We start from the raw sequence: 115343 nt of genomic DNA, 5'->3' as shown, positions 1-115343 counted from the left end.
ACGGCGGTGCGGGTGTCGTGGCCTGCGGCGAGTTCTTCGCGGAAACGGCTGACGATGAACAGCCCGTAGTCGATGGCGAGTCCGACGCCGATCATCGAGACGACGCCGGTGACGACGAAGTTGACCTCGGTGAAGTTGGTGAAGATCCGCATGATGCCGTTGGCGCCGGTGACGGTCAGCGCTCCGATGGCCAGTGGCAGTGCGGCGGCGGCGAGTCCGCCGAAGACGAAGAACAGCAGCACCGCGACCACGGGGAGAGCGACGACCTCCATGCGGTGCACGTCGTCGGTGAGGGTGTCGGTGAGCGTGCCTGCGATGGGTTGCAGACCGGCGACTTGGACGTCGACGCCGGGAATGTGGAAGTCGTCCTTGACCTTTCGGTAGTTGCGCGCCATTTCGGTGTCGTCGTCGCCGCGGATGGCGATGAGGACGAAGGCGTGCCTGCGGTCTTCCCTGGCGAAGAGGGGGCCGCTGGCTTTGCCGGTCTCGGTGGCCCAGTAGGCGCCGTTGATGCCGGCGATCTCGTCGGGGTGGTCGCGCGGGAGGTTGTCGAGGTGGGCGACGACGGTGCGGGTGAGTTCCGGGTCGTCGACGGTCTTGCCCTCGGGTGCGGTGACGAGCAGGACGACGTCGGCTTCGTGGTCGCGGCCCCATGCCTCGTCGGCGATGCGGCTCGCGCGGGCGGATTCGGAGGTGGGGTCCTCCAATCCGCTGGAGCTCAGGTGGTTTTCGATGCCGATGCCGTAGCTCGCGAGTGCGAGCAGTCCGGCGACCACGAGGCCGAGGACGCCGAATCGGTATCGGTGGACCAGATCCCCCCATCGCGCGAACATCAAAGGTCTCCGTGAGGGCAGGGGTGGGCGTCGGGGGCCGGGTTCGGTCGGTGAGCCGATGCTGCTGCGCGGAAGACCAAGGGGCCGCGTCCTTTCCGTGAGGTGGCGGGTGTCGCCTTCTAAAGTACAGACGAGGGTGAAATGAAAGTGTTTAACTATTGATTCCGTGGCGTGCGCCACCGGTTCGCTTCGTACACATGTGCGGTCGGTGATCGGACGCAGGTCTGCGCGCGTGTGAATTGCCCCGCTTCGGGGCGCGCGGACCGGACGGGATCGCCGCGCCGTGGCACGATGCGGTTATGGCCTCGAATCCGTTGCCGACCTTGGCTCGGCGCTTCGCCCAGCAGCGATGGGTGATGCGTCTGGCGCCGGTGGTGCTGCCGCTGGAGCGGTTCGTTCGGTGGGTGAGCCGCGGCCGGATGGGCGTGCTCGACCTAGTGGGTCTGCCGTCGATCGAGGTGACCGTGGCCGGGCGCAGGACCGGCGTGCCGCGGACCGCGTCGCTGCTGTATGTGCCGCGGGGCACAGATTTCCTGGTGATCGGTTCGAACTGGGGGAGTCCGAAGCATCCGGCGTGGTCGGCGAATCTGCGTGCGGCGAGCACCGCGACGGTCCGGCATCGGGGTGAGCGTTTCGCGGTGCGGGTCACCGAGATCACCGGGGTGGAGCGCAAGCGGGCCTGGGATCTGGCCGTGGAGTTCTGGCCCGGCTACGAGATGGAGTACGAGCTGTCCGGTGGCCGCGAGTTCCGGATCTTCGAACTGCGCAGGGAGTGAACGCGGTCAGTCGATTTCGGCTCGCACGGCCGCGGCGAAGGCGGCGATCGCGGGATGGGAGTCCGCTCCGGCGCGGCACGCGATGGTCGTGGTGCGTGCGATCGGGAGCCGGATCAGTTGGACGCCGGGAGGGGGATCGGTGGCGCTGAGTTCGGGGACGAGGGCGACGCCGTGTCCGGCGGCGACGAACGCCAGCACCGTGCTGAAGTCGTCGACTTGGTGGCGGATGCACGGCCTGAATCCGGCGGCTTCGCAGGCGCGGATCGTCATGGTGTGGCAGCGGGTGCCCGCGGTGGCCACGATCCAGGGTGCGTCGCGCCAGGTGCCGAGTGTGGCGCCAGGGGCGGCGGAATCGGTGGCGAGGAACATGGCTTCGCGGTAGAGCGGTGCGGTGTGCACGCCGGGTTCGGGCGGGAACGGCACCAGGTCGTAGTCGTGGACGAGGGCGACGTCGAGTTCACCTGCGCGCAGTGCGGCGGCGACCCTGGCCGGATCGAGTTCCGTCACACGGGGTTCCAGTCCGGGGTGGGCGCTGGCGAGCCGGGTGAGGGTGGCGGGGATGAAGGCCTGGGTGGCGCTGGGGAACGCGCCGATGCGCAGTGGTCCGGTGAGTCCGGCCCTGGCGTCGGCGAGATCGGACTCGGCCTCCTCGAGCCGGGCCAGCACCGCGTCGGCGTGGGCGACGAGGGTATGTCCGGCGGGGGTGAGGGTGACGCGGCGTCCGGTGCGTTCCAGGAGGGCGACGCCTGCTTCGCGTTCCAGTGCGGTGAGTTGCTGGGAGACCGCGGAGGGGGTGAAAGCCAGTGCTTCGGCGACGGCGGCGATGGTGCCGCGTCGCGCGAGTTCGCGGAGCAGGCGCAGTCTGCGCACGTCGAGCATCAGTGGAGCTTACGCTCAGCAGAACAAATACGAACTGGTGCTTAACTTCGGGGTGCGGCACGCTGGCCGTATGCACCGATTTCGAGGAATTTTCGTACCGCTGGTCACGCCGTTCACGGCCGAAGGCGCCGTCGCGTGGGACGCGCTGGAAACGTTGGCGCGCGACGTGCTCGACGAGGGTGCGGCGGGTCTGGTGGCGCTCGGCACGACCGCCGAGGCGGCGACGCTGGACGCCGAGGAGCGGCGCGCGGTGATCGACGTGTGCGCGCGGGCGTGCGCGGCGGCGGGGGCGCCGCTGATCGTCGGGGCGGGCGGCAACGACACCCGCGCGGGTGTCGGCGCGCTGACGGAGCTCGCCCATTGGCCGCAGGTCGCGGCGGCGTTGGTGCCGGTTCCGTACTACACGCGGCCCACCGAGGCCGGTGTCGTCGCGCATTTCGCGCACCTCGCGGCGAGCTCGCCGGTGCCGCTGATCGTGTATCACATTCCCTACCGGACCGGACGTGCGTTGAGCGCGAAGACGTTGCGCGAACTGGCGGCCCTGGGCGGTGTCGTCGGCGTGAAGTACGCGGTCGGCGGTGTGGATGCCGACGCGGTGGATCTGCTCGCCGATCCGCCCGCGGATTTCGCGGTGCTGGCCGGTGACGACGCATTTGTGTCGCCGCTGCTCGCGCTGGGCGCGGCGGGTGGCATCGCGGCGACCGCGCAGCTGGCGACCGCGCGCTATGTCGCTCTCGAAAATGCTTGGCGGACAGGCGACCTGGTGGTCGCGCGGGCGATCGGCGCGGAGCTGGCCTGCGTCTCGTCGGCGGCGTTCGCCGAGCCGAATCCGACTGTGATCAAGGGGGTGTTGCACGCGCAGGGGCGCATTCCGAGCCCGGCGGTGCGACTTCCGCTGCTGCCTGCCGCGCCGGAATCGGTGGATCGGGCGCTGGCGGCGCTTGTCGATCACATTCCATCCCGATAGCCGATTGCTATTCTGACGTAGTCCGGTGCCGCCGGGCGGCGGGAACCGCACAGACCGGAGGGCGTTGTGAACGATCGTCGCGGCGCGTTGCAGGAGTACCTGTTGCGGACTCAACCCAGGACCGTCAACCGCGGGCGGATGGTGGTCGTGGAGCGGGAGCTCACCCGGGCGGTGCGCGGCGGCGTGCCGGGCGCTGTCGTCGAATTCGGTTGTTACCGCGGCGGAATGACCGCGTGGATGCGCGCCGTGCTGGACGCTCTCGAGGCGGATGCGCCGGTGCACGCCTACGACTCGTTTCGCGGGCTGCCCGCGGTCGGCCGCCACGACAGCGACCATCTGGCCGAGGGCGAGTTCACGGCGTCGGTCGGCGACGTGCTGAGGCTGCACGAGCAGTTCGGTCTGCGCCGCCCGCACGTGCACGCCGGTTTGTTCGCCCACACTCTGCCCGAGCAACTGCCCGCGCGGATCGCGTTCGCCTATGTGGACGGCGACCGGTACGAGTCGACGACGCAGTGCCTGCGCGCTGCCCTGCCGCGGCTCGCGCCCGGCGCGATCGTGGTGTTCGACGACTATGCCGATCCCGCAGCGTCACTGCCCGGTCATGCGGTCGCGCAACCGAAGGCGCCGGGGGTGATGAAGGCGTGCGAGGACGTCTTCGGCACCCCGCTGGCGGTCACGTCGGTGTGCGAGGACCCGACCTGGGCGCTGGGCGTTTATCGGCACACGGTGCCGCCGACCGTCGCGGCGATGATGTCCGCGCGGCCGGAGACCGCCCGCTGAGCAGTGGTCTTCTCTGGCTTGCACCGCCGCTGTGCACGCCAGCAGGGCGGAGGAAACGCGCAGGGTGGCCGCCGCGCCGCGGTGGTGCTGGCCGCGCGCCGACTCACCGCCCCGGAACGACCCCGCCGGACCTGCGCGAATGCTGGGAGTTTGCCGGGAATCGATGATCGCCGAGCGGGCACGGGCGTAGACTCACCGGATCGCTGCGTGACCATCCACTTCGAGGTGATGTCGCATGGTCGATCCAGAGGTGCTCATCGCCGGCGCCGGTCCGGTCGGACTGACAGCGGCCATCGAGTTGGCCCGACGCGGAGTGACATGCCGGATCATCGACGCGGCCGCCGAACCGCCGCGCTACGCCAAAGCGGTCGGCATCCAACCGCGGACGCTCGAGGTCTTCGAGGGCATGGGGGTGCTGCGGCAGGTGCTCGACTCGTCGATCGAGCTTCGCGGGCAGATCGTGTACGTCAACGGCGTCGAAGTCGAGCGCGTCGCGCTCACCCTGCCCGCCGACATCCCTTACCGGTTCGTCGGGCTGCCGCAGTACGAGACCGAACGGATTCTGCGCAAACGCCTGGATGCCACCGGCCTGCACGTCGAACGGGGCACGGAGCTCACCCACTTCGAACAGGACGACTCCGGCGTGCACGCCGTGCTCACCGATGAGAAGGGCGAGCGCCGGGTGCAGGCGCAGTATCTGATCGGTTGCGACGGCGCGCACAGCGTCGTGCGAAAGGGGTTGGGGCTCAGCTTCGAAGGCGCGGCGTTCGCCGAACAGTACATGCTCGGCGATGTCGAACTGGACTGGTCGCTGCCGCGCGGCTACGGCGTCCGCTCGATGCACCGCACCGACGGCGTGACCGACGATCTGCTGGTGTGCATACCGTTGCCCGGTCCGTACCGGTATCGGGTCTCGATGCTGGTGCCGGAGGAACTCGCGACCGCACCGGCGACTGTCGAGCACGGCTTCGAAGGCAGTCATCCGCCCGAGCTGCACCACATCCAGGCGGTGCTCGACCGGTTGGCCCCCGAACGGGTCACCGCGTCGAGCCTGCGCTGGTCGTCGGTGTTCCGGATCAGCCACCGCATCGTCGACTCCTATTCGCGCGCAAGGGTGTTCGTCGCCGGAGACGCCGCGCACATTCATCCGCCCACCGGCGCGCAGGGCATGAACACCGGCATTCAGGACGCGCACAACCTCGCCTGGAAGCTCGCGCTGACTCTCGCGGGCATCGGCGCGCCCGACCTGCTCGCCAGCTACGACGCCGAACGCAGGCCCGTCGGTGCGGAGGTGGTCGGGCGGACCGTGCGTAGCGCGCGGGAAGGCATCGGCGCGGGGGAGGCCAACCCCGGCTTCGTCATCCGCCGCGAAGCGCAACTGCTGATCGACTACTCCGCCAGCCCGCTGGTGAGCAATGCTTCCGCCGACATCCGCGGCCCGCTGCCTGGACAACGCGCCCCCGACGCGGCCGGTCTGGCCCGGGACGCCGTCGCCTTCCCGATCCGGCTGTTCTCCTTGCTCGGGCGCACCGATCACACCGTCCTGATCTATGTCGACGACACCGCGGGCCCCGAGTCGTCGGCCGCGGTGGCCGCGCTCACCGATGCCGCGCGGCGCGCCGCGCACGGCCGGGTCGACGTCTACCTCATCGCCGCCGCCGACATCGAACCCGAATCCTCACCGCTGCCGGTGATTCGCGACCGCGACGGTGACTTCGCCCGCAGCTACGGCGCGAAAGGGTTGTGCGCCTATGTCATCCGGCCCGACGGCTATCTCGGCTTCACCGAGCACGCCCCGACGCCCGAGGATCTGACCAAGCACTTCGCGTCGATCTTCCGCTGAACCGGGTTCAGCGAGGCAACAGAATCTGGATGAGCTGCCGAGCGAATTCCCGTGCGTCGGTGCGGATCCCGTTGTGCGCGCCGGGAAACTCCACGACCTCGAGACCTATCCGGCTCGCGATCTCCACGGCCGGGCGATACGGCAAGCAGCCGCGGGTCTCCTGGCCGACCGCGAGAATCAGCCGATCCGGCACCCGCGCCAACGCGGCGTAATCCGGTATGTAGGAAGTGAATTCGCGCAGTTCGTGCTCGATCATGAGCGGCCCGTTGGCGGCGAGGCGGACCCACATCTCGGCGGCGCGGGGCGGCAATTGCGAAGCCTCCGGAGCGGGTTTCATGGCCGCCGGGCCGATACCGGCAAGGAACCGGGCCGCGGCGGCGGCCGCGCCCTCTTGCCGCAGCAGCGTGTAGACCTCGTCGACCATGGCGCGATGCACGGCGGCGTCGGGCAGCACCGCAAAACACGGCGGTTCGTGTGCGACCAGCGTCCGCACCCGATCGGGATGGCGCGCCAGCAGCTCGAGACCGACGATGGCACCACTGCTGGTGCCGCACACGAAAGCCGGACCGTCCGACAGGTGGGCGAGCAACCGGTAGGTGTCGTCGCTCTGGACGGCGACGTGCTGGGTGGCGGGCGCGCCGTCGTCGAGGGCGCTGCGCGAATAGCCGCGCGGGTCGAGCGCCGCGACGGTGAAATGCTGGGCGAGTACGTCGGCCATGTCGTCGAACACGCCGGCGTCGCCGCCACCGCCGGGAACCAGCAGCAGTAGCGGGCCGGTACCGCGCACCTCGTAGTAGAGGGTCGCGCCGGGGACGGACAAGGTCTCGGATCTCATCGCGGATCTTTCTCTGCGGACGTGGACGGCCACTGCGACAGCGCCAGGTGCAGTGCGTCGAGAATGTGACGCCAGCTGGCGTCGGTAGGTCGGGAGTGGGCGAAGCCGCCCGCCGCCTCCAAGGTGGCGAAGCCGTGAAACGTGCTGCGCAGCAAGCGCCCTGCGTCGGTGAGTTCAGGGTCGGTCAAGTCGTAACCGCGCAGCATCGACACCGTCAGCTCGATACCGCGCAGCATCGCCGGTTCGTCGGCGACCTCGGCCGGATCCATGCGAATCTGGGTCGCCGCATAGCGGCCCGGATGTTCCAGCGCGTACGCGCGATAGGCGTCGGCGAACGCGATCAACGCGTCCTTGCCCGAGCGGCCCGCCACGGCGATGCCGATCCGATCGTTCATCTCCGCACCGGCCAGCAGCCCGACCTGCTTCCGCAGATCGTGCAGATTCCGCACGTGGACGTACAGACTGGGATCCCGCACGCCGAACCTGCGGGCGACCGCCGAGAGGGTGACGTTGTCGAACCCGATCTCGTCGGCGAGTTCGGCTGCGGCTTGGACGATTCGGTCTCGGGACAGACCTGCGCGGGGCGACATCGCGGCCTCCTTCCTACGGCAAGTAGGTTATAACCTAATGCTCTTAGGAACAAATCCCAGACCAGCTTCCGGAGAGGATGCCCACCACTGCCGGTGGCGGGCATCCTCCTCTCTGCGGTCAGCCTCGACTTCCTCCCTCCGACCGGCATCGTCGAGCCGCATGCGGTGGGACGCGCGGGATTACGCGGCGGTCGCTGAGCCGAACCAGTGCGACAGCGCTTCGCGCAGCATGGGTGCGGCGGTATCGGCCGGTTCGCCGATTGTCGCGGCCCAGGCAATGTGCCCATCCGGGCGGATCAGCAGCGCGTCGGCCGGTCGAGCATCGGTATCGGCGGTGCGAATGTCGATGCGGTGCGCCCATTCCCGGCCGATCTCGCGGAGCTCCGGGCGGTCGGCCAGGTCGAGGAAGACGGGCCGTCCGGCGTGCATGAGTTCGGCGACGCTCGTCGTGCCCTGGTCGGTGTGCAGGGCGAGATCGGCTGCGAAGACGCCGGTCAGGGCGTGCTCGCCGGGCATCGGGTAGCGGATGTCGGTGCCGCCCACCAGCGCTCCCACGCGGCGCAGAGCCGGTTCGTCGCTGAGCAATTCTTGGAAGACCTCGCGCAGCGAGTCGGCGGCCTCATCGTGACCGCGACGCAGCGCCACCTGCGCCCGGGTCTGCAGTCGTGCCCGCGCACCGGCGAAGTGGCGTTCGTCGTGATAGGTATCCAGCAGTCCGGCCGGAGCCCAGCCCTGGATGTGGGCGGCCAGCTTCCAAGCCAGGTTGACCGAATCGAGCATGCCGACATTGAGCGCGGTGCCGGTGGCGGGCAGCAGGTGCGCCGCGTCGCCGGCCAGCAGGATCCGCCCGTCCCGGTACCGTTCGGCCTGCCGATCCTTGAAGGTGAAGCGCGACAGGCGCTTCGGATCCGACATGGGGAGATCCACGCCGAGCACGCGGCGCACGCTGTGGGCGAGCTCGGTCAGGGTCAGCGGCTCGTCATCGTCGTAGTCTGCGGTCTCGTCCTCGACGGTTTGCAGGAACAGACCCCCGGGGTTGGGTGCGAACGCGAACATACCGCGGTCGGTTCGGTTGAACCCGAAGGGAAGCCGGCCCAGCCCGGGGATATCGATGTCGCCATTGTCGTGCACGGTGACCGAATCGCCGACGGAGACCTGAGCGACCCGGTTGACCTCCGGATAGGTGGTGCCGGGGAACCCGATACCGGCCAGGTCGCGGATCCGGCTGCGGCCGCCGTCGCAGCCCACCAGGTAGCGGGCGGTGAGCTGGTACGGTCCGTCCGGCCCGCGCACCTGCGCGGTCACCGTGGCGTCGTCCTGGCCCACCCCGACCACCTCGTGTCCGCGGCGAATCTCGGCGCCGAGTTCGCGGGCGCGTTCACCGAGTAGTCGTTCGATCTCCATCTGCGGAAGCGGCACCGCCCGCATCGGCGGGTCCGCCAGCTGCGTGAAGTCCACATGCGTTCCGCCGAAAGGGAATCGAGTGGCCACGTGCGGGTCGCTGCTGGCCGCTTCGAAGCGATCCAGAATGCCGCGGTAGTGCAGCACGTCCAGGATTCGACCGGCGATACCGCTGGCCTTCGGGACGTCTCGGGGCTCCAGATGCTTCTCCAGCACCAGCGGCCGCACACCGGCCAGGCTCAATTCGGCGGCCAGCGTCAGCCCGGCCGGGCCGGCGCCCACGATGATCACGTCGATGTCGGTCACGCATTACTCCCAATGTCCGCAGATTCTGGCTTAGGCCGGCAATTCTGCGGCATACCCCGGGTCTTGCCGCAAGGCCCCCGGTGGGCTATATGTTGAGAAGGGAAAGGATCGAGTACTCTCCGTTTTCCCGCAAAATCCCCCCAAACGGTACGGGAACCAGCCTCCGTCGACGGTGCGACGCCTCGGCGGTTTGCGGTGTCGGCCGGTCACCGTTCGTCGTAGGTGCGGCGGGCCGTGGCGATGTACTCGCGGTGCTGTTCGGCCCAGTCGATCAGGGCACCGACCTCGCGCGACAGCGTCCGGCCCGCCGCCGTCAGGTCGTAGTCCACGCGTGGCGGGGAGGTCGGTGTGACGGTTCTGGTGACCAGCCCGTCGCGCTCCAGGCTGCGCAGGGTGAGGGTCAGCATGCGCTGGGAGATGCCGTCGATCGAGCGACGCAGTTCGGTGTATCGGCGCGGTCCGGTGCCGAGCATCGCCATGATCAGCACGCTCCACTTGTCGCCCACCCGATCGAGCACATCGCGCAGCTCACAGGTGGCCGAAGTCGCGGTGACCTGCGTGGAAACATCGGTGTGCGTAGCGAATTCCGAAGTGCCTTCTTCTCTCACCCCGGCAGAGTCGCCCAGAATCCTGTCGAGCACAAGTAGTGACCAACGCACAAAAAGTGTGTTTCCGCACAGGAGGAAACCGTGACCGCCGACCTCACCGCCCTGCCCGCCCGAACCGGGGCCAGGCCCACCACGACAGGGCTGGAGATTCCGCACGATCAGCTCGAGGCGTTCTCGCCGCCGCGGATCCGTTCGGCGCTCATCGAATTCGCACGCTCGCTGCCCGGCGTGCTGACGGGTCCGAGCGCGGTGTCCGAACCGGGATCGCTGGCCTTCCGGATGCCCCGCCGTGACCGCGACTTCGACGCGTTCCTGCATCCCTCCGTCGACGAGTTCGGCCACGTGCACCGCTCCGGATTCATGCACCTGACCGTCCCGGCGAGTTCCCTTGCGGCGCTGATTGATCTGGGGTGGGTGGAACCCCATCCGATCAGCAGGCGACCCGAGTTCCCCGGCACCATCGTCATGTTCTACGCGCCGCGCGACACCGACGAACTGACCGTCGCGACCGCCGTGCTGCAAGCCTCCTACGACCAGGCCGCTGCCTGAGCACTCAGCGCGCCGTCGCGTGATCGACTCGGCGACAGGTGAATTCGACGCGCACCCTCAGTGCTCGAAGATGCTCGTGTCGCCCGGCTCGGTCTCGAGCGCCTCGCGGTCGAACACCAGCAGCGCGAGGAAGAACAGTCCACCCGCGAGGAGCAGACCGGCCACGATCAGCACCGGGACCGCCGCGTCCTCGGGCGTCACCAGCACGAACAGCGCGACCGCCGACCACACCAGCGCCGCGATCGCGACCGGCAGCTCGAAGCGCCCGAGGTCGAACGCGCCCTTTCTGCGGTCCAAGTGTTTGCGCACCGTCAGGTAGAGCACGATCGTCGAGCCGTAGATGAGCGCAGGGAGGATCGTCGACGCCGTGATCAACTCCAGCAGCGCGTCACCCGGTAGCGCGACCATCAGGACGACGCCGAGCAAGAAGATGAGGATCGTCGCCGGGACCGGCGTATGTGTGCGCGGGTCGACCCGGCGCATCAGCCGATGGGCGGGGAAGCGCGCGTCGCGCGACATCGCGAAAACGAGCCGCGAGCACGCGGCCATCACCACCATCCCGGCGCCGAAGAACGCGAACGTGATGGCGACCAGCAGGATCCTCTCCATCATCGGACCGAGCTGGTCGCGCATGATCGCCGCGACCGGCGACTCGCTGGCGCTGATCCGGGGGATGTCGTCGATCGCGACGGTGAGTGCGATCACGAACACCAGTCCGAGCACCCCGGCCGCCGCGACCGACCCCACGATCGCGCGCGGGACGCTGCGATAGGGATCCTTGGCCTCCTCGGCCAGATTCGCCGCGGCGTCGAAGCCGACGAGCGTGCCGAGGCCCATGATCATCGCGAGCATCAACCCGCCGCCGACGGTGAAATAGTCAGGGGCATCCTCGGCGACACCGCGCGACGTGAGGTTGTCTGCCGCGCCGTCGCCGGTGATGACCACGGCGACGACGAGCGCGATCGTCACCGCCACGACGAGGGCCAGTTCGAGCCCGACCGCGCTCGTGTTGATCATGCTGACGAGGCGCGTCGAGGCGATGGCGAGCACGGCCTGGATGAGCAGCACCACCAGCGTGATCAGACGAGCGGTGTCCTCGTCGGGCTCCATGCCGGCCAGCGGCATGAACGCCTGGCTCGCCAGCGCATTGTCGACCGCCACCACGGCGATCGCCAGATAGCAGAACGTCAGCCAACCGAACCCCCAGCCGATCTTCGGGTTGGCCAGCCGCGAGGCCCACTGGTAGGACGAGCCGCTGAGCGGGATGCGCGCCGCGAACTGCGCCACCACCAGTGCCACCAGCAGCTGCCCCACCGCGGCGATGATCCACAGCCATATCCCGATCGGCCCCGCGTTCTGCAGCACGTCGTCGTAGGTCGCGAAGATGCCGACCGCCACGGAAATGAACGCGAACGAGATCGCGAACACCTGAAAGGGGCCGAGCGTGCGCTTCAGCTCCTGCCGATAGCCGCCGAACTCGACGGAACTCTCGTCGGTCTGCGCGGGGGTCGAAGCGTCCGCCACCTGGCTCACCTCACCTTCGTCGAAGGGTGCGCCCGTCGGCCCTGAAGCCGACGGGCCGGATCATCTTGCGAAACCAGTTCTGCTGTGGTGTCGATTTGTGCAAGGGAATACGGGGCAACCCTGTTCTCGTACGAATCGACTTCGCGCAATTCGGATATTTCCGGACTCGAATACCGCAAATAGTGGAGACCGCTCTGCATCTTCGATGATCCCCGCACGCCCACGCAATGTCACTGTTGTTTCGTGCAGCTAAATGCCGCCGAAGGGACAAGTGCTGACCGGTGACGGAAGGTATTGATTCCGTGCGTTATTCGCGCATGATCACCGCCGCGGCCCTCGCCCAATTTTGACTCGGGCGTCCAGTATGTCGCGTTGCGATGAGCGCAGCAGCCGCATCAAGCGTTCCGCCTCGCTGATCGAGGCGGCGTGGTTGAGTATCCGGCGGAGGCTGCGATCGGGCTTGTTCAGCGCCCTGAGCCAGAACATCTCCGAGATCGCCTCTGTGAGAACGGGAACCAGCGCCGTGAGGAGCAGCACGATGGCGCCGATAACTAATCCAGGGGTGTGGTGTCCGACAGCGGCCACGGCGGCGAAGGGCACACTACCAATGGTTCTCGCACTAGCCATCACGGTCGCCACCGCCCTACCGCGCGGTACATGTTGTCGATCATGGTCTGCCTCCTCGGGCTTGTTGTCGTGGAGGCTTGGGATCGCGGACACCGAAATCTCCCCCGAAATCGGCGGATTTCTCAGGAAATTCTCAGTAAGGCCCCGGGAGAGTCGTCGGTGACCAATGATCAGCGCTGGAACCGATTGTCGGATGCCGGGTTGGTGGAGCGCGTCCGGAACCCGATCGACCGAGCCGAGAGGGAAGCGGCGCTCGAGGAGATCTTCCTTCGGTACCACAAGGCCATATCCACTGTCTGCGCCTACAGACTCGATGACCTGGACCGCGTCAAAGACGTCGTCCAGATCGCCGTCGAGGTCGCCACAAGGGAACTGATCGGTGGGGACAACCCACGAGAACCCGACAATTTGCGAGCTTGGCTGTGCGGGATCGCTCGCAACCGCTGCCTCCAGGACCATCGAAGCCGGGGTAAGGAGGGCCCCTTGCCCCTGAAAACGCTGACGGCCGACGATGACGAGGAGGACAGAGTACGCAGGACGGACGAGGTCAACCGCATGCTCGACATCGTCGCAACGACGTTCACCCGACATCAACGACGCATCTACCAATTCAATATTCGTCAGGAATTGCATGGGAAGGCATTGGCGAACGCCCTTTCCATAAGCACGAAGAACGCCTACAAATTCGCCTACGACAACAAGATCCGGGTGGACGAAGGATTCGGCGCGCTGTTGCTCGCCAAGCATGGTCGGCCGCACTGTGCCCAACTCGCTCGCATTCTCGATCGAGCCGGATGGGACGGCGAGCACGACGAGCGGTTCACACGTATCCTGCGGCAGCGCATCCTCCGTCACCTGGGTACGTGTCGGACATGTGACAGCTGTGGTATCTGCGACCAGCAGCAGACCCGGCTCAAGATGCGCTATTCCCCGGTCTTGATCCCCATTCTCATAGCGCCGGAACTGATCGAGAAGATACCGGAGATCATTCGTCGAGTTCTCGATGAGGACGAGCGTGAACGTACGGATAAGCGTGATGGCGTGCGGGCTGCCGCTGCTGGCGCGGTCCTGGTCGGCGCCAAGCCTGATCCGGAAATCAAGAATGACAATGGTGTGCTGGATTGGTTTTCCAACCTTGCCAAGGCCGTCTTCGTAATAGTTCTCGTCGCCACGGTTGGACCAAAGTTGTTCCCGACCGTCTTCGACAAGCTGCAGAACAAGACGAACACGGCCGCGGTGCGGTTGGAGATTCTCGTACCAGGTGGCTACCAGGTGTACGTCGCCCCGACCGGCGTGACGTGCACCCCGGTGTCGCGAAAGAACTGCGATCTCCAACTGCGGCACGGTACCCGTGTAACGCTCACCGCGCACCGAGGGGAATACGCGTTGTACGACGGGCCGCTGACGTGGATGGGCTGCCCCTCGGGCGCGAGCTCATCCGGCAACTCCTGCACGTTCGTGCCCAACGGTAGCGCCAGGGTCTGCCTCATCGCCGACTATCCGATGCCCTTGGATTGGTGCCGCGGTAAACGATAACGACTGGCGGCGTAGCTGTCCCGAGTCGCGCAGCATCCGGTACCTCGCCGGCTGCCTCGCATTGTCCCGCTCCGGCACCGCTGGCCGCCGCCTGCTGGACGAGGTTCATTACACCCCGCCAGCCCAGCTAGAGCGTCTCCGTGAGCACCTGTCACCCGCTCACCACCAGGAGCTACGGGTTCACCGGTAGCGGGAGCCGCATTTCGAATTCCAGGCGCGGATCTTCGGGGGAGATGGCGCCTGAGACGCCGGTGCGGCGGAAACCGTGACGGTGGTAAAGGCGTTCGGCGGCGGCGTTGCTGTCGGAGACCTCCAGATGGATACCGGGGTGGCCGGCGGCGGTCGACCAGTCGATGACCGAGCGGACGAGGAGGTCGGCCACGCCGGTGCCACGTGCCTCGGGGGCAACCCACATCGAGATCAGATGTGCGCCACTGTTTTCCGTGACTACGCCGACTGTACCGAGATCGTGATTACCTGCGGTGGCGAGGAACTGGGTGCGGGCGGCGAGCAGGTCGCGCCAGTCCTGGTCGGTGCGGACCTGAGCCCAGGCCAGGGTGGAGGCGAAGGCGTATGGGGCCTCGGCCAGGGCCAGCAGCCGGATGCGGCGGAAGCGGTGCCATTCGTCAGGGCCGAGCTGGTGGATGCGGACCGACTCGATGTCCATGGCGATCATCATTCCCCGCCGCGACTGGTTCCGACACGGCAGGCATCGCCCGATGCAGTGGAATGCCTTGGTAGACAGCATGGCGACTCTCCGCGGCCCGGCCGACTTGCCCCCGAACGACAACAGCGGGGGGTGATGGTGTCCAGACTAGCCCGTGATCTCATCCATGAGCATTCGCAGCGTCAGAGAGTGTTTCTCCGGCGGTAGCGCGTCCAGGGCGGCCCTGGCGTAGGCAGTACCGCCCTCGCGGTCCCCAGCTCGTACCAGCATCAGCCCCCGGTGCATCTCGAGATGGGTCGCGAACCTCGGAAGCGTAGGCGGCAGATACCGCCTTGCTTCGTCCTGTGCGTCGACCGTTTCGGACTCATCACCGAGCCGGGCCCGGAGCAACGACCGGAATACCCCAAGACGCCAGTACGGCACGGCGTAGTCAGAGGCTTCGGAATCCTCGGAGCCCGCTTGATCGAACGCCCGGCGTCCTTCCGCATCCAGGGCCCGTGCGGTGTCAGTGTCCCCTGTGATCGCGGCGGCATGAGCCTTGCCGTAGATCGCGTTCAGGCGGCCCAGTGAGGGCCGATCCGAGATCGCTAGAGCCTGGTCGGCGAACATCTCCGCGATTGGCAGCGAAGCCCCTTCGTAGCCGAGTGCGATTGCGGCCCGGCCACGGACCCATACTCGCGTGTCGATGTTCTCGGACCGGTCGGCAGCCTCGGTGGCCATCCGGTACCACGTGACGGCTCTGGAGCCGTCCGAACCCGGAAACGTCTTGGCGTACAACGTCATAAGCCTTGCCGCGTGTGCCCACATCTGCTGTGTATCGCACTGTTGCTGGATCACTGCAAGGTCGATCACCAGCCGCTGCTGGATCTCAGCAGCTCCGCTGGTCATGTAGTCGGCCCCGTACCCAGTGAGCGTGTGGGCCCATTCGTCGACGCCGGGCCCCTTGCCCCTCAGACGCGCTGAAAATCCCTCAGCGAGCAAATCGGACGCCACTCCGGGGGCGATCGTGGTTGCGGCCACGGTCGATAGAAACTGTCGGCGGTTCACATCGGACTCCATCACTGCTAACGGCACATCCAGGACAGCGGCAAGGTGCCTGAGCCAGAACGGCGACGGCACCGACTTACACGACTCCCACCGCCGCGAGATGTACTCACGCGAGATCGGTTGTCCTGAGTGCTTGCTCAATGCGTCGGCAAGACGACCTTGTGACCACCCGCGAGCCTGCCGCAGATCGCGGATTAGCTTGCCCGTGTGCATGAGCCCATCATGCTCCGGTTCTGATGAATCCGTATGCGTGCCACTACAGATGCCACTACGTGGCACTAGGTGTGCCACTGGTTCGGAGCATCCCAGCGCAGAACGATTGACACCGGAGCGGAGAGAGGCCGCGACACCAACGGGCCGCCCGGCCGACTTCGGCCGGTCGGGTGGTGCCCGCCAACACAGGAGGCGAACCGTGCTCCCACAGAGGACGCCGAAGGACAAACGGCCGTACCCGGTGCCCACGGCCCGGCCTGAGTTGATCAAGCGTGTAGCGGAGGCGCTGCGTCAGTGGGAGCCCCTGAAGCGGGGTGCCGCGTGAGCGACGTAATCCGGCCGATGCTGGAAGCGTTGTCGGCGCGGGCTGCGGCGCGCTGCCTGAGCATCCGCCGAGCCGCACAACCTCCGTACCGATGGGAGATGTGCAACGGCGATCGGGTCGTGTTCTCCGGCTCTCTGGACCGAATTGCAGAGTGGTTGGAGGCTGCGGAGAACCGGCCGTGATTGCGGTCTGTTGGGCGATTGTCATCGGGCTACCACTGGCGGTAGTGGTCGCAGTGATCGTGTGGCCCGAACGGGTTCCGAAGGATCGGACCCGCAGCCCGCGAACCATGGCTCGCAGTGGACGACGAAGCCTGGAAGTCGAGCACCGCGGGCTGAACGACTGGTGACGTAGCGGTATTGCGGGCGTGCGCTATTCGACGGTGGAGCGTTATCGGTGCCTGCTCTCCGCCGGAGTCTGGAAGCCGCCGATCTTCTGCTCGAGCAGTTCGGCCAGCCGCAGCGGGGTGCGGTCCTCGAACATCGGACCGATGAGCTGCACTCCCACCGGCAGGCCCTCGGGGGACCGGCCCGCGGGTATGGCGGTGGCAGGCAGGCCGGGCATGGTGGCCACACCGGCCCAGACGAGCTGGTCGAAGTACGGGTACTCGACGCCGTCGATGTCGATGCGCCGGTGCTCCAGACCTCCGTTGTGGTCGTGCGGGAAGGCGGGAGTGGGCGTGATAGGGCACACCACGGCATCGAACTCGGCGAAGAGCTGCCGCCAGCCGTGGCGGTGGAGTTCGCGACGGTTGTTCGCCTCGACCCAGTCGCGGTGGCTGAGCACCATGCCGCGCAGCCGCGCCGCATCGAGACTCCGGTCGTCCGCGCTCAGGGGGCTGGCAGCCGGCGGAGCTTGCGGAGTCGGCGGGGTGGGTGAGTTCAGGGCGGCGGCGTGGGTCTGCAGCTGTTCGTACACGTCGACGGAAAGACCCGCGGCGGCGTTCGACAGCATCAGCAGCATGTAGAGCGTCGCCGCTTCGGCCGGATCGGGCAGCAGCGGACTGCGCCGTTCGACGCGGGCGCCCTCGTCGACGAGCGCCTCGGCGACCCGGTTCACGCCCGCCCGCACCGCCGATCCCGTCGGAATGAGCGGATGGTCCTCGATGATCAGGACACGAAAGTCCGACAGCCGCTCGTGGCGCGCGGGCGGCAGTGCGACGTCGTAGGCGACGCCGTGGGTCAGCGGGTCCGGTCCGGCCATCACGTCGAGCAGCAGCGCGAGGTCGCGGGCGGTGCGCGCCATCGGGCCGACGACAGCGAGGTCGAGGTCGATCGGCAAAGCCGGCGCGGGCGGCGCGACCATGCCGCGGGTCGGCGCCAGCCCGAGTGTCGGCTTGTGCGCGTAGACACCGCAGAAATGCGCGGGGGTGCGCAGCGAACCGGCGAGGTCGGAGCCGATGGACAGCGCGCCGAATCCGGCCGCCAGGGCCGCCGCCGATCCGCCGGAGGAACCACCCGACGTGCGGTCGTGATCCCACGGGTTGTTGGTGGTGCCGTAGATCTCGTTGAAGCTCTGGATATCTCGCAGCATCAACGGCACATTGGTCTTACCGAGCACAACGGCGCCCGCGGCCTCGAGCCGCGACACCTGTAGCGCGTCCTCGGCCGGCATATAGTTCCGGTGCATCGGCATGCCCCAGGTCGTGGGCAGCCCGGCGATGTTGTAGCACTCTTTGACCGTCACCGGTATGCCGAGCAGCGGCCGGTCCTCGCCGCGGGCGCGCGCCTGGTCGGCACGGTGTGCGGCGGCCCGCGCACGGTCGAAGGTCCGCACACAGATCGCGTTGATCGCCTTGTCGTCTCGCTCGATACGGGCGATCGCTTCGTCGGTCAGTTCCACCGAGGTTACGTCACCGGCACGCAACGCGGCCGCGAGCTCTTCGGCCGACCGAAAATTCCACTCCATGAATTCGACGGTATCGGTCTGCCGCAGCGGACATAAAATGCCGCTTCGCGCAAACGGGAAAGTCGAGCGGGTGAATATTAGCGCACTCGTTCTGTCATATCCCAGGTCACAGTGTCGGCAGAGCTGACTCGATTGGCGCAGGCCATGAAATGCCGTTTCACACAACGGGATAGACGTCACAATGGCTACATTGTTCCCCCTCGGGCGGCAGACTGTTCGACCGCCGCTGGTCATGGCGGGGTCCAGGTGCACGACCCCATCGGCCAGCACCATGTGCGCCGCACCTGGCAGATCAGCCTTCTCCATGGTGTTGCATCAAACACAGCATGTTGCGTATTGTTCGCGGAACGCTGGAATCATCCAGGTATGGCGCGATTTTCGCGGCGACACGCTAGGGTGGCAATTGCTCTCAACCTGCGTCGCAGCCTTCATCGCGACAATATGCAGTGTTGCATTCAATGCAATTCATCCTAGTTCCGATGTCACAGACCGAGTTTGGTGACGGCGTTGTCTTCCAACGGGTTCGCGGTGCGGATGTATCCGTGCACGGTGCGGGGGTTGGACCAGCGTCCCTGGCGCATGATTTCGCGGTCGCTGGCGCCGCCGAGCGCGGCTTGGGTGGCGAAGCCCGCGCGTAAGGAGTGTCCGGAGAAGAGGTTCGGGTCAAGGCCGGCGCGGGCGGCGTAGCGTTTCACGAGTTCGGCGACGGCGCGACCCGACATCGGGCGGTCGCCGATGCCGCCGTGGCGGGTGATGGTGGGAAACAGCGGCAGGTCGGGGTGGTCGGCGAGGCGAGTGCCGGTGAAGCCGTGGCAGCGGTGGATCCCGTCATTCGCAATGGGTGCCGTGCAGTGGTCGCGGAGAGCGAGCGACCCTGCGGCCGTGTGGATTTCGAGTAGCTCGAGCCAGGCGGCGCAGGCACAGACGGGGCAGGTGCGCGGGCGTTGTCCGCGCGGGAGCGCCACCCGCTGTTCGGCGGCGCCGGTGGGGTCGGTCTTGGTGGTCGGCAGGTGCACGAGCAGGATCGGCTCGCCGGTGGCGTGATCCGTGCTGACCCGCACGTCGGCGACGCGCAGACCCGCGAGTTCGCTGCGGCGCAAGGCGCCCGCGAAACCGATCAGCAAAGCGAGGGCGTCGCGGCGGCGGGCGGGTTCGGCGGGCCAGCCGGGCTCAGGCAGACCGGCGAGCAGCTGGTCGAGTGTGTGCAGCAGGATGGGCCGCTTCCGGGTGGGCGGTGTGCGGCGGGTGCGCCGGATACCGCGCAGAGTCAGGCGGACCACGTCGGATCGGGTGGGGGAGGGCAGCCCGTTGGCGGCGTGCACGGCGGCGATCGCGGCCGATTTGCGTTCCAAAGTAGCGGGCCCGAACGCCCATTCACCGTTCGGTCGTCGCGCGTCGGCGGCGGCCGCCAGATAGACCGCGACATCGAGCGCGTCGGCCGGCAGCGCCTGCCGCCCTTCGGCCGCGCACCACCCCGCCCACGCGATCCAGTCGGTGCGGTAGGCGCGCAACGTGTTCGCCGACTGCGACGCCTCCAGGTATCGGCGCAGCGCACCGGCCTGGACGTCGTCGAATCGCTCACGCACCAAATGCAGGGCGGCCGCGTCGACGAGCACGCTGCGCACGCCACGACGCAGCTCGGTGCGCACCGCCTCCGGCACGGCCACGACGCTGTCGCCCACTATCCGCTCCTCACTGCCCCGGCTCGGCGGCGCACAGAACATTGTGGCGCCGACCGAATTCCAGCCCAGACTATGCGCAGCGGGCGAGCCGGTCGCGCACCCGACGGTCATGTTGCGGTCGCGGACGGTTCCTCCGGCGAGACTCGGTCGCGGCCAGGGCAGCGTTGGGCAGCGGTAGCCACCACCGGATACCGGATCGGGAATTTTGGCGAACGCGGCAAACTTTTCCCCGCGGAGGACCGCCGGACCCGCATTACGCGCCGGAGCCGGTATCAGCACTGAACGGCGACACGGACGTCGCGCCGGAAGGGATCGAATATGAAGTTCGCGGTCAGTTACAGCAGCGCCCATTTCGGGACAGATCCGGACCGGATCATCGACTACGCGCGCCACGCCGAGGCCTGCGGATTCGAGGGCCTGTACCTGCCCGAGCACCTGGTGCTGTATCCCGGCGCGAAGATGCACAACTTCGAGGTCCCGCCGACGCTGCCGTTCCTCGACCCGCTCGATACCCTCGCCTACGTCGCCGCGGCGACCGAGCGGCTGCTGCTCGGCACCGGCGTGCTGCTGTTGCCGTACCGGCACCCGGTAGTGCTGGCGAAGCAGCTGGCGACCATCGACGTGCTGTCCAAGGGCCGGATGCGTTTGCTGACAGTGGGTTTGGGCACCCTACCCGAGGAAGCGGCGGCCACCGGCGTCGAATTCCGCGCCCGCGGGCGGCGCGCCGACGAAGCGATCGACGTGCTGCGGTTGCTGTGGGCGGGCGGTGAAGAGGGCGTCAGCTACCAGGGCGAGTTCTTCGCCTTCGAGAATCTCGTCCAGTACCCGAAGCCCTTCCGGGCCACGACATTGCCGATTCACGTCGGCGGATCGAGCCTGTCGGCCGCACGCCGGGCGGGACTGCGCGGCGACGGTTACTTCGCCGGCGGCATGCTGGTCCCGCAGGAACGCAGGGTCCAGTGGGAGCTGGCGCGCTCGACGGCCGAGGAAGCCGGGCGGGACCCGGACACCCTCGAATACACCCGCTGGAGCGGCGTCGACATGACCGACGAACGGCTTGCCGCCTTCGCCACGCAGGGCGTCACCCGCGTCGTCGTCAGCGCCACCGCGTCGGACCCGAACGAACAACTCGACGAACTGTCGCGCTTCGCCGAACGATTCGGTCTCGCACGGGTGTGATCTTTCGCTCGGCCGACGCCTAGTCCAGGGAGGTTCGGCCGAGCACCAGGCGAATCCGACTGCGGAACAGCGACATTCGCCAGACCGTCACTGACGGTAGGTGGCCAGGAAGCGGCCGATGCGTTCGATGATCGCTTCGAGATCGTCGGCGTGCGGGAGGGTGACGATGCGGAAGTGGTCGGGTCGCTTCCAGTTGAAGCCCGTGCCCTGCACGATGTGCAGCTTCTCCTGGAGCAGCAGATCCAGCACGAATTGTTCGTCGTCGTGGATCGGGTACATGTCGAGGTCGATGCGCGGGAAGGCGTAGATCGCGCCCTTGGGCTTGACGCAGGAGACACCGGGAATCGCGTTGAGCGCTTCCCAGGCCCGGTCGCGCTGCTCGCGCAGCCTGCCGCCGGGCAGGGTGAGGTCGTCGATGCTCTGATGTCCACCGAGTGCGGCCTGAATCGCTTGCTGCGCGGGCACATTCGCGCACAGGCGCAGTCCGGCGAGCATCGTCAGGCCCTCCAGGTAGTTCTCGGCGTGTTCGGTGGGACCGGACACCACCAGCCAGCCGGACCGGAATCCGGCGGCCCGGTACGACTTCGACAGCCCGGAGAAGGTCAGGCACAGCAGATCGGGGGCGAGTGCGGCGGTAGCGGTGTGGGTGAGATCGTCGTAATGGATCTTGTCGTAGATCTCGTCGGAGAACACCACCAGATTGTGGCGGCGGGCGATCTCGAGAATCTGGCGCAGCACCTCCGGCGAATAGACCGCGCCGGTCGGGTTGTTCGGGTTGATGATCACGATCGCCCGGGTGCGGTCGGTGACCTTGGCGGCGATATCGGCGACATCGGGGAACCAGTCCGAGGACTCGTCGCAGACGTAGTGCACCGGCCTGCCGCCGTTGAGCGCGGTCGCCGCGGTCCACAGCGGGAAGTCGGGCGAGGGAACGAGCACCTCGTCGCCGTTCTCCAGCAGCGCGGTCATCGCCATCATGATCAGCTCGGAGACTCCGTTGCCGAGGAACACCTCCTCGACGTCGACGTCGTCGACACCGAGGGTTTGGTAATACTGGACCACCGCGCGCCGCGCCGAGAGCAGGCCCTTCGAGGAGGAGTAACCGCTCGAGGCGGGCAGTGTGCGGATGATGTCCTGCAAGAGCTCCGCGGGCGCTTCGAAACCGAACGGCAGCGGGTTGCCGGTGTTCAGCTTCACGACGTGGTGGCCCTCGGCCTCCAGCCGCGCGGCGTGCTCGGCCACCGGCCCGCGGATCTCGTACGACACGCCCGCGAGCTTGCTCGACTGCTTGACCTGCATGGACATCCCTTCTCAGTGCGGTTGCCGCACACTCTACTTGGTATTTCCAAGTATGCACTTGGATTTTCCAAGCAACCGGTTACAGTGGCATGGTGCCACGTCGAAGCTATGCCCACTTCTGCGCCGTCAGCCGCGCACTCGATGTCGTCGGCGACCGGTGGACGCTGCTGGTGGTCCGCGAACTGTCGTCAGGCCCGCGCCGCTACAGCGATCTGTTCGCGGACCTGCCGGGCATCAGCACCGATGTGCTGGCCGCCCGGCTCAAGGATTTGGAGCGCGACGGCATACTCACCCGCCGCCGCGTCGGCCCGCGCGCGGCCACCGCGGTCTACGAACTCACCGAGTCCGGCCTCGGCCTGCGACCGGTCCTCGACGCGTTGTCGGCTTGGGGCGCACCGCTGCTCGGTGAACGCGGACCCACCGACGCCGTCCGCGCGCACTGGTTCGCTCTGCCGCTGGGCCGCGCGGTCGCAGAGCTGCTCCCCGAGGGGGTCGCGACCGTTCACATCGGCGAGACCACATTGCACTACATCGTGACCGACGCCGGGATCAGCCATCACGACGGTCCCGCCGACGCCCCGGACCTCGAACTCCACCTCGATCTGGAGGGCGCGACCGAAATAGTGACGGGCGCGCGTTCTTTGGATGAGGTGGCAGACCGGCAGTTCGCGGGTCGGCCCGAGTGAGGGTATGGGTCCGGGACGTTCTCGGGACCATCGGGCGGAGGGTCGTCCGCTATCGGACGATCCACCCGACGAGCGAAAACTCCTGAACTCGACCGTCCTCTACAGTGTGCAGACCAACCACGGCACGGCTCCGGCCGATCCAATCGCCGATATCGTTGCCGCGCCGAGCACATCCTCCACCCGATGCGCCACCGCCGCAGTGACTCGTCGACGGCGGTATGCTCGGCCGTTCGCAATGCCGCGGATTCGCTGCCTGGAAGGGGAGTGCGACGTGGACCTGATGGATCGCATCGGAATCGAATATCCGGTCGTACAGGCAGGAATGTCCGGCGGCATCGCTACCGGTGCGCTGGCCGGGGCCGTGTCCGCCGCCGGAGGGCTCGGCACCGTCGGTCTGCTGGACCCTCAGCAGCTGAGCGGCGAACTGGACGCCGCGCGCGAGCGGGCGAACGGCCGGCCGATCGCGGCCAACCTGCTCGTTCCGTTCACCACCCGGACCCAACTCGACACGATCCTGGCGGCGAAGGTGGACGTGGCGACATTGCACGGCAGCTTCGATGCCGGACTTGTCGCCCGGTTGCGTGAGGCAGGAGTCTGTGTGCTGGTCACCGTGGGCGCCGTCGACGGTGCGCGTCGCGCCCTGCACGACGGAGCCGACGGTTTGGTGGTGCAGGGGATCGAGGCAGGAGGTCACCTGCTCGGCGTGGAGCCTGCGCTGGCCGCGCTGGAGAAGGTGCGTGACGCCACCGGTTCCCGCGCGCTGCTGGTCGCGGGCGGCATCGCCGAGGCCGCCGACACCCGCCGCGCATTGGACGCCGGTGCGGCAGCGGTCGTGGCGGGAACCCGTTTCCTGCTCACGCACGAATCCCGCGCCCACGACGCCTACAAACAGCGCGTACTCGACGCGGACCGAACGCTGGAGACGATGCTCTTCGGCATCGGGTGGCCGATGAGGCACCGTGTAGTGCCGAACGCGGCCACCGAGCGTTGGTGCCGAAGCGACCCGCGCGGACCCGCGGCGGTCGTCTGGCTGGCATCCTGGACTCGCGGCCTGCACCGCCTACCGCTGCGCACCGCGAACGCCCTGACCGCGATACAACATCCACTCATCCCGTTCTACGGTCCCGGCGCACCCCTGACCGGGATGCCCGAACGCCGAGTGAACTCCACCGCCCTGTATGCCGGTGAGACCGCACTACGCATCCGCTCGGTGGTACCAGCCGCGCAAGCCGTCGCCGACCTCGCCGGCCTGACGCAGTGACTCTGAAGCGCGAGAACTCTTGGGGCGCATAACACCTCGGTGTGGACAGAGAAGGCGAGCGGTGCGTGAAGCAGCAACCTCGGCGAAGTAGTGTCACTCATCATTCTCCTCCGGGTCCACTGGACGCATCCGTCGGCCTTCGGGTGTGAAGGAGAAGGTGGCCGGGAAGGATCCTGTGCCACATCGGATTGCCAGCAGAATCGGCTCCGGGTATTTGGGCGGCCAGTTCTGTGCTGCCTCGGGATCGGCGCCATTCCAGAAATGGAAGACCACCATCGGGTCTGTGGCGTCGGCGGTCGCGTAGGCCAGGGTTTTGCCGTAGAACGGATTCGAGCCGCCGAACAGCACACTGGGCTCGCCGAAGGCGTCGATTGCTTCACTGAAGGTGCGGTCTCGGTCAGTGAATCGCGCTGTGGCCGCGCAGAGTTCGGTGTACTCGTCGCGAGTCAATGCCCGATCCAGCACGAGCCATCCTCTGTTGCGAGCGGCTTCGGCGTACATCGATGCCAAAGCCGTGACGATGCCGTTGCGGGGAAGTTCGCGTAGCAGAGCGCCTCGGGCGCCCGTGGGTGTGAAGGCATTGCGATCGCGCCAGGAATTCCAGAGGTCCCCGCGGCCGTTGTCGTCGTCCTCGAGGAAGAACAAGTGATCGAAGGTCGTCCAGAGCGCGGGCTCGCTCGCCGCCGAATATTTCGGGTCGCCGCAGCATCATGTTGACCTGGTCGACCAGATAGGCGTGCATCCGATCGCCTGAGCGAACCATCGAACCGTGTACTCCTTGTCCGCGCCAACTCGATTCGACGACGATCTCACAGAGCAGTGGGAAAGTAGCATCGCGGGATGGACGGTTTCTTGCTGTTCGTGATCTCGGTCGGTCCCATGGTGCTGATTACGGGTGGATTCGCATGGGCTACGACCCGTGCGCGCCGACGGGGGATCGGTGGCGCTTCGGTAATCGGGCCGTTCCAGGACATGTGGGATCCAGGTGCGGCGCGAACCCAGATCGAGATCGAGGTGCAGGCCGAGCAGGCAGCGCCTGCCCCTTCTCCAGGTGACCCTCCGGACTCGGCCCCGGAATCCTGAAGCTGGCCTGAGCCGCAAAGTAGCTTCGCGTACAGGCTGGTTCGAGGTGAAGTGTCGGTAGGCCGCGGTGTGTCGCTGTGATGTGGCCCGCGAGATCTTGATCGGACTCGTGGTGTGTCGCCGCTGATGATGCGGTGGATGGTGGAGCGGCCGACGTCAGCGCAGGGTCAGTGGGGTCTCGGATTCGACGTGGGTCAGCTTCTGCGGGTTGCGGACGAAGTAGAGGCCGTTGATGCGTTCGTCCTCGACACGGAAGGCCATGACGCCGTCGATCTCGCCGTCCAAGCGGAAAACGAGTGCCGGGCTGCCGTTGAGCACGGTCGGATCGATGGTGATCGTGGCGTCGGTTTTGCCGATGCCTCCGAGGATGTAGCGAACCACGTTCTCGGCGCCGATGACCGGCCGCAGCGCTGCCCGTTTGACGCCACCGCCGTCGCTGACCAGGACGACCTCGGGGGCGAGCACGTCCAGCAGAGCCTGCGGGTCTCCGGATTCGAGGGCGCGCCGGAACGATTGCAGAGCCGTCCGGGTCTCGCTGGCCGAGACCACTGACCGGGGGCGGCGGGCGTCGACGTGCCGACGGGCGCGGTGCGCGATCTGACGAACGGCTGCTGGGGTTTTGTCGACGGCGGCGGCGATCTCGTCGTAGCCGATATCGAATACCTCGCGCAGCACGAACACCGCCCGTTCGGTCGGTGACAGCGTCTCGAGGACGAGCATCAGCACGATCGACATGCTCTCGGCGAGCTCGATGTCGGCGGCCACGTCCGGTGCGGTGAGCAGCGGCTCAGGCAGCCAGGGACCGACATAGGATTCCTTGCGGCGGTTTATGGTTCGCAGCCGGTTGAGCGACTGCCGGGTTGTGATGCGGACCAGGTAGGCGCGCTCGTCGCTCACTTGTCCCAGGTCGACCTTGATCCACCGTAGCCATGTCTCCTGCAGGACGTCTTCGGCGTCGGCTGCCGATCCGAGCATCTCGTAGGCAACGGTGAACAGCAGATTGCGATGGGCGAGGAATGCCTCGGTCGATGGGTCAGTGGCGTGGTCGCTCACATCCCGATCTGTCTCCTTCGCGGGCGGCCCTGGTAGCCGATGGCCTTCACGCGGTGTACTCACTGCGATGTCCTCTTTCATTGGTAGCGGGTGACTGCACGCACTGCGGTCCAGGCCCGTTCGGAGTCGACCGGACCGCCATCGTTACGTGGCCCAGGCTGGGCGTTCAGCTGGTGGGCAGCGTCTCGCCACGGGTGACTTGCAGTAGTTCCCGGCGCTTGTCATCGGGGACCCATGTCAGCGAGCCGGGCTTGCGTGCCTCCTCCGCCAGATGTTCGACGGTGTGCTTGCACACGAACTCTTTGAGCTTTGCACCAGGGCGGCCGCCCACGTAGTACCTGTTCGCGGTGTCATTCTTGTCGGCGAACTGGAAGATGCCAGCGCGACGACCCAGACTGATGCACTGGCCGAAGAAGCCCAGGTTGATGGGCTCCGGGTGCTCACCCGCGATCCAGGCCAGCACCGTGTCGGCGGCATGAGCGCCGATCCTCGTGGCGGACTGACAGCTCATCCGGAACGGCAGGTCCGATGGTGCCGCCGCATCCCCGGCCGCGACGATGCGGGCATCGTCCACACTCGTCAGCGTCTCGTCGGTGAGCAGACGTCCGGTGGCGTCGGTGCTCAGCCCGCTACGGGTGGCCAAGTCCGGCACACCGAACCCCGCCGTCCAAATCGTCACCGCGCTCGACAGGGTGTGACCGCCGGTGAGCTGCACGGCATCGCGTGTCACCGCCGTCACCGTCGCCTCGGCGCCTTCGAGCACGGTCACCCCGAGTCTGGCCAGCCGTTTGGCCACCGAGCGCCGGCCCCGAGGATGCAGGTACGGGCCGAGCATCGCACCGCACACCAGCGTGATCGAGCGGCCCTGCTCGGCCAGCTCGGCAGCGGTCTCGATGCCCGTCGGACCGGCGCCGACCACCGTCACAGCGGCCGTGGCGGGCGCGGCGTCGATGACCGGCCGCAGCCGCTGCACCTCCTCCAGAGTGGCGATCGGAAAGGCGAACTCGGCCGCTCCCGGCACACGGGCGTCGGCACTGCCACTGCCCACCGCGTAGACCACGTAGTCGTAGCCGACCGTGCCGCCGCCCGCCAACGCCACGCTGCGGGTGGCACCGTCGATCCGGGTCACGGTGTCGACGACCAGCCGGACACGCTCGCCCAGCACCTCTCGGTAGTCGACGACCGCCTCGTGGTTCCCGGCCACCAACTGATGCAGGCGGATCCGTTCGACGAAGCTCGGGCGCGGGTTGATCAGTGTCACCGTCACATCGTCACGCTGCGTGAGGCGGTTGGCCGCCATCACACCGGCGTATCCGCCGCCGATCACGACCACGTCAGTGTTCCCAGCCATGGCGTCTCCTTCGATTCACAGGGGTCCGGCCACCAGACACCGCGTGAACGATCGCTGTGACAGGATCGTGAGCCAGATCACTCCTCGTGATGAGCGAGACGTACTGCGGCGCATCGGAAATGCCGGTGCGTGCGCTGCGTCGTGGCGCACGTCACGCCAGGCGTGGTGTCACGCACGCAGCGCCGGCGGTGTCTGATGTCCGACCAGTTACACCATCGGGAAGCTGACAGCGATGCCCGCGAACGGCATCGGCGAGCAGCCCGTCGGCGACGAACGGCTCGGCCAGGACGAGTCCGAGTCGCCTGCACCTGTAGGAGAAGCCCATGAACCTCGCCCTCTGGATCGCTGCCGGGCTGCTTGCCGCCCTCGCCCTGTTCGGCGGCCTCACCAAGGCCTTCATGCCCAAGGCCAAGCTGGACGAGTTAGGCAGGAAGTCCGGCGGCGGATGGACCGAACACGCGAGCGCCGGCTTCGTCCGATCCCTCGGGCTCCTCGAGATCCTGGCCGCCGCCGGCCTGATCCTGCCCGCCGTGCTCGACATCGCACCGGTGATGGTGCCCGTCACCGCCGTCTGCTGGATCCTGTTGATGATCGGCGCGATGATCACCCACGCCCGCTACGAACAGTACGAATACGTCGCACTGAATCTGGTCTACCTCGCTGTGGCCGCCTTCGTGGCTTGGGGCCGCTTCGGCCCCGAATCCTTCACCGGCTGATTCAGGTAAGTCGCCAGCCGGTCGCGCCGTGCGGTTCGGTGGTGCCATCCCCGACAGCCGCGTGCCGCGTGACGAAGTCCGCCGCCAGCTTGTCCACCTCCCGCAACAGCGTCTCCAAGCTCACCTTGCCCGGATCGGACTTCAACTCCGCCAACAGATTCCGGCCACTGGCCAACGGCACCGCGACCAGCGTTCAACCGGTCGATCGACAGCTCACTCAGCTGTGAGGCAGTGCGCTCGCAGAACTGCTTCTCGAAAGCCGCCCGCGCCGAACCGATAATCCGATCAATGAGCCCCGGTGGTTCGATCCGCTCACCACGGCACCGCACCAGCAGCGCTCCTCGCAGCTGCTCGTCGCGCAGCTCGACCGCCGGCTTGTCTTCGTCGCTGCGGGAGAACTTCCGGAACCTGAACGCATCGCGAACCTGCGCCCCGGTGATACTCGATCGTGCGCCCAGACCAGCGGTACTCGCTCAGCAGAGCGGGATCGACTTTCACCTGCTCCGTCATATACGCCACCGCGACAGCAGGCAGCTCCTCCGGCCCGCTCGGAAACCGGTCGATCGCAGCCGGGCACTGTCCGCCGAGCGGCAGCATGACCTTGAAACCCGTTGTTACACCGTTGAAGGTGGGACAGAGCCGTTGAATGGACACTTCAGCCATTATCTCCGCTAATCGGTACGAAGTAAGTCGAGTATGTCGAACCGGTGCGTGCGCCAGATGCGACGCGAGCGTTCCTCGGGGTAGGGCTGGGTGATCGGCTCGGCGTCGTAAACGCGAGTTGTTCTTGTTTGCGGATCGTAGGGCGCCCAGCCAGGTTTGCCGGTGGTTGCGAAGTTCACCCAGTCGGTGCGTATGTCGTTGGCGACGTGGGTGACTTCGTTTGCGGCGTTCGGGTGAGCGGCTGGGTGGGCGCGGACCTCAGCGCTGCTGAGGGTGCCGAAGATGAGCAGGAAGTCGAGACAGTGGGAGGCGCCCTGTTCCCGGTTGAAGCTCCAGCTGAGTTCGTAGAGCCAGACGGGTCCGCCACCGGCGTGCGCGGCGGCGGCGAGGTGCAGGCTCGGCATGCGAAACAGCCAGTCGGTGTTGAGAAGTTCGTACCGTTGCTCGGGTGTGGCGTCCGGGTAGGCGAGGCGGTAGACGTCCTCGGTGGCCGTGGCGGGTGCGAGGTGGCCGAATGCCGTGGTCATCCGCGCAACGGTCGGCTTCGAGCCGGGCCGGGCGGTGTACAGGCGGAATTCGTCACGGGTGTGACCGATGAGCAGGTCGATGTCGCTCGCGGCGCCGCCGGCGAGTGCACGCCATGGTGCGTCCGGCAGCAGAGCACCATCGACGACCGGTGAGAACGGGGTGGGCGTAAGCGCCATCGGACCCCAGGATTCGACGAATTCGGGCAGCTTCTGGATGACGGCATCCGTCGCGTCGGTCAGGGCGCGTGGCGGGATACGGGAGAGTCCATCGATGGTGGCCCGCACACCGAGTTGCGCGGCGATCGTCGTGGAGATCGCGGCGGCGAGCCGTTCGGAGAAGTAGGTGCCCGGCATGCTCTGACTGATCGCACGACGAAACAGTCCGGCTGCCACCGGCATGACGAGCAGGGCGGCAATGCACGCCCCACCGGCGGACTGGCCGAATATGGTGACGTTGGCCGGATCGCCGCCGAACGCGCCGACGTTGTCCTGAACCCATCGCAGTGCCGCGATCTGGTCGAGAATGCCGCGGTTTTCCGGTGCTCCGGCGATGTGGGCGAAGCCTTCCGCGCCGACGCGATAGTTCATGCTGACCACGACCACACCGGCCGCGGCGAGAGTCGCACCGTCGTAATGCGGGTTGGCGGAGTGGTTCTCCAGGTAGGTGCCGCCCTGGATCCACACCATCACCGGCAGTCGAGCGGCACCGGGGTCAGGTGACCAGATGTTGAGCGTCAAACAGTCGTCGGACCCATCACCGGTTCCGGACACCGACGACATCACCGAGCCCGCATGGCTCGCTTGGGGAACCGGCGGACCGAACTCCAGCGCGTCACGGATGGCATCCCACCGCTTTACAGGAACGGGAGCCCCGAACCTACGTGCGCCGAACGGCGGCTCGGCGTAGGGGATTCCCCGGAAGACCGCGACGGCGTTCTCCCATCTGCCACGCACAACTCCGGCAGCCGTACGGATCTCAGGACCGAGTTTCACTCGGGTACGGTACTCACTTCCTCCGGCAGGTCGCCTGCCGATGCACCGATCGATCGCGTCGACGAGGACCCGCAGCACTTGCCGCCTCACCCGCGCCGGGCGCAGCCTCGCCCTCCCATCAGTCTGCGGCATGTGCCTTCGACCTTATTGGCTCTCAACAGCATTAGGCCCCTGACATGGTCCTGGAATCCTGAAGCTGGCCTGAGCCGCAAAGTTGCGATCCGCACCCTCATGAGCGGACTACAGCGCAAGCATCTTCTCCGGATCGACTGCAGGCATTGGGTTTCGCGGCTAGCCTCCATTGCCGACTATTACTACCGGCGCCCTCTGGTGGTGGGATGGGGAAGGTCGGTCTGGCCGAGGACTTTGCGGAGTGCCGATGATATGACGTTGAGTTCTGTGGTGTCGAGGCCGGTGAAGCGGCGTTCGATGGCGGCGAGGTAGTGCGGGGCGGTTGCACGGAGGCGTTGTCGGCCGATATCGGTAATGCTGACGAAGGCGGAGCGGCCGTCGTCTGGATTGGATTCGCGGCGTACCAGGCCGTGTGACTCCAGTTCGGTGACCAGCCTGCTCACCCGGGTGCGGCTGAGCACCACCCGTTCGCCCAGGTCGCTCATGCGCAATGGTTGCGGACCATTCAGCTCCAGCAACACGTCGTACCAGCTCAGGGGCAGTCCGGTGGCGCGACGTAGTTCGGCGTCCAGCTCGGGGACGAGTTTGGCGTGCACCTGAAGCAGCGCGGCCCAGGCGCTGATCGCCGGGTGTGATCGGTTGGCATCGTTCGGCACGGTACGCATCCTAGTCAATTGCGTGCGTGCGCACACATATAGTAGCGTGCACACGCACGCAAATTTCTGCCGGTGAAAGGTACTAGTGATGACTGCCCTGATCGCCCGTGACGAACTCGCAAGAGAGCTCGAGACCGGTTCGGTGACCGTGATCGATGCGCTCCCCGCCGAGTACTACGCCAAGGGGCACTTGCCCGGCGCACTCAACCTCGTCGAAGCAGACGTGGAAGCCAAAGCGTCGCAACTACTTCCGAACAAGGATGCGGCGATCGTCACCTACTGCTCGAACCCGGCGTGCGCCAACAGCACGCAGGTCGCCGCCAAGCTGGAAGCCCTCGGCTACACAAATGTGCGCAAATACCGTGAGGGCATTCAGGATTGGACAGAAGCAGGCTTCCCCGTCGAACGCTGATCGCTGACCGTGTGGGTGTGGCAAGTGCCGCGTGCAGTTGCCACACCCGGCGCTTGCCCGCCGTTGATCTCCCGCCGCAGTTCTTCCGAAGCGAGACAGTCGCAGGCGAAGATCGTGCGCACCGCCCGGCCCAGCTTCTCCAATGCCCTGGGACCACTCCTGCGTGTTCTATTTGCAGCTCGGGCCAGCTTCAGGATTCTGGGCCTACATCGGGTGGTAACTCGGACTGCCGGGCAACTCTTTCCGGAAGGGCACGTGACAATTCGCCATGTCGACGGCAGGTCACTCGAGGCTCCGTCGGAGGGCCGTCGGTCGGCTCGTTGACTCAAAGAGTTTCGGCAGATGTATCGAGCCAGGCGATGAGGACGTCGAAGTCGCTCGGTTGCAGCCCGACGCGGGCGTCCACACGGTGTAGAAGAGCGCGGCCGGTGTGATGCGCTGAGACCCACTCCTCGTCGTTGTCGCCGATCTCGTCGTCGATCCAGATGAACGAGCGCCCCGCAGCCCGTTCGACCAACGTGCGGGTCTTCCAGTGCAGGCCGAACCATGTGTCGATGCGATCGTCCTGTGTATCCGGCCAGCCCATCACCGCGAGGGTCGGCAATCCGAGAATCGGGCCTACGTAGCGGTTGGCATCATGCATACAGGTCGTAGCCCATACCAGTTCACACCCAAGGCTGGATAAGAGAGGTCCCAACTCGGGATTGACTCGTGCTGTAAGTGAGTTCGACTCGCCAGACCCCTGGTGGAGTACCGAATCGGACCCGTCCGCAACCTTCTCGCCGAACGGGATCAGCGGTCCATCGACGTCGAGGAACAGCACTGGACGGTGCGGCCTATCCATCACACTCGCAGGCTAGTCTTCATCTGGACAACATCGCCGTATCGAACGGCTACGCACGCCGACCCGACGGCGTTGAGCTCGACCGCATGCTCGAGGTCGCTGACAGATTCATCGCCTGGTCGAAGTCGATGACAGAGTCTGATTGTCGCTGTGTACGAATCCAGGAATCGAACAGGGTCCGGCAGCGGGGCGAGCATGCCGTCCGAGAGTGCGTTGGTCGCTGCAAGGATCGTGCCCGAGTGCACCCGAATGCTCATCAGCGCTCAGCGCTCAGACAACCTCGTCGCTTCAGCCCGAGAACTCGCCTCGGCGGGATTGGCTGGGAATCAGGCTCTTCTCATGAGAACGGTACGGCCGTCCCAGCGATCCTAGTTTTCGGAGGCTTTCGTTGGCATTACGTTGCGTTTGATGCGACCAAACGTAAACGAAATGAATGCGACCGTACGCGGGGGAGTCTCAAATCCTGACCGCCGATAATGTTCACTTATCGGTGGTCAGGATTTGCCACCCAACGTGCGCTTCCCTAAGCGACGACACGGATTTCGTTTCGTGTGAATACGTAGGAGCCAACGAAAGAAACGCTACGATTCCCTGGTGTCCAGCATTTGCAACTACCCGGGGTGTACCCGGCCCATTACGCGGGGCGGTGGCCCCGGACGCCCGTCGGAATACTGTGAGCACCCCGACCACACGCGATGGCGGGCATGGCGGGAAAGGCAACGGCTGCAACAGGAGTCGGAGGCACCCGCAGCTTCCGTCACTGTGACGACACAGGGTCCAGTCACCGTCGCTCGCGCGCGGGCCGACGAGCTGCTCGCCCAGTTCCGTGGCCTCGCCGAACAACTGAGCAACAACCTCACTGCGGCGGTGGTGGAACTGTCCACGCTGGCCGATCCCTCGATCGCCGAGGCGCAGGTGCAGGCAGTCCAGGCCGACGCCGCCCGCCGCATCGCGGAGGCCGAGGTCGCGACGGTGGCCGCCGAACAGGCGCGCCGGGAGGCAGGGGAAGCCCGCCGGATCGCGGAGTCCGCCGCCGACGACGCGGCCGCCGCGGCGGAACGCGCGGAAACATTGGTCGCCGAGGCGAACACCGTCCGCGACGACGCGTTGCGCGAGGTGGAGCGGGTGAGCAAGCAGGCCGCCGACGACGTCTTCGCCGCCCGCACCGACGCCGACGCCGAGATCCACGCGGTGCGGCGCGAAGCCACCGACGACATCGAACGCGCACGCCAGCAGGCAACGGAGGACGTGGACAAGGCGCGGCGCAAGGCTGCCGCAGAAATCGAGCAGGTGCGCAGAGAAGCCGCGCAGCAGGTCACCGCGGCGTGCGCCGAACGCGACCTCGCCGTGCAGCGCGCCGCCGACGCCGATCGCGCCATCGACCGCGCCGAACAAGCCACCGCCGAACGCGCCCAAGCCCTCGCTGAAGCTCGCGAGGAACTCGCCCGCCTGCGCGGCGAACTGGACGCCACCCGAGCCGAACTCGCCGACGTGCGCCGCACCGCCTCCGCGGAAGCGGCCGCCCAGCGCGCCGAATCGGCCGCGTCGCTCGAACAGGCGCGCGCCGAGGCCGCCGAACGCATCGCCGCCCTGGACGACGCGCGGACCCAAACGCTCGCCCGTGCCGAACGGGCCGAACGCCAGCTCGACGAGCTGCTCGCCGCCGCGCGAGTCCCGGCCACTACGGAACCAGTCGAGGCTTCCTGACCGGAAACCGAAGCACGGCCGATGATCCAGCCCGCGCGCTGCGCCTCGATGCGGGAGCTCTGCCGCCGGGCATCCCCACCGTCGCCGCGCCATGGCAGGGGGTTGGCAGCGAGGTGACGCGGTCGGTGCTGTTGTCGACGCACGCCTGATCGCCGGACCGCCTCCGCAAATACGGCAAACATCAGGCTAACCATACGGTCCGGTCATATCATGGTGCTATGCCCGGAAACGATGGTGCGGGGCGTGTGGAATCGCGGGTCCGCGGGGGACGGGAAACGATTCTGGTCGTGGGTGTCTGCTCCGTCGCCCTCGGCGTGCTGATCGCGATCTGGCCGGAGAAGTCCGTGCCGATCCTGGAGTTGCTGTTCGGCCTGTACCTGCTGGCCAACGGAGCGGCGCAGCTGTGGCTCGCGATCGGCGCGCGGTTCGCGCTGCCGCTGCGGGTGCTGGTACTCGTCAGCGGACTGCTCTCGGTGGTGTTGGCCGTATTGTGCCTGCGCGGCGGGAATTCGGTGCTGCTGCTCTCGATGTGGGTCGGGTTGAGCTGGACCATTCGCGGCATCACCCAGTCGACCGTCGCGGCATGGGACGACGAGCAGCTCTCCGAAAGTCTGCGGCACGAGCTGTTCGGGCTGTTCACGATGATCGTCGGCATCGTCGTGCTCGGCCTTCCGCTGGAGGAACTCAGCACCCTCGGCGTGGTCGTCGGCGGCTGCCTCGCGGTGCTCGGCGGGCTCGAGATCGCGCTGGTCGGCGGCGGTCGCGCCGGTCCGGCCCGGGTGCCGGACGCAACGCGAGTACCCGTGCCGCGCAGTTGAACTGGCGGGTCGTCCGCGCAACCGGTTCACTGTCTTTATGGCATCAACGGATCAGCGGCGTAGTTCGGCACGGCCATCGGTACCGGGTTCGATGCGGTCACCGGCGGAACTCATCGTCGTCACCCACGGGGCGGCGCGGCCCATCGGGCCGATCGCGTTGCGCGAGAACGACGCCGGGCGATCGCATCTGATGTCGTCGCTGCCCGGCGGCGCGCGGCTGTCCCCGATCTTCGGTCCGGCCCACCGGCTGCCAGGGCGGTTGCGCGGCACCGATCAGGAACCGGTCGCCGCGCAGTACCTGAACTACTTTGCCGTGCTCGGCGTCGCCGAGGATCTCGAAGCGGTTGCCGAACGGTTGCGGGAGAATGACGCGGTGGCCGGCGCCTACGTCAAACCGTCGGCGGAACCACCGATCGCGCCGCTGTCCACGGCGGTGCGATCCACGGTCGCCGCCCCGCCGGTGACGCCGGATTTCCAAGCCAGGCAGGGATATCTGGACGCCGCACCGGCCGGGATCGGCGCGCGCTGGGCGTGGACCCGGCCCGGCGGACGCGGAACGGGCGTGCGGGTGATCGATATCGAGGGCGCGTGGCGATTCACCCACGAGGACCTCACCCAGAACCAGGGCGGCGTGATCGGCGGCGAACCCTCCGCCGACGAAGGCTGGCGCAATCACGGCACCGCTGTCGCGGGCCAGATCAGCGGCGACGCCAACACATTCGGCATCACCGGCATCGCGCCGGAGGCCACCATTCGCGCCGTCTCGGTATTCGGCCCGGGGTCGGCGACGGCGATCCGCACCGCGGCCGACGCGTTGAGCCCGGGCGACATCATCCTCATCGAACTGCACCGGCCGGGGCCGCGCCGCAACTACGAGAGCCGCGTGGATCAGCTTGGCTACATCGCGATCGAATGGTGGCCCGACGACCTCGCCGCGATCCGCTACGCCACGGCGCGCGGCGTCATCGTGGTGGAAGCGGCGGGCAACGGCGGCGAGGACCTCGACGTCGCGCTGTACGACGCCCGCCCGAGCGGCTTCCCGGAGTCCTGGCGCAACCCCTTCCGCGGCGGCGCAGACGATTCCGGCGCGGTGCTGGTGGGCGCGGGCGCTCCGCCGCCGGGCACGCACGGCAGCGATCACGGTCCGGCGCGCTCGCGGCTGGCGTTCTCCAACTACGGGTCCCGCGTCGACGCGCACGGCTGGGGCCGGGAGGTGACCACCACCGGATACGGTGACCTGCAAGGCGGAACCGACGAAGACTACTGGTACACCGACGAATTCAGCGGGACCTCCAGCGCATCTCCGATTGTCGTCGGCGCATTGGCGTGCTACCTGGGGATCACGTCGACGAGTTTCGAGACGCGCGATCCGGCGCAGGTGCGCCGGCTGCTGCGGGCTACCGGGTCACCGCAGGCCGATGCCGTAGGGCGGCCCGCAACGCAGCGGATCGGGAATCTGCCCGACATCCGCGCCATGGTGGGGGAGCAGTAGCTCGTTCGCTCACCGAGACCCGCTCGCGCCCGGCGTGATCGAGCACGCCGGGCGCGGAGGCCGCGCGAATCACGACCGCCGATATCCGGTCCCCGCGGGTGTGTCGGCGAGTCCGCGCAATGCCTGCGGCAGAGGTCCCTGGTGCAGGACGCCGAGGCGTTGGGTGGCGCGGGTGAGCGCGACGTAGAGCTCGGCCGCCCCGCGCGGACCGTCGGCGAGGATCCGTTCCGGATCGACCACCAGGACGGCGTCGAACTCCAGGCCCTTGGTCTCCGCCGCCGCTACCGCACCGGGAACACCAGGCGGCCCGATCACGACGCTGGTGCCTTCGCGATCGGCTTCCGCACGGACGAATTCCTCGATAGCAGTGGGCAATTCGCCCGCACTGACCTCCCTGGACCACGGCTGGACGCCGCACGCGCGGACCGACTCCGGCGGCCTGACCTCGGGTGCGAACTCGGCGAGCAGCGCGGCGGCGACGGTCATGATCTCCGCCGGGGTGCGGTAGTTCACCGACAGCGACCGGTAGAGCCAGCGGCCCGGCACATACGGCTCGAGTATCGTGTCCCACGAGGTCGCTCCCGCCACCGACCGGCGTTGAGCGAGATCACCGACGACCGTGAAGGATCGGCCCGGACACCGCCGCATCAGCACCCGCCAGTCCATCTCCGACAGTTCCTGGGCCTCGTCGACGACGACATGCCGATAGGTCCAGTCCCGGTCCGCCGCAGCGCGTTCGGCGAGTTCACGAGTGTCGCGCTCGACGAAACGATCCGCGAGATCCTCGGCGTAGAGCATGTCCTGTGCGAACAGGTGATCCTCGTCGTCCATCATGTCCTCGCGGCTGACCAGGATGTCCAGCACACCTGCGGCGTATTCGGCCTCGTCCTTCCGCTCCCGCTCGGCGTCCCGATCGGCCGGTTCGTCCTTACCGAGCAGGTCTACCAGTTCGTCGAGCAGCGGCACGTCCGCCACCGTCCATGCCTCGCCGTCCGCGCGCCAGAGCGCCTCGTCGGCGCCTGCCGCTCGCAGCCGCTCGGCAGAGGTGTACAGCGAGGCCAGCAGGGTTTCCGGCGTCATGATCGGCCAGAGCTCATCGAGCGCGGCGGTGAACTTGTCGTCGCCTGCGAGTTCGGCGAGCAAGTCCGCCCGCAGCTGCTCCCATGCTTCGCGGTCCTTCCGCGTCAGCCAGCCATGGCCGATGCGGGCGATCGCCCGTTCGGTGAGCACCCAGGTGACGATCTCGGTGAACGCCGCGCGGGCCTCGTTGTGCGGCAGCCCGCTTCCGCGCGCCTCCTCCCTCGCCCACTGCGCGGTCTCGGTGTCGATCCGCACCGTGACGTCCGCCAGCGCGATCGGCACCGGTTGCTCCGGCAACCGCTGACGATCCGCGACCGCCGCCGCGAGCACGTCCAAGATTTTCAGCGAGCCCTTGAGCCGCGCGGCTTCCGGGGTGTCCTCCGCGGTGACGCGCAGACCAGGAACGAAGTCGCCGGTGGTCATGAAGACCACGTTGGACTCGCCCAGCGACGGCAGTACACGCCCGATGTGATTCAGGAACGCAGGGTTGGGCCCGACCACGAGCACACCGTTGCGTTCCATCTGCTGCCGCTGGGTGTAGAGCAGGTAGGCGACGCGATGCAGCGCCACCACGGTCTTCCCGGTGCCGGGGCCGCCCTCGATCACCACGACGCCCGGATGATCGAGCCGGATGATCTCGTCCTGTTCGGCCTGGATCGTCGCCACGATGTCGCGCATTCCCTCACCACGCGGCGCGTTGACCGCCGCGAGCAGGGCCGCATCCCCTCGCTCGCCACCATCGGGGCGGCCGAGCACCTCGTCGGTGAAATCGACGACGTGACGCCCGCGGGTGTGGAACTGGCGACGCCTGCGCATGTTCTCCGGGCTCGCGGCGGTGGCGATGTAGAACGCGCGCGACGCGGGCGCTCGCCAATCGAGCAACAAGGGTTCGTACTCGTTCGCCTCGTCGAAAATGCCGATCCTGCCGATGTACACCGGCTCGCCCGATAGAGCGTCCAACCGTCCGAAACACAGTCCGTTGTCCGCCACGTCCAGCCGCCTCGCCTCCTTGGCCAGCGCGCGCACCTCGAAATCCCGTTCCATGGGTGTCCCGCCGTTGCCCCGCAGCGCCGCGCTGTAGCGACCCTTCACCCGCGCGCGCTCGGCGTCGAGCCGCTTGTAGAGCCCGGCCACGTACTCGCGTTCGGACCGCAGTTCGTCTTCATATCCCTGAGTTGTCACACGCCCCTCACTCTCCCTGGCACGACGATCCCGTGCGGCCGCGCCGCCTCTCACTTCTCCCACTTCCGCAGGTTCCGACCTCGGCCAGCGATTGTGCGGCACGACCGGGGTCTTGCCGCAAGCCCCCCTGTGCGCTATATGTTGAAAATGGAAAGGAGTTGACGCTCCTCTTTCCATTCGGACGAACCACCTCTTGCTGATCGAGATCGAAGCACTCGATCGCCTCCGCGAACCAAAGAAGTCCTGACGCCGGACCACGCACGCGATGCTGCAGCGCGGCTCATCACGCGGCCGTGTGGGTCGTGTCGGCGTCGGCACCCCAATCGCTCGAGCCCGATCCAACCTGACGAGCAGGCACAGCCTGCTGGAGCTGACAGTCGAGTCTCGGCACCGGTCGTCAAACCGACTGCGCCGCAACCCGAACCACTGAAGCACTGATTGCTACAACCCGGTCCATCATGCGAGCAGGAGGCCCGTCGATCCGCGAATGCCGCATCGGCACAGGCGGTCTGGCTACGGCCACGTCGATCGGTGAACCGCGGCACAACATTCGATGGCGCACAGCCGATGTCGGATTGAACTCTGCGCGTTTGCCGTAGTCGCTCAGCGACCGGCTCCGTGACAGTGCGGCACCGGGCGCGGCAGCGTCTTTCACACGACGGAACGGGCGCTGACCTGCGACGCAACCGCCCGGCCGACACCGGTGCCGCACCAGCGAGATGCGTTCACCCACAGTCGAATCACCCTCGTTGGCAGGTTTGCGCGGTGTATCGGCTCGGCAGAAATGCCGGTATGGTTTCGGCGCGCGCGGTGAGGTGCCCGAATGCTGTCGCGAGATCCGATCCAGCTGTGACATCGAGGAGAACTGGTGGCTGTCGACACTGTCCGCGAAGAACAGGCGATGCGCCGGTTGACCGACAGTTTGGTCGAGAATTACACCGAGACCCACTCCGCCGAGCAGATCCACTCCGTGATCGGCTCGGCCCGGCAGCGCTTCGACGGCCGCCCGGTGCGGGAATTCGTGCCGATCCTCATCGAACGGATCGTGCGCAGGGAACTCGACCCCGAACCCGCCGAGACCCCGACCGAACGCATCACGACCGCGTCGGCGCAGACCGAAGGCCCGCGCCTCGACCTCGCCGCCCGGCTGCGGCAGTCCCCGCTGAACAGCAAGCGATCGCTCGCGCTGCTCGGCGGCGCGCTGGCCGTGGTGGCGCTGCTGGTGGTCGCGCTGGTGGCGCGACAGCCCGAGCCCGAGCCCGCGGCGATTCCCGGTTCCGGGCTCACCATCGTGCGCGGCGTCGTCGGGTCGGAGAAGATGGCGTTCTTCGAGGACCCCCGCGTCGTGCAGGCACTCGCCGAGCACGGGCTGAAGGCCGAGGTCGAGCCGGCGGGCTCGCGCCAGATTGCCTCGATCGACCTGGCGAACCACAGCTTCGCGTTCCCGTCCAGCGCGCCCGCCGCCGAGCGGATCCAGCGGGCTCGCAATATCGCCACCAAGTACACGCCGTTCGCTTCGCCGATGGCGATCGCCACCTTCCGGCCGATCGCGGACCTGCTGACCGCGGCGGGCGTGGTACGCCCCGGTCCCGTGCCGACTTTCGACATGGCCCGCTACCTCGACCTGGTGAGCCGCAACACCGAGTGGGCGCACCTACCTGGCAACACCGCCTACCCGGTGCGCAAGAACATCCTGGTCTCCACCACCGACCCGCGCACCTCCAACTCGGCCGCGATGTACCTGGCCATCGCCGGGTTCGTCGCCAACGACAACGCGGTGGTGCAGGGCGCGGAGGCCGAGCAGCGAGTGCTGCCGGTCGTCTCGCGGCTGTTCACGGGCCAGGGATACGCGGAGAACTCGAGCGCGGGCCCGTTCCAGGAGTACCTCACCGCCGGGATGGGCCCGACGCCGCTGGTGATGATCTACGAAGCCCAGTTCGTCGAGGCGGCCGTGCAGGGGCAGCTGAAGCCGGACATGGTGCTGACCTACCCGTCGCCGACCGTTCTCTCCACCCACACGCTGGTGCCGCTGGACGCTTCCGGCGACAAGTTGGGCCGGCTGCTGTCCACCAAGCCCGAGCTGCAGCGACTGGCCGCCGAGCACGGCTTCCGCACCGGTGACGCGGCGCAGTTCGCCCAGGTCGGTGCGCAGCACAAGGTGCCGGTGCCCGCCGATCTCATCGACGTCGTCGACCCGCCGACATTCGAGACCATGGAGCATCTGCTCGACGGGGTCACCCACTCGTATAACTGAAATGTTGCATTCGGCGCGGTAGCGACGATGATTCATTTGTAAACGGAAGTGTGACCGAGGGCCCGAGCGCGCAGCGCGCCAAGGATCGGCCCTGGCGAGTAGCCGGAACATGGGGTATCGAGTAGCCCGGCACTCGTGGCCGTGACCGGGTTTGGTGCCACTCTCCCACGAGGGACTGGAGAGAGGAGCTCCCATGTTCGGGATCCACACCCACGCGTACGAGCGTTCGAGCGCCGTGCCGGGCACGACCGGTACGCACGCCATGCTGGTGTTCGGCACCGGCGTCGACTGCTACCTGTCGCATATGCCGACATTCGAGGCGCCGCACAACTACCAGGCGCTGCTCGCCGTCGAGCTGGACGAGCACGGACGGCGCGCGCTGGGCGCCGACCTCAGAATCGGATACGAGGGGTTCCACACCTTCGAACCCGACTTCTTCCCGCTCGCCGAGCTCGACCCGCAGGGCGAGCGGCCGCGCATCGAACTGCGCGGCACCCTGTTCCGCGGTCACCTGGAACGCGGCGGTCCGATCATCGCGCGCGACGTCGTCGCCACCGTCCGCCGCGTCGTGTACTTCGCCGAACTCCAGCCGTATGTCGGCGAGGAGCTGCTCACGCATCTGTGCTTCGGGCGGCCGGGCCGGTTGTATCTCGCGCACCGCATCGCGCGGCGGCCCAGCTTCGATCAGATCGTGGCCGTGCGCCTGATCCCGGGCACGGTCACCGACATGCTCGGCAGGCGGCTGCCCGACGACGTGCGCGAGCTCGGTTTCGACACCGCGCAGCCGATCATCTTGGGACAGCGCGAATTCCACGGTCAGCGCCTGCGGACCGGGGAGATCGCGGTGGCGGCGTTCCGTGCGACACCGTCCATCGGCGGTTCACAGGGATTCCTCTCCGAGCTCGCCGTGGAACGCCAGATCTACCTGGAGGTCGCGGATCTCGGCTGACGCCGATCCGCGCACAGTCAATACGCCTGAGGTCGCGGCTCGCTCTGACTTCGACCATTTCGCGAATCGCCCTGAAGGAGGACGTGTTTCGGTCGTGGCGGCGGCTAGCGTCGGATCATGTCCGGTGCCACCGAATCCGTGCTGCCCGCCGCGACCACCGGACGGCGGATCGCGGAAATCGACATCCTGCGCGGCTTCGCGCTGTTCGGGATCCTGATCACCAATGTGACCGTCGCGACGGTGCTGTGGTCGTTCGACGGAACCGAGGACGACCTCCGGCAGCACTACCGGGGCACCGTCGACCACGTCGTCACCGGGCTCGTGGACGCGCTGTTCTCCGGACGGTTCTACCTGCTGTTCGCGTTCCTGTTCGGCTACTCCTTCACCTTGCAGATCGCGGCCGCGCAGCGGGCAGGCGCGTCGGCGAACGCACGGTTGCTGCGGCGTTGCGCGGCGTTGATGGCGATCGGGCTCGCGCACGTCTGCTTGCTCTGGATCGGCGACATCCTCACCCTGTACGCGCTGCTGTGCCTGATCCTGATCGCTCTGCGGAAGCTGCGGCCTCGCACGGCGCTGATCACCGGCGCGGTCCTGTATGTGCTGTGGTCTCTGTTGGCGTTCGTGCCAGGACCCGGCGGTGACGTGTACCAGGAGCTAGGAAGATTCATCGACCTGCCCGCACTGCACGCGGGCTACACCGGCGACTTCGCCGACACGCTCGACGTGCAACTATCCGTAGCGCCCAGCTTCCTGCTGCTCACCTGGATCGTGCAAGGGATGACCAGCCTCGGGCTTTTCCTGATCGGCATGGCGGCGGGCAAACGGGATCTGTTCGAGGATGGCGAGACACTCGATCGGTGGGCGCCGCGCGTGCTGGTCATCGGGCTGGCACTCGGTCTACCGATCTCGGCGGTGACGTTCGCGAATGCGGTCGACCTGCTGCACGCGCCGTGGTGGTGGATGGGCGTGCAGGAACTGGTGAACCCGGTGATGACCTTCGCCTACATCGCGGGCATCGTCCTGCTCGCCCGCGCGCCGCGCACCACGCGAGCCATCGGCAGGCTGGCGGCCGCGGGCCGGATGGCGGCATCGAACTACATCGGCCAGTCGATCGTGCTGATGGTGCTCTACACCGGCTACGGCTTCGCGCTCGCCGACAAGGTGCCGCCCGCCGGGGTGATCGGGCTCGCCCTGCTCACCTATGCGGCGCAACTCGCGCTGAGCGCGTGGTGGTTGCGCGACCACCGATACGGACCGGTGGAATGGGTGCTGCGGGCGGTCACCTATGTACGCGTTCCGCCGTGGCGCAATTCGGATCGCGTACCCGCGAAAGTGGGTTGACGCCAGGCGGATTCGCCACTATGGCGCGGATCGGGAGCGAACAGCGGTGCAGTCAGTCACCGCGGTCCGGTCGGCCCGCCTGTCGCGCCAACGCTGTCTCGACGATTCCGCCGGTGACGGCCTTGACGAGATAGTGAGTCGAATCGTGTGGCATGGAGCCGTTGTCGAGCGCCGCGGCGGTCACCGGGACGACGGTGGTGCCGGGTGCGGGCGGGAAGAACGGCGCAAGGTCGAGGTGGGCGGCGACCAGGTCGTCGCGGTCGACCAGATTGTCCCAGCCGGCCACCGCACTCGGCACCGAGACCGGCTGGGGCCGCAGGCGGTCGTACACGACGGTGCGCAAGCCCAGCGGTGAGCCCATGGTCAGCAACGCGACCTTCTGCTCGCAGCGATGCAGCGCCTCGTAAGCGACGACCGAACCGAGCGAGTGACCGACGACCAGGCGAGTATCCGGGCCGATGTGCGCGAGCACCTGATCCTGGGCGTATTGCCGGACGGCGTCGTCGGTGAAGTAGCGGGCGACCTGGGAAAGCGCGCGCCACACGAACTTCTCGGCGAGCCCGATGCCGAACGGCGCGAACCAGCGCAGCCGAACCAGACCGTTGAGCGCAGGACGCATCGCGGCTCTGGCGCCCTGCGCGTGCGCATCCGACGGAACCGCGGTCAATTGCTGGGCGGTGCGTCGATCCTTCTCGTCGCTCGCATGCTCGGCCGCCGTGGTCAGCCACTGCTCGGCAAGCAGCTCCATCAGTTCGAGTTGGGTCTCGTCCACCTGACCTGGCCCGGCACCCTGGGCGCCCTTTGTCAGAAACCGGTCGCCATAGAACGCCATGCGAGTGCTCACCTCGCCCGGTACTCCGTTGCGCCATAATCGATCAGCCAGTTCCGGGTTCCCGTGGTTGCGCACCCCACCGGCAAGGCCGGGTAGCCATTTCGCCTCCAGCGTGTCCGCCGACTCCTGCTCCTGCGCGATGCCGTGAACCAGGACGATGGTTGCCACGTGCGGTTCCCTTCGACGTCGGTACATGATTGCGCCCCCGCGACGCTCACAGGAAAGTGTGACCCATGGCAGATCGAGTGGCCCTCGTTATCGGGTCGGAAAGCAAGAAGTTCGGACACCTCGGCTTCACCGGCGAACTCGCCACGGCACTCTATTCGACCTTGACCACCGACGGCGGGTGGCTGCCGCTCAACGAGGGTCCGGTGCTCGACCCGACGACAGTCGAGCTCAAGCGCCTCGTGAAGGCGGCCTTCCGGCACGCCGACGACCTGCGGGCCACGTTGCTGATCACATTCATCGGCCACGGCTTCACCACCGGTGACGACGACTTCTATCTGCTGGCCAGCGATTCGGAGCAGCCAATGGACTCCGATGCCGGCCTGCATCTCGTCAATGTGGTCGCCGAACAGCTGAGCCTGACCCAGGCGCTGGACGGGCTTGTGGTGCTCGTGGACGCCTGCGAGGCGGGGACCGGGGCTCTGGGTGCAGGCAACCGCTGGGTGCGGATCATGGAGAAGGCCGCGGGGCGATTGGAGCTGCTGGTGGCCTCGGATCGTGGCAACGCCTACGACGGCTGCTTCACCCGAACCTTGTTACGTACCTTCGACTCCGGCCTCGACACCAGCGGCACCAACCTGCTGTGTGGCGACCTGACCCCTGCGATCAACGCGGCCTGTCAATGGCAGACACCGCGCCACCTGTCCTTCAACGGTGCCCAAGTGGAGCGGGGCGATCTCGGACTGTGGCTGGTGCCGAATCGGGCCCGGCGTCGCGACGCGGTAACTGGCAGACCTGCCTCGGGTTTGGTGGATCACCTGCTGTATTCGGTGTCGCCGACCACGGCCGTCCAGGAGTGTCTCGCGGCGATGGTCGAATCCGCAGGGGACCGCTTGCAGGCGCTGGTCGGTCCGGCGGGTTCGGGCAAGTCCACCATCATGGCGCTCCTGCTGCGCCCGGCACTGGTGCCTGCGCTGGGCGGACTGAGCCCCGAATTCGTCACCGCCGCAGTATTTCTCGATCTGACTAGCTCGATCGAGACGGTGATCGCCGAGTTCACGGCGCAATTGGACGCCAGATTCGGCGCCGAATTCCGTTCTGCCCGCGATGGAGTGCTCGAAGCGGTGACCGACCACGAACGGTTCAGCGAGTTCGAGATCGCTATTGTTCGTCCGCTGCAACAACTTCGAGCACCCGGCCGACGTATCCGGCTGCTCGTCGACGGACTCGATCAACCAGAAGAGGCAGGCCGCGATAGCATCGTCGCCGCGGTGGCCACACTCAGCATCGACGAACGGCTTCCCCATGTCCGGGTCATCGTCGGCGTCCGCTCCGGGACCGGCGCGGACACCCGCTCCGAACTCGCCCACGCGCGGGTCTTCCCGGTGCGGCCGCCGTCGCTACCGGAGGTGCTCGCCGGATTCACCGGCGCCGATAGGGACCTGCCTTCCGGTATGGCCGCCGCGCTGGCCGGGCTCGCCGATAATGCGACAGGCGGCTGGCTGATACCCCGGCTCGTCGCCGAGATCGACTGGGCCCTGGATCCGGACCAGGCGATGAACCTCAACGGCTTGGTAGAGCGTCGTTTCCACACCACCGCCCGCCGTCCCGCGCACGCGGCCGTGTCCGGGCCTCTGATGGCGCTGCTCGTAGCGGTGGGCGTCGGACCGGTCGCACCGCTGCGGCTACTCGCCGACGCGCTGCGCACGCTCGGCGCACGGACACCGCTGCCCCGTCTGCACAGTGTCATCGTCGATCTCGGCATCCTGGTCGCTCGGGGGCACCCGGGCCAGCAGGACGAGAAGGTCGGCCTGGCGCATCTGGCATTCACTCAGCCGCTGGTGACCGCCGTCGGCGGGACCGAAGTGGTGCGAACGGCCCATTCGGTGCTCGCGAATCTACTCTTCCCCGCTACTGGGCAGGAGCCCGCACACGAACCCGACATCCACGCCTACGCGCTCGCGGCAGCACCGCGACACCTTCTGGCAAGCGGAAACCCCGCGCGTGCACTGGAATTCCTCGATCACCTCGACACACGAAGGCGGCCGCTCGACAACCGCGAATCGTGGACCGGATGGCTGACCACCTTCGAAGAAGCGCTGCCTCCTGACGACACCTATCTTCTTGCGGCCAGGTCGCGGCTTGCGAACTGGACCGGGCAGGCAGGCGACCCCCATGCCGCCAGGGACATGTTCGCCTCGCTCGCTGAGTATTGCGCGAGCGTTTTCGGACGAGAGCACCGGGAGACCATCGCCGCGCGACAACAGCTCGCCGGCTGGATCGGCCAGCTCGGCGACGCGGAGCAGGCCGTCGCAATCCTGACCGAACTGCTGCCGTTGCAGGTGCGGATCACCCATCCCGAGCATCGCGATGTAGTCAAGATACGAGCCGATCTGGGTTTCTGGACCGGGCAAACCGGTGACATCGTCGGCGCGCGCGACCAGTACACGGAATTCTTGCCACTGCTCGAACGGGTGCTGGGACCAACGCAGGTCGATGTAGTGCGCGCGCGTGACCAGTATGCGCGGTGGGTCGGCGAGGCCGGTGACCCGGCTGCGGCATTACGGATATCCACCGAGTTGGTGCCCGTCTTCGTCGAAGTGCTCGGACCTGACCATTCGGAAACCTTGTGGGCCGAGCTCAACCTGGCTTGGTGGATGGGCAGCTGTGGTGACCTCTCCGGTGCCGTCGAACTCAACCGTGCGGTGGCGGCGGATCGGGAAAGAATCTCCGGCGCCGAACATCCCGCTACGCTGGTGACCAAAGCGAATCTGGCCTACTGGCTCGGGAAGAGCGGAGAGTACGCGGCGGCACGCGACCTGTGCGCGCAGCTGCTGCCGATCCGTCTGCGGCTCTACGGTGACGAGAACTTACTCGAGACGCATATCCTCCAGGAGAACCTGGCCGACTTCACCGGTCGCGCCGGTGACCCCGCAGGGGCGCGGGACCGCTACGCCGAACTGCTCAGCGAGCTCGGACGGTGGCCGGAATCCGACCACCCCGACCATCCGAGCACGGCGAAAGTGCGTACGGCACTTGCCTTCTGGACCGAGGCCGCCACCGGAAAGTGATCGGTCCTCATCGGTCATGGTCCTGCCTATCGACCCGTTATCTCCCTTGCCGAATCACGTCGGTTATCAGGACCGAACAGCCGGTGCGCCGACCGGAGTTCTGCGCCGCGAGCTATGCGAGACGCACGTCCGCGGTGGCGAGGCCGAAAACCTTGCGTCCGGCGGACTTCGCGACGATGACGACGACAGCGGTCCTGGTCTCGGGGTCGACCGACTTGACGCGGCCGGTGAACTCCACGTTCCCGGCGGAGGCGGCTTCGACGACCGTGTAGTTCGAAAGCCGGACACCGTAGCGGGTGATCGCGCCCGGGTCACCGAGCCATCCGGTGACAAATCCCGCCCCCAGGCCCATGGTGAGCATGCCGTGGGCGATCACATCAGGAAGACCCGCGAGCGCGGCGACCTCATGGTGCCAATGAATCGGATTCGCATCACCGGAGACCCCGGCGTAATTCACCAGATCCCCCCGCGTCACGCGAGCGGTTCGAGCGGGAAGCTCGTCACCGACTGCGATGTCCTCGAATCGGATTGCGGTGCGCGGCGTACGCGTCCGGGAGAACGGGGAAAGGCGAAGGCCGGTCTCCGCAGCCGGAGTCGTCACCAGCGACCCGTCCGCATCGTCGGGCGCGACCGCGGTTCGAGCCTCGATACCGTGCATGATCACCCGATCGATCGCGTCGGTGATGCCTGCGTCGACATCCTCGCCGGTGATCCCGACGACGGTCGTGTGCATGATCTGCACGACGTCACCGGTTCGATCGGTGAAAGTGTTGGTGATCGTGAGCAGGTCCTTGCCTGCGATGCGGCGAACCGAGGCGAGTTCGACATCGCTGACCAGCCGGTCGCCGGTGAGCACGGGCTTGTACATTTCGAAGACCTGGTCGGTCTGCACGAACACGTCGTAGCCGGCCATGATGGTCTCCAAGAGTCTGCGGTTGGCCAGCATCGCGGCAGTCGAGATGAACGTGGTCGGCGCGACCAAACCGGCGTATCCGAGCTCGTCGGCAGCGGCTTCGCTCCAATGCGCAGGGTGGAAGTCCTGCACGGCTCGCGCGTACTCGCGAATCTTCTCCCGCCCCACTTCGTAGTAGTCATCCGTGCGATAGCGATACCCCACGAGCTCAACCACGTCGAACGTTGCTTCCACCGAGCCACTCCTCTTCCCAATTCCTACTGTGCTCGCAATCAGTATCCTCAGGACCGAATTCATGCTGCCGGGGTGTCGTACGTTGCGGACGCATCGACTTCGGCGAGGGCATCGTCCATCGCGAAGGAGGGGTGCTGCGGGAGCGGCGGCACAGCATGACCGTCGGATTCGACGAGGTAGAGCTGATCTGAGAAGGCGTCGGCGGCCGCGTGGAGTCGCCTCGCGAGGACACTATGTCGCGGTGTTCGTGCCGGGAAGCGCGCCGATCTGGCGCATCAGCCCCAAGACGTCGACGACGCCCCAGGTCTCGGCGATTCGGCCGTCGATGAAGCGAAAGATGAAGATCTCGTTGTAGGTGATCGGTTTGCCGGTCGGCGGGAGGTTCATGTACTCGCCTCGGTGGGTGCCGGTGACCGTGTTCCTGCTGACGACCTTGTCTCCTTCCGCGATCGTGTCCTCGACCCCGACGTGCAGGTCGGGGAAGGCCCGGTGGAGCCTGCGGAACACCTCTGCGAGTGCTTGCGGCCCCGTGACGCCGACAGGCACCGGGGTGTGGATCAGTGCGTCGGGCGCGACGACCTCGCTGATCGTCGTCGTGATGCGCTCCGCATCATGGGAGTTGAGGGCGGCGTGCAGGCGTTCGAGGGTCGCTTTGTTGATCGTTTCCTGTTCAGTCGACATGCGGCTGGTCCTTCGGGGGGCGAATGGTCGGATGCGCGTCGCCGGGCCGGGCGCGACGACACCCACTAGACACCGCCGCTGCGCCGGTTGTGACCTCCGACACGCACCTGTCTTCCGTGGCCGCGATGAATTTCCCGCGTCCCGGCCGTCCACACAGTCGAAGGACGCTTTCACACCAAGGAGACCCCATGACCCTCAGCCCTGCCGCCGTCGCCCGCACCATCGAATTCCCCGACGTCAGCCTCTACTACGAGGTCCGCGGGGACGGTCCGCTCATCGTCCTGGCGGGCGCGCCCATGGCCGCCGCGGATTTCGCGCCGCTGGCAGACCTGCTCGCCACCGACCACACCGTCCTCACCCTCGATCCCCGCGGACACCGCGGAAGCACGCTCACCGATCCGCACCGGGACTCGACGCCCGAACTGCGCGGCGAGGATCTGGCCCGGCTGATCGAGCACCTCGACGTCGGACCGGCCGTGGTCGTCGGGTCCAGCGGCGGCGCGGTGAGCGCGCTGGCCCTGGTCGAGGCCCATCCCGATCTGGTAACCACGGTGGTCGCGCACGAGCCGCCGCTGATCGAGCTGCTCGACGACCGCGCCGAGCTGCGGGCGGGCACCGAGGACATGATCGCCACCTACGGCGCGGGCGACGTGCTCGGCGCCTTCCGGAAGTTCCTCGCGCAGGCGAACATCCACCTGCCGGAACCGGTGCTCATCCAGATGTTCGGCGGCGACCGCGATCCGGCGCAGGCGGCCTCCGAACGCTACTGGTTCGACCATGAGCTGCTCGGCACCGTCGGCTGGCGACCCGACCTGGATACGCTGCGCACGAGCTCCACGCGCGTCATCATCGGCATCGGCGTCGACTCCGCCGGACAGCTCTGCGACCGCAGCGGCCGCGCGCTGGCCGCGGCGCTCGGCCTCGCGCCCACGCTGTTCCCCGGCGACCACACCGGATTCATCGGGGACACTTCGGCATTCGCCGCATTCTTGCGCGGTGTGCTGCGCGCCGACTGACGGGCTGTCAGCCCGCTGTCGGTGCGCTGTCAGCGCCGGTCGGCATCGTCATGGGCGTTCCACGAAGCGAAAGGAAACGCCCGATGTCCGATGTCACGCTGTCCGAGTTCGTCGAAGCGACCGCCACGCAGTTCGGTATCCCCGGCGTGGCGGTGGGGGTGCTGGTCGACGACCGGGACGTCTTCGCCTGCCACGGCGTCACGAGCCTGGACAACCCGCAACCGGTCGACAGCGACACGCTGTTCCAGCACGGCTCGGTCACCAAGACCTACACCGCGACCGCGCTCATGCGTCTGGTCGCGCAGGGCCGGGTCGAGCTGGACACCCCGGTACGGACCTACCTTCCCGAGCTCGCGCTCGCCGACGAAGACGCCGCCGCCCGGATCACCGTGGCGAACCTGCTGAACCACACCGCCGGACTGGACTGGAATCTCCTCGTCGACACCGGCGACGGCGAGGACGCGCTGGCCGAATTCGTCGCCCGGCTCCCGGAACTCGACCTGATCGCAGTTCCGGGCGCCCGCGCCTCCTACAGCCAGGCCGGATACAACCTGGCAGGGCGGATCATCGAGAAGGTAACCGGTCAGCCGTTCGAACAGGCCATCGCGGAGCTGATCTTCGCGCCGCTCGGCCTCGCGAACAGCTTCTTCGCGCAGCGTGAGATCACCGCCCGCCGTTTCGCGGAGGGCCACAATGCCGAAGCGGACGGCTCGCTGACGGTCGCGCGCTTGTGGCGGCCATCGCGAGCGAACAACCCCGGCGGCGGGCTGGCCTCCTCGGCTGCCGACCAATTACGTTGGGCCCGTTTCCATCTCGGAAACGGCGGTGCGGTGCTGCCGACCGGCACTCTGCTCGCGATGCGTCGTCCTACGGTCGCGCTGCGGGCGAGCACCTTCGGCGACGCCATCGGCATCGGCTGGTTCCTCCGCGACATCGACGGCGTGCGGACCATCGGTCACGGCGGATCCGGCAACGGGCAGTTCGCCGAACTGCTCATCGTTCCCGAACGCGACTTCGCGATCGTCGTGATGTCGAACGCGGGACCCGAGGGCATCGCCTGCAACCGGGCGATCGTGCGCTGGGCGCTCGAGTACTACCTGGGCGTCCTCGAACGCGACCCCGAACCGTTGCCCTACGACCCGCCGCGCGCCGCGGAACTGATCGGCACCTACGCCATCGACGCGATGACCCTCAGCATCGCCGCCGACGAGACGGGACTGAACCTCGCGGTCGGCGTCGAACCGGAGATTCGCGCGGCATCGGACCAGGAAGTGCCGCCGGACTACCCGGCAGCCGCCGTCGGCCTGCTGCCCGGCACCGGCGACGAATACATCGTCACCGCCGGAGGGCTGCGCGGACAGCTCGGCTACTTCTCCCGCGACGAGAAGGGCGCGTCGGCGCGTGATCCGGTCTGCGCAGCCGGACCAGTGTGGGCCTCGGACTCCATATGCCGACTGGATTCTCGCCCGACATCGGCGCGTATCAGTCGGCGCGGGTTCGGACTTCTCTCGCCCAACCGACAGCTGTAGAAGCCTGGGTTGCGAACAGCCAAAGCTCGACCGGCTGGGCTCAACGGACACGGGCTGTCCCACGGGAACGGTGAGGATCGCTATTGGTAGAAGGGCAAGGCGACTACCCGCTGACCGGCCTCGGCAGTGACAGTGCGGAGTTGGTCGAGTCGATCGACGGGGACGAAGGTAACGGCGTAGTCGTCGCCGTCGGTGTCGAAGGCAAGGCGAAGGTGTCCCAGTCCTGGCTCCCCATCGACATCCCATCACTCAGCAACTCGATTGTCCGCCACTATGATTACATCGGTCACCGACAACGCGGTGACCGGGTGATGGGGGGAAGTTGCGTGTGATCGCGGGGCGGCGAATACGGGAGCGGGTCTGGTGATCGAATCCGTCGAGCAGCTAGGGCAACTCGTCTCGCCGCCGTCGAAACGGCGAGATATCGAGTGGGATGCCGTCGAACGAGAACTCGGTGTCGAGCTACCGGCCGACTACAAGGAGTTGATCGACACATACGGCGGTGGCTACTGGGACGAATACCTCTATGTCCTGGAGCCTGGCTGCCCCAACAACTATTACGACCTCGTCGGTTGGAAGGACTGGCAAGCCGAGGTCCTGGAAGACCTGTGGCAGTTCGAGGACAAACCAGCTGAACTCCAAGAAGACGGCGCCAGATTGCTACCCTGGGCCACGACCGACAACGGCGAACACCTCTACTGGCTGATCCGCCCCAGCCAGCGCCCCGATGACTGGACCGTCATGGTGAACGAGGCGCGCGGCGAACGCTGGGAACACTTCGGGCACACCTGCACGCAGTTCCTCGCCTCTGCTCTCACCGGAGATATCCGTTCGACCCTCCTATCGGCCCACTACTTCCCGCGTGCCGCTCACACATACAAGCGACTGCACCCGACGGATCGGTAGACAGCTCCAACGCATCCGCGCTCGGTCCGGCGGACGATGCGCACATGTCGCGGCGCATGGGCCATCGCCTAGCTCGCTTTCGGCATGTTCGGTGGCTTGCTCCGGTGGTCTGCGCCATCAGCTCGCCGTGGGCTCGGATGGACGCGACGATCCGAGAAATCTCGACCATGCGTTTGCTGATCACCTGGTTCACTGTGCTTGCTCATTAGGCTGAATCTCCCACGTGACGGACAGGAGGTCGAGGTGGCCGAGACGACGGTGGCCGAGGTCATGGCCGAGTTGGCCGCGCTCGAGGACCCGAAGATGCGTGCGGTGAACGAGAAGCACGGTGACGATCACGGTGTGAACCTCGGCAAACTGCGCGCGCTCGCGAAGCGGCTGAAAACGCAGCAAGACCTCGCGCGCGAGCTGTGGCAGACCGATGACACCGCGGCGAGACTGCTGGCGATGTTGATCTCCCGTCCGAAGGCGTTCGAGCGTGACGAGCTGGACGTCATGGTGCGCCAGGCGCGCACACCCAAGGTGCACGACTGGCTCGTGAACTACGTAGTGAAGAAGAACCCGCACTCCGAAGAACTGCGCCTGGCCTGGTCCGCCGATCCGGATCCGGTGGTCGCGAGCGCAGGCTGGGCGCTGACCACCGAACGCGTGGCGAAGAAACCCGAGGGCCTCGACCTCGCGGGACTGCTCGACGTCATCGAGGTGGAAATGAAAGCCGCCCCGGATCGCCTGCAGTGGGCGATGAACCACTGCCTGGCTCAGATCGGCATCGAGCACGCCGAGCACCGCGCCCGGGCAATCGACATCGGTGAGCGCCTGGAGGTGCTGAAGGACTACCCGACTCCACCCAACTGCACGTCTCCGTTCGCGCCCATCTGGATCACCGAGATGGTGCGCCGACAGCAGGAAAAGTAGAGCGAGCGGTCGATGTCCTGGCGTAGCCGATCCGCACCGGTCGTTCGGTCGCCGGTGTCGGGACCACGGTGAGTGTTGGGCCTGGGGTCCAGGTCTGGCCGGGCCGACGATCGGCGGGCACCGGTACGTCCAGTTCCGTCGAGTTCACCCTCGGTAGGGATCTGCAGTTTCGACGAGGCCGAGGGGCTGATCGCCCATTACCCTGAGTGGTCGGGAGGTCAGGATGCGAGCGCGCACGTCGGCACTGGCGGCCGGAAGACGACACTCTGTAGCTCGTTGCCGGGACGGGACGGTTGTCGCCGCGGGCGCCAATGCCGCTGACGAATGCCGAGTCGAACTGTGGAAAGACGTCATAGCCGTTGCTGCGGGCAATGTTCACACGGCCAACAACACGGGCAGGTCTCACACCGTCGGACTTCGATCCGACGGGACCTTGCTGGCGAGCGGATGGAATGGCGACGGCCAATGCGACGTGGCTGCGTGGCGAGACGTCGTAGCAGTCGCCGCGGGCTGGCGTCGCACGCTCGGAGTCCTTGCCGATGGCACCGTGCTCGCAGTCGGCAGGACCTCCGAAGGAGCGTCCGATGTGCAGCGCTGGCGCGAGGTGGTCGCTGTCTCGTGCGGCGACTGGCATTCAGTCGGTATGAGGTCGGATGGCACGGCTCTGGCAGCGGGGATCAACCGACGAGGGCAGTGTTCGGTTGGCGGTTGGCGTGGCCTGTGCGACATCGCAGCCGGATATCTCCACACCGTCGGCCTCCAGGCCGACGGACGGGCCATCGCAACCGGAGATCGAACTACCGGAGCGTGCGACGTCGACCAGTGGGAAGACGTTGTCGCGCTGAACGCAGGCAGTTATCACACCGTCGGGATCACTGCGTTCGGCCTGGTCCTCGCGGTCGGCGACAACAGTTTCGGGCAGTGCGAGGTCAGCGCCTGGCGCGACATCGTCGCCGTTTCGGCCGGCTCGACGCACACCCTTGGGCTGCGCGCCGACGGCACGGTTCTCAGCACCGGGAACAACGCCGACGGTCAGTGCGACGTTGACACCTGGTCGGAAGTCCAGGCTTGGCGGTCTCCTTTCGCGCCGGCGTCTGGTGATCAACCGGGGCCCGACCGGCAACCTCGGCGACCGGCCACGTCGGTCGCCGACGTTGAATCACAAGCTCAGGTCGCGAACCCGTAGCTGGGCAGTCGATTCCAGGCTGGCGAAACCCCGACATTTCCATGGCGCGGCGCGCAGTTCTTTCGGTCCGGGAGGCGGGTTCAGCGGGAGAGGGAGACGGCGAAGGGCTTGAAGCCGTGTCGGCGCAGGATGTGGGGCACGACCTGGATCATGGCCTCGGTGGCTCGGGCTGTGCTGATGCCTCCAAGGTCTTCGATCCATGCGGGCTGCCAGCCCAGGTCGGCGAGCAGGCCGGTGACGGTCTTCTTCGCGTTCTCGTCGTCGCCCGAGACATAGACGGTCGGCGGGGTGGCCAGGGTTTCGGGAGCGGTCATGACCATGAACAGCATCGTGTTGAGGGTCTTGACCACATGGGTGTCGGGGAGTGCGCGCTGAAGTTTCTCGGCGAGGCTGCTGCCGGGATAGCACAGGTCGCCGGGCAGGCCGTCGTCGGCGTCGCGGGTGGCGTTGGAGACATCGATGAGGATTTTTCCGGAGAGTTCGGTGCGCAGGCCGGTGAGGCGGTCCAGGGAGCTGTCGCCGGGTGTCGCGTTGATCACGATGTCCGCGGTGCGGGCGGTGGTGCGCTGGTCGGCGAAGGCGATCTGGGGGGCGACCCCGGCGGCGCGGGCGGCGATGTCTTCTGGGCCCCGGCTGCCGAGGGTGACGTGGTGTCCCGCGGCGAAGAGCTTGTTGGCGAGGTTGGCCCCGACGCGGCCGGCGCCCAGGATGCCGATGTTGGTCATGGGATGAAGCTCCTTGCGGTATCAGGTGGGAAGTGCGGGGTGTCCGGTCAGGCGATCGGCGACAGGACCTCGAGGGCGGCGGCGTGGAGGCCGGGGGCGGCGGCCAGGAAGTCGCGGCTGCCCGTGTTCCAGGCTTCGCCCGCCAGGTCGGTGACGGTTCCTCCGGCTTCGGAGACCAGCAGGGCGCCGGCGACCAGGCCGGAGCGGACGTCGGAGAACTGCCAGAACGCGTCCATGCGTCCGGCGGCGACGTGGATGAGCTGCATGGTGGCGGGAACGGACACGCGCACGACCAGGCCGTTGATGAACATGGCGGTGACGGAGTCACCGATCCGCCGGAAGGTTCGCTCGTCCTCGCCGGGCTTGGCCTGACCGGTGCCGATGAGCGCGGCGCCCAGATCGGTCTTGGCGGACACCTTCAGGGGCTGGCCGTTGAGGCGGGCACCGCCTCCGGCGACGGCGGTGTAGGTGTCGCCGGTCAGCGGCAGGTGGACAACGGTGAGCACCGGTCGGTTGTCGTGGACCAGGGTGGCGGTGACGGCCCAGTCATCCATGCCGTGGACGTGGTTGATGTTGCCCTCGGCGGGGTCGACGACCCACCACTCCCCGGGCGGGAGCGCGCCGCCGGCCAACTCGTCCTCGGCCCACTGCGACCCCTGCCGGGCCCGCAGCAGCGGTTCGCGCAGCACGTCCAGCACCGCGTCGTCGTTGGCGTGGATCTCATCGACGACCTCGTCAAGACTCACGCCTCGGGCATGCGGGGTGTAGCGGTCGCGCAGCGTGACGCTGGCGGCCTTCACCGCGGCGGTCACCTCGGACATGAGCGTCGTGTCGGCGTCGAAAGACATGGGTGTAGTCACGGTGGGCTCCCTGAGTTCTGTCGATGCGGGCGGTCTGTCTCGCCCCCGCACTTCGAAGGTAGGCAGCCGGTCGATTAACAACAAGTGCATGCTTTTCACTTGTAGATTTACTGCCATGCAACTGGATTTGAATCTGCTCACGGCCCTGGACGCGCTGCTGGAAGAGGGCAGTGTCGCCGGTGCCGCAGCCCGCCTCCACGTCACCTCACCGGCGATGAGCCGCTCCCTGGGCCGCATCCGCAAGGCCACCGGTGACCAGATCCTGGTCCGCACCGGCCGCAGCATGCTCCCCACCACGCGCGCGCTGGCCATGCGCGCCGAGGTCCACGCCCTCGTGCAGCAGGCACACCGCCTTCTGTCCGCGGAGCAAGAACTCGACCTGGCAGCTCTGGACCGGGTGTTCACCGTGCGCTGGCACGACGCACTGACCGCCGCCTGCGGCACCGCCCTCACTACGGCCGTCCACCACCAGGCCCCCGGCGTCCGGCTGCGCCTGTTCGCCGAACCCCGCACGGACGGCCCCGAACTGCGCCGGGGTGAGATCGACCTCGAATCCAGCTCCAGACAGCCGACACTCCCCGACATTCGCCACCGCCTCGTCGGTAGGGACCGGCTGGTCGTCGCCGTCCGCCCAGGCCACCCGCTCACCGAAACCCCGATGAGCCTCGAGCGCTACGCGGCCGCCGAACACCTCACCGTTTCGCGGCGCGGAAGCCTGCGCGACCCGATCGACGAAGCCCTGACCGAGCGCGGCCTCGATCGGCGCGTCGTCGCCGCCGGGCCCACGGCCGCCTTCGCGCTGCAACTCGCCCTCGGCAGCGACCTGGTGGTGACCCTTCCCGACGCGGTCACCCGCGCGGCCCGGGACCAACTCGGGCTGACCACACTGGCGCCGCCACTGCCGTTGCCCGATGTCCCGTTGTACCTGCTGTGGCACCAGCGCTACGACGACGACCGTGCCCATATCTGGCTGCGCGACCTGGCCACCGAAACCGTCCAGGCACTGTTTGCACCACCAAACGCCTGATTGTCACAGCAACCAATCAGTCTTCGGCGGCGTCCGGATCGCACAGCGGCCGGTGTCTGCCGCCGACGGTTGCTGTCGCGGCGACGCACTGCGATCAGCTTGCAGTCCTCGTCATCGAGGTGACAGAACCGCTCCAACTCGACCCGCGTAGGTCGTCAGGTCGAGGCCACGCTCGGCCTCGGTGACCGCGAGGCTCAGGCCAGTCAGGGCATCGGCGCCGCGAGCGGTCGGGGTCAGCACTTCCTGCTGTGAGCTGGGCACCGTGGCGGGTCGGCCTGGCCGAGCCCGAGGTCCGCACGTGCACTGCGCAGAAGTGATCTTGTTGCGGCGCGCGGCGTGTTAGCGTCGCGAAAGCCCGAAGGCATCTTGTTTCAGTTCGTGTGGTTCCGCTGGTCGCCGTCGGCGGTGTTGCGGTCGACGGTTCGTTCGTCAGCTCGATTTCGAACGCAGTACCCGTCGCGAGAACAGGAGCACTGCTGTGAGCAAGCATCGATCGTCCATCGGCATCGCGGTCCTGGCCGTGGCCGTGGCCTGTGCGGTACCTGGGTGTGGCAACGATTCGTCCGAATCGTCGGACCCGAGTCCTGCCGCGAACTCCACGGCACGCGGTCCGGCGAAGAACCCGTACCTGGCCGCGGAGAAATACGCGGTCACCCACTTGGACTCCGGCCAGTCCGACAGCTTCGCCGATCCCGTGCCGAGAGGCACGTTCCGGGTCGACCCCCAGCAGATGCCGCGCGTACCCGCCGGCCCGGTCAACATCATCACCCTGGCCTCGACGTCGGAGAAGTACATGTGGGTCTCGTCGAGCTCCGGCGTGCGGTACGTGGACGTCTCCGACCGCGGCTTCCGCGAGGTCGCCGCCATGGACGCGCCCGGAGTGCAACCCATCCCGACACAGGCACTGGACCAGGTGCTCGATCAGACGTTCACCGATACCGCCCAGATCCAGAACGCCATCCGCGACGACTGGGACGGCGCGACCTGGCAGCGCATCGCCAACGGCGTCTACGGCTTGGTGGACAAGGACAATCGCGTCTACTACACCACCCAGAACTCCGAACTCCTCGTCTTCGGACTGAAGAACAACGACAAACCCGAAGAAGGCATCGAGATCGTCGAGCGCTTCGACTTCAAGCCGCTGCTCGGGGCGGGAACCACCTCGCTCGGCATTCCCGAGAGCATCGTGGGCGTCAACATGACCTACGACGGCCATCTCATCGTTGTCTCCTCACGCGGCCTGCTCGCCATCGATCGCGAACTGGCGGGACCACCGCAGCAGGTCCGCTTCGGTGACGACGAGACGGTCTCCAACTCGATCGCCGTCGACGACAAGGGCGGCATCTATGTCGCCTCCGACAAGCTGATGCGCAAGGTCGTGTGGACCGGCTCCAAGCTGTCCACCGACGAGGGCGATGGCGCCTGGTCCGCGGCATACGACTTCGGCCGCCAGCCGCCCGCGGTGAAATTCGGCATCGGTAGCGGTTCCACGCCCACCCTCATGGGATTCGGTGACGACAGCGACGAACTCGTGGTGATCACCGACGGCGCCGATCACATGAAGCTGGTCGCGTTCTGGCGCAACGAGATTCCCGAAGGTTTCCAGCCGAAGGCGAGCGCGAAGTCGAACCGCATCGCCGACCAGATCGAGGTGACGGCGGGCCTGCCGGAGCCGAAGCCCGAGTTCATCCAGAGCGAGCAGTCCGTGGTGGTGCGCGACTACGGAGCGTTCGTCGTGCAGAACATCGGCGCGGGTGGCGAACCCGACCGGCTCGTCGACGTCATGGCCAACGGCCCGGTCGACGAACCGCCGCACGGCATGCAGCGCTTCGAATGGGACCCGGCCGCGGACAAGTGGACCTCGGCGTGGGAGCGCGGCGACGTGGTGTCCACGTCCATGGTTCCCGCGGTATCGACCCAGGCCGGCATCGTATTCGTCAACGGCTACAGCGAGGCCGACGGCTGGGAGGTCACCGGCCTGGACTGGAAGACCGGAGAGACCGTGCACCGCACCATCTTCGGGCCGTCGAACTACGGCAACGGCGCCTACGCGATCATCGAGGCGTTCCCGAACGGCGATCTGCTGTTCAACGGCATCGGCGGTCCGTTCCGGGCGAAACTCGACAAGTAGCGCACAAGAAGGGGCCCCGGCCGATCATTCGGCCAGGGCCCCACGCGTTGGACGAGGTCAGCGCACGAGAGTCGACGCCTGCTCGGCGAGATCGAGCAGCGGCTGCGGCAACAGACCGAGCACGATGGTCGCCGCGGCGGTGAGCAGCACGATCGCCTGGGTGAGCGGGGGAGTGATCACCACCGGGGCGTCGGCCGGGGGATCGGTGAAGAACATCAGCACGATCACTCGGATGTAGAAGAACGCCGCGATGGCACTCGCGAGGACGCCGATGATCACCAGCGTGACGGCGTCGCCGGACGCGGCCGCCTCGAATACGGCGAACTTGCTGACGAACCCGCTGGTGAGCGGCAGACCGGCGAAGGAGAGCAGCAGCAGCGCGAACACCGCGCCCAGCCACGGGGAACGGCGGCCGAGCCCGGACCACCGCGCCAGCGCCGTCGCCTCCTCGCCGTCGGTCTCGCGGACCAGGCTCACCACCGCGAACGCGCCGAGGGTGCCCAAGCCATAGGCGACCAGATAGAACAGCACCGCCGCGATGCCCGCGTCGTTGGCGGCGACCAGGCCGACAATGAGGAAACCGGCATGCGCCACCGACGAGTACGCCAGCATCCGCTTCACGTCGGTCTGGGTCACCGCGAGCACCGCGCCGACGACCATCGTCGCGATCGCGACCGCCGCGAGCACCGGCCGCCAGTCGTCCCGCAACCCCGGCACCGCGATCTGCAGGATGCGCAGCATGGCGCCGACCGCCGCGATCTTGGTCGCGGCCGCCATGAACGCGGTGATCGGCGTCGGTGCGCCCTGATAGACGTCGGGAACCCAGGACTGGAACGGGACCGCGCCGATCTTGAACAGCAGCCCGACCGCCAGCATCGCCAGTCCGAGCAGCGCGAGCATCGCCTCGGACGGATGCGCGGCGATCGCATCGGCGATTCCGGCCAGCCGCACCGTCCCCGCCTGGCCGTACAGCAGCGCGACGCCGTAGAGGAAGAACGCCGACGAAAACGCCCCGAGCAGGAAGTATTTCAGTGCCGCCTCCTGGGAGAGCAGCCGCTTGCGCCGCGCCAGCCCGCACAACAGGTACAGCGGGAGCGACAGTACCTCCAGCGCGACGAACATGGTCAGCAGATCGTTCGAGGCGGGGAAGAGCATCAGGCCGCCGACCGCGAGCAGCGTGAGCGGGAAGACCTCGGTGGTGGCGATGCCCGCGCGGATCGCGGCCCGCTCGTGGGCGCTGCCCGGGACCGCCGAGGCCTGCGGCGTGAACGCGTCCGTGCCGCGCCCCACGGTCGCCGCGGCCAGGCTCCAGGTGCCCGGCCCCGATCGCGCCTGCGCGCGCGGTTGCGCACCGCGTTCCGCGATGAACAGCACCCCGAGGATCGACACCACCAGGATGGTGCCCTGCAGGAACAGCGTCACACCGTCGATCGCCACGGCGCCTGCAATCGCGGTGGACTCCGTGCCCGCCAAACGGACGACGGCCGCCAGGGCGGCGGCAAGACCGGCCAGGCTCAATATCACCTGGGTGCCGTAGCGGTACCGGCGCGCGACGAACGCCTCCACCAGCACCGCGGTGACCGCGACACCGAACACGATGAGCATTGGTGCGAGCAAGCCGTATTCGACGCTCGGCGTGGCCACGGTCGCGGCGAGGGGGATCGGGTGCGTGGTCACTTGTGCCCGCCTTCCTGAAGATTCGCCGCGCCTGCCTCGGGCGCCGGAACCGTAGGCGCGGGATCGTGGCGGCCGATGGTGGTCAGGGTCTGGCTCACCGCCGGATCGATGAAGTCCAGCACCGGTTTCGGATAGAGGCCGAGGAACAGCAGCGCCGCGATGAGCGGCGCGACGACGGCCAGCTCACGGGGCACCAGATCGTAGAGGTTCTCGTTGCCCTTCCTGACCGGGCCGGTCATCATCCGCTGGTAGAGCCAGAGCATGTAGACCGCGGCGAGCACCAGCGCGCTGACCGCGACGATCGCGGCCACCTGGTAGCGGGTGAAAGTGCCGATCAGAACCAGGAATTCGCTGACGAAGGGAGCCAGGCCAGGCAGCGACAGCGTCGCAAGACCGGCGATCAGGAACGTTCCGGCGAGCACCGGCGCCACCTTCTGCACGCCGCCGTACTCGGCGATGACCCGGGTGCCGCGCCGCGAGACGAGGAATCCGGCGATCAAGAACAGCGCGGCGGTGGAGATGCCGTGGTTGACCATGTAGAGCGTGGCGCCGGTCTGCCCCTGGCTGGTCATGGCGAAGATGCCGAGGATGATGAAGCCGAAGTGGGAGATCGAGGTGTAGGCGATCAGCCGCATCACGTCGGTCTGGCCGATCGCCAGCAGCGCACCGTAGACGATGCCGACCACCGCGAGCGTGATCACCAGCGGCGCATAGGTTCCCGACGCGTCGGGGAACAGCAGCAGGCAGTAGCGCAGCATGCCGAAGGTGCCCACCTTGTCGACCACCGCCATCATCAGCACGGCGCTGGACGGTGTGGCGGCGACCGCGGCGTCGGGCAGCCAGGTGTGCAGCGGCCAGAGCGGCGCCTTCACGGCGAAGGCGAACATGAACCCGAGGAACAGCGCGTTCAGCACCGCGGGACCCGCGCCGAGCTCACCGGAGTTGGCGGCGGTGACCACGGTACGGAAGTCGAACGTGCCCGCACCGTCCGCGCCGAGACCCTCGCGCGCCGTCACCACGTAGAGGCCGATCACCGCGGCCAGCATGATCAGTCCGCCGAACAGGTTGTACAGCAGGAACTTCACCGCCGCCCGCGAGCGCTGCTGGCGCAGCTGCACATCCGCCGTCCGCGGCCCGAAGCCGCCGATGAGGAAGTACATCGGGATGAGCATGGCCTCGAAGAACACGTAGAACAGCAGGATGTCCAGCGCCACGAAGGAGACCAGCACCATCGCCTCGACGAGCAGGATCAGCGCCATATAGGTGTGCGCCACCCGCCTGCCCGAGCCGGCCGCGCGGTCGTCGTGCCAGCCCGCCAGGATCAGCAACGGCACCAGCCCGGTGGTGAGCAGCACCAGCACCAGCGCGATGCCGTCGAGGCCGAGGGTGTATCCGGCGCCGAACGCGGGGATCCACTCGTGCGATTCGACGAACTGGTACTGCTCGCCGCCGGGCTCGAAACGGGCCGCGAGCACGCCGGCCAGCACCAGCGCGGCCGCCGAAAAGGTCAGTGCCACACTGCGTGCCAGTACCCGCCGCGTCGCGGGCAACGTCAGCACCACGACCGCGCCGACGACCGGAAGCAGCCAGAGGGTGGTCAACCAGGGATAGGTAGTCACCAGATCCTCACCGCCAGCAGGGCGGCGGCCACCAGGGCCGCGCCGGTGAACATGGACAGGGCGTAGGAACGCACGAATCCGGACTGGACCCGGCGGACGCGGGCCGAGAGCCCGCCGATCAGCGCGGCCGTGCCGTTGACGATCCCGTCGATGCCGCGGTTGTCGACGAATACCAGCGACCGGGTGAGGTGCTGGCCGGGCCGCATGAACACGCCCTCGTTGACCGCGTCGCCGTAGAGATCGTTGCGGGCGGCGACGGTCAGCACGGACACGTCCTCCGGCGCGGTCTCCGGGATCTCACGTTGCGCGTACTGGTTGTAGGCGACGGCGACGCCGACCACGACGACGCCGAGCGCGAGGGCGGTGACCACGCCTGCGGGCACGACCTCCTCGCCGTGGTGCGCGCCGACCACCGGTTCCAACCAGTTCACCAGCGCGTTGCCGAACACGAAGACCAGGCCGGAGGCGAGTGAGCCGATGGCCAGCAGGATCATCGGGCCGGTCATGACGATCGGCGCTTCGTGCGGATGGGTGTCGGGCTTCCACCGGCGCTCGCCGAAGAAGGTCATCAGCATCACTCGCGTCATGTAGAACGCGGTGAGTCCGGCACCCAGCAGGGCGACCGTGCCGAGCGCAAGACCGGCGGTGCCGCCCTCGCCGAAGGCCACCTCGATGATCTTGTCCTTGGAGAAGAAGCCCGCGAACGGTGGCACGCCGATGATGGCGAGGTAGCCGATCCCGAAGGTGATGTAGGTGACCGGGAGCAGCTTGCGTAGTCCGCCGTAGTGGCGCATATCGACTTCGTCGTCCATCGCGTGCATCACCGAACCCGCGCCGAGGAAGAGTCCCGCCTTGAAGAAACCGTGGGTGAGCAGGTGCATGATCGCGAAGGCGTAGCCCGCGGGGCCGAGGCCGGCGGCGAGGACCATGTACCCGATCTGGCTCATGGTGGACGCGGCCAGCGCCTTCTTGATGTCGTCCTTGGCGCAGCCGACGATCGCGCCGAACAGCAGTGTCACCGCGCCGACGAGCACCACCGCCAGTTGGGCATTCGGCGCGAGATCGAAGATCGCGTTGGACCGCGCGATCAGGTAGACGCCCGCGGTGACCATGGTGGCGGCGTGGATGAGGGCCGACACCGGCGTCGGGCCCTCCATCGCGTCACCGAGCCAGGACTGCAGCGGCACCTGCGCGGACTTGCCGCAGGCGGCCAGCAGCAGGAACAGGCCGATCACGGTGAGCGTGCCCTCGCTCGCGCCCGGCGCGGCGGCGAAGACTTCGGCGAAGCCGATCGAGCCGAAGGTGGCGAACATCGCCATCATGGCCAGCGCCAGGCCCATGTCGCCGACCCGGTTCACCACGAAGGCCTTCTTGGCGGCCGTTGCGGCGGAAGGCTTTTCGTACCAGAAGCCGATCAGCAGGTAGGAGGCCAGGCCGACGCCCTCCCAGCCGAGGTAGAGCACCAGGTAGTTGTTCGCCAGCACCAGCAGCAGCATCGCCGCGAGGAACAGGTTGAGGTAGGCGAAGAACCGTCGCCGATCCGGATCGTGGCTCATGTACCCGATCGAGTACAGGTGGATCAGCGAGCCGACCCCGGTGATCAGCAGCGCGAAACACACGGACAGCTGGTCGATCTGGAGACCGAAGTCCACCTGGAGACCGGTCACCGGCGCCCAGCTGAACAGGTCGGCGTGCACGGCTCGCTCGGCGCTCTCCCGCCCGAGCATGACGACGAACGCCCACACGGCCACGCCGAAGGAGGCCAGCGCGGCAAGGCAGCCGAGCAGATGGCCCCACTTGTCGGCGGTGCGCCCGAGGAGCAGCAGTACGACGGCCCCGGCCAGCGGCAGCGTGGGCAGCAGCGTCAGGATCGCGGTATCCACGTCAGAACTTCAGCAGGTTGGCGTCGTCGACCGAGGTCGAACGGCGGGCGCGGAAGATGGTCATGATGATGGCCAGGCCGACGACCACCTCGGCCGCGGCGACCACCATCGTGAAGAACGCGAACACCTGGCCGTCCAGGTTCGCGTGCATCCTGGCGAAGGTGACGAACGCGAGGTTCACCGCGTTGAGCATCAGCTCGATGCACATGAACACCACGATCGCGTTGCGCCGCAACAGCACTCCGGCCGCGCCGATCGTGAACAGCAGGGCGGACAGGAACAGATAGTTCTCGGGGTTCACCGGGTGCCTTCCTCGTCGGCGTGGTCGTGGCCGTTGGTCTTCGCGTCGCCGGAGCCGGAGCCGGAGCCGGAGCCGACCGAGATGACGGCCGCCTCGGTCAGCGCCCTGGTGCGGCGGTGCCGCAGGATGGTGCTGACCGACAGCTCCTCGAACGAGCCGTCCGGCAGCCGGGCGGGGATGTCCACGGCGTTGTGCCTGGCGTAGACGCCGGGCGTCGGCAGCGGGGTGGCGCGGCTCGTGCCGTCACGGAACCGCCTGCGGGACAGTTCGCGCTGATCCATCCGCGGGCCGAAGCGTTCCCGGTGCGCGAGCACCATGGCGCCGATGGTGGCGGTGATGAGCAGCGCGCCGGTGAGCTCGAAGGCCCACACGTATCGGACGAAGATCAGCTCGGCGAGTTCGCCGATCACGTCGCGTCCGGCGAAACCCGTGGCGGGGAAGCGGATTCCGGAGTTGCGGACGCCGGTGGCGATGCCGGTGACGAACAGGATGCCGAAGCCGAGTCCCACCGCGGCGGCGGCGAAACGCTGGCCGCGCAGGGTTTCCTTCAGCGATTCCGCGGAGTCGACGCCCACCAGCATGAGCACGAACAGGAACAGCATCATCACGGCGCCGGTGTAGACCACGATCTGCACCACGCCGAGGAACAGCGCATCCTGGGCGATGTAGAGCACGGCCAGCGTGATCATGGTGGCGGCAAGGCAGATCGCGGAGTGCACGGCCTTGGCCGCGAACACCATGCCGAGCGCGCCGAGTACGGCGAGCGGGGCCAGTATCCAGAACTGCACGGCCTCACCGGTGGATGTGCGGGTCAGTGGCTCGGCGGCCATCAGTATCGTCACCGCGCCTCTCCTTCCGCGCCTGCTGTCGCGGGCTGCTTCTCGTCGGTTTCGGTGGCCGCGCCGGGGACGGTGCCGCGGTAGTAGTCGCCCTCGGTCGTGCCGGGGTGCATGGCGTGCGGCGGTGCGGTCATGCCCGGTTCCAGCGGCGCGAGCAGCCGGTCCTTCTCGTAGATGAGGTCGGCCCGGTTGTCGTCGGCGAGCTCGTACTCGTTGGTCATGGTGAGCGCCCTGGTGGGGCAGGCCTCGATGCACAGGCCGCAGCCGATGCAGCGCAGGTAGTTGATCTGGTAGACGCGGCCGTAGCGTTCGCCGGGGGAGAAGCGTTCGGCCTCGGTGTTGTCGGCGCCTTCGACGTAGATCGCGTCGGCGGGGCAGGCCCAGGCGCACAGTTCGCAGCCGATGCACTTCTCGAGCCCGTCGGGGTGGCGGTTGAGCTGGTGGCGACCGTGATAGCGGGGCGCGGTCGGCACCTTGTGCTCCGGATAGAACTCGGTGTTCGGCTTCTTGAACATGGTGAGCGCCGTCACCGCGAAACCCGAAAGTGGTTCCAGCGGATGGCCTTTCGTCGCGTCGACGTGGCGGACGTCGGCCGGCAGCGGCGGTGTCGGGAAGCCGAGGAAGACGCCGTGGCCGCTCGGCGCGTGCTCGTCCGCCGCGGGCTCGTCGACCAAGGGGGCGGCGCCGGGGCGGCGCCCTGCCCGCAGGAACATGCCGATCATCATGGCGGTGATCAGCAGGCCCGCGACGATCATGGCGGCGGTCGCCCAGGCGAAGCCCTCGGCGTCGAGCGCCTGCGCCGCGGCGACGAGCATCACCCACAGCAGCGACACCGGAATGAGCAGTTTCCAGCCCAGACTCATGAACTGGTCGTAGCGCAGCCGGGGCAGTGTGCCGCGCAGCCAGATGAACACGAACAGGAATGTCCACACCTTCGCGGTGAACCACAGCAGGCCCCACCAGCCCGTGTTCGCGCCCGGCCACATGTTGATCGGCCACGGCGCGTGCCAGCCGCCGAGGAACAGCGTGGTCGCGAGCGCCGAAACCGTTGCCATGTTGACGTATTCGGCCAGCATGAACATGGCGAACTTGAGCGAGGAGTACTCGGTGTGGAAGCCGCCGACCAGTTCGCCCTCGGCCTCGGGGAGGTCGAATGGGGCACGGTTGGTCTCGCCGACCATCGACACGCAGTAGATCAGGAACGAGGGCAACAGCAGGAAGACGTACCAGGTGCCGTACTGGGCGGCGACGATGCCGGAGGTGGCCATGGTGCCCGCGTGCAGGAACACCGCGGCGAAGCACAGCGCCATCGCGATCTCGTAGGAGATCACCTGCGCCGTCGAACGCAGGCCGCCGAGCAGCGGGTAGGTCGAGCCGGACGCCCAGCCCGCAAGCACGATGCCGTACACGCCGATCGAGGTGATGGCGAGGATGTACAGCACGCCGACCGGCAAATCGGTCAGTTGCAGCGCGGTGCGCTCGCCGAGGATGGAGACCTCACCGCCGAACGGGATCACCGCGAAGGCCATGAAGGCCGGGATGGCCGCGATGATCGGCGCCAGGATGTAGATCGGTTTGTCCACGATGGCGGGGACGATGTCCTCTTTGAGTGCCATCTTCACGCCGTCGGCGATGCTCTGCAGCGAGCCTTTGGGGCCGACCCGGTTCGGGCCGACGCGCATCTGCATGCGCGCCACGATCTTTCGTTCGGCCAGCACCGCGATCATCGGGGTGAGCAACAGGAAGACGAAGATCGCCACGGATTTCGCGATGACGAGCCACAGGGGATCGTGGCCGAAGACCGCGAGCGTGTCAGGCCCGGAGGCGGTAGCTTGCGTAGCCACGGAGGGGACGAACAGAGCGGGATCACTCATGGCGGTGTTCCTTCATCCTCTCGTCGGCGCGGCGTACCTGTACGACGCCGCCCGGCTGGGTGGCCAGTTGTTCGGGCACCGAGCTGCCGGGCGAATTCAGCGGCAGCCACACCACCCGGTCGGGCATCTCGGTGATGAGCAGCGGCAGCGTGAGCGTGCCGCGCTCGGAGCCGACGGTGACCGGATCGTCGTCGGCCGCACCGATTTCGGCGGCGGTGGCGGGCGAGAGCCGGATCACCGGAGGACGGGCGACACCCGCCAGATTCGGCTCGCCGTCCTGCATCCGACCCCGGTCGAGCAGCATGCGCCAGCTCGCCAGCACCGCGGTGCCCTGCCTGGGCTGGGTGATCGGATGCGGCCGGTGCGCGGGCGGCGCGACGGGTTGGCCGTTCCAGGCACCGAGCTCCGCGAGCTCGGCGCGAGCCGCCGCGGTGTCCGGCAGGCCGAGGCGCACGCCCATCTCGTCGGCGATGGCCTGCAGCACCCGCTGATCGGAGAGCTGGGCGGCGGTGCGGCGCACGGTGGATTCACCGAGCGCGGCGTCGAACCGGCGTGGCCTGCCCTCCCAGGTGCGGAAGGTGCCGGACTTCTCCATGGCCGTGGCCACCGGGAAGACCACGTCGGCGCGCTCGGTGACCGCGCTGTGCCGCAACTCCAGGCTGACCACGAACCGAGCCGCGTCGATGGCGGTGAGCGCGGCGTTCGGGTCAGGCAGATCGGCGATGTCGACGCCGCCGACGACCAGCGCGCCGAGTGTGGGCGCGGCGTCCAGGATGGCCGCGGTGTCGCGCCCTGCGGTCACCGGCAGTTCGTCCACGTTCCAGATCGTGCGAACCTGTTGCCTGGCGGAGGGATCCGCCACCGGTCGCCCGCCGGGCAGCAGGCCGGGAAGCGCACCCGCTTCGACCGCGCCGCGCTCGCCGGCGCGCCGCGGCACCCACGCCAGTGCGGCACCCGTCTCCTCGGCCAACCGGACGGCGGCCGACAGCGCGCCGGGCACACCCGCCATGCGCTCGCCGATCATGATCACCGCGCCGGGCGTGCGCAGCAGTCCCGCCGTTGCGACCACGGCCTCGAATCCCGGGCCGCCGAACGGGATCTCGCCCGTGCGCAGCGCCTCCATGAGGTGTGGCTCGGCCCCGGGCACGGCCGGGATCAGCGTGCCCGACACGCGTTCCAGCCCGCGCGAGGCGTACGGCGCCAGCGAGTAGACGGGCAGGCCGCTCTTGCGGGCGGCCTTGCGCAGCCGCAGGTAGACGATCGGGGATTCTTCCTCCGGCTCGAAGCCGACGAGCAGCACGATCGACGCCCGCTCCAGGCGGTCGTAGTCGACGGTGACGCCCTGGCCCGCCACCCTGGCCGCGAGGAAATCGGCCTCCTCCGCCGAGTGGGCGCGGGTCCGGAAGTCGATGTCGTTGGTGCCCAGTGCGATTCGCGCGAACTTCGAGTAGGCGTAGGCGTCCTCCTCGGTCACCCGTCCGCCCACGAGCACACCGGCGCTGCCGTGCGCCGCGGCCAGGCCCTCGGCGGCCGCGGCGAGTGCTTCGGACCAGGACGCGGGATGCAGGTTGCCGTCCCAGCCGCGTACCAGCGGGGTGGTGAGGCGGTCGCGCTCGGTGGCGTAGGCGAAGGCCCAGCGTCCCTTGTCGCAGTTCCATTCCTCGTTGACCTGCGGGTCGTCGCCCGCGAGTCTGCGCAGTACTTTGCCGCGGCGGTGATCGGTGCGCTGCGCGCAGCCCGAGGCGCAGTGCTCGCACACGCTGGGGCTCGACACCAGATCGAAGGGCCGGGCGCGGAACCGGTAGCTGGTGCCGGTGAGCGCGCCGACCGGGCAGATCTGCACCGCGTTGCCGGAGAAGTAGGAGTCGAACGGCTCGGCCTGGGCGGTGCCGACTTGTTCGAGCGCGCCGCGGTCCATCAGCTCGATGAACGGGTCGCCCGCGACCTGCTGGGAGAACCGGGTGCAGCGGGCGCACAGCACGCAGCGTTCCCGGTCGAGCAGCACGGCCGTGGACAACGGAATCGGCTTGGGGTACGTCCGTTTCACGCCGTCGAACCGGGTCTCCGGGCGGCCGGAGGACATGGCCTGGTTCTGCAGCGGACACTCGCCGCCCTTGTCGCAGACCGGGCAGTCCAGGGGATGGTTGATCAGCAGTAGCTCCATCACCCCTTCCTGCGCGCGCTCGGCGGCGGGCGAGGTGAGCTGGGTGCGCACGATCATGCCGTCGGCCACGGTCTGGGTGCAGGACGCGACCGGCTTGCGCTGGCCTTCCACCTCGACCAGGCATTGGCGGCAGGCGCCGACCGGTTCCAGCAGCGGATGGTCGCAGAAGCGCGGAATCTGAATGCCGATCAGTTCCGCGGCTCGGATCACCAAGGTCCCCGCGGGCACGCTCACGGCCGTGCCGTCGATGACGACGGTGACGAGATCGGCGGGCGTCAGCCCGCTGGTATTGCTGCTCACAGTCGCCGTCATCGTGCCTCTTCTCCTGCCTCGGCCCATGCCGTCGAGCGCGCGGGATCGAACGGACAGCCGCCCGAGCGCAGATGTTCGATGTACTCGTCGCGGAAGTGCTTCAGCGAGGAGAGAATCGGGCTGGCCGCGCCGTCGCCGAGCGCGCAGAACGATTTGCCGTTGATGCTGTCGCTGATGTCGAGCAGCTTGTCCAGGTCCGATTCGGTGCCGCGACCCTCCTCCACTCGCTTCAGCAGCTGGACGAGCCAGTAGGTGCCCTCCCGGCAGGGGGTGCATTTGCCGCAGGACTCGTGGGCGTAGAACTCGGTCCAGCGCAGCACCGCGCGCACCACGCAGGTGGTGTCGTCGAAGATCTGTAAAGCCTTGGTGCCCAACATGGATCCGGCGCCCATGACGCCCTCGTAGTCGAGCGGCACGTCCAGGTGCTCCTCGGTGAACAGCGGGGTGGACGAGCCGCCCGGCGTCCAGAACTTCACCCGGTGGCCCACGCGCACGCCGCCCGCGTAGTCGAGCAGCTCACGCAGCGTGATGCCGAGCGGCGCCTCGTATTGGCCGGGCCTTGCCACGTGGCCGGACAGCGAATACAGGGTGAAGCCGGGCGATTTCTCGCTGCCCATGGAGCGGAACCAGCTCGTTCCGTTGAGGATGATGGGCGGCACGCTGGCGATCGACTCCACGTTGTTGACCACCGTCGGGCAGGCGTACAGGCCGGCGACGGCGGGGAACGGGGGGCGCAATCTGGGCTGGCCGCGGCGCCCTTCCAGGGAGTCCAGCAGCGCGGTCTCCTCGCCGCAGATGTAGGCGCCCGCGCCCGCGTGCACGATCAGATCCAGGTCGTAGCCGGAACCGAGGATGTCGCGGCCCAGATAGCCCGCCTCGTACGCCTGCGCCACCGCGGCCTGCAACCGGCGCAGCACCGGCACCACTTCGCCGCGCACGTAGATGAAGGCGGTCGCGGCGCGGATGGCGTAGGCGGCGATGATCACGCCCTCGATCAGCGCGTGCGGACTGGCCAGCATGAGCGGAATGTCTTTGCAGGTACCGGGTTCCGACTCGTCGGCGTTGACCACCAGGTAGTGCGGTTTCACCGTGCCGTCGGGGCCGGGACCCTGCGGGATGAAGCTCCACTTCATGCCGGTCGGGAAGCCAGCGCCGCCGCGGCCCCGCAGTCCGGCGTCCTTGACCGTCTGGATGACCTGGTCCGGCTCCATGCGCAACGCCTTGCGCAGCGCCTGGTAGCCGTTGTGCCTGCGATAGGTGCTGATGGTCCAGGACTGCGGGTCGTCCCAGTGCTTGGTGAGCACCGGTGTCAGTGCGGTCATCGCAGCTCCTCCCCGTTCGGCCGCGGCGCGTGCATCTCGAGGTTGTTGGCCACCCGCAGGCCGGCGACGGTCGCTTCACCTGCCGCGCCGTCGAGAACGCCGGGACGTTCGTCGGGGAAGCCCGCCAGGATTCGCGCGGTCTCCCGGAACGTGCACAGCGGCGCGCCGCGGGTCGGGGTCACCTGCTGTCCGGCGCGCAGCGCGTCGACCAGAGCGCGGGCCGATTCCGGCGTCTGGTTGTCGAAGAACTCCCAGTTCACCATCACGACCGGCGCGAAATCGCAGGCGGCGTTGCACTCGATGTGTTCGAGGGTGATCGACCCGTCGTCGGTGGTCTCGCCGTGGCGCAGGCCGAGGTGGGTCTCCAGCGCGGCCAGGATCGCGTCGCCGCCCATGACCGCGCAGAGCGTGTTGGTGCACACGCCGACGTGGTAGTCGCCGGTGGGGGTGCGCCGGAACATGGAGTAGAAGGTGGCCACCGCGGTCACCTCCGCGCCGGTGAGCCCCAGTTGGTCGGCGCAGAAATCTATGCCGGTGCCCGAGACGTGCCCCTCCTCGGCCTGTACCAGGTGCAGCAGCGGCAGCAGTGCCGAGCGCGGCTGCGGGTAGCGGGCGATGATCGCCGCCGCGTCGGTCTCCAGCCGCTCGCGCACGTAGGGCGGGAAGGGCTCGGGCCGCGCGGAGAGCTTCAGCAGGATTTCGGTCATCGGTCGACACCACCCATCACCGGGTCGATGCTGGCGACGGAGGCGATGACGTCGGCGACCATGCCGCCCTCGCACATCGCCGCCACCGCTTGCAGATTCGTGAACGAGGGATCGCGGTAGTGCACGCGGTAGGGCCGGGTGCCGCCGTCGCTGACCATGTGCACGCCGAGCTCGCCGCGTGGCGATTCGACCGCGATGTACACCTGGCCCGCAGGCACCCGAATGCCTTCGGTGACCAGTTTGAAGTGGTGGATGAGGCCCTCCATCGACGTGCCCATGATGCGGCCGATGTGCTTGGGGGAGTTGCCGAGTCCGTCGGGGCCCAGTTGCAGATCGGCGGGCCAGGCCAGCTTCTTGTCCTCGATCATCACCGGTCCAGGCCGCAGCCGGTCCAGGCACTGTTCGACGATCTTGAGCGATTCCTTCATCTCCTCCACCCGGATCAGGTAGCGGCCGTAGGCGTCACAGCCGGTGGTGGTGGGGACGTCGAATTCGTAGTTCTCGTAACCGCAGTAGGGCTGCGCCTTGCGCAGGTCCAGCGGCAGGCCGGTGGCGCGCAGCACCGGGCCGGTGATGCCGAGGGCCATGCATCCGGTCAGGTCGAGGTAGCCGATGTCCTGGGTGCGTGCCTTCCAGATGGGGTTCTGGGTGAGCAGATGCTCCATGTCGCGCAGGCGTTTCGGCAGCAGCGCCAGTAGCTCGCGGACCTTGGTGACGCCGTCCTCTGGTAGGTCCTGAGCCAGGCCGCCGGGGCGGATGTAGGCGTGGTTCATCCGCAGACCCGTGATGGTCTCGAAGACGTCCAGGATGAGTTCGCGCTCCCGGAACCCGAACAGCATCGGGGTGAGCGCGCCCAGTTCCATGCCGCCGGTGGCCAGCGCGACCAGGTGCGAGGAGATCCGGTTGAGCTCCATCAGCAGCACTCGGATGACCGTGGCGCGCTCGGGAATCTGCTCGGTGACGTCGAGCAGCTTTTCCACGCCGAGGCAGTACGCCGTCTCGTTGAAGAACGGGGACAGGTAGTCCATCCGGGTCACGAAGGTGACGCCCTGCATCCAGTTGCGGAACTCGAGATTCTTCTCGATGCCGGTGTGCAGGTATCCGATGCCGCAGCGGGCCTCGGTGACGGTCTCGCCCTCGATTTCCAGGATGATGCGCAGCACCCCGTGTGTGGACGGATGCTGGGGACCCATGTTGACGACGATGCGTTCTTCGCCTGCGCCGTCGAGGGCTTCGGTGACGGTGTCCCAGTCCTGACCGGCGACGGTGACGACGGTCGGCTCCGATGGGTTCATGACGTGCTCCCGCTTTCGGTCAGCAGCGGGTTCACGCCCGGAGTCAGTGGTGTCGACGCCGGGCTGAGTATCGATGTCGTTCACTAGCTGTACGCCCTCCGCTCGTCGGGCGGCGGGATGCGCGCGCCCTTGTATTCGACCGGGATCCCGCCGAGCGGGTAGTCCTTGCGCTGGGGGTGGCCACGCCAGTCGTCGGGCATGGCGATGCGGGTCAGCGACGGGTGACCGTCGAAGAGGATGCCGAAGAAGTCGTAGGTCTCCCGCTCGTGCCAATCGGTGGTCGGGTACACCGGGTACAGGGAGGGGATGTGCGGATCGGCGTCGGGCGCCGAGGCCTCGATGCGCAGCCTGCGACTGTGGGTGACCGACATCAGGTGGTACACCGCGTGCAGTTCGCGGCCGGTGTCGTGCGGGTAGTGCACGCCGTTGACGCCGAGGCACAGTTCGAAACGCAGTGCGGCGTCGTCGCGCAACGCCTGCGCGACGCGCGGCAGATGCTCCCTTCGCACGTGCAGGGTGAGTTCGCCGCGGAAGACGACGATCTTCTCGATCGCGGTCTCGAAGGAGGTTCCGGTGGCTGCCAGCGCGGTCCGCAGCGCGTCGACGACCTCGTCGAAGTAGCCGCCGTAGGGCGCAGGCGTGCTGCCGGGGAGCGTGACGGGACGGACAAGGCGACCGTAACCGGAGGTGTCGCCGGTGCCGGAGGTCCCGAACATGCCGCGGCGCACGCCGATGACCTCCTCGCCCGCGGGCTCGGGTTCGGCTGCCGACGGCAGCGTGCCCTCGGGTCCCGCGGTCGCGGCGGCGTCGATCTCCGACTGGGGTGTGCTGGCTTCCGTGTTCTCGGGGGAGTCGAAGGTCATCGCAGCAGACCCTCCATCCGAATGGTCGGCGTCGACGCGAGAGCCGCCTGCTCGGCGGCGCGAATCGCCTCTTCGCGGTTGACGCCGAGCGGCATCTCCTGAATCTTCGCGTGCAGTGCCAGAATCGCGTTGAGCAGCATTTCCGGGCGCGGTGGGCAGCCGGGCAGGTAGATGTCGACCGGCACCACGTGGTCGACGCCCTGCACGATGGCGTAGTTGTTGAACATGCCGCCGGAGGAGGCGCAGACGCCCATGGCGAGCACCCATTTCGGCTCGGTCATCTGGTCGTACACCTGCCGGAGCACCGGCGCCATCTTCTGGCTGACCCGGCCCGCGACGATCATCAGATCCGCCTGTCTCGGCGAGGCGCGGAAGGCCTCCATACCGAAGCGGGCGATGTCGAATCGTCCTGCGCCGGTGGCCATCATCTCGATGGCGCAGCAGGCGAGGCCGAAGGTGGCAGGCCACAGCGAGCCCTTGCGCAGATATCCGGCGAAATCCTCCACCGTGCTCAGCAAGAAGCCGCTGGGCAGTTTTTCCTCGAGACCCATTTCCGACTAACTCTCACTTCCACTGTGCGGGTGAAACCTGGTGGCGATCAGTCCCAACTGAGTCCGCCGCGGCGCCACTCGTAGGCGTAGGCGACCGAGACGTTGAAAATGAACAGCGCCATCGCGGCGAGACCGAAGACACCGAGCGCATCGAAGTGGACAGCCCACGGGTAGAGGAACACGATCTCGATGTCGAAGATGATGAACAGCATGGCGGTGAGGTAGTACTTCACCGGAAAGCGCTGTCCGGTAACGTTTCCCGGCCCGCCCGCGACGGCGTGCGGAGTGGGCTCGATGCCGCACTCGTAGGCCTCCAGCTTGGCCCTGTTGTAGCGTTTCGGCCCGATCAGGGCGGCCAAGAGGATGGAAAAGACCGCGAATGCCGCGGCGACCGCGCCGAGCACCAGGGTCGGCAACTCCATGTTCACGACTGCACTTCCCCTCCTGCGAGCCCGGGGCTCCCTCGACGGCGGCTGGTGGCAGCTTCCGAGGCGGGCTGACGTCGTTGTCCGCCTTGGCCAGACTCGCCCCATGGCCTCGCTCGGCGGGCCGTGCGCCAGGGAGATCGGATACAACCGGTCTCATACCTGCGCTCTCGCCCATGTGAGCTACGGCACAGCCTACAACTGATACGACTGACCGCGACCCCTTTGACCCCGAATGTTTGATCGAATTCAGAACTACGATTTATGACTGATGTGGGGTAATCGGGATGGTCGTCACGTGACGAACCGGGATGTCATCCCAGCCGCGCGGGCACAGCAAAGCTACCGAAGAGTATCGACAGTGCCGATGAGTAGCTCGCGATGATCTCGCGCCCGCGGTGATTGCCTGACGCTATTGGTGACGATTGCTAATCGGTCGCCAGCTGTGGGTGCCCGCAGTCCGGCAACCCGATGATGACGTTCGCCTATTGATCAGGCGGCGGTGCGGTTGCGGAGCAGCGTGACAACGGCCTCGGTGAGCCGGATCGGATCGATCGGATGCGCGACCGCCGCCTCGGCCCGCGACCAAGTTGCCAGCCAGGCGTCGTCAGGGCGACCGGTGAGCACCAGCACCGGAGGGCACTGCTCGATCTCGTCCTTGAGCTGCTTGGCGATGCCGAGCCCGCCCGCTGGCGTCGATTCGCCGTCGAGGATGGCGAGGTCGATGCCGCCCTCGTCCATCCGCTCGATCACCACCGGTGCGGTGGCCACCTCGAGATAGTCGAGGTCGGGTAGCTCGGGGTGCGGGTGTCTGCCCAGCGCCAGCATCACTTGGCGCCGGGTATCGGCGTCGTTGCTGTAGACCAGCACCCGCAGCGGGGTAGAACGAGTCGCGTCGGCCACGCAGGGATGGTACGTCCGGTACGGTCCGCGCCGTGGCAGGTTCGCGCAGATCGATGTGCGCGTCGCCGCGAACCAGCTATACGAGGACTGGGTAATCGCAAGCACCCCATAAGAATTTGGCGGTACCATCCGGCGAATGCGGGGAGATCTCACCCCGGTCCTCGTCGACACCGACATCTGGACCGACGACATGCTTGGCCAGGCCGGGATACCGGTCATCGACGTACCTTTCGTGACGATCGGCAGTGGAATCGGGTCGTTCGTCGCCTTCGACACTCTCCGGATCTACGGCGTGCCCGCCCGGTCGATCGCGGTGCTCGGTCCGCAGGACGTGCCGTGGTCCGGATACGAGTACCTGACCAGGGTGTCGCAGATTCCGCGCGGCGAGCGACTGCGCAGCGATTCCGGCAGCACCCCCGAGAACATCTGGGGCTTCCCGTCGTACGCGGTGCGCGAGGCGATTGCCGAGAAGTCGCTGGCGCCGCTGTGGAACGTGCTCACCGAGCCGATTCTCACCAACTACTACACGCCGCGCGCCGGGCAGGTGTTCACCGCGATGGAGCGCGAGTACCACCGCGTCGACTACGCGCGCTCGCTGCACAAGGGGCAGGTCCGGATGGTGCGCAAGCGCCACGGCGGCGGCTACTACACGATCCTGACGCCGCCCGACGGCGCGACGCCGACCAAGCGGGTGGCCTTTCGCAGCACGTATGTGCATGTGGCCGTCGGCTATCCGGGTCTGCGGTTGCTGCCCGATCTACAGGATTACCGCGAACGCTTCCGCGATCCCACCCGCGTGGTGAACGCCTACGAACCGCACGAGCACGTGTATCAGGCGTTGCAGCGAAGACCGGGAACGGTCATGCTCCGCGGCGCCGGGATCGTCGCCAGCCGCGTGTTGCAGCGATTGATCGACGATCGCGACAAGCACCGGCTCAACACCCAGATTCTGCATCTGTTCCGCACCTACGTCGCCGGACCCCACGGGCCGAGCGTGTTCATGCGCCGCAAGGGCGCCGATGGTTGGGCCTATCAGGGATTCAACTGGCCGAAGGGCGCCTGGGGCGGACAGCTCAAAGCCAAGCTGCGCGGACTGGAGGGGGAGGAGCGCGCCGCGCTGTACAAGGTGCTCGGCGGCACCAACACTCCCGTGCGCAAGAGCTGGCAGGAGCAACTGAAGCGCGGCCGCGCGCAAGGCTGGTACCAGGTGATGGCGGGCAGTGCCCGTGATCTGCGCCCCGCAGAGGGCAGGCCGGGCGTGGTGACGACCATCGAGCCGGACGCGCAGGCGCCGTTGCCTTTTCGGCCGCCGGCGCAACCGTTCGACACCCACGCCGACTACATCATCGACTGCACCGGCCTCGAGGCCGACATCCGCGAACACCGGCTGCTCGCCGACCTGCTCGATCACGCGGGCGCCGGGCGCAACCCGGTGGGCAGGCTGGACGTGGATCGCACGTTCGAGCTGATCGGCGCCCGCAGCGGTGCGGGGCGGATGTATGCCGCGGGCAGCGCGACGCTAGGCGGCTACTACGCGGGCGTCGACTCATTTCTCGGCCTGCAATACGCCGCACTGGAAATGGCGGACGACCTCGCCGCGCTCGGATTCTGCCCGCGCCTCGGCCCGCTGCGCTCGGCGCGGCAGTGGTGGCTGTGGGTCAACGACAAGAAGATCTGACCGATGACTCCCACATTGAACGGGCGAATCCAGACCCGTGTGTTCGTGCTCGGTGCGCTCGGCCTGCTGGTGGCGCTGTTCATCACGCCGCTGCTGCCGACCGGACCGCTCTCGATCGGCCAGTCCTATCGGGTGACACTGTCGGTGCTGCTCGCGGTGATCCTGGTCGGCGTGTTCTGGGAGCTGCTGTACCACTTTCTCCAGCAATTCCGATGGGAGAAGGACTGGCCGACGTTGTTCGGGCTGCTGACGATCGTGAACGAGGGGCTGCTGATCTGGCTCCTGCTGCGCACCACCACGATCGTGCTGCCCGAGCATCTGCGGCCTTCGGCGGCGGCGTTCGTGATCCACTTCGTGGTCACCTGGATCGTGTTCTGGCTCTTCGTGAACGGGCCGATCCGGTTGTTCTTCCACCGCTGGCGGTACAACGGAGGCAGGTTCCTGTGAGGGGGCGGCGCGCCGGTCCGAACCGGGCCGGGGCGCCGCGAAGGAGGGTGGCGGTGACGGATCCGCAGGTCGAGGTGCTCCCCGGCACACATCTGGTGGCGTGCCGCGACGGTGTGGTCGTCGTGGTGGCCAATCGGCACGACGTGACGGCGACCGAGGACACGGCGGCCGGTGCGGCGTTGACCGCGCTGTGCGGTCTGGTCGACGAGGCGGCCGCCAAGGAGAACACGCGCACCGGGCGCATGTTCGCACGCCTTGCCACCACCTGGCTGATGGGTCTCGACGACGAGGACGCCGTCGAGTTCGGTGTGCTCACCCCGTGCGCCAGCGGGCTGGCGATCTTCCTGCACGGTGGGGTCAGCGCGGTGCTGACTGTCGGGGACCGTTCGGAGGTGCTGCGTGGCAGCGACGCCGGTTTCACCGTCGACCGGGTGGTGATTCCCGCGCCCGCGATCGGGGCGGGATTGTTCGTGGACGAGGCGGATTCGGCGAGCGAGCTGCCGGGGATTCGCGGACTGTGCACGTTGGCAGCGGGTGCCGTTCCGGGCTCGGGGGCGGTGCTCTGGTACGGGCAGCCGGTGCGGAAAGTGCCCGTGGTGAAACGAGATCGGTCCTCGGCGCATCCCCGTGCCGACCGTGCCCAGCCGGAGCTGCCGCCGAACCGTGCGGCGCCGCCGACCGCGGAGATCGATATCGAGGAGACCGTGGCGCCGAGCGCGTCGGTCGGCGACGATATCGCGGTGCCGCGAGCGTCCACCGCGGCGTCCGACCATCACGGTTCCGGACCGATCGACGGCACGCGCGGGCGGACGGTCTCGGAACCCCGCCGCGAAACCGTGCCGCCCTCGGGTCGAGGGTCGGCGGCGTCGCCGGGGCAGGCGATCGTCAAGGGCTACAAGTGCGCTCGCCAGCACCACAACGATCCCCGCGTCTCGTTCTGCGCGGTCTGCGGCATCCGGATGGATCAGCTCACCTGCGTCCTCACCGACGGCGTTCGCCCGCCGCTGGGCCTGCTGCTGCTCGACGACGGCACCTCCTACATCCTCGACTCCGACTGTGTTCTCGGTCGCGAACCCGACCACTCCGAGGCGGTCCGCCGCGGCGCCCGCCCGATCCGGGTGGACGACGCCTCCGGGGGCATGTCCCGCACCCACGCCGAGATCCGTTTGAAGGACTGGGATGTCACCGTGGTGGACAGCGGCTCCGCCAACGGCACTCACATCCGTCAACCGGGCCAGGACTGGACCCGCGCACTCCCCGGCCACCCGATGGTCCTCCAACCCGGCGCGCAGATCCTCCTGGGCGGCCGCACCGCCACCTTCGACTCCCAGCACGGGCAGGTGTGAGGGTCAGCCGGGGTGGAAGGCGTCTTCGCCGACCTCGGCGCGGTCCATGATGTGCGCGAGGAACAGCAGGGTCGTGGGAGTGGGGGTGCGGGTGGTGATGGCGTGCCAGGGGCGGTCGAGGGGGGTTCCGTCCACGGGTAGCACGCACAGTGCGCCGGATTCGACGTGGTGTTCGACGGCGTCGTTGTGGATCAGGGTGACGCCGAGGCCTTCTCGGGCAGCGGCGAGGACCGCGCCGTGCGAGCCGAGGGTGAGGGTGGGCGGGGTGATCTGGAGTTGGTCGAGCAAGGCGAGGGTGGCGTCGCGGGTGCCGGAACCGCGTCCGCGCAGCAGCCAGGTGGAGCGCAGCGGGTCGCGGCAGCGGTCGGGCGCGCCGACGACGACGAGCTGGCTGGCGCGGCGGGCGCGGGTGACCAGGCCCGTGTCCCGCGGCGGCCTGCCCGCGATGACGAGATCCGTTTCGTGGTGCTGCAATTCGACGAACAGGACGTCGCGCGGATGGATGCTCAGGCTCAGCTCGATGTCGGGATAACGGTTGCGGAACTTGGCCAGCGGCCGCAGCAGCACCGATTCGCCCGCGGTGGCCACCACGCCGATGCGCAGACGTCCGATCTCGGCCTGCCGCACGGCGGCGTGCGCCTCTTTCATGAGTCCGAGGATGCTGCGGCAGTATTCGGCGTAGACGCGGCCCGCCTCGGTGAGCGCGATACCACGGCCCGCCTTCCTCACGAGCTTGGCGCCGAGCTGTTTCTCGATGTGGGCGACCGCGGCCGACACCGCCGACTCGGTGACGTGCAGCTGGGTCGCCGCGCGCCGGATGCTGCCTTGGCGGGCGACGACCAGGAATGTTTCCATCCGCGCCGCGCTCACCATACCCACCTACCGACGGTAACAAACCCGATGAAAACGTTGAGTATTACCAGAAACATTCAAATTGTTTGTGGTCGGTGGCCCGGTCATCCTGGAATTCGCAAGGCGCACAACGCTCCAGGAGGAACGATGGCCGAAGAGACCGAACGGGATCGATGGGATCCGGGCGTCCAGTCGTACGCGTCGATGGGATATTACGCACCGGACTACCAGCCGTCGGACACCGATGTGCTTGCCGTGTTCCGGGTGACGCCGCAGCGCGGCGTCGATCCGATCGAGGCCGCGGCCGCGGTGGCGGGCGAATCGTCAACGGCCACTTGGACGGTGGTGTGGACGGACCGGCTCACCGCGCATTCGCGGTATCAGGCCAAGTGCTACCGGATCGACGAGGTGCCTGGCAGGCCGGGGGAGTACTTCGCCTACATCGCCTACGACATCGATTTGTTCGAGGAGGGCTCGATCACGAATCTCACCTCCTCGGTCATCGGGAATGTGTTCGGTTTCAAACCGTTGCTCGCACTGCGGTTGGAGGACATGCGGATTCCGGTGGCGTATGTCAAGACCTTCCAGGGCCCGCCGCACGGCACGGTGATGGAGCGCGAATATCTCAACAAATACGGCAGGCCGTTGCTCGGCGCGACGGTGAAGCCGAAATTGGGGCTCTCCGCACGCAATTACGGCCGGGTGGTCTACGAGGCGTGCAAGGGCGGACTCGATTTCACCAAGGACGACGAGAACATCAACTCGCAGCCGTTCATGCGGTGGCGCGACAGGTACCTGTTCGCCATGGAGGGCGTGAACCGCGCCATGTGCGAGACCGGCGAGATCAAGGGCCACTACCTCAACGTCACCGCGGCCACCATGGAGCAGATGTACGAGCGGGCCGAGTTCGCCAAGGAACTCGGCAGCGTGGTCATCATGATGGATCTGACGGTCGGCTACACGGCGATGCAGTCCATGTCGCACTGGGCACGACGCAACGGCGTGCTGCTGCACCTGCACCGCGCAGGCCACGCCACCTTCACCCGGCAGAAGACGCACGGCGTGAGCTTCCGCGTCCTGGCCAAGTGGTGCAGGCTCATCGGCGTCGATCACCTGCACGCGGGCACCGTGGTCGGCAAGCTGGAGGGCGACCCGGCGACCACCAAGGGGTTCTACGATACGTTGCGGGAGAACCACATTCGTACCGAGCCGCGCAACGGCATCTTCTTCGATCAGGACTGGGCCAGCCTGCCCGGCGTGATGCCGGTGGCCTCCGGCGGCATCCACGCCGGCCAGATGCACCAGCTGCTCGACCTGTTCGGCGACGACGTGGTGCTGCAATTCGGCGGCGGCACCATCGGCCATCCGCTCGGCATCGCGGCGGGCGCCGAGGCCAACCGGGTGGCGCTGGAAGCCGTGGTGAAGGCGCGCAACGAGGGCCGCGATCTGCTGAAGGAAGGGCCGGACGTGCTGCGCAAGGCGGCCGAGATCTGCCGTCCGCTCGACGTCGCGCTGGCGACCTGGGGCGATGTCACCTTCGACTACACCTCCACCGACGCACCCGACGCGGTGCCGACGGTCAGCCGCTGAAAGGCGTTCGCATGTATCTGCGTCACGGAACCTTCTCGTATCTGCCGGATCTCACCGACGCCGAGATCGCCGCGCAAGTGCGCTACGCGCTGCTCAACGGGTGGCCGGTGTCGATCGAGTACACCGACGATCCGCATCCGCGCAACGCGTACTGGGAGATGTGGGGTCTGCCGTTGTTCGATCTGGACGAGCCCGACGGCGTCCTCGCCGAGATCGACGCGTGCCGGGCGACCTTCCCGCGGCACTACATTCGGGTGCTCGCCTACGACGCGAGCTACACCAGGCAGACCACGGCGCTGAGCTTTCTGGTGCAGCGTCCGCCGGACGAGCCGGGCTTCACCCTGATCCGCACCGAGGGCCCTGACCGCGTGCAGACCTACGGACTGCACGCCTACGCCACCGATCACCGCCAGGGACAGCGGTATGGCGGTTGATCGGAACGGCTCCGGTTTCCGCCTGCACCGGCCGGGTGTCGACGACCCCCGGCCGGTCGCGTCCGGGTCCGAACCTGAGGCGCCCGTCCTCGGGCCGGACGCGACGCTTGATCTGTCGACCGATATCGCGGGCAACGATGTCGAGGACACGCTGGGCAGGCTGGACGCCGAGCTGGTCGGCCTGGCCAATGTGAAGCTGCGGGTGCGCGAGATCGCCGCGCTGCTGTTGATCGACCGGGCCAGGCAGCGGTTCGGGCTCGACGCCTCGCGGCCCACCATGCACATGAGCTTCACCGGCGGTCCGGGGACCGGGAAGACGACGGTGGCGCTGCGCATGGCCGAGATGCTGCACGCGCTCGGCTATATCCGAAAGCCCAAGGTGCACACCGTGACCCGCGACGACCTGGTGGGTCAGTTCATCGGTCACACCGCGCCGAAGACCAAGGAGGCGCTGGCCAAGGCCGCGGGCGGGGTGCTGTTCATCGACGAGGCCTACTACCTGTTCCGGCCGGAGAACGAGCGGGACTACGGGCAGGAGGTCATCGAGATCCTGCTGCAGGAGATGGAGAGCGAACGCGGCAGCCTGGTGGTGATCTTCGCCGGCTATCCGGATCGGATGGAGCGGTTCTTCTCGGCCAATCCCGGCCTGTCGTCCCGGGTGGCGCATCACCTCGAGTTCGTCGACTACACCCACGCCGAGCTCATGGCCATCGCCGAGCTGATGGTCGGGCGGGAGAACTTCCGTTTCGATCCGCCCGCGGCCGCGGCGTTCTCGGAGTATCTGGAGCTCCGGATGACCCGCCCGCGCTTCTCCAATGCCCGTAGCGTCCGCAACGCGCTCGACCGGTGCAGGCTGCGCCAGGCCAAACGCCTCGTGGAGCTGCGGCGACCGCTGACGAGAACCGATCTGATCACGCTGACCGACCGGGACGTATACGGCAGCAGCGTATTCACCGACAGCGGTGCGCGCGAGGGTGCAGCGGAGCGCCGCTCGCCGGACACCACCGAGCAGCCGGACGGGCCGACCGCGAGGGCCCCCGCATGACCGAATGAGCCGCCATGCCAGAAGGACTGAAGACCCTCACCCGTTACACGATCGAGGAGGAGCATCGGCATCCCGGTTCGTCCGGTGAGTTCTCCGCGTTGGTGAACGTCGTGGCGACGGCGACGAAGATCATCGCCAATCAGGTCACCCGCGGCGCGATCGTGGGGTCGCTCGGCGCTTCCGAGCCGGACAATCTCCCGCCCACCGTGCACCGCAAGCTCGACGCCATCACCAACGACGTCATGGTGGCGGAAACCCAATGGACGGGCCATCTCTCGGCGCTGGTTTCCGAGCAGATGTCCGAGATCCATCCGGTCCCGGACACACACCGGCGCGGGAAGTACCTATTGGCGTTCGACCCGTTGGACGGTTCGAGCAATATCGACGTCAACCTGCCCGTCGGCACGATCTTCAGCGTGCTGCGCGCGCCGGAGCGGGTGTGGGGGCGGCCCGGCCGCGAGCCGGCGGCGGCGGACTTCCTCCAGGCGGGCGCCGAGCAGGTGTGCGCGGGCTTCACGCTCTACGGTCCGGCCACCATGCTGGTGCTGACCACCGGCCGCGGTGTGGACGGGTTCACGCTGGACCGTGAGATCGGCGCGTTCGTGCTGACCCATCCGCGCATGCGAATCCCCGACGACACTTCAGGTTTCGCGATCAACGCCGCGAACGAGCGGTTCTGGGAGCGCCCCGTACGGCGATACGTGCACGAATGCCTGGACGGCGTCGACGGACCACGCGGGCGGGATTTCAACATGCGCTGGGTGGCTTCTCTGGTCGCCGACACGTTCCACATCCTCACCCGCGGCGGGGTCTACCTGTACCCGCACGACACCCGTCCGCCCGCGCGGCCGGGGCGAGTGGCGCTGCTGTACGGAGCCAGTCCGATCGCGTTCATCGTCGAGCAGGCGGGCGGGGCGGCGACGACCGGCAACGAGCGGGTGCTCCAGGTGACGCCCGATGACGTGCACCAGCGGGTGCCGTTGATCTTCGGTTCCCGCAACGAGGTCGAGCGCATCGAGCGCTACCACCGGGAGCCGGACGAAGGCCCCAGTTTCGACAGTTCCTTGTTCGGCAACCGGTCGCTGTTCCGTCCGGCCGGTCGCTGATCGGCGCGTCGACACCGTTGTCCGGCAATTCAGGAGGTGCCATGTCGGTCAAACATCCGGTGGTCGCGATCACCGGTTCGTCCGGTGCGGGGACGACCAGCGTCACCCGGACCTTTCAGGAGATCTTCCGCCGCGAGGGGATCAACGCGGCGATCGTGGAGGGCGATTCCTTCCACCGCTACGACCGCAACGAGATGAAGCTCGCCATGGCCGAGGCCGAACAGAACCGCAACGTGCGGTTCTCGCATTTCGGCGAGGAAGCGAATCTGCTGAAGGAGCTCGAGACGCTGTTCCGCGACTACGGCGAGACCGGCGTCGGCACGGTGCGCCGCTACCTGCACGACGAGGCCGAGGCCAAGCCGTACGGGCAGCCGCCGGGCACATTCACGCCGTGGGAGGAGCTCACGCCCGGCAGCGATCTGCTGTTCTACGAGGGTCTGCACGGTGCGGCCGTCACCTCGACGGTGGATGTCGCGCAGTACACCGACCTGCTCGTCGGGGTGGTGCCGATCATCAATCTCGAATGGATCCAGAAGGTCTACCGCGACAAGACCCAGCGCGGCTACTCCAGCGAGGCGGTGATCGACACCATCCTGCGCCGCATGCCGGACTACGTGACCTACATCTGCCCGCAGTTCTCCCGCACCTACGTCAACTTCCAGCGGGTGCCCACCGTGGACACCTCGAATCCGTTCACCGCTCGCAGCATTCCGACCGCGGACGAGAGCTTCGTGGTGATCCGTTTCGCCGACCCGAAGGTCATCGACTTTCCCTATCTGCTGTCGATGCTGCACGACTCGTTCATGTCGCGGCCGAACTGCATCGTGGTGCCCGGTGGGAAGATGGAACTGGCGATGCAGCTGATCTTCACGCCGCTGATTCTGCGGCTGATGGACAAGCGGCCCAAGCGAAGCCGGTGAATCAGTCGGGCAGCAGTGGAACCGAAATGCCCTCGCCGCGCTTGATCAGCGCCGCGCGGGTGACGGCCGCCGAGCCGAAGCGGCGGCGCAGGTCGTCGAGGGTGGAGTCGAGGGTGTTGTCGGCACGCGGTTCCAGCGGGAGGGTGAGCTGGACCGCGTCCGCGTCATCGAGGTTGGTGAGGGCGAGGCCGATGAGGGTGAGGCCGCGCTCCTGAATCATCGGCATGGCGTCGGTGAGCAGCAGGCGCGCGGCGCGCAGCAGGGTATCGGTGTGGTCGGTGGCCTCGGCCAGCGTGCGGGATCGGGTGGCGCGGCTGAAATCATCGAAACGCATGCGCAGCACGACCGTTCGGCAGACCCGGTCGGCGGTGCGCAGCCTGCGGCCGAGGCGGTCGGTGAGCCCGTGCAGGTAGGCCTCGATCTCGTCGGCGGGGCGGGCGCGGCGGCCGAGGGCGCGTTGCGCGCCGATGGAGCGGCGGCGGCGCCCGGTTTCGACGCGGCGCGGATCCCTGGCCATCGAGAGCGCGAACAGGTGCCGTGCGGCGGCCGGACCGAGGAAGCCGCGTAGCGCGCCCTCGCCGAGATCGGCGAGCTGACCGATCCGGGTGACGCCGTGCTCGTGCAGCGTGCGGGCGGTGACTTCGCCTACGCCCCACAGCCTTTCGACCGGGAGCGGATGCAGGAAGTCGAGTTCGGCCGACGGCGGAACCAGGCGAAGGCCGTCGGGCTTGGCGACCGCGCTGGCGACCTTGGCGAGGAACTTGGTGCGGGCGATGCCGACCGAAATGGGCAGGCCCACCTCGTCGCGCACCCGCGCCCGCAGTCGCTGCGCGATGTCCAGCGGTGGGCCCGCGATCCGGCGCAAGCCGCCGACGTCGAGGAACGCCTCGTCGATCGAGATGCCCTCGACCACGGGCGTGGTGTCGCGGAAGACCTCGAACACCGCCTTGCTCGCCTCGGAGTAGGCGCTCATACGCGGCGGCACCACGATCGCGTCCGGGCACAGCCGCCGCGCCTGCGCGCCGTTCATCGGCGTGCGCACCCCGAACGCCTTGGCCTCGTAGGACGCCGCGAGGACGACCCCGCCGCCCACGATCACCGGCTTGCCGCACAGCCGGGGATCGTCGCGCTGTTCGACCGAGGCGTAGAAGGAGTCCAGGTCCGCGTGCAGGATCGACGCCTCGGCCCGCGCCTCGATCCGCGGCCTTCCGCGGCCGCGCGACGGTGCGGCGGCGGGCGAGGAGCGGAGATCGGACACGAACATATGTTCGCATACCCGGCGGGATCGGGGAATCCCATCCGCACCGATCTACGATTCGTCTACGTAGTCAGTGTCGATGCTCGGTACGCTGTGCCGACAGTAGATCGGACGACGATGAGGGAGTCGGCACGGTGCGCGGATTCGGAGACCTGGAGGCGGTGATCATGGACCGCATCTGGGACACGGACGCGGAATCCACCACGGTACGGGAGATTTTCGAGGAACTCTCCGCCGAGCGTGGTATCGCCTACACCACGGTGATGTCCACCATGGACAATCTGCACCGCAAGGGATGGCTGGCGCGGGAGCGGGCCGGCAAGGCCTACCGGTACTGGCCGACGCTCACCCGCGAGGAGCACAGCGCCCGGCTGATGCTGGAGGCGCTCGGCTCCGGCGGTCGTTCGGACCTGGTGCTCAGCCACTTCGTGGACCGGATCAGTGCCGAGGAATCGGCGGGACTGCGCGCGGCGCTGCGCAGGCTGACCGCGCGACGGACCCCCGAGGCTCCGTGAACGTCGCCCTGTGCATGATGGTCTATGGCAGCACCGTCGCGGCCTTCGGACCGCCGGTGCTGCATCGGCTCACCCACCGCGGTGTCTTCGGCATTCTGTTCTGCGGCACCATGATCAGCTGACCGCCGCGTTTGTCGGACCGCCGGTGTAGCGTGCCGGAGCACGATCGTTGTTCGACACAGGAGGATTGGGTGCGCGTCACCTGGGAACAGGTCTTCGGCTGGCGGCTCGCCCGTCAATACGTCGCGCGGCCCGCCGCGTCGAGCGTGCCTGAGCTCGTCGGACGCCTGTGCGGTGTGCAAGCGCAGGTCACCTCCGCGGCGGAAACGGCGGTCGCGCTGCGCAGCGCCGCGCCCGAGGACGGCGCCGTGGTGAGCGCGCTGTCGAACGGCACGCTGATCAAGACCTGGGCCATGCGCGGCACCCTGCACGCCATGACGCCTGCGGGCGCCGCCGCCGTGCTCCCGCTCATCGCGTCCGCCCGTACCTGGGAAAAGCCTTCGTGGCAGCGCACTTTCGGTGCCACGCCCGCGGAAGTGGCCGCATTGACCGAGGCGGTGGGCGGGATACTCGGCGACGCCGAACTCACCCGCGAGGAATTGGTGGAGGCGCTGCTCGGCGACAAGGCGTTTCACAAGCTGGGCGAGGAACTGCGCTCGGGCTGGGGCGCGCTGCTCAAGCCGCTGGCCTGGCAGGGCGCGATCTGCCACGGGCAGGCGCGCGGCACCAAGGTGACCTTCACCAGTCCCGCACGGCTGATCCCGGATTGGCCGGGACTGGCCGAACCGGACGTCGCAGCTCCGGCTGCCATCACCGCGTATCTCGGCGCCTACGGCCCCGCGACGCCGGAGATCTTCGACGCCTGGCTGAGCCGCAACAGTCTGCGCAAGACCACCGTGCGCGGCTGGTTCGCCGAGCTGGGCGACGCGCTCACGCCGGTGGAGGTCGAGGGACGCACCGGTTACGTGCTCACCGAACACGCCGACGAGCTCGCCGCCACCGAACCGACTCCCTCGGTGCACCTGCTCGGCCCCTTCGACCAGTACGTGCTCGGCCCGGGCACCGGCGACACCGAACTGTTGCCGAAGGCACACCGCGCGTTGGTCAGCCGGACCGCGGGCTGGATCGCCCCGATCGTCGTGGTGGACGGGCGGATCGCGGGCACCTGGGAACTGGAGGGTGACGAGGTGGTCGTCAGTATGTTCGACGGTGCGCCGCTGCCGAAGAAGCTCGATGCTGCGGCCGAACGTGTCTCGAAGGCGGTTGGGCTGGATTTGGCGAGCGTGCGAGGCTAGCGAGCAATTCTTTGCGTGCCGTATTCGGTATCTCAACCGAGTAGTCGACTACCCAGTGACGTGCCGATGCGGTTCGTCGTGAGCCGAAGACCGATGTCTTCCCTCGATCGCAGGGCGACGCGCTCTCGGAGGTGGGTGCGTCTCGAAACAACCGCGTTTCGTACGGCAAGCGGCCGCCGTCGCTTCGATGGCGGCGGATATGCATGGACAAAAGTCCCTCCGGCGCACCCTGTTCAGGCAATCCCAGGTGATGCGCTTCAGCCCAAGGGTTCGATTGTCTGTCTGAAGAGATCGACGTTGAAGAAGAGCGTATGGTCTCCCTCATTCTCTTGTTTGACACGGAGTGTGACATTGAAGGGGTTGCCCAAGTGGTCTCCCAATTTGGGTAATTTTTTCCATTCATCCAATTCGGGGTCGAAATCGAACAGTACGCGGTGCGCTTTGTCTATGAGGTCATCACCGAGGCCGAGAATAGCAGCGACAGCCTCCGCCCCCCAGCCGATCAAGACATCGCGCCATCCTTCCGGTATGACAAAGTGTTCTCCGGAGAAGGCGCCGATGGCTCCTGCGGCTTCCTCGACTTTCGACACCACCGAATTCATGATGTCCCGAACCTTCTTCTCGGCTTCTTCGGGGTCACCCTCGTCATTTTCCATTCCGATGACGGCCAGGACTATGGGTGGCGTCAGCCCGTCCGAGACATCGCACACCAATGTGGCCTCGGACCGATCCTCGTCTTTGTCGACATTTTCGTACGGACCGAATCGCACCGTCTTGGACCCGTTCGTGGCCGCGACACCTATAATGAAATACGGTTCGTCGCTCGCCGATAATTCGTTGGATTCGCCATGGGTATGAAAGCCGACGAATCGCACCCGAACATTGATCTGCTCAATCTTCCTCGGCGAGTTTCTCAGAAATTGAACCCTTCCACCGGCAAAATGCCTATTCCCACTACCATCACCGGCGAATTGCACATTTTTCAAAGGCAACCCCAACGAGCCCGTCACGCCTCCGCTGCGCAGGTAGAAGGAACCGATCGAAGCAATCTGCAGCTGTTTGGCAACCGATGGCAGCGGAACTGCCGTTCTTCGCATCACCTCTCGCACAGAGTTCGTGCCCAATTCCGAGAGGATCGACCTCACGTGTATATCAACCATTTTGTTAGCCTTTCAAGTTACGCACGAGCCCAAGGCGTCGGTCGATTTCGACTCGCCGATTCATACCCGGGTCCGGAGTGGTCGAGTTCGGCCGTTTCGCTCGATCTCGCTGCGCCGTAATCGCTCTGAGTGTCACCCTCGCGAGTCGCGGATCCTGGATCATAATGTCGAGGGCCGTTACGGACGTGGCCGTAGCTTCGTGCTGGAAGCGCCTTTTCCTACTGCAGGCCGATGAGCATCGGCACCAAGCCTTCCCCCGCATCGAGGGGTCCGAGGGCCTTTCCGATGATGGTTCCGAATGCGCGTGCGGGATCCACGGCCTTCATCGCGCACCCAGGGCGCGCGGATGTGGTGAGCAGATCACCGACGCGGATCCTGCCGTAGTCGGCATCTGCGCGACACACCACTTTGCCCATCACCGAGATGGGAACACGTCGACCTTGCGATCTCTCGCCTCGGTCGAACACGATCCCCGGTCGATACCGGCCGGCGCCGGAAACGACGCCCACCACCTTCTGGTCGTAGGCGGCCGAGCATGGAGTGAGTTTACCTTCCTCTCCCAGCACCATAACCATCCCCGCCGCGACCTCCGCGGTATTTTCGACCTCGAAATCCTCGGCCGCATCCGCATGATCGAGAGTCATGTCGCCCGTTTTGCCATTGAGCTCGATTTTCTTGTCGCCTCGCTTGTTGTGAACGGTGAATTCACCATCGACGTTGCCGCCGCCGAGAGAAAGGGCAGCTTTCCTGCTGTCGAAGTTGAGTCGCGGATTTCCGGCCGCATCGGTTACTCGTATCTCTCCATTGGCGCCATCCAGCTTGATCCGCTCTTTGTTCGCCCCGTCACGGACGTTGATGTTGCCTGTCACCTGAAAAGCCGCAGGCGCTCTGCTCTCACCGACTGTCAAGACAGTTATGGGTATACCGACGAGACTGCCGGATGCAAACTGTAGGACTTGGACGACCGCCTCGGCGATCTCTCGGCGCATGGTCAGACTGCCGTTCTCGTCGACCCGGGCGACCTCTCTGCCGCTGCCATTTTTGAGAATAAAGTCATGACCCCTGATAACGACATCTTCATTGAAACTCGGCATCGCAAACATCTCCTTCCGATCGCGACTCGCCCCTGCTTCCGGGATTGTCGATCTCTCGATCATTCGCCGCCGCACAGTGGCCGACGCGAGTAGTGCACCACTCGAATCCGTGCAGGATGCGGACCCGCCCGGAGGTCGACCGCAACTCTTGAAAATTCTATGACCCGAGGAGATTCATCGCTAATGGAGTGGTTCGACGAGCCCTCGATCCTGCTGGCCTATTCGAGCACTTCCAACTCTGAGACGTGCGCTGATCTTCGATGTGAAGTTGCGCACCCCGGCGCCAGCGGAGGATTTCGCAAAAGGCAGGCAGACGGAACCCGCGGTCACCGTCGATGAACGAGGCAGGAGAAGCGCGATGACCGTGCCGGATCGAAAGCGGAAACCGCGCCTCGGCACCGGTCTCACCCGCGGTGAGAATTCGATATGTACAGCGCGGATCATTCAGCGCGCGCCCTAGGCCTTGTCGAGTTCGAATGGCGAATGGCTGCTGAAAACCGCACGCGCTCATGGGGTTCCACCCACTGAACGGTCGACACTGCACCGCCGTCCAGTGGCGCTAGGACTCGGAATGTGCGTATTCGACGAACCTCTTTGCGGTACTTGAAGTTTCGAAACAGCTGATCCAAGTCGGTCCAATTCTTCCGGCTACCCGGGCTTCGCGACGAAGACTTCGAGTCCGTCGAGGATGCGTTGCAGACCGAAGTCGAAGTGGTCGAAGGACATGTCGAACGCCTCCTCCGAGAGGGCGGCGACCAAGGGGTAACGGCCGGTGGCGAGGGCCTTCTCGAGTGCCGGTTCCTGCGCTTTCCAGAACTCGGCGTCGGTCATGCCTGTGGTGCGCTCGGCTTCCTGCGCGAACACCTGGGTGCGGGCGACGCCCGAGACGTAGCCGGAGATCATCACGAGGACCGCGATCATCTCGGGATCCGCGAGCCCCATCGGTTCGATCCGCGCGAGCAGATGCTCCATGCCTGCCAGCGCGCCAGGCCCGAGGACGGGCCGAGTTTGGTTGACCTCGAGCAGCCAGGGATGGCGGCGACACATTTCCAGCAATTCGTACGCGTACACGCGTAGCGATTCGCGCCAGCCGTCGGACGGAAGCTCGCCCTCGGGAGGTTGCTGCACCCGGTCGAGCATGAGGTCGAGCAGTTCGGCCTTGCCGGGCAGGTACCGGTAGAGCGACATCGTTCCGGTGCCCAGTTCGGTGGCGACCCGTCGCATGGTGACCGCGGCCAAGCCCTCGGTGTCGGCCACCCGCACCGCGGCCTCGACGATCCGGTCGAGTGTCAGTGTGGGTTTGGGCCCCCGGCTCGGTCGATGACCGGTATCCCAGAGCAGGTCGAGTGTGCGCGCGAGGTCGCCGCTGCCGCTGGTCTCCGTGGACGTCATGGCTTCAGATTAAACGTTGGCGCAAAACTGGGTACGTAGTACTCTAAACCGGGTACAACGTACCCAGTTAGGGTCGACAGGGAGGATTCGGTGAACGACTACGCGGTGCGGGCCGAGGGCTTGCACAAGAGATACGGGGACAAGAACGCCCTCGACGGTTTCGACCTAACCGTGCGACGCGGCACGGTGCACGGCCTGCTCGGGCCCAACGGCGCGGGGAAGACGACGGCGGTGCGCATCCTGTCCACCCTCGTCCGCCTCGACGGCGGGCACGCGACGGTGGCCGGGCTCGACGTGGTGCGGCAGGCCAGACAGGTCAGGGCGCGCATCGGACTGACGGGCCAGTACGCGGCGGTCGACGAGGTGCTCACCGGGCGACAGAACCTCGAAATGTTCGGCAGGCTGTTCCATCTGGGCGGGCGCCGGGCCAAGCAGCGGGCGAACGAACTGCTGGAACGCTTCGACCTGGTCGACGCCGCCGAGCGCGGCATCGGCAAGTACAGCGGCGGTATGCGGCGGCGACTCGATCTGGCCGCCTCGATGATCCTCGCCCCGGACGTGCTCTTCCTGGACGAGCCGACCACCGGACTGGATCCGCGCAGCCGCGGCGAGGTGTGGGAATCGGTGCGCGCGTTGGTCGCCGACGGCACCACCGTGCTGCTCACCACGCAATACCTCGAGGAGGCGGACCGGCTCGCCTCCCGGATCACCGTCATCGACCAGGGGCGCGCGATCGCCGACGACACCCCGGACGGCCTGAAGAACACCGTGGGCGGCGACCTCATCGAGGTGGTCGCCGCGGAGGCGGCCGACCTGCCGCTGGTGGCCAAGGTGGTCGCCCGGGTCTGCACGGGCGAGCCGGACACCGACGACGCCGAGCGCCGGGTGCACGCGCCGGTGACCGATCGCGTCGCCGCACTCACCGAGGTGGCTCGCACTCTCCAGGACGAGGGCATCGCGGTCGAGGACATCGGGCTGCGCCGCCCGAGCCTCGACGACGTGTTCCTGCAACTGACCGGGCACCGGACGATCGCCGAGGAGGCCGCCTGATGAGCACCATCGATCTCGTGCAGAACCGTTCGCGCGCGTACTGGGCGCTGGCCGACTGCTGGAATGTGGTGCGGCGCGGGCTGACTCACTATCAGCGCCAGCCGGTGAACGTCGCCTGGCAGCTCGGCTTCCCGATCCTGTCGGTGCTGCTCTACGGCTATGTCTTCGGCAGCGCCATGACGGTGCCCGGCGGCGGCGACTACCGGGACTTCCTGATGCCGGGCATGTTCGCGATGACCATGGCGTTCGGTTTCGTCAACACCGCGACGCTCGTCGTCTACGACGCCACCAAGGGCGTCATCGACCGCTTCCGTTCCATGCCGATGGCGCCCTCGGCGGTGGTGTCCGGGCGCGGGGTGACCGATCTGATCGTCGCGTGCGCGGAGCTGACCATTCTGATGATCACCGCGTACGCGATCGGCTGGCGACCGGACGGCGGCATCCTCGGTGCGGTGGCGTCCTTCGCGCTGCTGCTGTGGCTGCGGTTCGCACTGATCTGGGTCGGCGTCTTGCTCGGGCTGGTGGTGCCGAACCCGGAGGCGGCGGGCGGGCTGTTCGCGGTCGCGTTCCCGTTGACGATGATCTCCAGCATCTTCGTCGCCCCACAGCTCATGCCTAGCTGGCTGGGGCACATCGCAGCGTGGAACCCGATCTCGTCGACCGTGGCCGCCAGCCGCGAACTGTTCGGAACGCCGGTGGGCAGCGGGGATTCGTGGGTCGAGCAGCACGCGGTGTTGATGGCGGTGGTGTGGCCGCTGGTGGTGACCGCGATCTTCCTGCCCCTCGCGGTGCATCGGTTCCAGCGGTTGAGTCGCTGAGAATCGTTGCTGCCCGGCATTGTTGAGCAATGCCGGGCAGCAACCGTCCCTATGTTCGCGCCGCTGCGGACGTTTCCGGCGCGGTGTGCACGGCGGGACGCGGCATCCGCACGCCGAGCCCGACGACACCAGCCGCGAGCGCCACAGCGGCCACGACGTACCACCCGCGGCGGAAGGCATCCAGGAGGGCGACCGGATCGGTGGGGGAGCCGAGCACCGCGACGAGCACCGCGACGCCGACGGCCAAACCGATCTGCCGCGCCATGCTCAGCACCGCCGACCCGGTGGCGAATCGTTGCGGCGGGAGACCGCTGGTGCCCGCGGCGAACGCGGTCGGCAGCGTCAGGCCGACGCCGAGGCCGCTGACGACCATGCCGGGCAGCAGACCCGTGAGATAGTCCGGTGCGAGCTCGATCGCGCGCGCCCACCACACCATGCCCGCCGCGAACGCGACGCCGCCCGCTGCGATTACAGGTCCCGCACCGACGCGTCCGATCAACCGTCCCGCCAGGACGGCGACGACCGGCACCACCAGCGGCCCGGGCGCGATGGCGAGCCCGGTGCGCAAGGCCGACCACCCCCAGACGTTCTGCGCCCACAACACCACCGACAGCAGCATGCCCGCGAACGCCACCTGGAACAGCACCGAATTCGCCGCCATCAGCGCGAAATTCGGGGCGCGCAGCAAGCCGGGGTCGACGACGGGACTGTGGTGGCGCGCCGAGGAGACCCCGAACGTGACACCGAACACCACCGCGGCCGCGAAGGCCCCGAGCGTCTGCGGCGACGCCCAACCCCAGTCCTCGCCCTTCACCAGACCGAGCACGAGCGAGGCGATCGCCCCGACCAGCGCGACCGCGCCGAAAAGATCCGGCAGCGCCCCACCGTCGCCACGCGGGTCGGGCAGCCTGCGCAGACCGACGACCAAAGCCGCCAAGCCGATCGGCACGTTCACCAGAAACACCCAGCGCCAGTCGATTTCGACGAGCAGTCCGCCGAGGACCGGCCCGAGCGCGGCACCGAGACCGCCGAACGCGACCCACAGCCGCACCGCCGTGGCGCGCCGCTCTGGCGGCGTCGCGGTCAGCACGAGACCGAGCGACGACGGTGTGAGCATGGCGCCGCCGACCGCCTGTAGCACGCGGAACGCCACCAGCGCGGCCACATTCCACGCGGCCGCGCACAGCGCGGAGCCGAGCACGAACACCGCAAGCCCGAGCAGGAAGGTGGTGCGGTTGCTGCCGCGGTCACCGAGGCGACCGGCGGGCACCAGGAGCGCCGCGAACACGATGGCGTAGGCGTTCAGCACCCAGGAAAGGCCGGCGAGCTCGGCGTTGCCGAAATCGCGCGCCATGTCAGGCAGCGCCACGTTGACGATGAACAGGTCCAGGCTCGACAACAGGACGCCGACCGACACGATCGCGAGCACGAGTCGCGAATCCGTCGCGGTCCGATCTGCCTGGGGGGCAACAGTATTCACCAGCATCTCCCGATTCAGCCGAGAACTCGGCGGTTCTGACGGGCCGAGACGAGCAGCCGCCCCGACTCGTCCCAGATGTCGACGTCGTCCACCGACCAGCCCCCGCCGGTGCCGGTGTTGGCGGCGCGCACGAGCACCCGCTGCGAGGCGGGTTCGGCGAAGTCGGTGTGCACGTACATCGAGAAGCCGACCGTCGGGACGGCGACCGGAGCGGAGAGCGTGGGAAAGATGCCCGGCGGCAGCGCGTCGGCCAGGATCGCGAGCGTGGCCGCGTCGGTGGCCATCGGCGGGTCGAGGGCGATCCACGCGCACATCCAGGGCTGCGCGGCCGCGGTGAGCGGCAACGGGCCCGCGGCGGGGCGAATGTCGAAATGCGCTCCGGCGGGGACGATCTCGGGCGGCAGCCGGAATACCGCGCAAGCATCGGCCGCAGCCACCTCGGGGGCGGGTCGTTCGGTTCGGTCTGGCACCGAGCTCGGTGCGGTCCGGCCGAGCATGATCGACGCGGCCGCGACCGGTCCCGATTCCTGGCGCGCGACCACGTCGACGATCGCGGTGCTGCGACCGATCGGCTGCGGGGTGGCCGAGAAGGCGAACGCGCCGTCGACAGGCCGACCCAGGAACCGCATGTCCACGGCGCGTACCGGCAGGTCGTCGCTCGCCGCTCGCCGCGCCACCTCGACCAGCAGCGCGGCGAGCACGCCGCCGTGCGGACCGGTCCAGCCACGCCACGTTCGATCCACCTGCGCCTGCCAGGTCCCGGGGCCGGTCGCGTCGAGCGCGAACACGTCGCCCAGCGACCGCTGAGTGAGTTGCTTCATGAAACGCACCATAGGTTAGTGAGTTCTTTCAAGCAACCGACTAGGCTGACAGGCATGCGCAGGACGAGCTTCGAGGACATGAACTGCTCGCTGGCCCAGTGCCTGGAGGTGGTCGGGGAGTGGTGGACGCTGCTGATCGTGCGTGACGCACTGTTCGGCGTGACCCGCTTCGACGACTTTCACTCCCGGCTCGGCATCGCCCGCAATGTGCTGACCCAGCGCCTGGAACACCTGGTGGGGAACGGCATCCTGGAAAAGGTTCCGTATCAAGAGAATCCGCCGCGACACGACTACCGGCTCACGCCGAAGGGGCGTTCGCTGTGGCTGGTCGTCACCGCGATGCGGCAGTGGGGCGACGAATGGGCCGCGCCCGACGGTCCGCCGCTGGAGTCGGTGCACACCACCTGCGGCCACCGGACGACGATCGAACCGGTGTGCTCGGAGTGCGGCGAGCGCGTCCGGGTGCGTGAACTGCGGCCGGTGTACGGCCCCGGCGCTCGGGACAAGACGCTGATCCCAGCCGCGCTGGCCCAGGACGCGGCCCGCAGCGCGCCGCCGCGATAGGCTGCGCGCGTGACGGACGCGCAGGTGGAAACGGTCATCGACACGGTCGCGTGGGTGCGGATCGAAGACGGACGCATCCTGTGCGCGCGACCGCGCGGCAAGGACATCTTCTACATTCCCGGCGGCAAAAGGGAAGGCGCGGAGACGGATCTGGAGACGCTGCTGCGCGAGGTCGAGGAGGAGCTCACCGTCGCGCTGGTGCCCGAATCCGTCAGGCATGTCGGCACGTACGAGGCGGCGGTGCACGGGCCGGTCGACGGTGTGACGGTCCGCATGAGCTGCTACAGCGCCGACTATCGCGGCACGCTCACCGCCAGCAACGAGATCGACGAGATGGCATGGTTCGGCTACGCCGATCGCGATTCGGTGCCGCCGGTCGACCAGCTGCTCTTCGACGATCTCGCCGAGGCCGGTCTGCTGCGCTGAGGTCGTGCCCGCGCTCACAGCTCCGCTGTCTATACGCCACCGTATGTGATGTCTAACCTGGTCATATACGGCACCGTATAGGACGGGCCGATGGGCAAAGGAGTCCGCACGATGCCGGAGTTGTCACGAGCCGACGAGATGACCGGGGACGAGGCCGAGTTGCCTGTGTTCCAACAGCACGAGATTCCCGACTCCATCCTGTCGCGCGCCACGGTCGCCGACCCGGACTACATCGACCTGTTCACCCTCGTCATCGGCGATGCCGCGGACTGGTCGCCTGAGCAGTGGGCGCGCGCGGCCTTCGAGGACGTCGCGGGATTGCAGGGGCAGTTCATCTGGCGGGTGCTGCTCGGAATGCGCCTCGCCTGGCGGCGGTCACCGGAGCGCGTGGCCGGTTGGCGGATCGCGGGCCGGGGCGACAACTGGATCACGCTGGCCGCGCCCTCCTGGATGCTCACCGGCAATCTGGTGATCCACATCGAGGATGAGCGCCTGTCGCTGGCCACGATCGTCGACTACGACCGGGTGATCGCCCGACGCGTCTGGACCCCGTTGTCGGCGGTTCATCGAAGCCTGGCGCCCGGTCTGCTCCGCGACGCGCACGCCGCCGTGCGCGCGAGACCGCGCTGACGATCGACAGCTCGATACGGCGGACATCGCGTCCGGCGCGCGAGCGGGCGCGGTTGTTCGCTCCGCGATACGGTCCCAGCATGAAGTCGGTTCGCTCGCTCGCCCGCTGGGCCGCCTACGCGGTGGTCGCGCTGCCGCTCGCCGCCGCGCGGGTCGCCGCCCGGATGCGCGTGCCGCGCAGGTGGCTGCGTGAACCGATCCGGCGGCGTGGGGTCACATCGGTGCGGATCGTCGCGCATTCGATTCTGAGCGCGGGCGTCGGTCTACTGACGTGGTTTCTCGTCCTCCTGGCGAGTCTTGCCTTCGTCCGCGGAGTCGCCTACCCGCTGGTCGGCGCGAATGACTACGAGAATTCCTGGGGCGGGCCGACATTGGCCGGGGCGTGGGCGGTGCACGCGGCGCTCGGCGTCGGGTTGCTTCCGGTCTGGCTGGCGGCGCTCGCCGGGCTCGGCGCCCTGCAATTGCGGCTCATCCGCCGGCTCTTCGAACGCACCGGACCGGCATGGCCGATTCCGGTGGCGATCGTCCTCGCCCTCGGCGGTGTGTTCCTCTTCCTGTCCTGGCTCGCGCAGGTGTGAGATGGACGCAAACGCCTCCATTCGGGGGTTGAGGTGCGCCGCGCTCCTGCAAGGTCTTGGATAGCTCGATCAGGTGCTCGAGGGAGCGGCCGGGCCTCTCTCAGTCCCACGGGCTGGTGCGCACCGGGCCGGGGATGACGATCACCGCGATCTCGCCGTCGCGGGCACGGCCAGCCCACACCTGGGCCCAGCCTTCGGGGACGCCAAAGGTCAGCAGGTCGGCCCGGTGCTCCTCGTCGCGGGCGAGCTCGAAGTAGCCCTCGCAGAGGTCTTCGGTGTCCCGTCCGGGAGCCGGCTGGCCGAAGTCGGAGTCTGCCGCGCCCTCCAGGAAGCGGCGGAAAGGCGCGGTCAGCGATTCCCAGGCGGTGGCGTCGGCGAAGCAGCCCATGGCCTCTTCCGCCTCGAACCCCGCACGATCGGCGCGTGGTCCCGACGGGTCTTCGCCCCTGCCGAGCACCAGCTCCCACGTGACCACTGGCTCGTCACGGATGCGCAGGCGCGTCGCGGCACACTCCCGGTACTCGGTGTAGTAGCCGTCGATGAGGCTGGGTGAGTCCGACCAGGACGCCTCCACCGGGTACGTGCCGGGCGGGACGCGAAGAGCGAGCTCGTGCGGCGGCTCGGTGCTCCAGGGCGAGTCCACGACCAGTCGGCCGCTCGGCAGCCGGATCACGGCGACCTTCTGCACGTCGACGATATCGATCCAGCTGTACGGCGTGTGCGGATCGCCTCCGATCCGCTGGCCTACCCTGAACAGTCCATCGAGATACTCCCGTGACTCCGGCCTGAGCTCGTCCATGCCCCGCCCCTTCCCTCTTCACGTCCACGGCATCCGCAGCCCGACCCTACTCACCCGCGCCGATCTCGCGACCTGCTGGCCCGTCTGCATCCCCGTCCAGGCCGGCGAGCACTTTCGAAAGCCAAACCCCTTCGCCACCGACGGGCGGGCCTTGCGGTCGGTAAGGAACACCGGTCCGGACTTTCGGCCGGCCAGAAGTCTCGGCAGCAGCCGAGAGGTGCCGGTCTGCCAGCGATGAGATCCCGCGCCCCGCCCTTGCGGGTCATCACCGCGCACCAGTTCGCCGTGTCCAGGTCGGGCACGTCGATCATCAGCACCTCCTCCGCGCGCGCCGAGGACTCGTAGAGCATGTGCCAGAACACCCGGTCCCGCAGTGCCGCATTCGATCCCAGGATCTCGGCGACCCGATCCCTGCTCAACGCCTTGCTGGTGTCCGGTGGCGCAGGCTTGGCCGCAACCGCGCCAACGGGTCACCGACCAGTCACTCCTGCTTGCGCCAGTACGCGCACGCGGTGCGCAGCGCCGCCAACCGGACGTTGAACGTCGTGGCCGCCTTGTTTCCGGCCGTGTCGGCAGGCTCGAAAGCGTCCCCATCGCACCATCTCTCGCGCTATCGCAGATCAATTCCGGAGTCGACCCGCCGCGAAAGGGCCATGTCGAGGTCGATGTTCCGCCGTTGGCCGGTCCGGCTCTGGAATTGCTACTGATCGGCTGTCCACAGGCCCGCTGGGAGCCGATCTGTCTGCCCACCAGCACGGTTGACGGTCGCTGTCCGAACACCACCAGCTGGGACGTCCGGCGAAGGATCAGTAGGGTCGTCCTGTGGCCCTGCTCGTGCACCTGACACCGGAGAAGAACGCGCGGAGGATCCGCCGTGCGGGCATCACCGCGAGTGGCCCTCGACGCGGAGTGTTCTGTATGCCGGTGATGCCGTCTTATGTGCTGTCACACCAATGGCTGCGCGAGCTGCGCCGCGGCGGGCAGCGGCTGATCGTCGCGGTGGATTTCCGAATACCCGACGACGAGCCGGTCCTCGTCGGACATTACCGCGCCGCCGAGACGGAAATGTCCGCAGCCGAGGCTGTTTCGGTCATTCTTCACGCCGAGGACGCGCGCGGGTACGAGATCCTGGTGCCTCGCTCGATCACGCCCGCCGAACTGCATCGGGTTCGGCACGTGCGGCAGGTGACCGGGTGGCGGTATCACCCGAACGCGCAAGGTCAGCCGCCGTGCGCATGTCCGGCATGCCTGGGACGCGGTGAGTTCAAAGCCGCCGACCTTCGTCGCCGATTCCCAGTAGAACCTCCGGAACTCACGAAACCTCAGCTGCTGGCCCAACTGCGCAACGCGGACGACGACGACGATCTGATCGACGCACTCTACGGCTTGGGCAGCAGGAGCCGCGGCGACGTCACCGATGTCGCCCACCTCGTCGACCATCCCAACCCGGAGGTCCGTTGCGCGCTCGCCTCGGCGCTGCACAGTTACCGCGGCGGCGAGGCGCGTCGTCTCCTGGTGCGCCTGACCACCGACCCCGATCACGAAGTACGTGACGCTGCGCGGACGTGACCGTTGCCCTCAGCAGCTTGCTCGCACTCGCAGGCGATCACGAGGCGGCTCGATGTCGAAGTATTCCGAGCGACTGTGGCAAGAGAGAGCGGATCGCCTACGCAGGGAGGGTAAGATCACGGCGGGCCACGAGCGGGTCGGCTGGATCTTCTTTTACCTCGGCTACGGGGAGGTGATCCGGGTGCATGATTGGCGCATCCGGTCGTGCCCCCAAGTGTGCGAAGCTTGTTAGAGCAACTGCTGAACTGATTGAGCACCGCGGGTGACGATGGCCGTTCACGGCGGAACCGCCTTTTCGAGATCCACCGCAGCGGACACATCGATGGAGCCGTGACTCGTGGAAGGAGTTCTCGTGAATCCTCAACCAACTCCGCACTCTTATGGCGTTCCGAGCGCGCCTGGGATGGACTTTCCGCACGACCCGGGCTCGCCGACGGCGCTGCCACCAGGGATGGATTTCGGTGTGGTTCCCGCTGATGCGGGCAAACACCCACTCACCGAAGTCGTGCCGACCGGTCACGCTGTTCCCGGCACGCTGGAGTCGTTCCACAAGAGCGATCACCCAGACCACGGGGCGGTTCAGCCCGCTCATCCCGTGTCCCAATCAGTGCACCACGTGACAACCACCCCGGCAAGCCACGACCATTCGGCCGCCGCGGGGACTGTCCCGAGACCCCCGACCGACGCCGGGACTGTCCCTCATCACGATGCGAGTGTTGATGCCGTTGGATGGAAGCTGGACCGGCATCAGGCGCCGGATGGTGGCACCGCCCATGACGCCACCGCGCCAGCCGATCCGGGGCGGCCGCCGCTGACGCCTTTGCAGCCAGAGGACCCCATTCCCGGGCAGCCCACAGACCCTATTGGAAATCCGACACAGCCATTCAAAGACCAATCCCCCTCACCGCCAACCCACGAGAAAATGGCCACCGACTCCACCGAACACACACTGTCTGGATCAGAGGGTTCGCCGCACTCGTCGTTCGATGGCGGGGGTGGCGCGCTGAAACCGCCGGGAATGGATTTCGGTGATCCGACCGTCGTTCACGGATTCCACAGCTTCGACACGCAGTCCTCGACCAGCGGTCACGATCCTGTTGGCGGGATGGACGGCGGATTCGGGGGATCGTTCGAGATGGGCCCGCCGCCGGGCATGTAGTCGGTCGCGATCAGGTCCTGTCGTCAACAACACCGGGAGTATCACCACGATCGTGGTGACCGAGCCCAACGGCAGGATGTCACGCGCACACAGCCCAAGACTGAACACCTCCTTACCGCGCTCGGCCACATGGGACTGCTCGATCATCTGCCGTACCGGCGTGACCGCGCTGCGTCGTTCGCATTGACGCAACCGCGCCTCGGCATCGGCATAGTTGGTGACAGCCAGCACATTCCGATACCGCGCGGCCGCCCCGCGAAGTCGCCGTCGTCTTGTAGGGGCTTGCCGAGTTCGTATTCGGCTCCGTAATGCCTCGCATGGTCGGCAACGACCCACAACAACCGCTCTCGGGCGGCCTCGCGCTGCCCGAGAGCGAGTTGGCACAAAGCCAGCGCGTATAACGCTGCGATGTCGCCGGGCTGGTCAGCTAGAAGCGAGCCGAGTACGCCCAACACGCCACCGCAGCGCAGCAACCCGAAAACCCGGCCCTACCAGCCGACTACGGCATATCCGCCCGAGATTCGGCCGAAGCTACGGCTATCCCTAAAACCCGAACTGTCGGGGCACTCGTTCCAGGCCGGCCGCGACCTCGTCTCCGGTGAATAACGTTGTGCGCGCGCGGCACTCGGCGCGGGCGGTGGATCGTACCGTGAACGGTAGGGGATCGCCAGGCCACGAGAGGGTGAACTGTGCGACTCGCAAGACGAACGTCCATTCCTTGACAGGCGCGGGACTCCGGGGAAACACTGGACTACACCTAAACGGAGAGACTATCTCCTCTTAGGTGCCGACCGGTGGGCCCCCGGAAACAGCGTTGTTTTTCCGTCGAAGGCGGTTCGATGACCATCACGACAACCACCACGAACCGGCCAGGCGTCGTCGCCCTGCGCGATCCGCGAGCACGCGATGCCGAGCTGACCGGCGCCAAAGCGGCGGCCCTCGCCAGGGCCGCCGCCCACGGCCTCCCCGTGCTGGAGGGATTCGTTCTCACCACCGCGTGGTCGCATCGCGGCGACCCACCGGAAGCCGAATGGCGCGTCCTGTCCGGCGCGGGCGCGAAAGCCCTTGTGGTGCGGTCTTCCTCGGTCGCCGAGGACGGCGCGCAGCAGTCCATGGCCGGCCTGTTCACCTCGGTGCTCGACGTCCGCGATTGGCGGGGCTTCCGCGACGCCGTGGACGAGGTGCTCGCCTCGGGTCCGCCCGCCGAACTCGGCGCGGGCGATGCCGCGATGGCGGTGCTGGTCCAGCCGTTCCTTGCGGCGGGCTGGGGCGGTGTCGTCTTCACCGCCGACCCGGTCACCGGGCGGACCGACCGGATGATGATCACGGCCTCGCGCGGCGGACCCAGCGCGGTCGTCGGCGGGGCCGAGGCCGGGTGGACCGCGACACTGACCCGGCGCGGGCGCGTCGCCTCGGTCGCGACGCCCGACGCCGATCCGCTGCCGAACGGTCTGCGGCGCAAGGTCATTCGCCTCGCGCTGCGCGCGGAGCGGGTATTCGGCGGTGCGCTGGACATCGAGTGGGCCATCGATGCGCGGGACCGTGTGATTCTGTTGCAGGCCCGCCCGGTCACCGCATTGCACGGACCGGCGCGGGGACCGATTCTCGGACCGGGCCCGCTGGCCGAGACCTTTCCGGATCCGCTGCGTCCGCTCGAACAGGATCTGTGGTTGTCGCCCTTGGCCGACGGGCTCCGGGTCGCGATCGACCTGACCGGCGCCGCGCCACCGCGCGCGCTGCACGAGTCACCGGTCGCCACCGCGGTGCGCGGGATCGCGGTGGCCGATCTCGAACTGCTCGGCGTGATACGGCCGCGGCGCAGCGTCGCGCGGATCCTCGATCCCCGTCCCGGCGCGCGGCGGCTCGGCGCGGCGATGCGGGTGGGCAGGCTCGCCGCGGCGCTGCCGGAGTTGGCGCAGCAGACGTGCGAGCGGGTCGATACCGATCTCGCGGAGATTCCGCCGCTCACCGAACTCACCGATCTCGCCCTGCTCACCGTGCTGGACAACGCCCGCACCGCGCTCACCGCTGTGCACGGCTACGAGGCGCTGGCCGGAATGCTCGGCGGGAAGGGCGAATCCGCGCCCACCGCGGCCGCGATAGCGCTGTCGTCCCTCGCCACCGCACGCGCCACCGGTCTGCCCGACGATCGGGTGATCGAGGAGTTGCCCGTGGTGCTTGCGCTGATCCCGCCCCGGATCGGCCCGCCGCAGCCGGTGCCGGGGGTCGAGGGCGCCGCGCTGCCCATCGGAGACGGCGCGGGCGAGCTGGCGCTGGCCAGGGAAGCACTGCGGCTGCGCGCCCGCTGGGTGCAGGAACTCTGCGCCAGGGCGGCATGGGAACTCGGGGTCCGCCTCACGACGGCACGGCTGCTGGAAGGCCCCGACACTTTGGCACTGCTCACGCTGGACGAACTGCGAACCGTCGTGCGACATCGGCGACTGCCGGACGACCTTCCCGACCGCACGCTGCCGGACCAGACACCGTTGCCCGCCGAATTCCGGCTCGCCACCGACGGTTACCCGATCGCTGTGGCGCGCAGGCGGGCCCACGCCGACCGCGGCGTCGGCGCCGGCGGGGGAGTCGGCCGCGGGATGGTGCACATCGGCGACAACCCGCCCGCCGGGTCGGTGCTGATCGTGCGGCATCTCGACCCTCGGCTGGCCGTTGTGGTGCCGAGGCTGTCCGGCCTGATCGCCGAAACCGGCAGCCCGCTCAGCCATCTGGCGATCCTGGCCCGCGAGCACGGCGTCCCGGTGGTGGTCGGCTACCCCGACGCCACTCGGCGGCTGCCGGACGGCGCGGTGGTCCAGGTGGACGGGCGCAGCGGCGAAGTGCGGCAGACGACCGAAACGGAGGAACGCCGATGACCCAGGATCGCGGGCGTGGGCTCGGCGTGCTGCTGGCCGTCGGCACGCTGATCGCCACCGGCGCTTACGTCTTCGTCTACCTGTACCGGTGGGAGTGGAACCGGGCCATTCTCACCGCGACGCTGTTCATCGCGGCCGAGATCGCACTGGTCGCCATGCTGTTGACCAGGCGACTGCGGGATGTGCAGCGCGAACTCGGCGCCACGGGGGAGCGGGCGCGCACGGCGCGAATCGTGCACGCGGCCACGCCCGCGCCGCGGGTCACCTTCGCCTGGCTCAGCAGACCCGACCGGCTCGGCGTGTTCGTTCCGGTACTGCTGGCGGGCGGCGTGCTGCTCACCGGGGTGGCCTGGCTGGTGGAGCGACTCGCGAAGCTGACCGCGGGACCCGCCACCGAACGCCGCATCGTGGACGGGCTGGACCGACTCCAGCTGCCGCCCAACGGTTTCCTCACCCCGAGTGCGGACCGCCTGCACCTGCTGCACGGTCCACTCGTCCGGCCCCGGCGGTGATCCGATGCGCCGGATGCTGCTGCTCGGCGCGGTCGCGGCGCTCATCGTGACGGTGGTGCTCGCCATGGCCGACAACATGAAGTTCGAAACCGATCGGGGCGTGGCGGCGAGCACCCAGGTGGTGCGCTTCGACGCACGGGCCAAGGGCACCGGCGTGTCCTCCGAGCCCGCGCTGCGGTTGTGGGACGAGTGCGCGAGCCACGTCAACCACGTGCGCGTCCTCGCGGGTCCGGCGCCCGACGGCGACGCGTGGGCGGTGACGCTGGCACCGGCGCTCGGCGAACACACCGAGCGCCGCCTGGTCGGCTGCCTCGAGGATCTGACCGTCGACGGCGTGCTCGGCCACTACCTCGGCTCGCGGTCGGGGTAACGCCGCCTCAGGTGGTGACCGCCTCGCGTCCGGCCAGCTCGATGAGATGCTGAACCAGCGTCAGCAGCACGTTCTTCGCCGATTCGCGCTCGCGGGCGTCGCACAGCATGACCGGGGTGTCGGGGTCCAGATCCAGCGCGTCGCGCACCTCGTCCACGGTGTAGCGCGGCGCCCCGTCGAAGCAGTTCACCCCGACAATGAACGGCAGGCCGCGGCGTTCGAAGAAGTCCACGGCGGCAAAGGAATTGCCGAGTCGCCGGGTGTCGGCCAGCACCACTGCGCCGAGCGCGCCGCGGGACAGCTCGTCCCACAGGAACCAGAACCGGTCCTGGCCTGGCGTACCGAACAGGTACAGCACCAGATCGCGGTCGATGGTGATGCGCCCGAAGTCCAGCGCCACCGTGGTGGTCGATTTGGACTCCACGCCGGACAGATCGTCCACGCCGGTGCTCACCTCGGTGATGAGTTCCTCGGTGCGCAGCGGCGTTATCTCGCTGATCGACGACACCATGGTCGTCTTGCCGACGCCGAAGCCGCCCGCGATGAGGATCTTGACCGACGCGGCCAAGTGCTGCGGCCCGTCGGGATCGAGCCGGGCGGGGTCAAAGTTTTCTGATGCCATCCAGTACCGCTCGCAATATGTTGAGATCGCCGGGGCCAGCCTCCGGTTGCACCGGAGCCCGGAAGATCAGATGTCCCTCGCCGATCAGGTCGCCGACGAGAATCTTGGTCACCGCAAGCGGAAGTTTCAAGTTGGCCGCCACTTCGGCCACCGATTGCGGATCACGGCACAGGCGGACGATTTCCGCGTATTCGGGCTCCGGCCTGCGCAAGGTGGGCGCCCGGGAGGCGCTGACCACCACCGTCACGATGTCCAGATCGTGGCCCGCGCCCATGGTGCGCCCACGGGTCAGCGCGTACGGCCGGATCAGCGGTCCGGCCGCCTCGTCGAACCACGGCTCACCCCGGCGCGTCATGGCAATCGCGCGGGGGTGGAGAGATAGGAGCCGACGCGCTGGACCGTGACGTTCATTTCATAGGCAACCATGCCGAGATTCGCGCTCTCGGAGGCTTGCAGCGCAAGGCAGGCGTTGTCTCCCGCCGAGGTCACGAACAGCACGGCGCGGTCGAGTTCGATCACCGCCTGGCGGACTCCGCCGCCGTCGAATCGGCTGCCCGCGCTGCGCGCGAGTCCGTACAGGGTGGAGGACATGGCGGCGAAGTGTTCGGCGTCGTCGCGGCTCATCGCGGTGGAGCGGCCGAGCAGCAGGCCATCGGTGGACAGCACCACAGCGTGCCGCACACCGGCCAGCCGATCCACCAGATCGTCGAGCAGCCAGTTGAGATCACCGGGTTTGGGAGCGGTCACTACACGCCTTCCTCTTCGTCGGCGGGCTGCGCACGGCGACCCTGCCGGGTTCCATTCTCGATGGCGGACATCAGATCCCGGGCCTGTTCGGCGGAACGCTCACGTTCGGCGACGGGTTCGGTGATCGATGGCTTCGCCAGTTCGGGTGCGAGATTGGCCTGTCGGTTGCGTTTGGGCAGCGCGGGTCTGCCATCGGCGGTGGTCGCGGGCGCGTCTGCCGAGTTCGGCGGCGTCTGTTGGGGTTTCGGCGCAGGCGGGTCCATGGTGAGCACCGCGGCCGCCGACTCCGCCGTGCCACCGGGCGTTTCGGTTCCTGGCGCCTCGATGAACGGCACCGGATGACGCGGGCGTCGCGCCTGCTCCGGCGCCGGGGCTTCCGGTGCGGTCGGCGCGCTGTCGGTGACGAGCAGCGAGGTCGGGATGAGCACGATCGCCCGGATGCCGCCGTAATCGGATTCCGCGAGCCGCACCGTGACGCCGTGCCGGACGCCCAGCTGCGCCACCACGAACAGGCCGAGGCGGGAATCCGCCGAGAGCGTCGCGACACCGAAGTCCGGTGGGTTGCGCAGCATCTCGTTCACCCGGAGCAACTCCGCCTCGAGCATGCCCATGCCCTGGTCGCTGACCTCGACGACCACGCCGCGGCCGACGATGGTGCCGGACACCTCCACCCGCGACTGCGGCGGGGAGAACGCGGTCGCGTTGTCCACCAGCTCGGCGACCAAGTGCACGAGGTCGGCGACCACGGTGCCGAGTACGCGCGCCTCGGGCAGCTTGGCCACCCGCACGCGCGAGTAGTCGAGCGTCTCGCCGACCGCCGAGCGCACCAGGTCCATCAGCGGAATCGGATAGCGCCACTGCCTGCCAGGCTGACCGCCGCCGAGGATGATCAGGTTCTCCGCGTTGCGGCGCTCGCGAGTCGCCAAGTGATCGAGCTGGAAGAGCGTCTCCAGCAGCGCCGGATCCTCCTGGCGCGCCTCGGCCTCGTCCAGGATCTCCAGCTGCCGGTGCACCACGATCTGGCTGCGGTGGGCGATATTGAGGAAGACCGCCTTCACGCCCTCGCGGGTGCGTGCCTCGTCCACCGCGGCGGTCACCGCGGCCGCGGCCGCGTGCTCGAAAGCCTGTGCCACTTCGCCGATCTCGTCGCGGCCGTAGTCCAGCCGCGGCGTCTCCGTGGCGGGATCGACGTTCTCGCCCGCGCGCAGTCTGCGCATCATGTCGGGCAGCCGGTCGTCGGCCAGGGCGAGCGTCTCACCGCGCAACCGCTGGAGCCGCCGAATGATCCGGTTGGCCATCACCACCGCGACCACGATGGCCGCACCACTCAGCAGCAGCACACCGCCGCCGCCGAAGAGCGAGGTGAGCGTGGAATCGGCGGACTTCTCCTCGGCGAGGCGCTGGGTGTGCTTGTTCTGGACGATCCACAGATCGAGCAGGCCGCGGTTCACCTCGGCGGCCGCGTTCTGCCAGTCCTGCGGTGACAGCGGCAGCGGTGCGGGCTCGGAGCCGGTGTCGCCGGTCGGGGAGTCTTCGTGCTCGGCAGGCGCGACGTAGCGCCGGGCGACGGCGTTCTCCATCGCGGTCAGCTGCTGCCAGGCCGCGGAGTCGGCGAGCGCGGCGCCCGCCGCACGCTGATCGGTGTCGATCTCGCTGGCGAGCAAGGCGATCTCGGTGTGGTAGAAGCCGATCTGGCGCAGGTACTCCTCCACCGGCACCGACACGTCTCCGTTGGCGGTGACCATGGCGACGGCCAGCGCGTGACTGCGCGACATGGCCTCCGCGGCGTGCAGCAACCGCATGCCCTCGGTGATCTCGACACCGATCTCGGCGTCCGGCGCGGACTGCTGGGCCACCTGCGAGCCGACCGAGACCACGTCGAGCAGCCGGTTGTAGAAGGCGTACGCCTCGGCGGCGGGGAGCTGGCGCGAATCCGCTTGGGCGCGAACGCCCGCCAGGTGCTGGCCGAGGGTGTTGAAACCGGCCAGGTCGTCGCCGATCTTGGAGTCGTCGACCGCGCGGATTCCCTCGGAGGCCTCCAGCAGCTTGCGCAGCGCGCCGTCCAGTCGCACCCGCGCCGCGATGAGGGCGGGGCCGGTCGAATCGTCACCCGCCAGATGGGCCAGGGTGAAGTGGCGTTCCTGCTGCGTCGCCTCCATCAACTCCCTGGTCGACGGGATAGCGGCCTGCATCTGCGCCGCCCAGTCTTTCGCGGTGTTGCCCTGATCGACCAGGTATCCCGCCGCGCCCACGCCGATCACGAGCAGAGTCAGGCTCGGCAGGAGCGCAATCGCCAGTATCCGGGTCCGGACACCGAGCCTCGCTCTGAACATCGGGACAACGTAATTCAGCGGACTACACGGCTGTCATTCCGGTCCCGCTGAGCGGGACCGGATTTGACAAACAGTCGAACAGGTGATCCAACTATGGTTGAACACGCCGATGTTCGGAGCGCGGAGTGGTAGGCGATTCGGTCGCAGCCCATCCCGTGCAGCTCGGCCATCTGCTCCCGATAACCTTGGGCGAGGCTGACGCTCGTATTCATCAGGGCCTCAGTGTCTTCCACGAATGATTGACCGCGGTGCGGGTCCTGCCCTGCTCTGCTCTCGGAGATGGGGATTCGGGTGACCTCTCGCCCATGTAGTGTCGAGCGGACGTCTGCGATCGACGGGTTCCGGCTGGCGTACGACCGAATTGGGGCTGGAATCCCGGTTGTTCTGCTGCACGGGTGGCCCAGCGACAGGACCGAATACCGCGACGTGGTCCCGCTTTTGCCGATGCTGGACGTCGTCGTCCCGGACCTGCGCGGCTTCGGCGCATCCGACAAGCACCTCGAGGCCCCTGCGACTCAGTACAGCGCCGACGCGCAAGCGCGCAGTGTCATCGGACTCATCGAGGAACTGAAGCTGGACCGGCCAGTCCTCGGCGGGCACGACATCGGCAGCAGGATCGCGGTCGCGGTGGCGCTCCAGCGTCCAGATCTGATACGGGAACTGGTGCTTACGCCGCCGCTGCCTGGCATCGGTGAACGGATCCTATCCGCCGAAGCGCAACGAGAGTTCTGGTACGTGTCGTTCAACCAGCTCCGGCTTGCCGACGAACTCATCGACGGCAAGGCCGACGCCGTCCGCGCCTTTCTGCTGCACTTCTGGTCGCACTGGTCCGGACCCGACTTCGTCCTCGCCGAAGACCATCTCGATCACCTTGTCTCGGTGTACTCCGAGCCGGGTGCATTCACGGCATCCCTGGCTTGGTACCGGGTCGGCGCGGAAGGAGTCGCCCGCATCGCCGCCGAACGCCCTCCTCAGCCGGCCCAGCGCCTCGCCGTACCCACCACTGTCCTCTGGCCGGAGAACGACGTGTTGTTCCCCAGCAGTTGGGCCGATCGGCTGACTCACTACTTCACCGACCTGCGGGTCCGCCACGTCGACGACGCGGGGCATTTCATTCCACTGGAGAGCCCGCGAACGTTCGCCACCGCCGTGACCCAGGCCGCGACTCGAGGCACCGCTACTCGACACTCACCGTGAAAGTCGGCAGTCCGTTGTGACGACACAGACCCCCCATTCGTGCCACTGCACCAACGTTCCGTAGAAATCGAAGGTGACGACCTGCTCGACCGCCATGTCCCCGCCCCCTGAAGCTTGTTCTCGTGTCGATATTCGCGGAGCCCGGCTGAGCTTGCTCACTAATCTGTCGCGAGTCGGCGGAGTCCAGTTGCTGGGTGTCCGGAATCGAGGCGTGGTGAAGTAGCGACTAGCGCGCCTGCGATTGGTCGCGGTGTTCATGTTGGTGCGGTTCTCGATCCAGACGAGCAGGATGTCGGCGACGGTGCGGAGGATTCCCGAGCCGCAGGAACACATGATCGCGGTCGCTGACGACACCGTCGATAGTGAAGCGGACGACGCGAGTCATCGGCTGGGCGTAGAGCAGCACGATTTCGGCCCGCGCGCGAACGCGACGGCTGGTCGGCGGCGGGGTGATGGCTGCCACTCGGTCACCAGCTGTGGCATCGGAAAAGGCGGATACTGTGACCGAATGCGTAGTGGGGACTTATCGGAGCTCTGGCAACGACGTTGGCCCAGGTGTCCTCCGTTGGCGGCTGAGCTGAAGCATGCCTATCGGGAAAGATGGGTGCGGTTCCACAGTCTGCCCGGGTCCAAGCGCTATCCGGTTACCGCAGACGAATACGGCATCGTGCTCGACCGATACAACCAAGTCCTGGACGGCCTTTTCACCCGGCAAGAGGTCTACCTCGTCACTTGCGACTGGTCCGACCGTCTCGCGCCAGATACACGGCCCGATGACCACGCGCAATGGCATCCCGATGCTCGCTACTGGACGTCGGTCCGCACCGATCCAGCCGAGACCGACGCCGAGTTCGTTTCCTACACCCACCTGTTCGTCAGCCGGTTCTCCTGGCGGCACGGAGCTGTCGACGACCTTCTGCGCGCCGTCGCCGACGACGCCACCGCAGGGGTCATGATCGCCGACCTGTCCTTGGAGCGGATTCACCATCCCTACGACGGCGGCATGGATGTTCTACTGCCCAGTGCCGCCGAACGTGACACGCTCATGCATCAGTACGCGGGCTGGCTTTCCCATCACCCTGAAGGTTTCTGAGCTTCCGATCGACACCGGGAACCGTGTGGTCAGATCACCCGGCGCACAGGCGGATTGGTCGCGCATCGGAACCCGCGACTCGGGCGGCCGGGTTCCGCGGTCGATTTTCCCGAGGGACCGAGCCGAGCTCCGCTGTCTCCGAGACCGCTGGCGTCGGGCGGCCGCTTCGACGGATGCGCGGCGGACCGCGGCGGCCGTTCGCGCTGAGGGGCGGACCGGTCGTTCGCCGGGTCGGCAGACGGAGTGTGTTCGAGGCCACCGACGGCGTAGATTGTGTGTATCCCGAGGTTACTCACAAGTAGGAGGCAAGGATGCCCGCGCCGGAAGCCGGAGTCTTCGACCGTCTGAGCGCGCTCGCCGCGATCGACGACCACGAGGCTCGTTCGCGCAAGACGATCGCCGAGACGTTCACCGGCAAGCCGCTCGGCTCGGTGCCGGTCGGCACCGCCGAGGACGTGGCGTCGGCATTCACGAAGGCCAGGTCCGCGCAGGCGCGCTGGGCCGCACGCCCCGCCGCGGAGCGCGCCGCGGTGTTCGACCGTTTCCGCGGGCTGATCATCGAGAACCGCGAATCCCTGATGGACGTGATCCAGGCGGAGACCGGCAAGGCGCGCTGGGCGGCTCAGGAAGAGATCATGGGCATGATGTTCGCGGCCCGCTACTTCGCCAGGGTCGCGCCCGGTCTGCTGCGGCCGCGCAAGGTGCCGGGCGCCTTCCCGGTGCTGAACCGCGCCGCGGTGCACACCCAGCCCAAGGGGGTCGTCGGCGTGATCGCGCCGTGGAACTACCCGATGGTGCTGTCCATCGGCGACGCGTTGCCCGCTCTGCTCGCGGGCAACGCGGTGGTGGTCAAGCCCGACAGCCAGACCCCGTACTCCGCGCTGGCCGCCGCCGAGCTCCTCTACCGCGCTGGCCTGCCGCGCGACGTGCTCGCCGTGGTGCCCGGACCCGGCTCGGTGGTCGGCACCGCCATCGTCGACGCCTGCGACTACCTGATGTTCACCGGCTCCTCGGCCACCGGCCGGACGCTGGCCGAGCAATGCGGGCGCAGGCTCATCGGCTTCTCGGCCGAACTGGGCGGGAAGAACCCGATGATCGTCACCCGCGGGGCGAACCTGGACAAGGCCGCCAAGGCCGCGGTGCGCGCCTGCTTCTCCAACGCGGGCCAGCTGTGTATCTCGATCGAGCGCCTCTATGTCGAGAAGGCGGTCGCCGATGAGTTCACCGAGAAGTTCGTCGCAGCAGTGGAGAGCGCGAAACTGGGTGCGGCCTACGACAATTCGGCCGACATCGGCAGCCTCATCTCCGAGGCTCAGCTGGAGACGGTCACCAAGCACGTCGCCGACGCCACCTCCAAGGGCGCCAAGGTGCTCGCGGGTGGCAAGGCGCGCCCCGATCTGGGCCCGCTGTTCTTCGAGCCGACGGTGCTCGCCGACGTCACCGACGAGATGGAGTGCGGACGCAACGAGACGTTCGGCCCGCTGGTGTCGATCTACCCGGTCGACTCGGTGGAGGACGCCATCCGGCTGGCCAACGACAGCGAGTACGGGCTCAATGCCAGCGTGTGGGCGGAGAGCAAGTCGGCGGGCGAGAAGATCGCGCAGCGACTGCACGCAGGCACCGTGTGCGTCGACGAGGGCTACGCCCCGGCGTGGGGCACCACCGCGGCGCCGATGGGCGGCATGGGCATCTCCGGCGTCGGGCGCAGGCACGGCGCGGACGGCCTGCTGAAGTTCACCGAGCCGCAGACGGTCGTGGTCACCCGGTTCATGAATCTGGATCCGCCGCCGCTGGTTTCGCACAACCTGTGGCAGCGCTTCCTGATGCTCGTCGCGCGCAGCCTCAGGTTCCTCCCCGGCCGCTGATCCGCGGTTCGTCGATGATCCTTGCGCGGCCGGCCCGAGTCCGGCCGCGTGTTCGAGGGCCTGGCCGGCTCGGTCTGCGGTCGAGCCGGCCGGGCTCCCGTCGCCGGCTCTCAGGTGAGCCGGTCGGCTCCGGTGCGCGGCGGCCCAATGCCGCCGCTTCCTCGTCGGTGAGCGGGCCGGGACCGGACGAGGAAACGCACGCCGAGGGTCGCCTCCTGCGAGAATCCGCTGCCGCGCCCCGGCATCACGTCCACGGTGAGATGCGTGTCGTCGAGTGAACTCGCCTCGTGGACCCATCATGGCGGACGCGCCTGCGCGACGCGCCGGTTTCCGGGCCTAGCCTCGTACTCATGGACAAGCGAGAGCGACCGGCCCGGATCGCCGACGTGCACGCCATCGCGCGCGGGATGCCGCACGTGACCAACGCGGCAGGCCCGCGCGGCAACGCCATCTACCAGGTGGGCGGCAAGTCGTTCGTATTCTTCCGCACGCCGCGCCCGGACGCCGTGGATCCGCAGACCGGCGAACGCTACCCCGACGTCATCGTCTTCTGGGTGCCCTCGGAATCGGACAAGCAAGCACTCGTACAGGATCCGGACTCGCCGTTCTTCACCACACCGCACTTCGACGGGCACCCTTCGGTGCTGGTGCGCGCGTGCCGTCTGCACGAAATCACCCTCGGCGAACTCACCGAGATCATCCAGGACGGCTGGCTCGCCCAAGCATCGCGCAAACGCGCCGCCGGCTGGCTCGCCGCCCATCCGATCCCGCCGCGCACTTGAGTAGCCGGATTGCCCTGCGTACGAACGCATTTCGGAGGGACGCCGGGATTCCCCTGCGCGGCAGGGGTATCAGGGGGCCACATCGGGACCCGGTGGGCGGTCATCGCCTCACTTGTTGAGGAAGATGCCCGCCACGTCGGCGTTCTTGATGGGCGTCTCGGCATTGCGCTGGGTGGCGCAGAGCAGGTCGACGGAGATGATGGTGGCGTCGACGACGGTGCCCGCGGGTTCACGGTCGTCACCGGTCTGCTGTTTGACGAACTTCGTGATCGTCGTGCGCTTGGTGTCGAGATCCTGGGTGACGTACTCGTTGCACGGTGTATCGCCGCCCTTGTTGAGGGCCCGCTCGATATCGGTGCAGCTCGCCAGCAGCAGTGCGGCGGCCGCCATCCCGAGGCCGGTCCGTATCACGGTGGCGTTCATCTG

General features: G+C 67.6%; 105 protein-coding genes and 3 pseudogenes (1 of these 108 only partly in view). 53 read left to right on the top strand and 55 right to left on the bottom strand.

Features of this window, described 5'->3' with window-relative positions:
- Positions 1-833: the 5' end (the start) of an MMPL family transporter gene (locus AB0H50_RS24695; RefSeq protein ID WP_357456825.1), read on the bottom strand. 1390 nt of this gene lie to the left of the window's left edge; the window shows 833 of its 2223 coding nt (coding positions 1-833); the start codon lies at positions 831-833; its stop codon lies beyond the left edge, outside the window.
- 299 nt (positions 834-1132) lie between these two features.
- On the opposite strand from AB0H50_RS24695, the gene AB0H50_RS24690 reads away from it, so the two are divergent.
- Entirely contained in the window at positions 1133-1609 is a 477-nt protein-coding gene (locus AB0H50_RS24690) for a nitroreductase family deazaflavin-dependent oxidoreductase (RefSeq protein ID WP_357456823.1), read from the top strand.
- A gap of 6 nt (positions 1610-1615) precedes the next feature.
- On the opposite strand, the gene AB0H50_RS24685 is transcribed toward AB0H50_RS24690, so the two are convergent.
- The gene (locus AB0H50_RS24685) at positions 1616-2488 is read right to left on the bottom strand and encodes a LysR substrate-binding domain-containing protein (protein WP_357456821.1); all 873 of its coding nucleotides are present in this window, start codon (positions 2486-2488) and stop codon (positions 1616-1618) included.
- Positions 2489-2558: 70 nt separating this feature from the next.
- Between AB0H50_RS24685 and AB0H50_RS24680 the strand changes: the two genes are divergently transcribed.
- From AB0H50_RS24680 to AB0H50_RS24670, 3 genes are all read left to right on the top strand, one after another.
- Positions 2559-3455, top strand: coding sequence for a dihydrodipicolinate synthase family protein (locus AB0H50_RS24680; RefSeq protein WP_357456819.1), 897 nt, complete (start codon positions 2559-2561; stop codon positions 3453-3455).
- A 66-nt stretch (positions 3456-3521) separates the two neighbouring features.
- Complete coding sequence (locus AB0H50_RS24675; protein WP_357456817.1) at positions 3522-4235, top strand: TylF/MycF/NovP-related O-methyltransferase; 714 nt, start codon at positions 3522-3524, stop codon at positions 4233-4235.
- A gap of 235 nt (positions 4236-4470) precedes the next feature.
- Positions 4471-6078: an FAD-dependent monooxygenase gene (locus tag AB0H50_RS24670; RefSeq protein ID WP_357456815.1), complete on the top strand. Its 1608-nt coding sequence runs from the start codon at positions 4471-4473 to the stop codon at positions 6076-6078.
- 7 nt (positions 6079-6085) lie between these two features.
- Here AB0H50_RS24670 and AB0H50_RS24665 read toward each other — a convergent pair whose 3' ends face one another.
- The 4 genes from AB0H50_RS24665 to AB0H50_RS24650 all read right to left on the bottom strand — a co-directional run bounded on the left by AB0H50_RS24665 (position 6086) and on the right by AB0H50_RS24650 (position 9737).
- Complete coding sequence (locus AB0H50_RS24665; RefSeq protein WP_357456813.1) at positions 6086-6913, bottom strand: alpha/beta fold hydrolase; 828 nt, start codon at positions 6911-6913, stop codon at positions 6086-6088.
- Positions 6910-7503: a WHG domain-containing protein gene (locus AB0H50_RS24660; protein ID WP_357456812.1), complete on the bottom strand. Its 594-nt coding sequence runs from the start codon at positions 7501-7503 to the stop codon at positions 6910-6912. The genes AB0H50_RS24665 and AB0H50_RS24660 overlap by 4 nt, the downstream gene beginning before the upstream one ends.
- Positions 7504-7683: 180 nt before the next feature.
- Positions 7684-9210, bottom strand: coding sequence for an FAD-dependent monooxygenase (locus AB0H50_RS24655; RefSeq protein WP_357456810.1), 1527 nt, complete (start codon positions 9208-9210; stop codon positions 7684-7686).
- 206 nt (positions 9211-9416) lie between these two features.
- Positions 9417-9737, bottom strand: a complete 321-nt coding sequence (locus AB0H50_RS24650) for a helix-turn-helix domain-containing protein (RefSeq protein ID WP_357456990.1) — start codon at positions 9735-9737, stop codon at positions 9417-9419.
- Between the two features lie 162 nt (positions 9738-9899).
- On the opposite strand from AB0H50_RS24650, the gene AB0H50_RS24645 reads away from it, so the two are divergent.
- Positions 9900-10367: a luciferase family protein gene (locus tag AB0H50_RS24645; protein ID WP_357456808.1), complete on the top strand. Its 468-nt coding sequence runs from the start codon at positions 9900-9902 to the stop codon at positions 10365-10367.
- Between the two features lie 57 nt (positions 10368-10424).
- Here AB0H50_RS24645 and AB0H50_RS24640 read toward each other — a convergent pair whose 3' ends face one another.
- Positions 10425-11891: an amino acid permease gene (locus AB0H50_RS24640; protein WP_357456806.1), complete on the bottom strand. Its 1467-nt coding sequence runs from the start codon at positions 11889-11891 to the stop codon at positions 10425-10427.
- A gap of 321 nt (positions 11892-12212) precedes the next feature.
- A complete protein-coding gene (locus AB0H50_RS24635; protein ID WP_357456804.1) occupies positions 12213-12491 on the bottom strand; it encodes a hypothetical protein in 279 nt (92 codons plus the stop codon).
- Positions 12492-12677: 186 nt separating this feature from the next.
- On the opposite strand from AB0H50_RS24635, the gene AB0H50_RS24630 reads away from it, so the two are divergent.
- Entirely contained in the window at positions 12678-14054 is a 1377-nt protein-coding gene (locus AB0H50_RS24630; RefSeq protein ID WP_357456802.1) for a sigma-70 family RNA polymerase sigma factor, read from the top strand.
- A 172-nt stretch (positions 14055-14226) separates the two neighbouring features.
- Here AB0H50_RS24630 and AB0H50_RS24625 read toward each other — a convergent pair whose 3' ends face one another.
- The 4 genes from AB0H50_RS24625 to AB0H50_RS24610 all read right to left on the bottom strand — a co-directional run bounded on the left by AB0H50_RS24625 (position 14227) and on the right by AB0H50_RS24610 (position 19896).
- A complete protein-coding gene (locus AB0H50_RS24625) occupies positions 14227-14721 on the bottom strand; it encodes a GNAT family N-acetyltransferase (protein WP_357456801.1) in 495 nt (164 codons plus the stop codon).
- Between the two features lie 147 nt (positions 14722-14868).
- Complete coding sequence (locus AB0H50_RS24620; protein WP_357456799.1) at positions 14869-15981, bottom strand: helix-turn-helix transcriptional regulator; 1113 nt, start codon at positions 15979-15981, stop codon at positions 14869-14871.
- Between the two features lie 715 nt (positions 15982-16696).
- Positions 16697-18520, bottom strand: a complete 1824-nt coding sequence (locus tag AB0H50_RS24615; RefSeq protein ID WP_357456797.1) for an amidase — start codon at positions 18518-18520, stop codon at positions 16697-16699.
- A 176-nt stretch (positions 18521-18696) separates the two neighbouring features.
- Positions 18697-19896 (bottom strand): site-specific integrase, encoded by a 1200-nt coding sequence (locus AB0H50_RS24610; protein WP_357456795.1) that lies wholly within the window; start codon positions 19894-19896, stop codon positions 18697-18699.
- Positions 19897-20214: 318 nt separating this feature from the next.
- Between AB0H50_RS24610 and AB0H50_RS24605 the strand changes: the two genes are divergently transcribed.
- The gene (locus AB0H50_RS24605; RefSeq protein ID WP_357456793.1) at positions 20215-21075 is read left to right on the top strand and encodes a TIGR03619 family F420-dependent LLM class oxidoreductase; all 861 of its coding nucleotides are present in this window, start codon (positions 20215-20217) and stop codon (positions 21073-21075) included.
- 87 nt (positions 21076-21162) lie between these two features.
- On the opposite strand, the gene AB0H50_RS24600 is transcribed toward AB0H50_RS24605, so the two are convergent.
- The gene (locus tag AB0H50_RS24600) at positions 21163-22380 is read right to left on the bottom strand and encodes a pyridoxal phosphate-dependent aminotransferase (RefSeq protein WP_357456791.1); all 1218 of its coding nucleotides are present in this window, start codon (positions 22378-22380) and stop codon (positions 21163-21165) included.
- A gap of 86 nt (positions 22381-22466) precedes the next feature.
- Between AB0H50_RS24600 and AB0H50_RS24595 the strand changes: the two genes are divergently transcribed.
- Together AB0H50_RS24595 and AB0H50_RS24590 are read left to right on the top strand one after the other, a co-directional pair.
- On the top strand, positions 22467-23060 hold the full coding sequence (locus AB0H50_RS24595; RefSeq protein WP_357456789.1) for a helix-turn-helix domain-containing protein: 594 nt from the start codon (positions 22467-22469) through the stop codon (positions 23058-23060).
- Between the two features lie 271 nt (positions 23061-23331).
- The gene (locus AB0H50_RS24590; protein WP_357456787.1) at positions 23332-24321 is read left to right on the top strand and encodes a nitronate monooxygenase; all 990 of its coding nucleotides are present in this window, start codon (positions 23332-23334) and stop codon (positions 24319-24321) included.
- 93 nt (positions 24322-24414) lie between these two features.
- Here the strand turns inward: AB0H50_RS24590 and AB0H50_RS24585 are convergent, their stop codons facing one another.
- A complete protein-coding gene (locus AB0H50_RS24585) occupies positions 24415-24966 on the bottom strand; it encodes a hypothetical protein (protein WP_357456785.1) in 552 nt (183 codons plus the stop codon).
- A 195-nt stretch (positions 24967-25161) separates the two neighbouring features.
- On the opposite strand from AB0H50_RS24585, the gene AB0H50_RS24580 reads away from it, so the two are divergent.
- The gene (locus tag AB0H50_RS24580) at positions 25162-25404 is read left to right on the top strand and encodes a hypothetical protein (protein WP_357456783.1); all 243 of its coding nucleotides are present in this window, start codon (positions 25162-25164) and stop codon (positions 25402-25404) included.
- A 156-nt stretch (positions 25405-25560) separates the two neighbouring features.
- On the opposite strand, the gene AB0H50_RS24575 is transcribed toward AB0H50_RS24580, so the two are convergent.
- Positions 25561-26520: an RNA polymerase sigma-70 factor gene (locus AB0H50_RS24575; RefSeq protein WP_357456781.1), complete on the bottom strand. Its 960-nt coding sequence runs from the start codon at positions 26518-26520 to the stop codon at positions 25561-25563.
- A 103-nt stretch (positions 26521-26623) separates the two neighbouring features.
- Positions 26624-27808, bottom strand: a complete 1185-nt coding sequence (locus AB0H50_RS24570) for an FAD-dependent oxidoreductase (protein ID WP_357456779.1) — start codon at positions 27806-27808, stop codon at positions 26624-26626.
- 323 nt (positions 27809-28131) lie between these two features.
- Between AB0H50_RS24570 and AB0H50_RS24565 the strand changes: the two genes are divergently transcribed.
- On the top strand, positions 28132-28524 hold the full coding sequence (locus AB0H50_RS24565; RefSeq protein WP_357456777.1) for a DoxX family protein: 393 nt from the start codon (positions 28132-28134) through the stop codon (positions 28522-28524).
- Between the two features lies 1 nt (position 28525).
- Here AB0H50_RS24565 and AB0H50_RS24560 read toward each other — a convergent pair whose 3' ends face one another.
- The 3 genes from AB0H50_RS24560 to AB0H50_RS24550 all read right to left on the bottom strand — a co-directional run bounded on the left by AB0H50_RS24560 (position 28526) and on the right by AB0H50_RS24550 (position 31495).
- The gene (locus tag AB0H50_RS24560; protein ID WP_357456775.1) at positions 28526-28705 is read right to left on the bottom strand and encodes a hypothetical protein; all 180 of its coding nucleotides are present in this window, start codon (positions 28703-28705) and stop codon (positions 28526-28528) included.
- Between the two features lie 490 nt (positions 28706-29195).
- Positions 29196-30707 carry a carboxylesterase family protein gene (locus AB0H50_RS24555; protein WP_357456773.1) on the bottom strand — a complete coding sequence of 504 codons (1512 nt, stop codon included), beginning with the start codon at positions 30705-30707 and terminating at the stop codon, positions 29196-29198.
- Positions 30708-31021: 314 nt separating this feature from the next.
- Positions 31022-31495, bottom strand: coding sequence for a MarR family transcriptional regulator (locus AB0H50_RS24550; RefSeq protein WP_357456771.1), 474 nt, complete (start codon positions 31493-31495; stop codon positions 31022-31024).
- Between the two features lie 88 nt (positions 31496-31583).
- On the opposite strand from AB0H50_RS24550, the gene AB0H50_RS24545 reads away from it, so the two are divergent.
- Positions 31584-31907, top strand: a complete 324-nt coding sequence (locus AB0H50_RS24545) for a rhodanese-like domain-containing protein (protein ID WP_357456769.1) — start codon at positions 31584-31586, stop codon at positions 31905-31907.
- 325 nt (positions 31908-32232) lie between these two features.
- Here AB0H50_RS24545 and AB0H50_RS24540 read toward each other — a convergent pair whose 3' ends face one another.
- Positions 32233-32751: an HAD domain-containing protein gene (locus tag AB0H50_RS24540; protein ID WP_357456988.1), complete on the bottom strand. Its 519-nt coding sequence runs from the start codon at positions 32749-32751 to the stop codon at positions 32233-32235.
- A gap of 762 nt (positions 32752-33513) precedes the next feature.
- Between AB0H50_RS24540 and AB0H50_RS24535 the strand changes: the two genes are divergently transcribed.
- The 3 genes from AB0H50_RS24535 to AB0H50_RS24525 all read left to right on the top strand — a co-directional run bounded on the left by AB0H50_RS24535 (position 33514) and on the right by AB0H50_RS24525 (position 36768).
- Positions 33514-34458 carry a hypothetical protein gene (locus AB0H50_RS24535; protein ID WP_357456767.1) on the top strand — a complete coding sequence of 315 codons (945 nt, stop codon included), beginning with the start codon at positions 33514-33516 and terminating at the stop codon, positions 34456-34458.
- 218 nt (positions 34459-34676) lie between these two features.
- On the top strand, positions 34677-35276 hold the full coding sequence (locus tag AB0H50_RS24530; RefSeq protein WP_357456765.1) for a DUF308 domain-containing protein: 600 nt from the start codon (positions 34677-34679) through the stop codon (positions 35274-35276).
- Between the two features lie 91 nt (positions 35277-35367).
- A complete protein-coding gene (locus AB0H50_RS24525; RefSeq protein ID WP_357456763.1) occupies positions 35368-36768 on the top strand; it encodes a S8 family peptidase in 1401 nt (466 codons plus the stop codon).
- 69 nt (positions 36769-36837) lie between these two features.
- Here the strand turns inward: AB0H50_RS24525 and helR are convergent, their stop codons facing one another.
- Positions 36838-39030: an RNA polymerase recycling motor ATPase HelR gene (helR, locus tag AB0H50_RS24520; RefSeq protein ID WP_357456761.1), complete on the bottom strand. Its 2193-nt coding sequence runs from the start codon at positions 39028-39030 to the stop codon at positions 36838-36840.
- 868 nt (positions 39031-39898) lie between these two features.
- Here helR and AB0H50_RS24515 point away from each other — a divergent pair.
- The 3 genes from AB0H50_RS24515 (at position 39899) to AB0H50_RS24505 (ending at position 43574) form a co-directional block, all read left to right on the top strand.
- Positions 39899-41284, top strand: a complete 1386-nt coding sequence (locus tag AB0H50_RS24515; protein WP_357456759.1) for a three-helix bundle dimerization domain-containing protein — start codon at positions 39899-39901, stop codon at positions 41282-41284.
- A 193-nt stretch (positions 41285-41477) separates the two neighbouring features.
- Positions 41478-42233, top strand: a complete 756-nt coding sequence (locus AB0H50_RS24510; protein ID WP_357456758.1) for a hypothetical protein — start codon at positions 41478-41480, stop codon at positions 42231-42233.
- Between the two features lie 117 nt (positions 42234-42350).
- Complete coding sequence (locus AB0H50_RS24505) at positions 42351-43574, top strand: DUF418 domain-containing protein (RefSeq protein ID WP_357456756.1); 1224 nt, start codon at positions 42351-42353, stop codon at positions 43572-43574.
- Between the two features lie 52 nt (positions 43575-43626).
- Here AB0H50_RS24505 and AB0H50_RS24500 read toward each other — a convergent pair whose 3' ends face one another.
- Positions 43627-44574 carry a hypothetical protein gene (locus AB0H50_RS24500; protein ID WP_357456754.1) on the bottom strand — a complete coding sequence of 316 codons (948 nt, stop codon included), beginning with the start codon at positions 44572-44574 and terminating at the stop codon, positions 43627-43629.
- A gap of 65 nt (positions 44575-44639) precedes the next feature.
- On the opposite strand from AB0H50_RS24500, the gene AB0H50_RS24495 reads away from it, so the two are divergent.
- Positions 44640-47642 carry a tetratricopeptide repeat protein gene (locus tag AB0H50_RS24495; RefSeq protein WP_357456753.1) on the top strand — a complete coding sequence of 1001 codons (3003 nt, stop codon included), beginning with the start codon at positions 44640-44642 and terminating at the stop codon, positions 47640-47642.
- A gap of 112 nt (positions 47643-47754) precedes the next feature.
- Here the strand turns inward: AB0H50_RS24495 and AB0H50_RS24490 are convergent, their stop codons facing one another.
- The gene (locus AB0H50_RS24490) at positions 47755-48789 is read right to left on the bottom strand and encodes a fused (3R)-hydroxyacyl-ACP dehydratase subunits HadA/HadB (RefSeq protein WP_357456751.1); all 1035 of its coding nucleotides are present in this window, start codon (positions 48787-48789) and stop codon (positions 47755-47757) included.
- Between the two features lie 231 nt (positions 48790-49020).
- Positions 49021-49470, bottom strand: a complete 450-nt coding sequence (locus AB0H50_RS24485; RefSeq protein ID WP_357456749.1) for an ester cyclase — start codon at positions 49468-49470, stop codon at positions 49021-49023.
- Positions 49471-49658: 188 nt separating this feature from the next.
- On the opposite strand from AB0H50_RS24485, the gene AB0H50_RS24480 reads away from it, so the two are divergent.
- The 7 genes and pseudogenes from AB0H50_RS24480 (at position 49659) to AB0H50_RS24450 (ending at position 55022) form a co-directional block, all read left to right on the top strand.
- Positions 49659-50486 (top strand): alpha/beta hydrolase, encoded by an 828-nt coding sequence (locus AB0H50_RS24480; RefSeq protein ID WP_357456747.1) that lies wholly within the window; start codon positions 49659-49661, stop codon positions 50484-50486.
- Between the two features lie 83 nt (positions 50487-50569).
- Positions 50570-52015: a serine hydrolase domain-containing protein gene (locus AB0H50_RS24475; protein WP_357456745.1), complete on the top strand. Its 1446-nt coding sequence runs from the start codon at positions 50570-50572 to the stop codon at positions 52013-52015.
- Positions 52016-52098: 83 nt separating this feature from the next.
- A complete protein-coding gene (locus AB0H50_RS24470; protein ID WP_357456743.1) occupies positions 52099-52347 on the top strand; it encodes a hypothetical protein in 249 nt (82 codons plus the stop codon).
- Positions 52348-52378: 31 nt separating this feature from the next.
- The gene (locus AB0H50_RS24465; protein WP_357456741.1) at positions 52379-52921 is read left to right on the top strand and encodes an SMI1/KNR4 family protein; all 543 of its coding nucleotides are present in this window, start codon (positions 52379-52381) and stop codon (positions 52919-52921) included.
- A 243-nt stretch (positions 52922-53164) separates the two neighbouring features.
- Entirely contained in the window at positions 53165-53836 is a 672-nt protein-coding gene (locus AB0H50_RS24460; RefSeq protein WP_357456739.1) for a DNA alkylation repair protein, read from the top strand.
- A gap of 223 nt (positions 53837-54059) precedes the next feature.
- Positions 54060-54401 (top strand): annotated as a pseudogene (locus tag AB0H50_RS24455) (chromosome condensation regulator); the annotation flags it as partial.
- Positions 54402-54422: 21 nt separating this feature from the next.
- Complete coding sequence (locus tag AB0H50_RS24450; RefSeq protein WP_357456986.1) at positions 54423-55022, top strand: hypothetical protein; 600 nt, start codon at positions 54423-54425, stop codon at positions 55020-55022.
- An 80-nt stretch (positions 55023-55102) separates the two neighbouring features.
- Here AB0H50_RS24450 and AB0H50_RS24445 read toward each other — a convergent pair whose 3' ends face one another.
- Complete coding sequence (locus AB0H50_RS24445; protein ID WP_357456738.1) at positions 55103-55747, bottom strand: NAD(P)-binding domain-containing protein; 645 nt, start codon at positions 55745-55747, stop codon at positions 55103-55105.
- 47 nt (positions 55748-55794) lie between these two features.
- Positions 55795-56607 carry an inositol monophosphatase family protein gene (locus AB0H50_RS24440; protein WP_357456736.1) on the bottom strand — a complete coding sequence of 271 codons (813 nt, stop codon included), beginning with the start codon at positions 56605-56607 and terminating at the stop codon, positions 55795-55797.
- A gap of 115 nt (positions 56608-56722) precedes the next feature.
- Between AB0H50_RS24440 and AB0H50_RS24435 the strand changes: the two genes are divergently transcribed.
- Both AB0H50_RS24435 and AB0H50_RS24430 read left to right on the top strand, forming a co-directional pair.
- Positions 56723-57634 carry a LysR family transcriptional regulator gene (locus tag AB0H50_RS24435; protein WP_357456734.1) on the top strand — a complete coding sequence of 304 codons (912 nt, stop codon included), beginning with the start codon at positions 56723-56725 and terminating at the stop codon, positions 57632-57634.
- A gap of 478 nt (positions 57635-58112) precedes the next feature.
- A complete protein-coding gene (locus tag AB0H50_RS24430; protein ID WP_357456732.1) occupies positions 58113-59765 on the top strand; it encodes a hypothetical protein in 1653 nt (550 codons plus the stop codon).
- Positions 59766-59822: 57 nt separating this feature from the next.
- Here AB0H50_RS24430 and nuoN read toward each other — a convergent pair whose 3' ends face one another.
- From nuoN to AB0H50_RS24355, 15 genes and pseudogenes are all read right to left on the bottom strand, one after another.
- Entirely contained in the window at positions 59823-61442 is a 1620-nt protein-coding gene (gene nuoN / locus AB0H50_RS24425) for an NADH-quinone oxidoreductase subunit NuoN (RefSeq protein ID WP_357456730.1), read from the bottom strand.
- Positions 61439-63061: an NADH-quinone oxidoreductase subunit M gene (locus AB0H50_RS24420; protein ID WP_357456728.1), complete on the bottom strand. Its 1623-nt coding sequence runs from the start codon at positions 63059-63061 to the stop codon at positions 61439-61441. Before AB0H50_RS24420 ends, nuoN begins: the two co-directional genes overlap by 4 nt.
- Positions 63058-64944: an NADH-quinone oxidoreductase subunit L gene (nuoL, locus tag AB0H50_RS24415; protein WP_357456726.1), complete on the bottom strand. Its 1887-nt coding sequence runs from the start codon at positions 64942-64944 to the stop codon at positions 63058-63060. Before nuoL ends, AB0H50_RS24420 begins: the two co-directional genes overlap by 4 nt.
- Before the next feature lies 1 nt (position 64945).
- Positions 64946-65245, bottom strand: coding sequence for an NADH-quinone oxidoreductase subunit NuoK (gene nuoK, locus AB0H50_RS24410; RefSeq protein ID WP_036536861.1), 300 nt, complete (start codon positions 65243-65245; stop codon positions 64946-64948).
- Positions 65242-66075: an NADH-quinone oxidoreductase subunit J gene (locus tag AB0H50_RS24405; protein ID WP_357456984.1), complete on the bottom strand. Its 834-nt coding sequence runs from the start codon at positions 66073-66075 to the stop codon at positions 65242-65244. The genes nuoK and AB0H50_RS24405 overlap by 4 nt, the downstream gene beginning before the upstream one ends.
- Before the next feature lie 8 nt (positions 66076-66083).
- A complete protein-coding gene (gene nuoI / locus AB0H50_RS24400) occupies positions 66084-66638 on the bottom strand; it encodes an NADH-quinone oxidoreductase subunit NuoI (protein WP_357456982.1) in 555 nt (184 codons plus the stop codon).
- Between the two features lie 16 nt (positions 66639-66654).
- A pseudogene (nuoH, locus tag AB0H50_RS24395) lies at positions 66655-67958 on the bottom strand (NADH-quinone oxidoreductase subunit NuoH); the annotation flags it as partial.
- Positions 67951-70434, bottom strand: coding sequence for an NADH-quinone oxidoreductase subunit G (locus AB0H50_RS24390; protein WP_357456724.1), 2484 nt, complete (start codon positions 70432-70434; stop codon positions 67951-67953). The pseudogene nuoH and the gene AB0H50_RS24390, both read right to left, overlap by 8 nt.
- Entirely contained in the window at positions 70431-71756 is a 1326-nt protein-coding gene (gene nuoF, locus AB0H50_RS24385) for an NADH-quinone oxidoreductase subunit NuoF (RefSeq protein ID WP_357456722.1), read from the bottom strand. Before nuoF ends, AB0H50_RS24390 begins: the two co-directional genes overlap by 4 nt.
- Positions 71753-72463: an NADH-quinone oxidoreductase subunit NuoE gene (gene nuoE / locus AB0H50_RS24380; RefSeq protein ID WP_357456721.1), complete on the bottom strand. Its 711-nt coding sequence runs from the start codon at positions 72461-72463 to the stop codon at positions 71753-71755. Before nuoE ends, nuoF begins: the two co-directional genes overlap by 4 nt.
- The gene (locus AB0H50_RS24375) at positions 72460-73758 is read right to left on the bottom strand and encodes an NADH-quinone oxidoreductase subunit D (protein WP_357456719.1); all 1299 of its coding nucleotides are present in this window, start codon (positions 73756-73758) and stop codon (positions 72460-72462) included. The genes nuoE and AB0H50_RS24375 overlap by 4 nt, the downstream gene beginning before the upstream one ends.
- An 83-nt stretch (positions 73759-73841) precedes the next feature.
- Positions 73842-74621, bottom strand: coding sequence for an NADH-quinone oxidoreductase subunit C (locus tag AB0H50_RS24370; protein ID WP_357456717.1), 780 nt, complete (start codon positions 74619-74621; stop codon positions 73842-73844).
- Positions 74618-75172, bottom strand: coding sequence for an NADH-quinone oxidoreductase subunit B (locus tag AB0H50_RS24365; protein ID WP_209892550.1), 555 nt, complete (start codon positions 75170-75172; stop codon positions 74618-74620). Before AB0H50_RS24365 ends, AB0H50_RS24370 begins: the two co-directional genes overlap by 4 nt.
- 47 nt (positions 75173-75219) lie before the next feature.
- Positions 75220-75600, bottom strand: coding sequence for an NADH-quinone oxidoreductase subunit A (locus AB0H50_RS24360; RefSeq protein ID WP_068061544.1), 381 nt, complete (start codon positions 75598-75600; stop codon positions 75220-75222).
- Positions 75601-76089: 489 nt separating this feature from the next.
- Positions 76090-76425 (bottom strand): hypothetical protein, encoded by a 336-nt coding sequence (locus AB0H50_RS24355; protein WP_357456980.1) that lies wholly within the window; start codon positions 76423-76425, stop codon positions 76090-76092.
- Positions 76426-76636: 211 nt separating this feature from the next.
- Here AB0H50_RS24355 and AB0H50_RS24350 point away from each other — a divergent pair, with 211 nt between their 5' ends.
- The 3 genes from AB0H50_RS24350 to AB0H50_RS24340 are packed head-to-tail and all read left to right on the top strand — an operon-like array spanning position 76637 to position 79971.
- Positions 76637-78178 (top strand): hypothetical protein, encoded by a 1542-nt coding sequence (locus AB0H50_RS24350; RefSeq protein WP_357456716.1) that lies wholly within the window; start codon positions 76637-76639, stop codon positions 78176-78178.
- A 3-nt stretch (positions 78179-78181) separates the two neighbouring features.
- Positions 78182-78625, top strand: coding sequence for a hypothetical protein (locus AB0H50_RS24345; protein WP_357456714.1), 444 nt, complete (start codon positions 78182-78184; stop codon positions 78623-78625).
- 53 nt (positions 78626-78678) lie between these two features.
- Positions 78679-79971: an FHA domain-containing protein gene (locus AB0H50_RS24340; protein WP_357456712.1), complete on the top strand. Its 1293-nt coding sequence runs from the start codon at positions 78679-78681 to the stop codon at positions 79969-79971.
- Positions 79972-79974: 3 nt separating this feature from the next.
- On the opposite strand, the gene AB0H50_RS24335 is transcribed toward AB0H50_RS24340, so the two are convergent.
- The gene (locus AB0H50_RS24335) at positions 79975-80844 is read right to left on the bottom strand and encodes a LysR family transcriptional regulator (protein WP_357456978.1); all 870 of its coding nucleotides are present in this window, start codon (positions 80842-80844) and stop codon (positions 79975-79977) included.
- A gap of 126 nt (positions 80845-80970) precedes the next feature.
- Between AB0H50_RS24335 and AB0H50_RS24330 the strand changes: the two genes are divergently transcribed.
- From AB0H50_RS24330 to AB0H50_RS24310, 5 genes are read left to right on the top strand one after another with little or no spacing between them, the layout of a single operon-like run.
- Positions 80971-82413, top strand: coding sequence for a form I ribulose bisphosphate carboxylase large subunit (locus AB0H50_RS24330; protein ID WP_357456710.1), 1443 nt, complete (start codon positions 80971-80973; stop codon positions 82411-82413).
- 11 nt (positions 82414-82424) lie between these two features.
- Positions 82425-82847: a ribulose bisphosphate carboxylase small subunit gene (locus AB0H50_RS24325; RefSeq protein WP_357456708.1), complete on the top strand. Its 423-nt coding sequence runs from the start codon at positions 82425-82427 to the stop codon at positions 82845-82847.
- Positions 82837-83892, top strand: a complete 1056-nt coding sequence (locus AB0H50_RS24320) for an AAA family ATPase (protein ID WP_357456706.1) — start codon at positions 82837-82839, stop codon at positions 83890-83892. Before AB0H50_RS24325 ends, AB0H50_RS24320 begins: the two co-directional genes overlap by 11 nt.
- Before the next feature lie 14 nt (positions 83893-83906).
- The gene (locus AB0H50_RS24315) at positions 83907-84998 is read left to right on the top strand and encodes a class 1 fructose-bisphosphatase (RefSeq protein ID WP_357456704.1); all 1092 of its coding nucleotides are present in this window, start codon (positions 83907-83909) and stop codon (positions 84996-84998) included.
- A gap of 41 nt (positions 84999-85039) precedes the next feature.
- Positions 85040-85918, top strand: coding sequence for a phosphoribulokinase (locus AB0H50_RS24310; RefSeq protein WP_357456702.1), 879 nt, complete (start codon positions 85040-85042; stop codon positions 85916-85918).
- A gap of 1 nt (position 85919) precedes the next feature.
- Here the strand turns inward: AB0H50_RS24310 and dinB are convergent, their stop codons facing one another.
- Positions 85920-87182 (bottom strand): DNA polymerase IV, encoded by a 1263-nt coding sequence (dinB, locus tag AB0H50_RS24305; protein ID WP_357456700.1) that lies wholly within the window; start codon positions 87180-87182, stop codon positions 85920-85922.
- Between the two features lie 128 nt (positions 87183-87310).
- On the opposite strand from dinB, the gene AB0H50_RS24300 reads away from it, so the two are divergent.
- The 3 genes from AB0H50_RS24300 to AB0H50_RS24290 all read left to right on the top strand — a co-directional run bounded on the left by AB0H50_RS24300 (position 87311) and on the right by AB0H50_RS24290 (position 88986).
- Positions 87311-87691 (top strand): BlaI/MecI/CopY family transcriptional regulator, encoded by a 381-nt coding sequence (locus tag AB0H50_RS24300; protein WP_357456698.1) that lies wholly within the window; start codon positions 87311-87313, stop codon positions 87689-87691.
- Complete coding sequence (locus tag AB0H50_RS24295; protein ID WP_357456696.1) at positions 87688-87813, top strand: hypothetical protein; 126 nt, start codon at positions 87688-87690, stop codon at positions 87811-87813. Before AB0H50_RS24300 ends, AB0H50_RS24295 begins: the two co-directional genes overlap by 4 nt.
- A 69-nt stretch (positions 87814-87882) precedes the next feature.
- On the top strand, positions 87883-88986 hold the full coding sequence (locus AB0H50_RS24290) for a winged helix DNA-binding domain-containing protein (RefSeq protein ID WP_357456694.1): 1104 nt from the start codon (positions 87883-87885) through the stop codon (positions 88984-88986).
- A gap of 257 nt (positions 88987-89243) precedes the next feature.
- Here the strand turns inward: AB0H50_RS24290 and AB0H50_RS24285 are convergent, their stop codons facing one another.
- From AB0H50_RS24285 to AB0H50_RS24275, 3 genes are all read right to left on the bottom strand, one after another.
- Complete coding sequence (locus AB0H50_RS24285; protein ID WP_357456692.1) at positions 89244-90110, bottom strand: hypothetical protein; 867 nt, start codon at positions 90108-90110, stop codon at positions 89244-89246.
- 254 nt (positions 90111-90364) lie between these two features.
- Positions 90365-91240, bottom strand: coding sequence for a hypothetical protein (locus AB0H50_RS24280; protein WP_357456690.1), 876 nt, complete (start codon positions 91238-91240; stop codon positions 90365-90367).
- Between the two features lie 648 nt (positions 91241-91888).
- Entirely contained in the window at positions 91889-92632 is a 744-nt protein-coding gene (locus AB0H50_RS24275) for a TetR/AcrR family transcriptional regulator (RefSeq protein ID WP_357456688.1), read from the bottom strand.
- Between the two features lie 90 nt (positions 92633-92722).
- Here AB0H50_RS24275 and AB0H50_RS24270 point away from each other — a divergent pair, with 90 nt between their 5' ends.
- A complete protein-coding gene (locus AB0H50_RS24270) occupies positions 92723-93682 on the top strand; it encodes an ATP-binding cassette domain-containing protein (RefSeq protein ID WP_357456686.1) in 960 nt (319 codons plus the stop codon).
- A complete protein-coding gene (locus AB0H50_RS24265; protein WP_357456684.1) occupies positions 93682-94500 on the top strand; it encodes an ABC transporter permease in 819 nt (272 codons plus the stop codon). The genes AB0H50_RS24270 and AB0H50_RS24265 overlap by 1 nt, the downstream gene beginning before the upstream one ends.
- A 49-nt stretch (positions 94501-94549) precedes the next feature.
- On the opposite strand, the gene AB0H50_RS24260 is transcribed toward AB0H50_RS24265, so the two are convergent.
- Positions 94550-95986: an MFS transporter gene (locus AB0H50_RS24260; RefSeq protein ID WP_357456682.1), complete on the bottom strand. Its 1437-nt coding sequence runs from the start codon at positions 95984-95986 to the stop codon at positions 94550-94552.
- Positions 95987-95994: 8 nt separating this feature from the next.
- The gene (locus AB0H50_RS24255) at positions 95995-96801 is read right to left on the bottom strand and encodes a thioesterase family protein (protein WP_357456680.1); all 807 of its coding nucleotides are present in this window, start codon (positions 96799-96801) and stop codon (positions 95995-95997) included.
- 54 nt (positions 96802-96855) lie between these two features.
- On the opposite strand from AB0H50_RS24255, the gene AB0H50_RS24250 reads away from it, so the two are divergent.
- The 4 genes from AB0H50_RS24250 (at position 96856) to AB0H50_RS24235 (ending at position 98999) form a co-directional block, all read left to right on the top strand.
- Positions 96856-97365 (top strand): helix-turn-helix domain-containing protein, encoded by a 510-nt coding sequence (locus AB0H50_RS24250; RefSeq protein ID WP_357456678.1) that lies wholly within the window; start codon positions 96856-96858, stop codon positions 97363-97365.
- A gap of 9 nt (positions 97366-97374) precedes the next feature.
- Positions 97375-97791: an NUDIX domain-containing protein gene (locus AB0H50_RS24245; RefSeq protein ID WP_357456676.1), complete on the top strand. Its 417-nt coding sequence runs from the start codon at positions 97375-97377 to the stop codon at positions 97789-97791.
- Positions 97792-97881: 90 nt separating this feature from the next.
- Positions 97882-98421, top strand: coding sequence for a hypothetical protein (locus AB0H50_RS24240; RefSeq protein ID WP_357456674.1), 540 nt, complete (start codon positions 97882-97884; stop codon positions 98419-98421).
- A gap of 80 nt (positions 98422-98501) precedes the next feature.
- A complete protein-coding gene (locus tag AB0H50_RS24235; RefSeq protein ID WP_357456673.1) occupies positions 98502-98999 on the top strand; it encodes a hypothetical protein in 498 nt (165 codons plus the stop codon).
- Between the two features lie 100 nt (positions 99000-99099).
- Here AB0H50_RS24235 and AB0H50_RS24230 read toward each other — a convergent pair whose 3' ends face one another.
- Positions 99100-99798, bottom strand: coding sequence for a DUF4241 domain-containing protein (locus tag AB0H50_RS24230; protein WP_357456671.1), 699 nt, complete (start codon positions 99796-99798; stop codon positions 99100-99102).
- A gap of 822 nt (positions 99799-100620) precedes the next feature.
- Between AB0H50_RS24230 and AB0H50_RS24225 the strand changes: the two genes are divergently transcribed.
- From AB0H50_RS24225 to AB0H50_RS24210, 4 genes are all read left to right on the top strand, one after another.
- Entirely contained in the window at positions 100621-101367 is a 747-nt protein-coding gene (locus AB0H50_RS24225; RefSeq protein ID WP_357456670.1) for a HEAT repeat domain-containing protein, read from the top strand.
- A 1998-nt stretch (positions 101368-103365) separates the two neighbouring features.
- Positions 103366-105396: a PEP/pyruvate-binding domain-containing protein gene (locus AB0H50_RS24220; RefSeq protein WP_357456668.1), complete on the top strand. Its 2031-nt coding sequence runs from the start codon at positions 103366-103368 to the stop codon at positions 105394-105396.
- A complete protein-coding gene (locus tag AB0H50_RS24215; RefSeq protein ID WP_357456666.1) occupies positions 105393-105908 on the top strand; it encodes a hypothetical protein in 516 nt (171 codons plus the stop codon). The genes AB0H50_RS24220 and AB0H50_RS24215 overlap by 4 nt, the downstream gene beginning before the upstream one ends.
- Before the next feature lie 4 nt (positions 105909-105912).
- Positions 105913-106278 (top strand): hypothetical protein, encoded by a 366-nt coding sequence (locus AB0H50_RS24210; RefSeq protein ID WP_357456664.1) that lies wholly within the window; start codon positions 105913-105915, stop codon positions 106276-106278.
- Between the two features lie 7 nt (positions 106279-106285).
- On the opposite strand, the gene AB0H50_RS24205 is transcribed toward AB0H50_RS24210, so the two are convergent.
- Genes AB0H50_RS24205 through AB0H50_RS24190 form a run of 4 tightly spaced genes read right to left on the bottom strand, consistent with a single transcriptional unit; the run spans position 106286 to position 109980 of the window.
- Complete coding sequence (locus AB0H50_RS24205; protein ID WP_357456662.1) at positions 106286-106900, bottom strand: ATP/GTP-binding protein; 615 nt, start codon at positions 106898-106900, stop codon at positions 106286-106288.
- A complete protein-coding gene (locus AB0H50_RS24200; protein ID WP_357456660.1) occupies positions 106881-107255 on the bottom strand; it encodes a DUF742 domain-containing protein in 375 nt (124 codons plus the stop codon). The genes AB0H50_RS24205 and AB0H50_RS24200 overlap by 20 nt, the downstream gene beginning before the upstream one ends.
- Positions 107252-107647: a roadblock/LC7 domain-containing protein gene (locus AB0H50_RS24195; RefSeq protein ID WP_357456658.1), complete on the bottom strand. Its 396-nt coding sequence runs from the start codon at positions 107645-107647 to the stop codon at positions 107252-107254. Before AB0H50_RS24195 ends, AB0H50_RS24200 begins: the two co-directional genes overlap by 4 nt.
- A complete protein-coding gene (locus tag AB0H50_RS24190) occupies positions 107647-109980 on the bottom strand; it encodes an ATP-binding protein (RefSeq protein ID WP_357456656.1) in 2334 nt (777 codons plus the stop codon). The genes AB0H50_RS24195 and AB0H50_RS24190 overlap by 1 nt, the downstream gene beginning before the upstream one ends.
- 279 nt (positions 109981-110259) lie before the next feature.
- Between AB0H50_RS24190 and AB0H50_RS24185 the strand changes: the two genes are divergently transcribed.
- The 3 genes from AB0H50_RS24185 (at position 110260) to AB0H50_RS24175 (ending at position 114135) form a co-directional block, all read left to right on the top strand.
- Positions 110260-111177 (top strand): alpha/beta hydrolase, encoded by a 918-nt coding sequence (locus tag AB0H50_RS24185; protein WP_357456654.1) that lies wholly within the window; start codon positions 110260-110262, stop codon positions 111175-111177.
- A gap of 565 nt (positions 111178-111742) precedes the next feature.
- Positions 111743-112270: a hypothetical protein gene (locus AB0H50_RS24180; protein ID WP_357456652.1), complete on the top strand. Its 528-nt coding sequence runs from the start codon at positions 111743-111745 to the stop codon at positions 112268-112270.
- 311 nt (positions 112271-112581) lie between these two features.
- A complete protein-coding gene (locus AB0H50_RS24175) occupies positions 112582-114135 on the top strand; it encodes a succinic semialdehyde dehydrogenase (protein ID WP_357456650.1) in 1554 nt (517 codons plus the stop codon).
- A 176-nt stretch (positions 114136-114311) separates the two neighbouring features.
- Here the strand turns inward: AB0H50_RS24175 and AB0H50_RS24170 are convergent.
- A pseudogene (locus tag AB0H50_RS24170) lies at positions 114312-114401 on the bottom strand (DUF779 domain-containing protein); the annotation flags it as partial.
- 84 nt (positions 114402-114485) lie between these two features.
- Between AB0H50_RS24170 and AB0H50_RS24165 the strand changes: the two are divergent.
- Positions 114486-114917: a hypothetical protein gene (locus tag AB0H50_RS24165; protein WP_357456649.1), complete on the top strand. Its 432-nt coding sequence runs from the start codon at positions 114486-114488 to the stop codon at positions 114915-114917.
- 108 nt (positions 114918-115025) lie between these two features.
- Here the strand turns inward: AB0H50_RS24165 and AB0H50_RS24160 are convergent, their stop codons facing one another.
- Positions 115026-115340, bottom strand: a complete 315-nt coding sequence (locus AB0H50_RS24160) for a hypothetical protein (protein WP_357456647.1) — start codon at positions 115338-115340, stop codon at positions 115026-115028.
- Positions 115341-115343 lie beyond the last annotated feature (3 nt).

Origin of the sequence: Nocardia sp. NPDC050793, assembly GCF_040654065.1 — a bacterium.
In the GTDB taxonomy this organism is placed as follows: Bacteria; Actinomycetota; Actinomycetes; order Mycobacteriales; family Mycobacteriaceae; genus Nocardia.
Note: the sequence above shows the minus strand (reverse complement) of the source record. Positions and strands in the feature narration are given on the sequence as shown.

Excerpts from the sequence above, each read along its gene's own strand:
- AB0H50_RS24690 (WP_357456823.1), top strand. The coding sequence starts at position 1,133 with ATGGCCTCGAATCCGTTGCCGACCTTGGCTCGGCGCTTCGCCCAGCAG.
- AB0H50_RS24685 (WP_357456821.1), bottom strand. The coding sequence starts at position 2,488 with ATGCTCGACGTGCGCAGACTGCGCCTGCTCCGCGAACTCGCGCGACGC.
- AB0H50_RS24680 (WP_357456819.1), top strand. The coding sequence starts at position 2,559 with ATGCACCGATTTCGAGGAATTTTCGTACCGCTGGTCACGCCGTTCACG.
- AB0H50_RS24670 (WP_357456815.1), top strand. The coding sequence starts at position 4,471 with ATGGTCGATCCAGAGGTGCTCATCGCCGGCGCCGGTCCGGTCGGACTG.
- AB0H50_RS24665 (WP_357456813.1), bottom strand. The coding sequence starts at position 6,913 with ATGAGATCCGAGACCTTGTCCGTCCCCGGCGCGACCCTCTACTACGAG.
- AB0H50_RS24660 (WP_357456812.1), bottom strand. The coding sequence starts at position 7,503 with ATGTCGCCCCGCGCAGGTCTGTCCCGAGACCGAATCGTCCAAGCCGCA.
- AB0H50_RS24625 (WP_357456801.1), bottom strand. The coding sequence starts at position 14,721 with ATGGACATCGAGTCGGTCCGCATCCACCAGCTCGGCCCTGACGAATGG.
- AB0H50_RS24620 (WP_357456799.1), bottom strand. The coding sequence starts at position 15,981 with ATGCACACGGGCAAGCTAATCCGCGATCTGCGGCAGGCTCGCGGGTGG.
- AB0H50_RS24615 (WP_357456797.1), bottom strand. The coding sequence starts at position 18,520 with ATGGAGAAGGCTGATCTGCCAGGTGCGGCGCACATGGTGCTGGCCGAT.
- AB0H50_RS24605 (WP_357456793.1), top strand. The coding sequence starts at position 20,215 with ATGAAGTTCGCGGTCAGTTACAGCAGCGCCCATTTCGGGACAGATCCG.
- AB0H50_RS24600 (WP_357456791.1), bottom strand. The coding sequence starts at position 22,380 with ATGTCCATGCAGGTCAAGCAGTCGAGCAAGCTCGCGGGCGTGTCGTAC.
- AB0H50_RS24580 (WP_357456783.1), top strand. The coding sequence starts at position 25,162 with ATGGACGGTTTCTTGCTGTTCGTGATCTCGGTCGGTCCCATGGTGCTG.
- AB0H50_RS24570 (WP_357456779.1), bottom strand. The coding sequence starts at position 27,808 with ATGGCTGGGAACACTGACGTGGTCGTGATCGGCGGCGGATACGCCGGT.
- AB0H50_RS24565 (WP_357456777.1), top strand. The coding sequence starts at position 28,132 with ATGAACCTCGCCCTCTGGATCGCTGCCGGGCTGCTTGCCGCCCTCGCC.
- AB0H50_RS24545 (WP_357456769.1), top strand. The coding sequence starts at position 31,584 with ATGACTGCCCTGATCGCCCGTGACGAACTCGCAAGAGAGCTCGAGACC.
- AB0H50_RS24540 (WP_357456988.1), bottom strand. The coding sequence starts at position 32,751 with ATGGATAGGCCGCACCGTCCAGTGCTGTTCCTCGACGTCGATGGACCG.
- AB0H50_RS24530 (WP_357456765.1), top strand. The coding sequence starts at position 34,677 with ATGCCCGGAAACGATGGTGCGGGGCGTGTGGAATCGCGGGTCCGCGGG.
- AB0H50_RS24525 (WP_357456763.1), top strand. The coding sequence starts at position 35,368 with ATGCGGTCACCGGCGGAACTCATCGTCGTCACCCACGGGGCGGCGCGG.
- AB0H50_RS24510 (WP_357456758.1), top strand. The coding sequence starts at position 41,478 with ATGTTCGGGATCCACACCCACGCGTACGAGCGTTCGAGCGCCGTGCCG.
- AB0H50_RS24505 (WP_357456756.1), top strand. The coding sequence starts at position 42,351 with ATGTCCGGTGCCACCGAATCCGTGCTGCCCGCCGCGACCACCGGACGG.
- AB0H50_RS24495 (WP_357456753.1), top strand. The coding sequence starts at position 44,640 with ATGGCAGATCGAGTGGCCCTCGTTATCGGGTCGGAAAGCAAGAAGTTC.
- AB0H50_RS24485 (WP_357456749.1), bottom strand. The coding sequence starts at position 49,470 with ATGTCGACTGAACAGGAAACGATCAACAAAGCGACCCTCGAACGCCTG.
- AB0H50_RS24480 (WP_357456747.1), top strand. The coding sequence starts at position 49,659 with ATGACCCTCAGCCCTGCCGCCGTCGCCCGCACCATCGAATTCCCCGAC.
- AB0H50_RS24475 (WP_357456745.1), top strand. The coding sequence starts at position 50,570 with ATGTCCGATGTCACGCTGTCCGAGTTCGTCGAAGCGACCGCCACGCAG.
- AB0H50_RS24445 (WP_357456738.1), bottom strand. The coding sequence starts at position 55,747 with ATGACCAACATCGGCATCCTGGGCGCCGGCCGCGTCGGGGCCAACCTC.
- AB0H50_RS24435 (WP_357456734.1), top strand. The coding sequence starts at position 56,723 with ATGCAACTGGATTTGAATCTGCTCACGGCCCTGGACGCGCTGCTGGAA.
- AB0H50_RS24405 (WP_357456984.1), bottom strand. The coding sequence starts at position 66,075 with ATGGCCGCCGAGCCACTGACCCGCACATCCACCGGTGAGGCCGTGCAG.
- AB0H50_RS24390 (WP_357456724.1), bottom strand. The coding sequence starts at position 70,434 with ATGACGGCGACTGTGAGCAGCAATACCAGCGGGCTGACGCCCGCCGAT.
- nuoF (WP_357456722.1), bottom strand. The coding sequence starts at position 71,756 with ATGACCGCACTGACACCGGTGCTCACCAAGCACTGGGACGACCCGCAG.
- nuoE (WP_357456721.1), bottom strand. The coding sequence starts at position 72,463 with ATGACCGAAATCCTGCTGAAGCTCTCCGCGCGGCCCGAGCCCTTCCCG.
- AB0H50_RS24375 (WP_357456719.1), bottom strand. The coding sequence starts at position 73,758 with ATGAACCCATCGGAGCCGACCGTCGTCACCGTCGCCGGTCAGGACTGG.
- AB0H50_RS24370 (WP_357456717.1), bottom strand. The coding sequence starts at position 74,621 with ATGACCTTCGACTCCCCCGAGAACACGGAAGCCAGCACACCCCAGTCG.
- AB0H50_RS24365 (WP_209892550.1), bottom strand. The coding sequence starts at position 75,172 with ATGGGTCTCGAGGAAAAACTGCCCAGCGGCTTCTTGCTGAGCACGGTG.
- AB0H50_RS24355 (WP_357456980.1), bottom strand. The coding sequence starts at position 76,425 with ATGCTGGCGCTGGGCAGACACCCGCACCCCGAGCTACCCGACCTCGAC.
- AB0H50_RS24350 (WP_357456716.1), top strand. The coding sequence starts at position 76,637 with ATGCGGGGAGATCTCACCCCGGTCCTCGTCGACACCGACATCTGGACC.
- AB0H50_RS24345 (WP_357456714.1), top strand. The coding sequence starts at position 78,182 with ATGACTCCCACATTGAACGGGCGAATCCAGACCCGTGTGTTCGTGCTC.
- AB0H50_RS24335 (WP_357456978.1), bottom strand. The coding sequence starts at position 80,844 with ATGGTGAGCGCGGCGCGGATGGAAACATTCCTGGTCGTCGCCCGCCAA.
- AB0H50_RS24330 (WP_357456710.1), top strand. The coding sequence starts at position 80,971 with ATGGCCGAAGAGACCGAACGGGATCGATGGGATCCGGGCGTCCAGTCG.
- AB0H50_RS24325 (WP_357456708.1), top strand. The coding sequence starts at position 82,425 with ATGTATCTGCGTCACGGAACCTTCTCGTATCTGCCGGATCTCACCGAC.
- AB0H50_RS24320 (WP_357456706.1), top strand. The coding sequence starts at position 82,837 with ATGGCGGTTGATCGGAACGGCTCCGGTTTCCGCCTGCACCGGCCGGGT.
- AB0H50_RS24315 (WP_357456704.1), top strand. The coding sequence starts at position 83,907 with ATGCCAGAAGGACTGAAGACCCTCACCCGTTACACGATCGAGGAGGAG.
- AB0H50_RS24310 (WP_357456702.1), top strand. The coding sequence starts at position 85,040 with ATGTCGGTCAAACATCCGGTGGTCGCGATCACCGGTTCGTCCGGTGCG.
- dinB (WP_357456700.1), bottom strand. The coding sequence starts at position 87,182 with ATGTTCGTGTCCGATCTCCGCTCCTCGCCCGCCGCCGCACCGTCGCGC.
- AB0H50_RS24280 (WP_357456690.1), bottom strand. The coding sequence starts at position 91,240 with ATGCCGAGTTTCAATGAAGATGTCGTTATCAGGGGTCATGACTTTATT.
- AB0H50_RS24275 (WP_357456688.1), bottom strand. The coding sequence starts at position 92,632 with ATGACGTCCACGGAGACCAGCGGCAGCGGCGACCTCGCGCGCACACTC.
- AB0H50_RS24265 (WP_357456684.1), top strand. The coding sequence starts at position 93,682 with ATGAGCACCATCGATCTCGTGCAGAACCGTTCGCGCGCGTACTGGGCG.
- AB0H50_RS24260 (WP_357456682.1), bottom strand. The coding sequence starts at position 95,986 with ATGCTGGTGAATACTGTTGCCCCCCAGGCAGATCGGACCGCGACGGAT.
- AB0H50_RS24255 (WP_357456680.1), bottom strand. The coding sequence starts at position 96,801 with ATGAAGCAACTCACTCAGCGGTCGCTGGGCGACGTGTTCGCGCTCGAC.
- AB0H50_RS24250 (WP_357456678.1), top strand. The coding sequence starts at position 96,856 with ATGCGCAGGACGAGCTTCGAGGACATGAACTGCTCGCTGGCCCAGTGC.
- AB0H50_RS24240 (WP_357456674.1), top strand. The coding sequence starts at position 97,882 with ATGGGCAAAGGAGTCCGCACGATGCCGGAGTTGTCACGAGCCGACGAG.
- AB0H50_RS24235 (WP_357456673.1), top strand. The coding sequence starts at position 98,502 with ATGAAGTCGGTTCGCTCGCTCGCCCGCTGGGCCGCCTACGCGGTGGTC.
- AB0H50_RS24230 (WP_357456671.1), bottom strand. The coding sequence starts at position 99,798 with ATGGACGAGCTCAGGCCGGAGTCACGGGAGTATCTCGATGGACTGTTC.
- AB0H50_RS24220 (WP_357456668.1), top strand. The coding sequence starts at position 103,366 with ATGACCATCACGACAACCACCACGAACCGGCCAGGCGTCGTCGCCCTG.
- AB0H50_RS24215 (WP_357456666.1), top strand. The coding sequence starts at position 105,393 with ATGACCCAGGATCGCGGGCGTGGGCTCGGCGTGCTGCTGGCCGTCGGC.
- AB0H50_RS24210 (WP_357456664.1), top strand. The coding sequence starts at position 105,913 with ATGCGCCGGATGCTGCTGCTCGGCGCGGTCGCGGCGCTCATCGTGACG.
- AB0H50_RS24205 (WP_357456662.1), bottom strand. The coding sequence starts at position 106,900 with ATGGCATCAGAAAACTTTGACCCCGCCCGGCTCGATCCCGACGGGCCG.
- AB0H50_RS24200 (WP_357456660.1), bottom strand. The coding sequence starts at position 107,255 with ATGACGCGCCGGGGTGAGCCGTGGTTCGACGAGGCGGCCGGACCGCTG.
- AB0H50_RS24190 (WP_357456656.1), bottom strand. The coding sequence starts at position 109,980 with ATGTTCAGAGCGAGGCTCGGTGTCCGGACCCGGATACTGGCGATTGCG.
- AB0H50_RS24185 (WP_357456654.1), top strand. The coding sequence starts at position 110,260 with ATGGGGATTCGGGTGACCTCTCGCCCATGTAGTGTCGAGCGGACGTCT.
- AB0H50_RS24175 (WP_357456650.1), top strand. The coding sequence starts at position 112,582 with ATGCCCGCGCCGGAAGCCGGAGTCTTCGACCGTCTGAGCGCGCTCGCC.
- AB0H50_RS24165 (WP_357456649.1), top strand. The coding sequence starts at position 114,486 with ATGGACAAGCGAGAGCGACCGGCCCGGATCGCCGACGTGCACGCCATC.
- AB0H50_RS24160 (WP_357456647.1), bottom strand. The coding sequence starts at position 115,340 with ATGAACGCCACCGTGATACGGACCGGCCTCGGGATGGCGGCCGCCGCA.